The organism is Ottowia sp. SB7-C50 (assembly GCF_033110285.1).
Classification (GTDB): domain Bacteria; phylum Pseudomonadota; class Gammaproteobacteria; order Burkholderiales; family Burkholderiaceae_C; genus Ottowia.
Genome location: NZ_CP136995.1, coordinates 3,277,082 through 3,390,564 on the forward strand (window position 1 = coordinate 3,277,082; position 113,483 = coordinate 3,390,564).

Annotated in this window: 101 protein-coding genes, 1 tRNA gene and 7 pseudogenes (2 of these 109 running past the window's edge); 40 read left to right on the forward strand and 69 right to left on the reverse strand. The window is 68.1% G+C overall.

The window, feature by feature from the left end; translation table 11 throughout:
- The 6 genes from R0D99_RS15650 to R0D99_RS15675 form a co-directional block, all read right to left on the reverse strand.
- Positions 1–94, reverse strand: partial view of a copper chaperone PCu(A)C gene (locus tag R0D99_RS15650; RefSeq protein ID WP_317749107.1) — the start only. 386 nt of this gene lie to the left of the window's left edge; only the first 94 of its 480 coding nucleotides appear in the window; the start codon lies at positions 92–94; its stop codon lies beyond the left edge, outside the window.
- Positions 91–675 (reverse strand): Crp/Fnr family transcriptional regulator, encoded by a 585-nt coding sequence (locus R0D99_RS15655; protein WP_317749108.1) that lies wholly within the window; start codon positions 673–675, stop codon positions 91–93. The genes R0D99_RS15650 and R0D99_RS15655 overlap by 4 nt, the downstream gene beginning before the upstream one ends.
- A 91-nt stretch (positions 676–766) precedes the next feature.
- On the reverse strand, positions 767–1,198 hold the full coding sequence (locus R0D99_RS15660; protein WP_317749109.1) for a DUF2946 family protein: 432 nt from the start codon (positions 1,196–1,198) through the stop codon (positions 767–769).
- A gap of 72 nt (positions 1,199–1,270) precedes the next feature.
- Complete coding sequence (locus R0D99_RS15665; protein WP_317749110.1) at positions 1,271–1,750, reverse strand: copper chaperone PCu(A)C; 480 nt, start codon at positions 1,748–1,750, stop codon at positions 1,271–1,273.
- A 37-nt stretch (positions 1,751–1,787) separates the two neighbouring features.
- The gene (locus R0D99_RS15670) at positions 1,788–2,432 is read right to left on the reverse strand and encodes an SCO family protein (RefSeq protein WP_317749111.1); all 645 of its coding nucleotides are present in this window, start codon (positions 2,430–2,432) and stop codon (positions 1,788–1,790) included.
- 79 nt (positions 2,433–2,511) lie between these two features.
- Positions 2,512–2,868 (reverse strand): hypothetical protein, encoded by a 357-nt coding sequence (locus R0D99_RS15675; protein WP_317749112.1) that lies wholly within the window; start codon positions 2,866–2,868, stop codon positions 2,512–2,514.
- A gap of 103 nt (positions 2,869–2,971) precedes the next feature.
- On the opposite strand from R0D99_RS15675, the gene R0D99_RS15680 reads away from it, so the two are divergent.
- Positions 2,972–3,622, forward strand: a complete 651-nt coding sequence (locus R0D99_RS15680) for a glutathione S-transferase (protein WP_317749113.1) — start codon at positions 2,972–2,974, stop codon at positions 3,620–3,622.
- Here the strand turns inward: R0D99_RS15680 and R0D99_RS15685 are convergent, their stop codons facing one another.
- Positions 3,623–4,732 (reverse strand): Fic family protein, encoded by a 1,110-nt coding sequence (locus R0D99_RS15685; RefSeq protein ID WP_317749114.1) that lies wholly within the window; start codon positions 4,730–4,732, stop codon positions 3,623–3,625. It lies immediately after the preceding gene.
- Between the two features lie 145 nt (positions 4,733–4,877).
- Positions 4,878–5,693, reverse strand: a complete 816-nt coding sequence (locus R0D99_RS15690; protein ID WP_317749115.1) for an enoyl-CoA hydratase/isomerase family protein — start codon at positions 5,691–5,693, stop codon at positions 4,878–4,880.
- Between the two features lie 74 nt (positions 5,694–5,767).
- Here R0D99_RS15690 and R0D99_RS15695 point away from each other — a divergent pair, with 74 nt between their 5' ends.
- Positions 5,768–6,181: a VOC family protein gene (locus R0D99_RS15695; protein WP_317749116.1), complete on the forward strand. Its 414-nt coding sequence runs from the start codon at positions 5,768–5,770 to the stop codon at positions 6,179–6,181.
- A gap of 4 nt (positions 6,182–6,185) precedes the next feature.
- Here R0D99_RS15695 and R0D99_RS15700 read toward each other — a convergent pair whose 3' ends face one another.
- Together R0D99_RS15700 and R0D99_RS15705 are read right to left on the reverse strand one after the other, a co-directional pair.
- Positions 6,186–7,028 carry a DMT family transporter gene (locus tag R0D99_RS15700; RefSeq protein ID WP_317749117.1) on the reverse strand — a complete coding sequence of 281 codons (843 nt, stop codon included), beginning with the start codon at positions 7,026–7,028 and terminating at the stop codon, positions 6,186–6,188.
- A gap of 252 nt (positions 7,029–7,280) precedes the next feature.
- Positions 7,281–8,291, reverse strand: a complete 1,011-nt coding sequence (locus tag R0D99_RS15705; protein ID WP_317749118.1) for a fumarylacetoacetate hydrolase family protein — start codon at positions 8,289–8,291, stop codon at positions 7,281–7,283.
- An 86-nt stretch (positions 8,292–8,377) separates the two neighbouring features.
- Here R0D99_RS15705 and R0D99_RS15710 point away from each other — a divergent pair, with 86 nt between their 5' ends.
- Entirely contained in the window at positions 8,378–9,469 is a 1,092-nt protein-coding gene (locus R0D99_RS15710) for a DUF3108 domain-containing protein (protein ID WP_317749119.1), read from the forward strand.
- Between the two features lie 144 nt (positions 9,470–9,613).
- Positions 9,614–9,895, forward strand: coding sequence for a DUF3567 domain-containing protein (locus R0D99_RS15715; RefSeq protein WP_317749120.1), 282 nt, complete (start codon positions 9,614–9,616; stop codon positions 9,893–9,895).
- 110 nt (positions 9,896–10,005) lie between these two features.
- Here R0D99_RS15715 and R0D99_RS15720 read toward each other — a convergent pair whose 3' ends face one another.
- Entirely contained in the window at positions 10,006–11,109 is a 1,104-nt protein-coding gene (locus tag R0D99_RS15720; protein ID WP_416365937.1) for an AbrB family transcriptional regulator, read from the reverse strand.
- A gap of 18 nt (positions 11,110–11,127) precedes the next feature.
- On the opposite strand from R0D99_RS15720, the gene R0D99_RS15725 reads away from it, so the two are divergent.
- Positions 11,128–11,979, forward strand: coding sequence for a ChaN family lipoprotein (locus tag R0D99_RS15725; protein ID WP_317749121.1), 852 nt, complete (start codon positions 11,128–11,130; stop codon positions 11,977–11,979).
- A 59-nt stretch (positions 11,980–12,038) separates the two neighbouring features.
- Here the strand turns inward: R0D99_RS15725 and R0D99_RS15730 are convergent, their stop codons facing one another.
- The 3 genes from R0D99_RS15730 to R0D99_RS15740 form a co-directional block, all read right to left on the reverse strand.
- The gene (locus R0D99_RS15730) at positions 12,039–12,461 is read right to left on the reverse strand and encodes a hypothetical protein (protein WP_317749122.1); all 423 of its coding nucleotides are present in this window, start codon (positions 12,459–12,461) and stop codon (positions 12,039–12,041) included.
- Positions 12,462–12,592: 131 nt separating this feature from the next.
- A complete protein-coding gene (locus R0D99_RS15735; protein WP_317749123.1) occupies positions 12,593–15,877 on the reverse strand; it encodes an acetyl-CoA carboxylase family protein in 3,285 nt (1,094 codons plus the stop codon).
- 150 nt (positions 15,878–16,027) lie between these two features.
- Positions 16,028–17,641, reverse strand: a complete 1,614-nt coding sequence (locus tag R0D99_RS15740) for an AMP-binding protein (RefSeq protein ID WP_317749124.1) — start codon at positions 17,639–17,641, stop codon at positions 16,028–16,030.
- Positions 17,642–17,793: 152 nt separating this feature from the next.
- Here R0D99_RS15740 and R0D99_RS15745 point away from each other — a divergent pair, with 152 nt between their 5' ends.
- Positions 17,794–19,050, forward strand: coding sequence for a branched-chain amino acid ABC transporter substrate-binding protein (locus R0D99_RS15745; RefSeq protein WP_317749125.1), 1,257 nt, complete (start codon positions 17,794–17,796; stop codon positions 19,048–19,050).
- A gap of 236 nt (positions 19,051–19,286) precedes the next feature.
- Positions 19,287–20,159, forward strand: a complete 873-nt coding sequence (purU, locus tag R0D99_RS15750; RefSeq protein WP_317749126.1) for a formyltetrahydrofolate deformylase — start codon at positions 19,287–19,289, stop codon at positions 20,157–20,159.
- Between the two features lie 400 nt (positions 20,160–20,559).
- Here the strand turns inward: purU and R0D99_RS15755 are convergent, their stop codons facing one another.
- Positions 20,560–21,249: a YggS family pyridoxal phosphate-dependent enzyme gene (locus tag R0D99_RS15755; protein WP_317749127.1), complete on the reverse strand. Its 690-nt coding sequence runs from the start codon at positions 21,247–21,249 to the stop codon at positions 20,560–20,562.
- A gap of 67 nt (positions 21,250–21,316) precedes the next feature.
- On the opposite strand from R0D99_RS15755, the gene R0D99_RS15760 reads away from it, so the two are divergent.
- The 5 genes from R0D99_RS15760 (at position 21,317) to R0D99_RS15780 (ending at position 26,558) form a co-directional block, all read left to right on the forward strand.
- Complete coding sequence (locus R0D99_RS15760; protein ID WP_317749128.1) at positions 21,317–22,360, forward strand: type IV pilus twitching motility protein PilT; 1,044 nt, start codon at positions 21,317–21,319, stop codon at positions 22,358–22,360.
- 185 nt (positions 22,361–22,545) lie between these two features.
- On the forward strand, positions 22,546–23,682 hold the full coding sequence (locus tag R0D99_RS15765) for a PilT/PilU family type 4a pilus ATPase (protein WP_317749129.1): 1,137 nt from the start codon (positions 22,546–22,548) through the stop codon (positions 23,680–23,682).
- A 28-nt stretch (positions 23,683–23,710) separates the two neighbouring features.
- Entirely contained in the window at positions 23,711–24,628 is a 918-nt protein-coding gene (locus tag R0D99_RS15770; RefSeq protein ID WP_317749130.1) for an NAD(P)-dependent oxidoreductase, read from the forward strand.
- Positions 24,629–24,832: 204 nt separating this feature from the next.
- Positions 24,833–25,075: a hypothetical protein gene (locus R0D99_RS15775; RefSeq protein WP_317749131.1), complete on the forward strand. Its 243-nt coding sequence runs from the start codon at positions 24,833–24,835 to the stop codon at positions 25,073–25,075.
- A gap of 145 nt (positions 25,076–25,220) precedes the next feature.
- A complete protein-coding gene (locus R0D99_RS15780) occupies positions 25,221–26,558 on the forward strand; it encodes a hypothetical protein (RefSeq protein ID WP_317749132.1) in 1,338 nt (445 codons plus the stop codon).
- Between the two features lie 35 nt (positions 26,559–26,593).
- On the opposite strand, the gene R0D99_RS15785 is transcribed toward R0D99_RS15780, so the two are convergent.
- The 3 genes from R0D99_RS15785 to R0D99_RS15795 all read right to left on the reverse strand — a co-directional run bounded on the left by R0D99_RS15785 (position 26,594) and on the right by R0D99_RS15795 (position 28,536).
- Positions 26,594–27,385, reverse strand: coding sequence for a BON domain-containing protein (locus R0D99_RS15785; RefSeq protein ID WP_317749133.1), 792 nt, complete (start codon positions 27,383–27,385; stop codon positions 26,594–26,596).
- Positions 27,382–27,981 carry an SIS domain-containing protein gene (locus tag R0D99_RS15790; protein WP_317749134.1) on the reverse strand — a complete coding sequence of 200 codons (600 nt, stop codon included), beginning with the start codon at positions 27,979–27,981 and terminating at the stop codon, positions 27,382–27,384. Before R0D99_RS15790 ends, R0D99_RS15785 begins: the two co-directional genes overlap by 4 nt.
- 168 nt (positions 27,982–28,149) lie before the next feature.
- On the reverse strand, positions 28,150–28,536 hold the full coding sequence (locus R0D99_RS15795) for a YraN family protein (protein ID WP_317749135.1): 387 nt from the start codon (positions 28,534–28,536) through the stop codon (positions 28,150–28,152).
- Positions 28,537–28,569: 33 nt separating this feature from the next.
- Between R0D99_RS15795 and rsmI the strand changes: the two genes are divergently transcribed.
- On the forward strand, positions 28,570–29,505 hold the full coding sequence (gene rsmI / locus R0D99_RS15800) for a 16S rRNA (cytidine(1402)-2'-O)-methyltransferase (RefSeq protein WP_317749136.1): 936 nt from the start codon (positions 28,570–28,572) through the stop codon (positions 29,503–29,505).
- Between the two features lie 62 nt (positions 29,506–29,567).
- Here rsmI and R0D99_RS15805 read toward each other — a convergent pair whose 3' ends face one another.
- The 17 genes and pseudogenes from R0D99_RS15805 to hpaR form a co-directional block, all read right to left on the reverse strand.
- Entirely contained in the window at positions 29,568–30,941 is a 1,374-nt protein-coding gene (locus R0D99_RS15805; protein WP_317749137.1) for a hypothetical protein, read from the reverse strand.
- Positions 30,942–31,117: 176 nt separating this feature from the next.
- Positions 31,118–32,365, reverse strand: a complete 1,248-nt coding sequence (locus R0D99_RS15810) for a nucleoside recognition domain-containing protein (RefSeq protein ID WP_317749138.1) — start codon at positions 32,363–32,365, stop codon at positions 31,118–31,120.
- A 228-nt stretch (positions 32,366–32,593) separates the two neighbouring features.
- Positions 32,594–33,323, reverse strand: a pseudogene (locus R0D99_RS17375) (UPF0149 family protein).
- A gap of 257 nt (positions 33,324–33,580) precedes the next feature.
- Positions 33,581–33,865: an EamA family transporter gene (locus R0D99_RS15825; RefSeq protein WP_317751141.1), complete on the reverse strand. Its 285-nt coding sequence runs from the start codon at positions 33,863–33,865 to the stop codon at positions 33,581–33,583.
- Between the two features lie 253 nt (positions 33,866–34,118).
- Positions 34,119–34,487 (reverse strand): annotated as a pseudogene (locus R0D99_RS15830) (EamA family transporter); the annotation flags it as partial.
- Positions 34,484–35,473, reverse strand: coding sequence for a 2-dehydropantoate 2-reductase (locus R0D99_RS15835; RefSeq protein ID WP_317749140.1), 990 nt, complete (start codon positions 35,471–35,473; stop codon positions 34,484–34,486). The gene R0D99_RS15835 and the pseudogene R0D99_RS15830, both read right to left, overlap by 4 nt.
- A gap of 38 nt (positions 35,474–35,511) precedes the next feature.
- Entirely contained in the window at positions 35,512–36,255 is a 744-nt protein-coding gene (locus R0D99_RS15840) for a class II aldolase/adducin family protein (RefSeq protein WP_317749141.1), read from the reverse strand.
- 20 nt (positions 36,256–36,275) lie between these two features.
- Positions 36,276–37,103 carry an aldolase/citrate lyase family protein gene (locus R0D99_RS15845; RefSeq protein ID WP_317749142.1) on the reverse strand — a complete coding sequence of 276 codons (828 nt, stop codon included), beginning with the start codon at positions 37,101–37,103 and terminating at the stop codon, positions 36,276–36,278.
- A gap of 9 nt (positions 37,104–37,112) precedes the next feature.
- Positions 37,113–37,928 (reverse strand): 2-oxo-hept-4-ene-1,7-dioate hydratase, encoded by an 816-nt coding sequence (gene hpaH / locus R0D99_RS15850; RefSeq protein ID WP_317749143.1) that lies wholly within the window; start codon positions 37,926–37,928, stop codon positions 37,113–37,115.
- Between the two features lie 6 nt (positions 37,929–37,934).
- Complete coding sequence (locus R0D99_RS15855) at positions 37,935–38,393, reverse strand: 5-carboxymethyl-2-hydroxymuconate isomerase (protein ID WP_317749144.1); 459 nt, start codon at positions 38,391–38,393, stop codon at positions 37,935–37,937.
- A gap of 1 nt (position 38,394) precedes the next feature.
- Positions 38,395–39,318, reverse strand: coding sequence for a 3,4-dihydroxyphenylacetate 2,3-dioxygenase (gene hpaD, locus R0D99_RS15860; protein ID WP_317749145.1), 924 nt, complete (start codon positions 39,316–39,318; stop codon positions 38,395–38,397).
- A gap of 17 nt (positions 39,319–39,335) precedes the next feature.
- Positions 39,336–40,343, reverse strand: coding sequence for a tripartite tricarboxylate transporter substrate binding protein (locus tag R0D99_RS15865; protein WP_317749146.1), 1,008 nt, complete (start codon positions 40,341–40,343; stop codon positions 39,336–39,338).
- Positions 40,344–40,381: 38 nt separating this feature from the next.
- A complete protein-coding gene (locus tag R0D99_RS15870) occupies positions 40,382–41,347 on the reverse strand; it encodes a tripartite tricarboxylate transporter substrate binding protein (RefSeq protein ID WP_317749147.1) in 966 nt (321 codons plus the stop codon).
- Between the two features lie 2 nt (positions 41,348–41,349).
- Positions 41,350–42,819: a 5-carboxymethyl-2-hydroxymuconate semialdehyde dehydrogenase gene (gene hpaE / locus R0D99_RS15875; protein WP_317749148.1), complete on the reverse strand. Its 1,470-nt coding sequence runs from the start codon at positions 42,817–42,819 to the stop codon at positions 41,350–41,352.
- Between the two features lie 146 nt (positions 42,820–42,965).
- A pseudogene (locus tag R0D99_RS15880) lies at positions 42,966–43,746 on the reverse strand (fumarylacetoacetate hydrolase family protein).
- The gene (locus R0D99_RS15885; RefSeq protein WP_317749149.1) at positions 43,743–44,450 is read right to left on the reverse strand and encodes a fumarylacetoacetate hydrolase family protein; all 708 of its coding nucleotides are present in this window, start codon (positions 44,448–44,450) and stop codon (positions 43,743–43,745) included. The pseudogene R0D99_RS15880 and the gene R0D99_RS15885 overlap by 4 nt, the downstream one beginning before the upstream one ends.
- The gene (hpaR, locus tag R0D99_RS15890; protein WP_317749150.1) at positions 44,447–44,926 is read right to left on the reverse strand and encodes a homoprotocatechuate degradation operon regulator HpaR; all 480 of its coding nucleotides are present in this window, start codon (positions 44,924–44,926) and stop codon (positions 44,447–44,449) included. Before hpaR ends, R0D99_RS15885 begins: the two co-directional genes overlap by 4 nt.
- A gap of 94 nt (positions 44,927–45,020) precedes the next feature.
- Between hpaR and R0D99_RS15895 the strand changes: the two genes are divergently transcribed.
- The gene (locus tag R0D99_RS15895) at positions 45,021–46,070 is read left to right on the forward strand and encodes a nitronate monooxygenase (RefSeq protein WP_317749151.1); all 1,050 of its coding nucleotides are present in this window, start codon (positions 45,021–45,023) and stop codon (positions 46,068–46,070) included.
- Here R0D99_RS15895 and R0D99_RS15900 read toward each other — a convergent pair.
- On the reverse strand, positions 46,062–47,009 hold the full coding sequence (locus tag R0D99_RS15900) for a LysR family transcriptional regulator (RefSeq protein ID WP_317749152.1): 948 nt from the start codon (positions 47,007–47,009) through the stop codon (positions 46,062–46,064). The genes R0D99_RS15895 and R0D99_RS15900 overlap by 9 nt on opposite strands.
- Before the next feature lie 168 nt (positions 47,010–47,177).
- Between R0D99_RS15900 and wrbA the strand changes: the two genes are divergently transcribed.
- A complete protein-coding gene (gene wrbA / locus R0D99_RS15905; protein WP_317749153.1) occupies positions 47,178–47,777 on the forward strand; it encodes an NAD(P)H:quinone oxidoreductase in 600 nt (199 codons plus the stop codon).
- A gap of 126 nt (positions 47,778–47,903) precedes the next feature.
- On the opposite strand, the gene R0D99_RS15910 is transcribed toward wrbA, so the two are convergent.
- Complete coding sequence (locus tag R0D99_RS15910) at positions 47,904–48,341, reverse strand: BLUF domain-containing protein (protein WP_317749154.1); 438 nt, start codon at positions 48,339–48,341, stop codon at positions 47,904–47,906.
- A gap of 49 nt (positions 48,342–48,390) precedes the next feature.
- Positions 48,391–49,623: an MFS transporter gene (locus R0D99_RS15915; protein WP_317749155.1), complete on the reverse strand. Its 1,233-nt coding sequence runs from the start codon at positions 49,621–49,623 to the stop codon at positions 48,391–48,393.
- Positions 49,624–49,747: 124 nt separating this feature from the next.
- Between R0D99_RS15915 and radA the strand changes: the two are divergent.
- The 4 genes and pseudogenes from radA to R0D99_RS15935 all read left to right on the forward strand — a co-directional run bounded on the left by radA (position 49,748) and on the right by R0D99_RS15935 (position 52,839).
- A pseudogene (gene radA, locus R0D99_RS15920) lies at positions 49,748–51,140 on the forward strand (DNA repair protein RadA).
- A 25-nt stretch (positions 51,141–51,165) separates the two neighbouring features.
- Positions 51,166–51,585, forward strand: coding sequence for a glycerate kinase (locus R0D99_RS15925; protein WP_317749156.1), 420 nt, complete (start codon positions 51,166–51,168; stop codon positions 51,583–51,585).
- Positions 51,586–51,691: 106 nt separating this feature from the next.
- Positions 51,692–52,609 (forward strand): branched-chain amino acid transaminase, encoded by a 918-nt coding sequence (locus tag R0D99_RS15930; protein WP_416365942.1) that lies wholly within the window; start codon positions 51,692–51,694, stop codon positions 52,607–52,609.
- 20 nt (positions 52,610–52,629) lie between these two features.
- Positions 52,630–52,839, forward strand: coding sequence for a zinc-finger domain-containing protein (locus R0D99_RS15935; RefSeq protein WP_317749157.1), 210 nt, complete (start codon positions 52,630–52,632; stop codon positions 52,837–52,839).
- A gap of 24 nt (positions 52,840–52,863) precedes the next feature.
- On the opposite strand, the gene R0D99_RS15940 is transcribed toward R0D99_RS15935, so the two are convergent.
- The 4 genes from R0D99_RS15940 to R0D99_RS15955 all read right to left on the reverse strand — a co-directional run bounded on the left by R0D99_RS15940 (position 52,864) and on the right by R0D99_RS15955 (position 57,962).
- Positions 52,864–54,078 (reverse strand): O-antigen ligase family protein, encoded by a 1,215-nt coding sequence (locus R0D99_RS15940; protein WP_317749158.1) that lies wholly within the window; start codon positions 54,076–54,078, stop codon positions 52,864–52,866.
- A 252-nt stretch (positions 54,079–54,330) separates the two neighbouring features.
- Positions 54,331–55,575, reverse strand: a complete 1,245-nt coding sequence (locus R0D99_RS15945) for a sensor histidine kinase (RefSeq protein WP_317749159.1) — start codon at positions 55,573–55,575, stop codon at positions 54,331–54,333.
- Between the two features lie 183 nt (positions 55,576–55,758).
- Positions 55,759–56,466 (reverse strand): response regulator transcription factor, encoded by a 708-nt coding sequence (locus tag R0D99_RS15950; RefSeq protein WP_317749160.1) that lies wholly within the window; start codon positions 56,464–56,466, stop codon positions 55,759–55,761.
- A 176-nt stretch (positions 56,467–56,642) separates the two neighbouring features.
- Entirely contained in the window at positions 56,643–57,962 is a 1,320-nt protein-coding gene (locus R0D99_RS15955) for an AmpG family muropeptide MFS transporter (RefSeq protein ID WP_317749161.1), read from the reverse strand.
- Between the two features lie 242 nt (positions 57,963–58,204).
- Here R0D99_RS15955 and R0D99_RS15960 point away from each other — a divergent pair, with 242 nt between their 5' ends.
- From R0D99_RS15960 to R0D99_RS15970, 3 genes are read left to right on the forward strand one after another with little or no spacing between them, the layout of a single operon-like run.
- Positions 58,205–60,046 (forward strand): adenylate/guanylate cyclase domain-containing protein, encoded by a 1,842-nt coding sequence (locus R0D99_RS15960; RefSeq protein WP_317749162.1) that lies wholly within the window; start codon positions 58,205–58,207, stop codon positions 60,044–60,046.
- Between the two features lie 19 nt (positions 60,047–60,065).
- On the forward strand, positions 60,066–61,184 hold the full coding sequence (locus R0D99_RS15965) for a hypothetical protein (protein ID WP_317749163.1): 1,119 nt from the start codon (positions 60,066–60,068) through the stop codon (positions 61,182–61,184).
- Positions 61,181–63,220: a hypothetical protein gene (locus R0D99_RS15970; protein WP_317749164.1), complete on the forward strand. Its 2,040-nt coding sequence runs from the start codon at positions 61,181–61,183 to the stop codon at positions 63,218–63,220. The genes R0D99_RS15965 and R0D99_RS15970 overlap by 4 nt, the downstream gene beginning before the upstream one ends.
- A 75-nt stretch (positions 63,221–63,295) precedes the next feature.
- Here R0D99_RS15970 and R0D99_RS15975 read toward each other — a convergent pair whose 3' ends face one another.
- From R0D99_RS15975 to R0D99_RS15990, 4 genes are all read right to left on the reverse strand, one after another.
- A complete protein-coding gene (locus R0D99_RS15975; RefSeq protein WP_317749165.1) occupies positions 63,296–63,973 on the reverse strand; it encodes a Crp/Fnr family transcriptional regulator in 678 nt (225 codons plus the stop codon).
- A gap of 6 nt (positions 63,974–63,979) precedes the next feature.
- Positions 63,980–64,666, reverse strand: coding sequence for a helix-turn-helix transcriptional regulator (locus R0D99_RS15980; protein WP_317749166.1), 687 nt, complete (start codon positions 64,664–64,666; stop codon positions 63,980–63,982).
- A 151-nt stretch (positions 64,667–64,817) separates the two neighbouring features.
- Positions 64,818–65,474: an MBL fold metallo-hydrolase gene (locus R0D99_RS15985; protein ID WP_317749167.1), complete on the reverse strand. Its 657-nt coding sequence runs from the start codon at positions 65,472–65,474 to the stop codon at positions 64,818–64,820.
- Positions 65,475–65,546: 72 nt separating this feature from the next.
- Positions 65,547–66,344, reverse strand: coding sequence for an exodeoxyribonuclease III (locus R0D99_RS15990; protein WP_317749168.1), 798 nt, complete (start codon positions 66,342–66,344; stop codon positions 65,547–65,549).
- A 66-nt stretch (positions 66,345–66,410) separates the two neighbouring features.
- Between R0D99_RS15990 and pyrE the strand changes: the two genes are divergently transcribed.
- Entirely contained in the window at positions 66,411–67,043 is a 633-nt protein-coding gene (gene pyrE, locus R0D99_RS15995; protein ID WP_317749169.1) for an orotate phosphoribosyltransferase, read from the forward strand.
- A gap of 6 nt (positions 67,044–67,049) precedes the next feature.
- The gene (locus R0D99_RS16000; protein ID WP_317749170.1) at positions 67,050–67,820 is read left to right on the forward strand and encodes a DUF4124 domain-containing protein; all 771 of its coding nucleotides are present in this window, start codon (positions 67,050–67,052) and stop codon (positions 67,818–67,820) included.
- A 109-nt stretch (positions 67,821–67,929) separates the two neighbouring features.
- Here the strand turns inward: R0D99_RS16000 and gatB are convergent, their stop codons facing one another.
- From gatB to gatC, 3 genes are read right to left on the reverse strand one after another with little or no spacing between them, the layout of a single operon-like run.
- The gene (gene gatB, locus R0D99_RS16005) at positions 67,930–69,378 is read right to left on the reverse strand and encodes an Asp-tRNA(Asn)/Glu-tRNA(Gln) amidotransferase subunit GatB (protein WP_317749171.1); all 1,449 of its coding nucleotides are present in this window, start codon (positions 69,376–69,378) and stop codon (positions 67,930–67,932) included.
- A 1-nt stretch (position 69,379) separates the two neighbouring features.
- Complete coding sequence (gatA, locus tag R0D99_RS16010) at positions 69,380–70,846, reverse strand: Asp-tRNA(Asn)/Glu-tRNA(Gln) amidotransferase subunit GatA (protein WP_317749172.1); 1,467 nt, start codon at positions 70,844–70,846, stop codon at positions 69,380–69,382.
- A 2-nt stretch (positions 70,847–70,848) separates the two neighbouring features.
- Positions 70,849–71,148 (reverse strand): Asp-tRNA(Asn)/Glu-tRNA(Gln) amidotransferase subunit GatC, encoded by a 300-nt coding sequence (gene gatC, locus R0D99_RS16015; RefSeq protein ID WP_317749173.1) that lies wholly within the window; start codon positions 71,146–71,148, stop codon positions 70,849–70,851.
- Positions 71,149–71,349: 201 nt separating this feature from the next.
- Here gatC and R0D99_RS16020 point away from each other — a divergent pair, with 201 nt between their 5' ends.
- From R0D99_RS16020 to R0D99_RS16040, 5 genes are all read left to right on the forward strand, one after another.
- On the forward strand, positions 71,350–72,393 hold the full coding sequence (locus R0D99_RS16020; RefSeq protein WP_317749174.1) for a rod shape-determining protein: 1,044 nt from the start codon (positions 71,350–71,352) through the stop codon (positions 72,391–72,393).
- A gap of 260 nt (positions 72,394–72,653) precedes the next feature.
- Complete coding sequence (gene mreC / locus R0D99_RS16025; protein WP_317749175.1) at positions 72,654–73,625, forward strand: rod shape-determining protein MreC; 972 nt, start codon at positions 72,654–72,656, stop codon at positions 73,623–73,625.
- Positions 73,622–74,140 (forward strand): rod shape-determining protein MreD, encoded by a 519-nt coding sequence (gene mreD / locus R0D99_RS16030; RefSeq protein ID WP_317749176.1) that lies wholly within the window; start codon positions 73,622–73,624, stop codon positions 74,138–74,140. Before mreC ends, mreD begins: the two co-directional genes overlap by 4 nt.
- A 251-nt stretch (positions 74,141–74,391) precedes the next feature.
- On the forward strand, positions 74,392–76,341 hold the full coding sequence (gene mrdA, locus R0D99_RS16035; protein ID WP_317749177.1) for a penicillin-binding protein 2: 1,950 nt from the start codon (positions 74,392–74,394) through the stop codon (positions 76,339–76,341).
- Positions 76,342–76,517: 176 nt separating this feature from the next.
- Positions 76,518–78,047, forward strand: a complete 1,530-nt coding sequence (locus R0D99_RS16040; protein WP_317749178.1) for a catalase — start codon at positions 76,518–76,520, stop codon at positions 78,045–78,047.
- A 119-nt stretch (positions 78,048–78,166) separates the two neighbouring features.
- On the opposite strand, the gene R0D99_RS16045 is transcribed toward R0D99_RS16040, so the two are convergent.
- From R0D99_RS16045 to R0D99_RS16060, 4 genes are all read right to left on the reverse strand, one after another.
- Positions 78,167–78,370, reverse strand: a complete 204-nt coding sequence (locus R0D99_RS16045) for a hypothetical protein (RefSeq protein ID WP_317749179.1) — start codon at positions 78,368–78,370, stop codon at positions 78,167–78,169.
- 3 nt (positions 78,371–78,373) lie between these two features.
- Complete coding sequence (locus tag R0D99_RS16050) at positions 78,374–78,814, reverse strand: TetR/AcrR family transcriptional regulator (protein WP_317749180.1); 441 nt, start codon at positions 78,812–78,814, stop codon at positions 78,374–78,376.
- A gap of 557 nt (positions 78,815–79,371) precedes the next feature.
- Positions 79,372–79,447 (reverse strand) — tRNA-Arg (locus tag R0D99_RS16055).
- Between the two features lie 29 nt (positions 79,448–79,476).
- Positions 79,477–80,121 carry a TetR family transcriptional regulator gene (locus R0D99_RS16060; RefSeq protein WP_317749181.1) on the reverse strand — a complete coding sequence of 215 codons (645 nt, stop codon included), beginning with the start codon at positions 80,119–80,121 and terminating at the stop codon, positions 79,477–79,479.
- A gap of 204 nt (positions 80,122–80,325) precedes the next feature.
- On the opposite strand from R0D99_RS16060, the pseudogene R0D99_RS16065 reads away from it, so the two are divergent.
- From R0D99_RS16065 to R0D99_RS16080, 4 genes and pseudogenes are all read left to right on the forward strand, one after another.
- A pseudogene (locus tag R0D99_RS16065) lies at positions 80,326–81,620 on the forward strand (efflux RND transporter periplasmic adaptor subunit).
- A gap of 20 nt (positions 81,621–81,640) precedes the next feature.
- Positions 81,641–84,902: pseudogene (locus R0D99_RS16070) on the forward strand (efflux RND transporter permease subunit).
- Positions 84,899–86,437, forward strand: coding sequence for an efflux transporter outer membrane subunit (locus tag R0D99_RS16075; protein WP_317749182.1), 1,539 nt, complete (start codon positions 84,899–84,901; stop codon positions 86,435–86,437). Before R0D99_RS16070 ends, R0D99_RS16075 begins: the two are co-directional and overlap by 4 nt.
- Positions 86,438–86,575: 138 nt before the next feature.
- Positions 86,576–87,469 carry a c-type cytochrome gene (locus R0D99_RS16080; RefSeq protein WP_317749183.1) on the forward strand — a complete coding sequence of 298 codons (894 nt, stop codon included), beginning with the start codon at positions 86,576–86,578 and terminating at the stop codon, positions 87,467–87,469.
- Between the two features lie 216 nt (positions 87,470–87,685).
- Here R0D99_RS16080 and R0D99_RS16085 read toward each other — a convergent pair whose 3' ends face one another.
- On the reverse strand, positions 87,686–88,228 hold the full coding sequence (locus R0D99_RS16085; RefSeq protein WP_317749184.1) for a DUF2946 family protein: 543 nt from the start codon (positions 88,226–88,228) through the stop codon (positions 87,686–87,688).
- 323 nt (positions 88,229–88,551) lie between these two features.
- On the opposite strand from R0D99_RS16085, the gene speD reads away from it, so the two are divergent.
- Together speD and speE are read left to right on the forward strand one after the other, a co-directional pair.
- On the forward strand, positions 88,552–88,869 hold the full coding sequence (speD, locus tag R0D99_RS16090) for an adenosylmethionine decarboxylase (RefSeq protein ID WP_416366008.1): 318 nt from the start codon (positions 88,552–88,554) through the stop codon (positions 88,867–88,869).
- On the forward strand, positions 88,866–89,858 hold the full coding sequence (gene speE / locus R0D99_RS16095; protein WP_317749186.1) for a polyamine aminopropyltransferase: 993 nt from the start codon (positions 88,866–88,868) through the stop codon (positions 89,856–89,858). The genes speD and speE overlap by 4 nt, the downstream gene beginning before the upstream one ends.
- Before the next feature lie 69 nt (positions 89,859–89,927).
- Here the strand turns inward: speE and R0D99_RS16100 are convergent, their stop codons facing one another.
- The 4 genes from R0D99_RS16100 to R0D99_RS16115 all read right to left on the reverse strand — a co-directional run bounded on the left by R0D99_RS16100 (position 89,928) and on the right by R0D99_RS16115 (position 100,992).
- Entirely contained in the window at positions 89,928–93,614 is a 3,687-nt protein-coding gene (locus R0D99_RS16100) for a hypothetical protein (protein ID WP_317749187.1), read from the reverse strand.
- Positions 93,615–93,876: 262 nt separating this feature from the next.
- Entirely contained in the window at positions 93,877–99,261 is a 5,385-nt protein-coding gene (locus R0D99_RS16105; protein WP_317749188.1) for an IPTL-CTERM sorting domain-containing protein, read from the reverse strand.
- Between the two features lie 234 nt (positions 99,262–99,495).
- Entirely contained in the window at positions 99,496–100,488 is a 993-nt protein-coding gene (locus R0D99_RS16110; protein ID WP_317749189.1) for a YheT family hydrolase, read from the reverse strand.
- A gap of 57 nt (positions 100,489–100,545) precedes the next feature.
- Positions 100,546–100,992 (reverse strand): YybH family protein, encoded by a 447-nt coding sequence (locus R0D99_RS16115; RefSeq protein WP_317749190.1) that lies wholly within the window; start codon positions 100,990–100,992, stop codon positions 100,546–100,548.
- A gap of 166 nt (positions 100,993–101,158) precedes the next feature.
- Between R0D99_RS16115 and R0D99_RS16120 the strand changes: the two genes are divergently transcribed.
- The 3 genes from R0D99_RS16120 to R0D99_RS16130 are packed head-to-tail and all read left to right on the forward strand — an operon-like array spanning position 101,159 to position 103,299.
- Positions 101,159–101,779 (forward strand): LemA family protein, encoded by a 621-nt coding sequence (locus R0D99_RS16120; protein ID WP_317749191.1) that lies wholly within the window; start codon positions 101,159–101,161, stop codon positions 101,777–101,779.
- A 41-nt stretch (positions 101,780–101,820) separates the two neighbouring features.
- Positions 101,821–102,753: a TPM domain-containing protein gene (locus tag R0D99_RS16125; RefSeq protein WP_317749192.1), complete on the forward strand. Its 933-nt coding sequence runs from the start codon at positions 101,821–101,823 to the stop codon at positions 102,751–102,753.
- Between the two features lie 3 nt (positions 102,754–102,756).
- Positions 102,757–103,299 carry a TPM domain-containing protein gene (locus R0D99_RS16130; protein ID WP_317749193.1) on the forward strand — a complete coding sequence of 181 codons (543 nt, stop codon included), beginning with the start codon at positions 102,757–102,759 and terminating at the stop codon, positions 103,297–103,299.
- A 56-nt stretch (positions 103,300–103,355) separates the two neighbouring features.
- On the opposite strand, the gene R0D99_RS16135 is transcribed toward R0D99_RS16130, so the two are convergent.
- The 10 genes and pseudogenes from R0D99_RS16135 to R0D99_RS16180 form a co-directional block, all read right to left on the reverse strand.
- Positions 103,356–103,940, reverse strand: a complete 585-nt coding sequence (locus R0D99_RS16135) for a cyclic nucleotide-binding domain-containing protein (protein WP_317749194.1) — start codon at positions 103,938–103,940, stop codon at positions 103,356–103,358.
- 156 nt (positions 103,941–104,096) lie between these two features.
- Positions 104,097–104,516, reverse strand: a complete 420-nt coding sequence (locus R0D99_RS16140) for a F0F1 ATP synthase subunit epsilon (protein WP_317749195.1) — start codon at positions 104,514–104,516, stop codon at positions 104,097–104,099.
- A 27-nt stretch (positions 104,517–104,543) separates the two neighbouring features.
- Positions 104,544–105,950, reverse strand: coding sequence for a F0F1 ATP synthase subunit beta (gene atpD, locus R0D99_RS16145; RefSeq protein WP_317749196.1), 1,407 nt, complete (start codon positions 105,948–105,950; stop codon positions 104,544–104,546).
- A 38-nt stretch (positions 105,951–105,988) separates the two neighbouring features.
- The gene (gene atpG / locus R0D99_RS16150; protein WP_317749197.1) at positions 105,989–106,867 is read right to left on the reverse strand and encodes a F0F1 ATP synthase subunit gamma; all 879 of its coding nucleotides are present in this window, start codon (positions 106,865–106,867) and stop codon (positions 105,989–105,991) included.
- 24 nt (positions 106,868–106,891) lie between these two features.
- Positions 106,892–108,452 (reverse strand): annotated as a pseudogene (gene atpA / locus R0D99_RS16155) (F0F1 ATP synthase subunit alpha).
- A 44-nt stretch (positions 108,453–108,496) separates the two neighbouring features.
- Positions 108,497–109,027 (reverse strand): F0F1 ATP synthase subunit delta, encoded by a 531-nt coding sequence (locus R0D99_RS16160; RefSeq protein WP_317749198.1) that lies wholly within the window; start codon positions 109,025–109,027, stop codon positions 108,497–108,499.
- Positions 109,028–109,048: 21 nt separating this feature from the next.
- Positions 109,049–109,519: a F0F1 ATP synthase subunit B gene (locus tag R0D99_RS16165; protein ID WP_317749199.1), complete on the reverse strand. Its 471-nt coding sequence runs from the start codon at positions 109,517–109,519 to the stop codon at positions 109,049–109,051.
- Between the two features lie 57 nt (positions 109,520–109,576).
- A complete protein-coding gene (gene atpE / locus R0D99_RS16170) occupies positions 109,577–109,825 on the reverse strand; it encodes a F0F1 ATP synthase subunit C (RefSeq protein ID WP_293188624.1) in 249 nt (82 codons plus the stop codon).
- 68 nt (positions 109,826–109,893) lie between these two features.
- A complete protein-coding gene (atpB, locus tag R0D99_RS16175) occupies positions 109,894–110,763 on the reverse strand; it encodes a F0F1 ATP synthase subunit A (RefSeq protein ID WP_317749200.1) in 870 nt (289 codons plus the stop codon).
- Between the two features lie 11 nt (positions 110,764–110,774).
- Positions 110,775–111,368 carry an ATP synthase subunit I gene (locus R0D99_RS16180; RefSeq protein ID WP_416365948.1) on the reverse strand — a complete coding sequence of 198 codons (594 nt, stop codon included), beginning with the start codon at positions 111,366–111,368 and terminating at the stop codon, positions 110,775–110,777.
- A gap of 176 nt (positions 111,369–111,544) precedes the next feature.
- Between R0D99_RS16180 and R0D99_RS16185 the strand changes: the two genes are divergently transcribed.
- Together R0D99_RS16185 and R0D99_RS16190 are read left to right on the forward strand one after the other, a co-directional pair.
- Positions 111,545–112,513, forward strand: coding sequence for an aminotransferase class IV (locus R0D99_RS16185; protein WP_416365949.1), 969 nt, complete (start codon positions 111,545–111,547; stop codon positions 112,511–112,513).
- Positions 112,510–112,851, forward strand: a complete 342-nt coding sequence (locus tag R0D99_RS16190) for a YbeD family protein (protein WP_317749201.1) — start codon at positions 112,510–112,512, stop codon at positions 112,849–112,851. Before R0D99_RS16185 ends, R0D99_RS16190 begins: the two co-directional genes overlap by 4 nt.
- Positions 112,852–112,945: 94 nt before the next feature.
- Here the strand turns inward: R0D99_RS16190 and R0D99_RS16195 are convergent, their stop codons facing one another.
- Positions 112,946–113,483, reverse strand: partial view of an O-acetyl-ADP-ribose deacetylase gene (locus R0D99_RS16195; RefSeq protein ID WP_416366009.1) — the 3' portion only. The gene runs 2 nt beyond the window's last position; only the last 538 of its 540 coding nucleotides appear in the window; its start codon straddles the right edge of the window (only 1 of its three bases is visible, at position 113,483); it ends in the stop codon at positions 112,946–112,948.

The following is a 113,483-nucleotide window of genomic DNA, read 5'->3' on the forward strand; positions in this document are numbered from 1 at the left end:
TGCGCAACGCGCCGGCACGGAAGTCATGTGCCAGCGCTGACTGCGTCAGACCGACGGCCAACAGCAGCAAGGCGCCGTGCAGGCGGCGTCTCAAGCGACGCTCCCTGCCAACGCGCGCGCACGCGGCCGGCGGGCGCGCCGCACAGGTACGGACGGCAGCAGCCGGCGCAACTCGCGGCACACGGTCTCGGGGGCGCTGTCGACAATGGCCGCCAGGTCCTTGAGCTGCGGCAACGCGCGCCGCTCCAGCGGTTCGCCGCGCCCGCGCGCCAGCAGCCCGAGCAAGCGGGCCACGCGCTGGCGTGCCGGGCCGCTGCGCAAGCCCGCCATGTCCACCGCCTGCCGCTGCTGCTGATGCGCCAGCGCGGCCAATATGCGGGCCGGTTCGTCGTCGCCCCAGGGCTCGACCTCGGCCGCGGTGACGGCGGTGACGGTGCACGCGCTCGGCTCGGCCTGCCAGGCCTCGAAGCCCACGCCATCGCCCGGCCCCGCCAGTTGAATCAGCGTGAGTGCATCGTCGGTGACGCGCTCGACCCGCAGCGTGCCACGCCGGATGCGCCAGCAGCGGCCTGGCTCGCCAGCGCGCAGCAGCACCTCGTCGGGGCGCAGTTTCAGGCTGTCATGCGCCCGCGGCGCCGCAGCCGCTGCCCGGGTGGGCAGCAAGATCATGTCCATGATGAATTTCCCTTGAGACGAAACGAACCTGCACGGTCGCGCGCGAGATGCGCCGTGCGGGCAAACGCCGGCCCGCTGGCCGGCACCGGGGTCAGGCGCGCTCGGCGCCCGGTTCGCTCAAGGATTGCGGTGGCCCGCGCGGCAAGGGCAAGCGGCCCCGCCGCTCGACCCGCGCCGGGTCGTCAGCCGGGATCAGCGTCCCGGGGGCGGCGCCGGCCTGGGCCCAGACCCACGGCGGGCTGGACGGCGCCAGCCGGTCGCCCATCAGCACGCACAGCGGGCAGTGGTCCAGCGAAGGCGAGGCCGGCGTCTGCGAGTCGGCAACGCCGGACTCGCGTGCGTCGGCATCCGACAGCGCCACCCAGCGCACGCCCTCGGGCGTGCACACCTGCGCCCAACCACCACCGCCAGCCGCTGCCAGCGTGCGCGACACCGTGGGCGCCAGCGTAGCCAGCACCAGCACGAGCCAGACCAGCCAGCGCGAGCCAGGGCGGGCGTGACACGGTGCGCGACGCGGGTGCATGGTCTGGTTGCGAGGTGCGAGGTGTTAGGTGCGCCGCACGCCGCGCTCAGCGCGCGGCCGCCGGCGATGGCATCAGTGCTTGTGCTGGCCGGAATGAGGGCCGCTCGTGGCCCCGCCGAGCGCCTTCACCGGCGCCATCAGCTCGCGCGTGAAGGTCTTCTTGCTCACCGCATCCTCGAAGGTCAGCGTCACGGGCACCGTCTCGCCGCCTTTCAGTGTCTGCTTTAGGTCCATCAGCATGACGTGGTAGCCGCCAGGCTTGAGTTCAGCGGTGGCGCCCTTGGCGATCGGCAGGCCGCCTTTCAGCTCGCGCATCTTCATCACGTTGCCTTCCATCGCCATCTCGTGGATTTCGACCACGCCGGCGACGGGCGAAGCGCCGGCGATCAGCCGCACATCCTGCTCGGCGGCGATGTGCATGAAAGCGCCCGTTGCCTTTTGCTGCGGCACCGTGCCGCGCACCCAGGCGTCGGAGACGGTGACCTGTGCGTGGGCGCTGGCGCTGGCGCTGGCCAGGACAAGGGCGGCAAGGGTGAGGGTCATTCGTTGCATGGTGAGCTTCCTTTCGAAGGGTGACAAAAAAAACGGGTCAGGCGGGGCGCAACAGCAGCGCCAGGTCGTGCGCGTAGTCCTGCGCGGTCTGCTCGTGGCGCAGCGCCAGGCGCAGGCGGCCTTGCGTGTCGAACACGTAGGACAGCGCGGTGTGGTCCATGGTGTAGCTGCTGCCGGTGGGCACTTGCTTGTAGTACACCTTGAACTCGGTGGCGGTGGCCTTCAGGCGTTCGGCGTCGCCGCGCAGGGCGACGAAGCTGGGATCGAAGGCGGCCATGTACTGGCGCAGCATTTCGGGCGTGTCTCGGTCGGGATCGACGGTGACGAAGATCACCTGCAGCTTGTCGCCGTCAGGGCCGAGCATGCGCTTGACTTCAGCCGCGCGCGTCAGCGCCGTCGGGCACACGTCGGGGCACTGCACAAAGCCGAAGTACAGCAGCACCAGCTTGCCGCGAAAGTCGGCCAGCGTGCGCTCGCGGCCGTCCACGTCGGTCAGGCGGAACTCGCGCCCGTAGTCGGCGCCGGTGATATCGATGCCGCGAAAGCCCGCGCGCTGGCCGGTGGCCTCGGCGAGCTTGTCGCAAGCGAGCAGCGATGCGCCGCCAAGCGCAGCCAGTGCGATACCGCCAAGCCGCGTCAGTGCTGCCCGGCGCGGCGAATGATGAGCGATGACCGGGGGCATGCCGCCCTCCCAAATGCCGAATGAAAACAGGCACCAGCGCTTGACAGACAAGCGCGAGCAGCTACATAAACAATAGCAATCAGACGGGCAGCGGGGGCGCGCGGGCGCGCCACGGCAGCGCGGCGGCACGAGGCAATGGGCGCGCATCGGCCGACGCCCATGACTGCGCCGGCACCTGCGGTGGCTGCGGCGCGATGAAGGGCGCGGGCGGCGGGGCCGACGCCACCAGGCACAGCGCGCAGTCGAGATGGGCGGCGCCCAGTTCCACCGCGCCGTCGTCGGTGTGCACCACGGCCTTGATCTGGCCGCCGGCGCCGCAGACCAGCTCGATGGCCTGCGGATGGATCAGCGGCGCTGCCGCCGCCACGCCGAGCGCGAGCGCGAAGCACGCCAGCCAGAGGCGGGCGAAGGAGCGGGCACGGCGCAGGGATTCCATCAGGCCGTGATTATCGTCCACGCGCCGCGCCGTCCGTTGCGCGACATCAAGCGGGGGTCGCGACGGCTAAGCTGCGCAGGCAAACCATCTGTCGGAGACCACCATGCTCAAGCTCTGCGGCTTCGCCGCCAGCAACTACTACAACAAGGTCAAGCTCGCGCTGCTCGAAAAAGGCGTGCCGTTCGAGGAAGTGCTGGCCTGGGTCGGCGAGACCGACCCGGCCGCCAGCCCCATCGGCAAGGTGCCCTATGCCATCACCGACGACGGCCCGCTGTCCGAATCGACCGTCCTGCTGGAGTACATCGAAGCCAAGTACCCCCAGCACCCGCTGCTGCCCGCCGACCCCTACGCCGCCGCCCGCGTGCGCGAACTGGTGCGCTACATCGAGCTGCACCTGGAACTGGTGGCGCGCAACCTGTACCCCGAGGCCTTCTTCGGCGGCAAGGTCAGCGACGGCCTGAAGGACAAGCTGCGGCCGCAGCTTGAAAAGCACATCGCCGGCTTCGGCCAGCTGGCCAGGTTCTCGCCCTTCGTCGCCGGCGACAGCTTCACCCTGGCCGACTGCGCCGCCGCCGTCCACCTGCCGCTGGTCAGCAGCGCGACGAAGATCGTCTACGGCGAAGACCTGCTGGCCGGCCTGCCAGTGAAGGACTACCTCAAGCGCATCGGCGAGCGGCCGGCGGTGCAGAAGGTGAATGCGGATCGCAAGACGAATACCGAGCAGATGCTGGCGCGGTTGAAGGCCAAGGCCTGATCAACGCGGCAAGCCGCCGCCGCGGTACAGCGTTTCGATGGGTGTCCTGCGCGTCAGAATTTCTGTCAGCACGGGATTGACATAGTAGTTCTGCCGCCCGCTTTTTTGCTTGACCAGCAGGCCATCCTGCGCCAGCAGGTCAAGGTACTTCGTCGCCGTCAGGCGCGAGACGCCCAGGTCGCGCTGCAAGTGGTCGATCTTTGTGTACGGATGCATGAACAGGTTGTTGATCAAGTCCTGGCTGTAGAACTTGTAGCCGTCGCGTATGCGATGCTTGTAATCGAACAGGGCGGTCTTGATGTCGCCGATGGTGGCGATCGTCTGCCGCGCGGTCTGTTGCACGGCGGTCAGCATGTACAGCACCCAGTCTTCCCACGTGTCCGCCTCGCGCGTGGATTGCAGCAGACGGTAGTAGTCGGCCTTGGTGTTGACGATGAAATGGCTGAGATACAGCACGGGCGTGTCCAGCAGGCCCTGCTGCACAAGGTACAGCACGTTCAGGATGCGGCCGGTGCGGCCGTTGCCGTCATAAAAGGGGTGGATGCTCTCGAACTGGTGGTGAATGAGCGCCATCTTGATCAACGGATCGGCGGCCCACAACTCTGGCGTATTGATGAACCGCTCCAGGTCGCCCATCAGGCGCTGCACCTCTGCGGGGTCCTGCGGCGGCGTGTACACGGTGCGCCCGGCGCCATCGCGCAGCGCGGTCCCGGGCAGCTTGCGAAAGCCGGCATGGTTCTGCTCCAGCTCGGCCTGGATGGCGACGAGGTGATTGGCGGTCAGCAGCCCCGTGTCACGCACCAGCGCAAATCCCGTCTGCAGCGCCTGGCGATAGCGGAGCACTTCCTTGGCGGCCGGCCCGGCGGCCGGCTCGGGCTGAAGGGCACCCTTGAACAGTTCGTCGTGCGTGGTGACGATGTTCTCGATCTCGGAGCTGTCCTTGGCCTCCTGCAAGGCCAGCGTGTTGATGAGGATGTTCTGGTTGGGAATGGAGGCGACCAGCCCCTTCAACTCGGCCAGCGCGCGGCTGCTGCTGGCCAGCGCCTTCAGGATCGCCGGCGTGTCGAAGCGCGCGGGATCCATCGATTCAAGCGGGGCGATCACCGTCATTTGGTGCAAGAGCGATGAAAAGGCTCTGTCCTATACATGTCCGCTCTTAAATGCATAAAGATATCATATTTTTATGCATGTCTGCACGGACAATGGCAGAGCTTTCACTTTTCCATGCAAATCGGATGCGGCCTGCCTCACCAGTTCACGGAGTTGAATACTTCGGCGCCCGCCGTTCGCGCAGGCTCGCCACGCCTTCCTGCACGTCCGGTCCGGCGAAGCCCATGAATTCGAGCGCGAGGGAGGTGTCGAAGCTCGGCCCCGCCTGCCGGTACCAGTTGTTGAGCGAATACTTGGTCCAGCGGATCGCGGTGGTGCTGCCGGCGGCCAGCTTGTCGGCCACTTCGTAGGCCTTGTCCAGCAACTGGTCGTCCTCCACGGCCAGCGACACCAGGCCGATGCGCTCGGCTTCTTCGCCCGTCACGGCTTCGCACAGCATCAGGTAGTACTTGGCCTTGGCCATGCCGCACAGCAGCGGCCAGCAGATGGCGGCATGGTCACCCGCCGCCACGCCCAGGCGCGTATGGCCGTCCACGATCTTCGCGCTCTTGGCGGCAATCGAGATGTCGGCCAGCAGCCCCGCCACCAGCCCCGCGCCCACCGCCGGGCCGTGCATGGCGCTGACGATGGGCTTGTCGCAGTTGATGACGTTGTAGACCAGGTCGCGCGCCTCTTTCCACACGCGCGTGCGCACGGCAAAGTCGCTGGCCATGTCCTGCACCAGCGCCAGGTCGCCGCCGCCCGAAAAGCCCATGCCTTCGCCGCGCAGCACCACGGCGCGCACGCTGTCGTCCTGGTCGATGTCGCGCCAGATCTCGCACAGCTCCCAGTGGCCGTCGTGCGCGGCGGTGGGCAGCTTGCCGTTCTTGGCCCTCATCTGCAGGTCCAGCACGGCGTTGTTGGCGCCGCGGCGCGTGATGTTGAAGGTGGTGTAGCGGCTGTAATCGACGGTGCGGCTCATGGGTGTCTCCTCGGAAATGATGCGAACGATGATAGCGAGGCGCCGCAAGCGCCCGATGCCGCTATGCTGCCCGCATGAAAGCCCTGTTCCACCTGGCCTACCACGTGACGGACCTTGACGCGGCGCGCCGCTTCTACGGCGGCGTGCTGGGCTGCCGCGAAGGCCGCAGCACCGACACGTGGGTCGATTTCGACTTCTTCGGCCACCAGATCTCGCTGCACCTGGGCGAGCCGTTCAAGACCACCGACACCGGCCGCGTGGGCGACCACTGGGTTCCAATGCCGCACCTGGGCCTAATCCTGCAGCGCGCCGACTGGCAGGCCATGGCCGACCGGCTGACCGCTGCCGGCACCGCGTTCGTCATCGCGCCGCACCTGCGCTTTGCCGGCCAGCCGGGCGAGCAATGGACCATGTTCTTCCGCGATCCGTTCGGCAATCCGATCGAGGTCAAGGGCTTCGAGGACCTGGCGTCGGTGTACGCTGCCTGACGCCTCAGGCCGCCGGCCGCGCGCGAAACACCAGCACCAGCCCGGCGACAACCAGCCCCAAACCCATCATCGCCAGCGGCGCCATGCGGTTGCCCAGCAGCCACCAGTCCAGCAGCGCCGTGCCGCCCGGCACCAGATAGAACAGGCTGGTCACGTTGACCAGGTTGCCCGCGCGAAGCAGGCGGTACAGCAGCACCGTGGCGCCCACCGAGATCACCGCGCCCAGCCACAGCACCGACACCGCCAGCATCGGATGCGCATCCAGCCGCAGCGGCTGCGTAGGCAGCAGCGCCAGGCACAACACCAGCGCCACCGCGCACTGCAGCGGCAGCACGCGCGTGGGCGGCTGCGCGATGCGCTTTTGCGCCATGGTGCCCAGCGTGATGCAGCCCAGCGCCGCCAGCGCCCAGCCCACGCCGGCCACCGACACGCGCGCGTGCAACAGGCTGTCAAGCACCACCAGCACCAGCCCGGCCAGTGCCAACGCCAGCCCCAGCCAGCGCAGGGCGGGCGCCTTGCGCTCTTGAAACAGCAGCGTCACGATGGGCTGCACACCCAGGATGGTGGCCAGCGCGCCGGGCGTCAGGCCGTGGTCCAGCGCCAGAAAGTACGCGCACGAATAGCCGCCCACCAGCAGCAGGCCGGTGGCCGCCACCTGCCATCGCGTGCCCGGTTCCGGCAGCCCATGCCGGCTGCGCCAGCCCAGCAGGCACAGCACCGCCAGCGCCACGCCGAAGCGCAGCGTCAGCAAGACAAACGGAGAGGCATGGTCCAGCCCCCAACGTGAAAAGATGGCGCCGCTGCTCCACAGCAGCACGAACAGCGCCGTCGGCCATGCGTTCAACATGATGAGTCACCCGAGAGAAAAAGTCCTTCCACCACGCAGCACGCACAAGCGCGCCACGGGCGCCGAGGCCGGCGCCAGGTCGGCCGGTGCGTCAGGCGAAGGGGTTCAGCCCATCGCCCGCGCGCCCGCGGGAGGGGCGGCGACGGCGGGAGGACTCAGGTGACGAGGGGACATGGACGGATGATAGCGGGGCTGGACGCCGGCTCACTCATGCTATCTTTATTATAGCTTCAAGCGCTTTACCAGAAAGCGCTAGGCGCCAAATTGACTTACTTTCTGGTCGATGGCGCCAAACACCGACATGCCATCCCTGCCCTTCATCTCGATGCGCACGGTGTCGCCGAATTTCATGTAGTCGGTTTGCGGTGCGCCATCCTGCAGGGTTTCCATGGCGCGCTTTTCAGCGATGCAGCCATAACCCTTGGGCCAGTCGCGGCGGCCGTCCTTTTCGACGCCGGGGTTGCTGACGGTGCCGCTGCCGACGATGCTGCCGGCGCGCAGGCGCCGCGTGCGCGCGGCGTGGGCGATGAGCTGGCCAAAGTGAAAGCGCATGTCGGGGCCGGCGTCGCACATCGCCACCTTGCGGCCGTTCCAGCTGACCTGCATCGTCAGGTGCAAGCGGCCTTCCTGCCAGGCGTCGCCCAGTTCGTCGGGCGTGACGGCGACGGGGCCGAAGGCGGTTGAGGGCTTGCCGTGGAAGAAGCCGAAACCCTTGGCCAGTTCGTCGGGGATCAGGTGGCGCAGGCTGACGTCGTTGACCAGCATCAGCAGGCGGATCGCGTCCAGGCCCTGCTCGGGCGTGGCGGCCATGGGCACGTCGCCGGTGATGACGGCCAATTCGGCCTCGAAATCGATGCCGAAGGATTCGCTGGCGACGCGGATGTCGTCCTGCGCGCCCAGAAGATCGTCGCTGCCGCCCTGGTACATCAGCGGCTCGGTGAAGTAACTCTCGGGCACTTCGCTGCCGCGCGCGGCGCGCACCAGCTCGACGTGGTTCAGGTAGGCCGAGCCGTCGGCCCACTGGTAGGCGCGCGGCAGCGGCGCCATGCACAGCGCCGGATCGAACGGGAACGCGTGCCGCGCCTTGCCGTGGTTGAGCGTGTCGCTCAGGTCCTGCAACTGCGGCGAAATGAAGTTCCAGTCGTCCAGCGCCTGCTGCAGGCGGCTGGCGATGCCGGTCGCATAATGGGCCGTGGTCAGGTCGCGCGAGACGACCACCAGTTGCCCGTCGCGCGAGCCGTCTTTGTAGGTTGCCAGTTTCATGAATGCTTGGGACTCGATGCACCCGCGCCCACCGAGGGCGGCGCGTCCAAAGGGCACCAGCCCGGCGGCTGGCGGCATGGCGCTGAATGGCCGAAGCGGATTCTAGGCGCTGGCCTGCGCCCTGGCGGCGCCCGCCGCTGCCACTGCTGGCCGCCGTGATGGCGGCGCATGCGCTGCTGCTGGGGCTGCGCCCACCGCCCGCCACGCCGTCGGTGCGGCCGGCGGCACCGGTGGTACAGGTGCGCGTGGTCGATGCGCCTGCCCCAGGCGCGCATCAGCATGCGGACCGACCGGCAGAGCCGCGCCTGGCCACGCCGCAGGCACCGCAGCGCGTGGTCATGGCCTCGCCCGTGTCGCGGCCGGCGGCGCGTGCGGCGCCGGATCGCGCGGTGGCCAGAAATGCAGCGGCGCGCACCGCGACGGCTAGGCCGGCGACGATGGCGGCCGTCGCTGTGGCCGAGCCGCCAGCCGATCGCACGCCCGAAGCCGCGCCCACGCCGTCCGCAGCGCCCGCGGCCCACGACAGCCCGCCCGCCCCGGTGCGACTGCCGACGTCGGCACGGCTGCGCTACCAGGTACATGGCACGGCGCGCGGCCAGCCGTTCGATACCGAGGCGCAGCTGACATGGCAGCGCGACGGCGACCGCTACGAAGCCGAATGGACGGTGCAACTGCCCGCACAGGGCCAGCGCACGCAGCGCAGCGAAGGGGCGGTGACCGTGGCGGGCCTGGCGCCCGCGCGCTACGCCGAACAGGCGCGCGGCGAACGCGCGGCCCACTTTGACCCGGCGGGCGGCCGCATCCGCTTTTCGGCCAACACGCCCGATGCCGCGCTGCGCCCGGGCGCGCAGGACCGCTTGAGCGCGCCCCTGCAACTGGGCGGCCTGATCGCCGCCGCGCCGCACCGCTACCTGCCCGGCGACGTCATCGTGCTGCCCACCGCCGGCGTGCGCGACGCCGAGCCCTGGCAGTGGGAGGTGCTGCCCGACGAAGTGCTGCAGATTGACGACCGCCCCCTGCCCTGCACGAAGCTGGTGCGCCACCCGCGGCGCGACTACGACGCGCGGGTCGAGCTGTGGCTGGCGCGCGACCACGCCTATCTGCCGGCGCGCCTGCGCACCACGGCGTTCAACGGCGATGTGGTCGACCAGCAGCTGGCCGCCCTGCCGCCCCGTTGAGCGGCGCGCCCCGGGCCTATCCTGCCGCGCGCCCTTGGCTGACACGCGCTGGGCGGGGCTGCGTACACCTTGAAAGCGGCTGATGCGTTGTTATATGCAGGTACTGAAACCACTTCAGTCCATTCTGAAAGGCTCTACCCACTGATGAACACGCTTTACGATTCCGACAGCTTCGCGGTCGTTCACCTGCTGCCCGACGCGCCGACCGGCACGCCCGTGCAAGAAGGCAAGCCCGTGCTCGCGCGCCACGGATTCGAGATCGTGGACAAGCGGTCCGGCAAGGAGGTCTATCTGGACGGTCTGTGGGCCGAGCTGTTCCAGCAGCGCATTGCCGCCTGGCAGATGAACACGCCCACGCAGGAAGAGGTCGAAGACACGCTCGAAGGCTACGCCGAACTGGCGCAGAACCCGGTGGTGGTTCACTGACGACCAACCCGAAGCGCTGACGCGACTCCCCTCAAGGGGCGCACCTGGCAGCCGGTACAAGCCCGGCGGCGGGTGCCACGAACAGGCCCGCGCTGAAGAGCTGGGCCTTTTCATTTTCTGGCACCGCTACGCGCCGACCACCAGCGGAACATCGGCTCGGCCAGCAGCAGCACGGCCACCAGGCGGCAGACCTGAAACGCCGTCACCACCGGCACCCCCAGTTGCAGCACCTTGGCGGTGATCGCCATTTCGGTGATGCCGCCGGGCGACGTGGCCAGCATCAGCGTCACCGGATGAATGCCGGTGGCCCACGACAACACCCAGGCAAACGCGCCGCACAGTGCGATCATGCCCAGCGTGCCCAGCACGGCGGCCAGCAGCCAGCGCGGCGCGGCGTGCAGAAACTGGCGCGTGAAGCGCACGCCCAGGCTGATGCCGATCACCAGTTGCGCCGCGTTGGTCAATGCCGTCGGCACGGCCGACAGATGCACGCCCGCCATGGTCGGCACCATGGCCGCCAGCAGCGCGCCGATGAACCAGGGGTTGGCGCGGCCCGTCAGCCGCATCAGCCACGCACCGGCACCGGTGGCCAGCGCCAGCCACAGCAGGCCGGGCCATTCGGCCACGCGCGGGCCGGGCGGCGTCATGTCCAGCGCCTGCAGGTGCCAGTGCTGCTTGGCCCATTGCATCGCAAACGGAATGCTGAGCACCACCACGGCCATGCGCACGCTGTGCGCCGCCGCCACCAGGTCGGTGCGGGCGCCGCAGCGTTCGGCCAGCAACGTCATTTCCGAAGCCCCGCCGATGGCGCCCGAGAAATACGTCGTCGCGCGCCGCTCCGTCGGCGTCAGCCCCTGCAGCCCGTCGGCCAGCGCCCTTTGCAGCCAGGCGCCAAAACCCAGGCCCAGCGCCGTGGCCCACAGTATCGCCAGCGCCACCGCCCACCACAGGCTCAACACCAGCGCGGTGACTTCGGGCGTGAAGTACAGCCCCAGCGCCGCGCCGATGGCCCATTGGCCGCCGTTGCGCAAGGCGTTGCTGCTGTAGGTCGGCGCGCCCGCCATGGTCGCAAAGGCCGTCGCCAGCAGCGGGCCGATCATCCACGGAATGGGCGTGTGCCACGCGACGCACAGCTGCGCCGCCAGGCCGGCCAGCAGCAGGGTGATCAGCGCGCGCAGCCAGCGCGACGGATGAAAGCGGGGTGGAATCAACAAGGTGTTTAGTATGGCGCGATGGCCCGACCCGCCCTGCTTGCCGCCGCGCTGTGCATTGCCCTGCTGACCAGTGCCGGCTGCACCACGTCGCCGCCCCTGACCGCCGATGAACAGGCGCGCCTGTCAGCCCTGCTGCCGGCCGCCGTGCTGTTGCTGGGCGAACAGCACGATGCGCCCGACCACCAGCAACTGCAGCGCCAGACCGTGCAGTGGCTGGCAGACCAGGGCCGTCTGGCGGCGGTGGCGATGGAAATGGCCGAGCAAGGGCACAGCACGGCAGGCCTGGCTTCCAGCGCCAGCGAATCCACTGTGCGCGCAGCCCTGGCGTGGGACAACGCGGGCTGGCCGTGGAAGACGTACGGCCCCGTCGTAATGACCGCCGTGCGCGCCGGCGTGCCCGTGCTGGGCGCCAACCTGCCGATGCGACATCTGCGCGAAGCCATGGCCGACGCCACGCTGGACGCGCGCCTGCCACCCCTGGCGCTGCAGACGCAGCAGCAACGCATTCGGGAAGGCCACTGCGACGCCTTGCCCGAGACGCAGATCGGGCCGATGACGCGGGTTCAGATCGCACGCGACCGCGCGATGGCGGACACCGTGGTCAGCGCACTGCAGCCTGGCAAGACCGTGGTGCTGATCGCCGGCAACGGCCACGTGGAGCGCAGCCTGGGCGTGCCGCTGCATCTTCCTGGCAAGGTGGTGGCGAAGGTGGTGACGGCGCGTGCTGCCGCCGCGAATCGCTCTGCATCACCCAGCGAAGCGGGCGCGGCCGACCTCACCTGGGCCACGCCGCCACGCCCGCTGCGGGACTACTGCGCCGAGTTCCGCGCCAGGCCAGCGTCGGGCCGCCGTGGCGCTGAAGTCAAATGACAGCGACCCCGCCTGGCGCAGCCTGAGCCGGCATCACACCAGCCGGTGGCGCTATCGTTTTAATACCGGCGCGGGTTGTTGGGAAAGCGGTCGCGGTGGTTGGGCACGCCATCACCGTCGCGATCACGGTCGTAACGGTTGGGCACGCCATCGCGGTCACGGTCCCAGCCGGGGCGGCTGTACACCCACCGGTTGTTCTGCTGGCGCCACTGCGGTGCGCGGTAGGCGTAACCGGGGCGCGCCTTCACCCAGTAACCGCGGCGCCACACGTACTGGCCATTGACCCATTGGTAGTGGCCGGGCGACCACACGTAGCCGCGGCGCGGGGCCGGCATGCGTTCGGCACGCACCGGTGGTGGTGGCACCTGCACCGTGATCACCGGTTGCGCGCTGGCCGCCGTGGGCAAGGCCAGCGACCCGAAGGCCGAGAAGGCGACCGCGGAGGCGGCAAGAAAGCCCTTGGTCAAGGTGAATTTCGACATGTCAGACTCCTTTGTGTCGAGGTTCGGGACGGTTCATGCTCGGGCTGGGGTGTAAACCCCGTGCGAAGCCTGGGCAAAGTTGTCCCGCGCCCCGTATCTGACGCCTGCGCCAGCGGCCAGGCCGCCGGCACTCACCAGGTGTCGATGTAGGACGAATGACCGCCGCGCTCGGGCGCCGCCGCCGACAGCCCGCGCGCCAGCCAGGCGCGCGTCTCGGCCGGGTCGATCACGGCGTCGATCTCCAGCGTGGTCGCCATGTTCATGGCTTCGCCGTGGTGGTATTGCTGTGCCACCAGTTTGTTGAACAGCGCGTCGCGCTCGGGGCCTTCGGCCACCGCCTCCAGCTCCTTTCGAAAGCCCAGGCGCACCGCGCCTTCCAGCCCCATGCCGCCGAATTCGCCGGTGGGCCACGAAATGGTGAAGAAGGGTGCATGAAAGCCCCCCGCCGCCATGCCCATCGCCCCTAGGCCGTAGCCCTTGCGCAGCACCACGCTGAAGAAGGGCACGCGCAGCGCGGCGGCGGTGACGAACAGGCGGCTGACGTGGCGCACCTGCGCGGTCTTTTCGATGTCGGGCCCGACCATGAAGCCGGGCGTGTCGATCAGGCTCACGATGGGCAGCCCATGCGCGTTGCACAGCTGCATGAAGCGCGCGCCCTTGTCGGCCGCCGGCGCGTCGATGGCACCGCCCAGGTGCAGCGGGTTGCTGGCCATCAGGCCCACCGGCCGCCCTTCGATGCGCGCCAGCGCGGTGTGGATGCCCACACCAAAGCCGGTGCGCAGCGGCAGCAGGCTGCCTTCATCCACCAGCCCCACCATCGCGGCGCGCGTGTCGTACACGCGCAGGCGGTTCTCGGGCACCACGGCGCGAAGCAGGCGCGAGTCGGGCGTGATCCACTCCTTCGTGCGGCCCTGAAAGAAGCCCAGGTACTGGCGCGCGGCGTGCACGGCGGCCGCTTCATCGTCCACCAGCACGTCGATCACGCCGTTGGCGTGCTGCACGTCGCTGGGGCCGACCTGCTCGGGCGTGAACACGCCCAGCCCGCCGCCCTCGATCATGGCCGGGCCGCCCATGCCGATGTTGCTGTCTTTCGTCGCAATGATCACGTCGCTGCAGCCCAGCAGCGCGGCATTGCCGGCAAAGCAGCGCCCCGCCACCACCCCGACCACCGGCACCTGGCCCGACAGCGCGCCGTAGGCGGCAAAGGTGTGCACGTGCAAGCCAGCCAGCACATTGGCGTCCACATCGCCCGGCCGGCCGCCGCCGCCTTCGGCGAACAGCACCACGGGCAGCTTTTCCTGCAGCGCGATGCCCAGGATGCGATCCGTCTTGGCGTGGTTGCGCATCCCCTGCGTGCCGGCCAGCACCGTGGCGTCGTAGGCCATCACGGCGGTGCGGGCGCACTCGGCGCCGAAGATGAGGCCGTTGACGCCGCCCACGCCCGTCACCATGCCGTCGGCGGGCGTGTTGGCGATCAGGTCTTCCACGCTGCGGCGGCGCGTCTGCGCGGCAATGGCGAGCGCGCCGTATTCGATGAAGCTGCCTTCGTCGCACAGGTCGGCAATGTTCTCGCGCGCCGTGCGCAGGCCGCGCGCGTGGCGCTTGGCGATGGCGTCGGGGCGCGCGGCGTCCAGCGTGAAGGCGTGGCGGTCGATCACGCGCTGCAGGTCGGCGCGGATGTGGTGGGGGTCGTGCGCCGCCGCGTCCTCGGCGGCGTGCGCTGCCGCGTGCTCGGCTTCTTCCAGGACCAGGATCACGTCGCCTTGGGCGAGATACGCACCGTCATGAGCAAAACGCTGGCGCACGATGCCGGCGTGCGGCGCCGCGAGCACGTGCTGCATCTTCATGGCTTCCAGCACGGCGAGTTCAGCGCCCCTCGGCACCGTGTCGCCCACGGCCACCGACAACTGCACCAGCCGCGCCGGCATGGGGGCCAGCACGGCGCCTTCGGGGGCTTCGATAGCGGGATCACGGGCTTTTATGTCTTTGGGGCCTCCAGCGCTTTCCTGACAAGCGCGGGCAGCTATCTTTTCAGAAGCACTCACCAACTCCGGCAGCACCGATTCGAGCCAACGCGTGTGTACCGATTGCGCCGCCATTTCAGGCCGCTCGGCCAGCGCGCGCAGCAGGTTCAGGTTATTGGCGACGCCGTCAATGCGCGTCTCGGATAGCGCGCGGCGCGAGCGGCGCAGCGCGTCGGCAAAGTCGCGGCCGGCCGAGTGCACGATGAGCTTGGCCAGCAGCGCGTCGTAGTGCGGCGAGGGCGCGGCGCCGGCCACGCCGTGCGTGTCGACGCGCACGCCGGGGCCTTGCGGCAGGTCAAAGCGCGTGAGCGTGCCGTGGCCCGGCGTGGCGCTGCCATCGGCCGCCAGCGTTTCGGCGTTGATGCGCCACTGGATGGCGTAGCCGCGCGGCGCGGGCGGCGCTGTAGGGTCGAGTCCCAGATCCGCCAAGCGCTGCCCCGCAGCCAACGCAATCTGCGCCTGCACCAGATCGACACCCGTCACGGCCTCGGTGATGGTGTGCTCCACCTGCAGGCGCGCGTTGGCTTCGATGAAGACGAACGGCAAATCAGCCGAATCCAGATCGACCAGAAATTCGAAGGTGCCCAACCCTTCATAGCGCACCGCGCGCGCCATGGTGAGCGCGGCCTCCACGATGCGCGCCCGCAGCGCATCGGGCAGGCTGGGGCTGGGCGCAATTTCCACCAGCTTCTGAAAGCGCCGTTGCAGCGTGCATTCGCGCTCGCCCAGCGCCATCACCTGCTGGCCGTCGCCCAGCACCTGCACCTCGATGTGGCGCGCGCCGCGCATCAGGCGCTCGACATACACGTCGGCCATGCCGAAAGCGGCCAGCGCCTCGCCGCGGCAGCGCTCGTAGGCGGCGGCCAGGTCAGCTTCATTTTGAATAGCGCGCATGCCGCGCCCGCCGCCGCCGCCCACGGCCTTGATGACAATGCCGTTGGCGGCATGCTGGGCGAAGAAGGCGCGCGCCTCGTCCAGCGTCACCGCGTGCGACACGCCCGGCATCAGCGGCACGCCGCAGCGCGCAGCCAGCTCGCGCGCGGCGGCCTTGTCGCCGAACAGCGCCAGTTGCTCGGGCGTGGGGCCGATGAAGCGAATGCCCGCCGCCGCAGAGGCGCGCGCGAAGTCGGCGCGCTCGCTCAAAAAGCCGTAGCCGGGATGCAGCGCGTCGCAGCCGCGATCGCGCGCGATGGCGATGAGCCGCGCGCCCTCCAGATACGCCGCCGGCCCGCTGGCGCCGAGCGCCACCGCCTCATCGGCAGCCGTCACGTGCGGCGCGGCGGCATCGTCGTCGGCAAACACCGCCACGCTGGCCACGCCCATGTCGCGCAGTGCGCGGACGATGCGCAGGGCGACTTCGCCGCGATTGGCGATGAGGATTTTCTTGAACATCGGTCTTCTTTATGCGTTGCAAGAACAGCCGGACGCGAAGAACGCAAAAGTTACGCGAAGGACGCGAAAGAAATAAAAATTTTTGTTTTTCTTTTTGCGTCCTTCGCGAATCCTTCGCGCCCTTCGCGTCCGGTATTCGGTATTCGGTATTCAGGGCCCCGACCTCAACAAGCGCCGCAACACCTTGCCCGCCCCCGTGGTCGGCAGCGCGTCGATGAACTCGACGTACTTCGGCACCTTGTACGTCGCCATGTTGTCGCGGCTCCAGGCGATCAGTTCGTCGGCCGCCAGCGCGGCGCCGGGCTTCTTGACGATGAAGGCCTTGACCACCTCGCCCTTGTCGGCATCGGGTTCGGCCAGCACCGCCGCCTGCGCCACGGCGGGGTGCTTGATGAGGATGGTTTCGACTTCCTCCGGGAACACGCTGTAGCCCGAGACCTTGATCATTTCCTTGTTGCGGCCGATGAAGGTGAGGTAGCCCTCGGCGTCCAGCTTGCCCATGTCGCCGGTCCAGACCCAGCCATCTTTCAGCGTCTTGGCGGTGGCGTCAGGCTTGTTCCAGTAGCCCTTGAAGTTGCCGGGCGACCTGAGCGTGATCTCGCCCACCTCGCCGGGCGCTTTCTCGGCACCCGTGTCGGGATCGACGATGCGGATGGTGACGCCCGGCATCGGCTTGCCGTGCGTGCCCCAGCGGATGGCGTCGGGCGGCATGCCGGTGTCCATGGTGTGCGTTTCGCTCAGGCCATAGGCGGCTTCGTACGACACACAATCGCCGCCCGCAAAGGCCTGCCATTGCTGGGCCAGCGGCTCGGTGAACGTGATGCCGAAGCTGGTGACCGGGTTGCGGCGCAAAGATTTGAGGTTGAAGCGCGCCGCATCCGGCACCTGCATGCAGGCCACGTTCATGGGCGCGATGGAGTACCAGTGCGTGACGCCGTGCTGCGCAATGGCCTGCAGCACCGCCACCGGGTCAAAGCGGAACAGCAGCACCTGCGTGGCGCCCACCAGAATCGGCGTGTTCACGCCCATCAGCATGCCGGCGATGTGGTACAGGGGCGCGACCGACAGCGACACGTCGCCCGCCTGCAGGCCCGAGGCCTGCGCCGTGACCGCGGTCTTGAACAGCGCGTTGCCAAAGCTCAGCATGGCGCCCTTGGGCAGCCCGGTGGTGCCGCTGGTGTAGGTCATCAGCGCCACGTCGTCCATGTCGATGTTTTCAGGCGCAGGTAGACGGCCTGCCTGCGCACCGTGCTGCGCAATTTGTAGCGCGTCACTCACGCCGTGGGGCAGCGGCTGTGCGGGCGTTTGCAGCTCGGGCGGCACGGCCAGCGTCGGTTCGGCGGGCAGCAGATCGGTGTAGCGCACCGCGAGCACGTGCTGCAGCGCGGTCTGCGCGCGCACCTGCTCCACGATGGGCAGCAGGTTGTCGGCGGCAATGATGACGCGCGCCTTCAGGTCATCCAGCTGGTATTGCAGCTCATGCGCCTTGTTGAGCGGTCCGCAGGGGCACACGATGGCGCCGATCTTCTGGATGGCGTAGTGCGCCACCACGTACTGCGGGCAGTTGTTCATGAACAGCGCCACCGGCTCGCCCTTGGCGACACCGAGCGATTGCAGGTGCGCGCCCAGGGCATCGCTCCAGTCGTCAAGCTCGCGCCACGTGATGGCGCGGCCGTACCAGTGGATGGCCGGCGCGTCGGGCTTTTCGCGCGCGTGGCGGCGCAGGTGCTGGTGCAGGGGCTGGTCCGGGGCGGCTGCGGGCATGGTGCGGGCTCCTTGTGTCTCGCGCGCGACGGGCTGCGGGTTTGCACGGGTCGCGGCGGCTTGGCGTCGTTTCAATATAGCGATTTGACGGGGTGCCCGGCGCCGCGTCCATCGCCCAGGCGACACAACACCACCACCCGAGGAGACCCCGCATGACCCGCCTTTCCGTCCCACTGAAGCACACCGTGCTGGCCGCCGCCGCCCTGCTGGCCGGCGCCGCGCAGGCGCAGCCGGCGCCCTACAAGATCGCCTACATCGACCCGCTGTCCGGCCCCTTCGCCGCCGTGGGCGAGCTGATGCTGGCGCACACCAAGTTCGCGGTGGACGACCTGAACACCAGGAACGCGCTGCCCGGCGGGCGCCGCTTCGAGGTGATCGCGCTGGACGGCAAGCTGTCGGCGCAGGAAAGCCAGAGCGCGCTGCAATCGGCCATCGACCAGGGCGCGCGCGCGGTGGTGACGGGCGGCTCGGGCTCGTCGGTGGTGGCGGCCATCGTGCAGGCGGCGGCGCGCTGGAACCAGCGCAACCCCGGCAAGGAGATCATCGTCTTCAACCACTCGTCGATCGACCCCGACATGACGGGCAAGGCGTGCAACTTCTGGCACTTCCAGACCGAAGCCAACACGGCGATGAAGATGAAGGCCATCGCCAATTTCATCAAGAAGCAGCCCGACATCAAGAAGGCCTACCTGCTGAACCAGGACTACGCCCACGGCAAGCAGTGGGCCAGCTACGGCCGGCAGCTGGTGGGCCTGGCGCGGCCCGACATCCAGTTCGTCGGCGAGCAGTTCCACGCCATCGGCCGCGTGAAGGACTTCGCGCCCTACATGGCGCAGATCAAGCAGAGCGGCGCCGACAGCGTGATCACCGGCAACTGGGGCCCCGACATGGCGCTGCTGCTGAAGGCGGGCGCCGACGCCGGCATGAACCTGCGCTATTTCAACCACAGCGCGGGCTCGTTCCCCGGCACCGTGGTGGCGTTTTCGCAGGCGCGCGCCGGCCAGCTGACGTGGGTGGCCGAATGGCACCCGGGCCAGGACGGCATGCCGCGCGTGGACGCGCTGGCCAAGGCGTACAAGGCCAAGACGGGCAAGGAGTTCCTCGCGCCGCGCATCGACCTGACGCCGCGCCTGCTGGCCGCCGCCATCACCAAGGCCGGCAGCGACGAGCCCGTGAAGGTGGCGCGCGCGCTCGAAGACCTGAGCTTCGACTCCAGCGTCGGCCCGGTGCGCATGCGGGCCGAAGACCACCAGCTGCTGCTGCCGCAGGTGGTCAACACCGTGGCGCCCGTGGACGGCAAGGCCGTCAAGGTGGGCTGGGAAGGCACGAGCTACGGCTTCCGCACCGACGCCAGCTACAGCGGCAACGAGCTGGCCCAGGGCACCGAGTGCAAGATGGTGCGGCCCTGAAACTATTGATTTGATAGCGACTGACGCAGATCGGACAAGCGCACAGCGCGAATTCTGATCGACGGCTGATCGCTTGGTGATTACCCACCCAGCAGCCGGACGCAGAGACTTCGCAGAGGACGCAGAAAAAGCCGAAGAATTCTTTGGCTGTTTCTTTTGCGTCCTCTGCGAATCCTTTGCGTCCTCTGCGTCCGGTATTCGGTATTCACGCCCCAGGCCTGCGACAATCGCGCGCCATGTCTGCCGCTTCGTCCACCGCCTACATCCTCACCCTGTCCTGCCCCGACCGCCCGGGCATCGTGCACGCCGTCTCGGGCCTGCTGCTTGAGCGCGGCTGCAACATCGAAGAAGCGCAGCAGTTCAACGACCACGGCACGGGCCTGTTCTTCATGCGCGTGCAGTTCGTCTGCCCCGATGCCGGCGCGGTCATCGACGGCGCCGATCTGGCGGGCGCCATTGGCCGGGTGGCGCAGCCGCTGTCGATGACGTGGGAGCTGAACCCGGCCGGCGAACCGATGCGCACCGTGATCTTCGTCAGCAAGGAAGGCCACTGCCTGAACGACCTGCTGTTCCGCGTGAAAAGCGGGCTGCTCAACCTGGACGTGCGCGCCATCGTCAGCAACCACCGCGACTTCTACCAGCTGGCGGCCAGCTACAACATTCCTTTTCACCACATCGCGGTGACGCAGGCCACCAAGGCGCAGGCCGAGCAGCGGCAGCTGGAGATCATCGATGCCGAGCGGCCCGAACTGGTGGTGCTGGCGCGCTACATGCAGATCCTGTCGGACCCGATGTGCCGCCAGCTGTCCGGCCGCGCCATCAACATCCACCACAGCTTCCTGCCCAGCTTCAAGGGCGCCAAGCCGTATTACCAGGCGCACGACCGCGGCGTGAAGCTGATCGGCGCCACCGCGCACTACGTGACGGCCGACCTGGACGAAGGCCCGATCATCGAGCAGGACGTGGCCCGCGTGGACCACGCCGACACGGTGGACGACCTGACCGCCGTCGGCCGCGACACCGAAAGCCAGGTGCTGGCGCGCGCCGTCAAATGGCACAGCGAGCACCGGGTGCTGCTGAACGGGCACCGCACTGTGGTGTTTAACTAGGGCCTGTTCACGCTATTTTTAGCCATGCGTTGCGAGTCAAAAAGGCCACTCGCCAAGGCGCCAGCCGCCGCCAAGGTAGGTACCTTGGCAAGGATGGCAACGCTGGCGATGGCCTTTTTGATCGCAACCCGGAGGGAACATGCTTGAAAGAGCGCCACTCGTCGTTGCGCTCCTAGCGCAGACACCCGGTCTGGGCGTCGTCGCGCGCCTAGATTGGCGCTCTTTCAAGCATGTTCGCATGGCTAAAAATAGCGTGAACAGGCCCTAGCCCCCCTGTGCCGCTTCGCGGCTTCCCCCCAGGGGGACAACGCTGGCGCTCGGGGGAACCCCGAGCGCGGCGTTCTCGCATGGCCTGCGCCGCGGCCTTTGGTTGGGGCTTGCTGCGCAGCCCCTTGATGATTCATTTCGGCGCCCGGCTGCCGAAGATCGCCGTGCCGATGCGCACCATGGTGCTGCCGGCGGCAATGGCCGCTTCCAGGTCGTCGCTCATGCCCATCGACAGCGTGTCCAGGCCCAGCCCTTCGGCATTCAAGTGGTCAAACAAGGCTCTGGCGCTGGCATGGACTGCGCGGGCAGCTTCAAAATCAGGAGCAGGCTCGGGGATCGTCATCAGCCCGCGCAGCTTCAGGCGCGGCAGCGCGGCCACGGCGCGCGCCAGCGCCAGCGCATCGGCCGGCGCCACGCCCGACTTGGCCGGCCCGCCGTCGATGTTGACCTGGATACACACCTGCAGGGGCGCCAGCGCCTCGGGCCGCTGGGCCGACAGGCGCTCGGCGATCTTCAACCGGTCGACCGTGTGCACCCAGTCGAAATGCTCGGCCACGGCGCGCGTCTTGTTGCTTTGAATCGGCCCGATGTCGTGCCACTCCAGCCCCAGGCCGCGCAGGCTGGCGATCTTGTCCAGTCCCTCCTGCACGTAGTTTTCGCCAAAGGCGCGTTGGCCGGCGGCGGCCGCGGCGCGCACCGCGTCCGGGCCAAAGGTCTTGGACACCGCGAGCAGCGTGACATCGTCCACGTTGCGGCCGGCGCGGCGGCAGGCTGTGGCAATCCGTGCACGCACGTCTTGGAGGTTGCCGGCGATCATCGTCATAATCCTCGCAGCGTATCAAACTGCAACTCAGGTTTCACCACATTTCCTTTCTCTCGAGGCGCGCGACGTGGACATCACCCAACTGCTGGCATTCAGCGTCAAGAACAAGGCTTCCGACCTGCACCTGTCGGCCGGCTTGCCGCCGATGATCCGCGTGCATGGCGATGTGCGTCGGCTTAATGTCGACCCGCTGGACCACAAGCAGGTGTTCGCGATGCTCTACGACATCATGAACGACACCCAGCGCAAGGTGTACGAAGAAAACCTGGAGGTCGACTTCTCGTTCGAGATCGAAGGGCTGGCGCGCTTTCGCGTCAACGCCTTCAACCAGAACCGCGGCGCGGCGGGTGTGCTGCGCACCATCCCGAGCAAGATCCTGACGCTGGAGCAACTGAACGCGCCCCGGATTTTCGGCGATCTGGCGCTCAAGCCGCGCGGCCTGGTGCTGGTGACCGGACCCACCGGCTCGGGCAAGTCGACCACGCTGGCGGCCATGGTCAACCACCTGAACGAATCGCAATACGCGCACGTGCTGACGGTGGAAGACCCGATCGAATTCGTGCACGAGTCGAAGAAGTGCCTGATCAACCAGCGCGAAGTGGGGCCCATGACCCACAGCTTCGCCAACGCGCTGCGCTCGGCGCTGCGCGAAGACCCGGACGCCATCCTGGTGGGCGAGATGCGCGACCTCGAAACCATTCGCCTGGCCATGACGGCGGCCGAGACGGGCCACCTGGTGTTCGCCACGCTGCACACCTCGTCGGCGGCCAAGACGATCGACCGCGTGATCGACGTCTTCCCCGCCGAAGAAAAGGAAATGGTGCGCGCGATGCTGTCCGAATCACTGGTGGCCGTCATTTCGCAGACGCTGTGCCGGCTGAAGGACGGCTCGGGCCGAGTGGCGGCGCACGAGATCATGCTGGGCACGCCCGCCATCCGCAACCTGATCCGCGAGGCCAAGGTGGCGCAGATGTATTCCAGCATCCAGACCGGCAACAGCCTGGGCATGCAGACGCTGGACCAGAACCTGACCGAGCTGGTGCGCCGCAACGTGATCAGCACGGCGGAGGCGCGCAGCAAGGCGAAGATTCCGGAAAACTTCCCCGGCTAGACGGCTCGCCCCCAGGCTCCACATGCTGCGCATTGTTTCGCCACCCCCCCGTCCGGGGGCGCGCCCAACGGGCGGGCCAAGCCCTTCCGCGGGCGCCCTGGCATGGCCTGCTCCGCGGCCCTTCGAGCGGGCTGCCGGACCGATGATTGAAATCACGCCGACGCGGCGTCAATGAAGGAACCACCATGGAACGCGATCAGGCCAGCAAGTTCATCAGCGATCTGCTGCGGCTGCTGCTCACGCGCAAGGGCAGCGACCTGTTCATCACGGCCGACTTTCCACCGGCGATCAAGGTGGACGGCCGCGTGATCAAGGTGTCGTCGCAGAACCTGACGCCGGCGCACACGGTGGCGCTGGTGCGGTCGGTGATGAACGACAAGCAGGCGGCGGAGTTCGAGCGCACCAAGGAATGCAACTTCGCCATCAGCCCCGCCGGCATCGGGCGCTTTCGCTGCAACGCCTTCGTGCAGCAGGGGCACGTGGGCGTGGTGATGCGCGTCATCCCGCAGGAGCTGCCGACCATCGACGCGCTGGGCATGCCGCAGATCCTGAAGGACGTGGCGATGTCCAAGCGCGGGCTGACCATCCTGGTCGGCGCCACGGGCTCGGGCAAGTCAACCACGCTGGCGGCCATGGTGGACTGGCGCAACATCCACAGCCAGGGGCACATCATCACGGTCGAAGACCCGATCGAATTCGTGCACCCGCACAAGAACTGCATCCTGACGCAGCGCGAAGTGGGCATCGACACCGAGGACTGGACCGCCGCCCTGAAGAACACGCTGCGCCAGGCACCCGACGTGATCCTGATGGGCGAGATCCGCGACCGCGAGACCATGGAGCACGCCGTCGCCTTTGCCGAAACCGGCCACCTGTGCCTGGCCACGCTGCACGCCAACTCGGCCAACCAGGCGCTCGACCGCATCATCAACTTCTTCCCGGAAGAGCGGCGACAGCAGCTGCTGATGGACCTGTCGCTGAACCTGCGCGCGCTGATCTCGCAGCGCCTGATCGCCAAGCAGAGCGGCCAGGGCCGCACCGCGGTGGTCGAGATCATGCTGAATTCGCCGCTCATCAGCGACCTGATCTTCAAGGGCGAGGTGGGCGAGATCAAGGAGATCATGAAGAAGAGCCGCGAACTGGGCATGCAGACCTTCGACCAGGCGCTGTTCGACGCTTTCGAGGCCAACCTGATCACCTACGAAGATGCGCTGCGCAACGCCGATTCGGCCAACGACCTGCGCCTGCAGATCAAGCTGACCAGCCAGCGCGCCCGCTCGCTCGACCTGGCCGCCGGGACAGAACACCTGCATATCGTCTGAGTGCTTTGCGCGGCCTAGAATGGGCCGCATGAGCACCACCATCCACACCAAGACGTACGACCCCGCCACGCCGCGCCAGGTAGCCTTCCTGGGCCTGGGCGTGATGGGCTATCCCATGGCTGGCCACCTGGCGCTGGCTGGCCACACGGTCACGGTCTACAACCGCAACGCTACAAAATCCGTAGCATTCTGCGAGCAACTGGCCGCGACCGGCCGCGTGAAGCGCGCTGACACCCCCCAACTGGCGGCGCAGGGCGCCGACATCGTGTTCTGCTGCGTCGGCAATGACGACGATCTGCGGTCGGTGGTGCTGGGCGACGACGGCGCGCTGGCCGGCATGAAGGCGGGGGCCATCTTCGTCGACCACACCACGGCATCGGCCAATGTGGCGCGCGAGCTGTCGCACGAAGCCAGCGCGCGCGGCCTGCAGTTCATCGACGCGCCGGTGTCGGGCGGCCAGGCGGGCGCGCAGAACGGCCTGCTGACGGTGATGTGCGGCGGCGACGCCGCCGCTTTCGACACCGTCAAGCCCGTGGCCATGGCGTTCTCGCGCGCGTTTACGCTGATGGGCGCGAGCGGCGCCGGCCAGCTGACCAAGATGGTCAACCAGATCTGCATCGCCGGCCTGGTGCAAGGCCTGTCAGAAGCCATTGCCTTCGGCCAGCGCGCCGGACTGGACATGGCCCAGGTACTCGACGTCATCGGCAAGGGCGCGGCGCAAAGCTGGCAGCTGGACAACCGCGGTCCCACCATGGTGCAGGACAAGTTCGACTTCGGCTTCGCCGTCGACTGGATGCGCAAGGACCTCGGCCTGGTGTTCGACGAAGCCAAGCGCAACGGCGCCCGCGTCCCGGTCACCGCCCTGGTCGACCAGTTCTACGCCGACGTCCAGCAAATGGGCGGCGGCCGCTGGGATACGTCCAGCCTGATCAAGCGGTTGAAGTGATCGCGCGCGCCTTTTCGCCCCCGCCGACGCGCCAGCGCATGGCGCGACGCCGCGCCGTGCTGGCCGGCGCGCTTTGCCTCGGTCTGGGGGGGTCTGCCTGCCTGCGCCGATCCGTCGTCGAACTGGCCTTCCGAAGGGATTTATGACGGCTACTACTTCGGTGGCTTCGAGCAAAGCGAATTCCGGCCCGTCGGCAGCCGGGGCGTGCGCTGGTGGCTGAACGGCGATCTGAGCGCGGTCAACGAGCGCTTTCACATCCACCTGGACGGCCGCTTCGAGCGCGAGCATCCGCCGGTGTCGCCGGTCCGCATCCGCGTGCAGGGGCAGCTGTCCCGGTCCGGCCAATACGGCCACATGAGCGCCTATTCCCGCGAGCTGACCGTGACGCGCGTGCTGCAGGCCGAAGCGCCCGCGCCGAACGAGCCGATTCCGCCCGCGCGCCCCTGAGACGTCCGGAATTCATGACGCGCCGCCAGAGCACACAACCCAAGCTCTCCCAGAGGGACAGGGCGTTTTCTTTGCCAGGGTCCACGCCGTGATGAAATAGGAAGACATTCATGGATTGGACAACCCAACTGAGACGGCCGAGCGCATGAAAAACGCATGGTGGTGGGGTGCGGCACTGGCGGTCGTGGCCATTGGCGCGTATTACGGTTTCCAGGAGGAGCCTGCGGCACCGCCTGACGGGACGGCCGGCGGATCTGGCGAGACCGCGCCGGTGCCGCCGGCCGTCGCACCGGCGCCCGCCAGGAACGCCGTCGGCCAGGCGGCGATAAAGCAGCTGCTGGAGCGTGGCGAAGCCAAGGCGTATGAGCGCCTGGTATTGACCGACCCCAAGTCGGGCATCGAGGTGGCGCGTACGCTGATGCCAGCCGGCTGGAAAGGCACGGGTCAGGTGAGCTGGACGATGCAGAGCGCCTCCAACCCGGCTGAATACTTCATGCAGGCCATGTCGCCCGGCGAGCAGGCGGCCGTGCTGCGCATGTCGAACGTGAGCTACGTGGATCCGCTGTCGATGACGATGATGGGGCGATCGGTGCCGCGCGAGCAGCTCTACCAGGAAGGCGCCTACGACGAAGAAACCGGCACATCCATGCTGCGCTTGATGTCGCCGCCGGATTACGTGCAGCGCCTGATCCGCCGTGCAGACCCATCCATCCAGGACATCCAGGTCACGCAGGTCGAGGACGCCGGTTCGTCAAAGGACTTGGCCGATCTCGAGCGCGACGTCGCCGCCGCGTTTGACGCCGCCATGGCACAGGTCAACCGGCAGCTGGCCGCGCAGGGCGTGCCCGGTCAGACCGCGCCCACCCGCGTCAAGGCGGCGATCACTCACATGAAGTTTTCGCAGAAAGGCAAGGTCTTGCGGGCCTCAGCGTTTGCCACCGTGGTGTCGAGCCAGCTGAACTATCGGTCGCCGTCTTACACCAAGCAAACGCTCCGGTGGAGCGTGCCGTTCGTGCTGATGTACTCCGCCGTACCCGACGCCTATGAGCGCGAACGGGGCTCGCTGCAGCTGTTCGCGGAGAACTTCAGCGAAAACCAGCAGTGGCAGGCAGCCGTGAGCCGGGCCGTGTCGCAACTCAACGCCCAGCGCCTGCAGGCCGCCCAGAAGCGCACGGAGGCATCGCGCCGCTTCCTGCAGGAGCAGACACGCGCGGCATCGCAATCCATCCAGTCCAACTTCGACAGCATCCAGCAGCGCTCGCAGGCGCAGTCCAGCGTGCTGGCGGGTTGGGGCAACGTCACCACGCTGCGCGACAACTACCGCGCGCCCGATGGCGGCGTGATGAAAGTGGATTCGAACTACAGCAACGTCTATACCGACAGCGGCAATTCGACCATCTATGCGACGCGCAAGGGTGTGGAACTCGACCCCAACCGCTTCCGCCAGCTGGAGCGGCTGCCCAACGTGCTGCCCGCGAACTGATCGGCCCGGCACACGCGGCTCACGGGCTCTCGTCTTTACTTCACCGGTGGTAGCGTCTGCACCTGAATCGGCTGCGGTGCATTGACGATGGTCGGCTGCGTCACCGGGTGCGTCTCGACGCCGGGCACCGACTCGCCGCTCACCGGCGTCAATGGCGCAGCGCCCGTCGTCTGCTGCACGGCGCTGGGCTGCTGGCCGGTGCCGCTTGCCAGGCCGCCGGCACCGGTTGGGTCTGCAATCAGGTCGACCACGCGCACCACGCGCTGCACGCCATCGGTCTGGCGCGCGACGTCGGTGGCGGCGGCCAGTTCCTGCGCGGTCAGCCGGCCCATCAGGTAGGTGGTGCCGCGCTCGGTCACAACCTTGATGCTGCCCGACGGCACACCGTTGGTGCCCACCATGCGCGAACGCACCTTGCTGGACACGTAGGCGTCGCTGGAGCGCTGCATGGCGCCCGATTCGGGCATCACGGCGAGTTCGTTGACCACCGACTGCACGCCGGGTGCGGCGCGCACCGCGGCTTCGACGGTCTGCTTGTCCTGCGCGGTCGGCACTTCGCCGGTGATCAGCACCTTGCGGAAGTAGCTGGCCACGTTGACGTGGCCGCGCCCGCCCAGGGCTTGCGTCACGGCCTCGCGCGCGGCGCTTTCGATGGCGCCGTCGGCCTGCTGCGTCTCGCCGCTGCGGCGGTCGGCCTGGGTCAGCAGCGCGCCGGCGCCGACCGCGCCGCCAACCAGCGCCACCGGCACGCAGGCCGTCAGGGCGCCGCCGGCCAGGCAAGCGGCCAGCAGGGTGGCGGCGATGCCGCGGGTGGGTTTCAGCTTCATGATGGGGTTTCCTCGTCGCCGAGCAGTTGCAGGTCGAGGCCGTCGCACAGGCAGTGCAGCACCAGCTGATGCGCCTCGTGGATGCGTGGCGTGCGCTCGTGCGGCACGCACACGTGGACGTCGGTGTCGCGCAGCATGTGGCCCAGTTCGCCACCGCCGCGCCCGGTGAGCGCGATCACGCTCATCTCGCGCTCGTGCGCGGCCTGTGCGGCGCGCACCAGGTTGACCGAATTGCCGTTGGACGTGAGCACCAGCAGCACGTCGCCCGCGTTGCCCAGCGCGCGCACTTGCGCGGCAAACGCGTCGGCGTATTCGCCGCGACGCGCCACGGCAGTCAGCGTGGCGGCGTCGGTGCCCAGCGCCAGCGCGGGCAGCTCGGGCCGCGGGCGTTCGAGCCCGCCGACCATCAAGGCCGCCATGTACTGCGCCAGCGCGCCCGACGCGCCATTGCCGCACAGCAGCACCTTGCCGCCGCCGGTGACACAGGCCAGCAGCGCCTGCGCAGCCTCGGCCACCGGACGGGCCAGGCTCTGCGCCCACTGGTACTTCAGGTCGGCGCTGTCGATGAACTGCTGTTGAATGCGTTGTTCAAGCATCGCCGCCGATCATAACGCCGGATGGGGTGGCCGGTGCAAATTTAGGAGCAGAATGAGCTCCCCCTGTGCGCCTGCGGCGCTTCCCCCGGAAGGGGACAACACCACTGGCCGGTGCAAGCCCGGCCAGGGTGTTCTGGCGTCGCCTGCTCCGCGGCGGTCTGATTCAGTTCACTGCGCGTCGAAGGCGGCTTTGAGCCACTCGATGTGGTTGCCGTCGATGGCGACGACGTCGAAGCGGCAGGGCGGCGGGCTGGGGTGGCGCATCAGGTAGTGGCGCGCGGCCAGCACGATGCGGCGCTGCTTGACGGCACCGACGGTGGCGGCCGCGCCGCCGTGGGAGGTGTCGGCGCGGGCCCGCACTTCGACAAACACCAGCGTGCCGCCGCGCTCGCGCATCACCAGGTCGATTTCGCCGCCGCCGCGCCCGGGCGTCCGATAATTGCGCTCGACCAGCGTCAGCCCCGCCGCCTGCAGATGGGTCAGCGCAGCTTCTTCGGCGGCGTTGCCTCGCACCCGCGTGGTGGCGCCTGATAGCTTCAAATTCAATAGCGCCATGCGCTTGCCCCTCCTGCGCCAGCAGCCGAAACCATGACCACACCCGCCCCCACGATTGGCGCGCCCAGCTTCCACCTGGCGCTGGACGCCGCGCGCGCGGCGGCGGGTGCGCAGCATTATCCGGTGGGGGCGCTGTACGTCGTCGCCACGCCCATCGGCAACCTGGCCGACATCACGCTGCGCGCGCTGCACGTGCTGCAGCTGGCCGACGCCATCGCCTGCGAGGACACGCGGCACACGCAGCAGTTGCTGCGCAGCTATCGGCTGGACGGCAAGCCGCTGATCGCGCTGCACGAGCACAACGAAGCCGAAGCCGCGCAGGGCGTGGTCGCACGCCTGCAGTCCGGCCAGCGCATCGCCTACGTCAGCGACGCCGGCACGCCCGCCGTCAGCGACCCCGGCGCGCGCCTGGTGGCCGCGTGCGCGGCGGCGGGCTTGCGTGTGCTGCCGCTGCCCGGCGCCAGCAGCGTGACCACCGCCCTCAGCGCATCGGGGCTGGCCGGCGACGGGCACTTTGTGTTTGCAGGCTTTCTGCCCAACAAGACCGGCGAGCGCCAGTCCGCCGTCGATGCGCTGGCGCAGGAGCCGCGCGCGGTGGTGCTGCTTGAAGCGCCGCACCGCATCGCCGCGTTGGCCGACGCGCTGGCGCGGTTGGGCGACCGCCCCGTCACCGTGGGCCGCGAACTGACCAAGCAGTTCGAGCAGATCACCACCCTGCCCTGTGCCGACCTGCCCGCCTGGCTGGCCGCCGACGCGCAGCGCCAGCGCGGCGAATTCGCGCTGGTGCTGCATCCCGCGCCCGCCTTCGACGACGCGGACGACAGTGAACGCGTGCTGGGCCTGCTGCTGGCGGAACTTCCCCTGAAACCAGCCGTGAAACTGGCGGCCGAGATCACCGGCAGCCCGCGCAACGCGCTGTACGACGCCGCGTTGCGGTCGAAGGCACAGAACGCGGGCAGCTCGGACTGACACGGCCGCCCTCTTTCTGCGTCGTCGCGGTCGATACTTTGTAGGTCAGCCGCGCGCGCTGCTTACTGCGGCCGTGCCCGGGCCGGCACGCGTGTCTCCAGCGCCTGCGGGTAGTAGTCCGTGGCAAACGCGCAGCCGGCACCAAACTGGGCCTCTTGCCCAGCGCAAGCGCTGGCGATGCTGGCGGCTGTCGGCTTGCGCCCTTGTTCGATCCATTGCAGCAACGCGTTCATCAGCGTCGGGTACGTCGGGTCCGAGATGTAGCTGTGCGTGCCGGTGGTGGTAAAGGTCTGCACCAGCCGATCGGCACTGCCGCCGCGCGTCATGACCTGGAGGAAATAGGCGTCCAGTTCGACGAAGGCGGTCGGGTCGCTGATCCACTTGGTGCTGACCACCGGTACCGGGATCTTTCCCGTCGGATCGGTGTCTTGTGCAAACTTTGCGTAGGCCGCCGGATCGGCGCTGTACCGCAGCACGCCCGCGTTGAGCGCCGCGTCGTCGGTCGAGCCAGTGTAGACGGCGCCCACGTTACCGAACGGGCTGGCGCCACCTGTGCGGTTGGCGCTGATGTCCTGAAAATGGCGCGTGCCCCAGTTGATGTGCGACTGAATCGCGCTTTCAGGAATTTTGATCACCTTCACCAGCGTATCGATCTTGAGCTTCTGTTCGGCGGAGCGCTGGGCCGCCGGCTTGTCCAGCGCCAGGCATTCGTTGACGCGCGCGGCGATGGCCGCATTGCTCATGGTTACACCCGCCGGCAACCCAAGGTTCAGGGCGTATTGCGGCTCGTTGGGCCGGGGGTGGTTCTGGCACAGATACTGGTAGACCACACGGATGTCGGTGCGGAAATCGTAGGAACGCGTGCCGCCGGCCAGCACGCCGCTCGTCAGCAGCACGCCGTCGTAGGGCCGTTCGCCCACCGTCTCGCGCGTGAACATTTCGGCCCCTTTGGCGGCCACGCCAGCGCCCCACGACTGCCCATGCAGGATGGTGCGCGTGGGTTTGCCCACGTGTTCACGAAAAATGCCACGCAACCGCTCGGTGTCCTCCGCCGCCGCGCGCACTTCGACGCCGCCCTGGCGGTAGGTCGACCCCGCCCAGGCATAGCCCGCGCGCGGCATGATTGACCAGCGCGTGAGGTCTTCCTGAGCGCGCTCCATGCTGGGAGCACCCAGATCCGGCCCGCCATGCGCATGCATCACCAGGATTCCGCTCCAGTTGGCGGGCTTGGCGATCATGTAATAGGCGCCTTGCGAATCCTGTCCGCCGTAGCAGGTGACGGTGGCGGGCACGCCTGCCGGACACGCCGTGATGTGCGGCGGCGTTTCGTCCTTGGCAGAGGCCGCAGGCCCGCGTACGTCGTCAGAACCGCCGCAGGCGGTCAGGCAGGTCATGGCCGCCAAGGCGAGAGCGCCTCGATGCATGCGTGTGCGCATGGTCTTGTCTCCTTGGTTATACGAACAGATCGGTGCATGGCATAGACCCGCACCCAGTTAGAGCTTGCCACAGAAATCTGGCAAGTGCACCGCGCTACCGCTGCAGCGGAAGCCGCCCGCGCCCGCGAAGCACCGTTGCCTCGGGCAAGAGCCGGCGGCAATACGACATGGTGAGCCTAGCGAAAGAACGCGTAGGCCACCCCAATCGCCGCCACCAGCCCCACCGCATCGGCGAACAACGCGCAAGGCAGCGCATGGCGCGTGTGCTTGACGCCGACGCTGCCGAAGTACACCGCCAGCACGTAGAAGGTGGTTTCGGTCGAGCCCTGGATGATGGCGGCCAGCTTGGCAGGAAATGAATCGACGCCGTGGGTCTGCATCACGTCCACCATCAAGCCGCGCGCGCCCGAGCCGCTCAGCACCTTCATCAGGCCCACGGGCACGGCGGGCAGAAAGTCGGTCGGCAGGCCCAGCGCCGACACGGCGGCGGCGATCCAGCCCATCAGCACATCCATCAACCCGGCGGCGCGGAACACCGCAATGGCGACCAGCATCGCCACCAGGTACGGAATGATCTGCACTGCCACGCCAAAACCGTCCTTGGCGCCATCGACGAAGGCGTCGTACACGTTGACGCCGCGCAGCGCGCCGGCCACCAGAAAGGCGGCGACCACGGCCAGGATGACACCGGCGCCGATCACGCCCATCCACTGCGCGGCCTGCTCCGGCGGAAAGCGCGACAGCCACCACACCAGCGCGCCGACCACGGCGCCAAAGCCCGCCAGCGGCAGCAGCAGGCCGGCGCGCCAGAGCGGAATGCGCTGCACCGCCGCCACCGCGACCAGCGCCGACAGCAGCGAGCAGGCCGTGGCCACCAGCGTGGGCAAGAAGATGTCGGCCGCGTTAAAGCCGACCAGCCCCTGCTTGACGGCCAGCGTCTGGCGGATGGCGATGACCGAGGTGGGGATCAGCGTCAGCCCCGCCGTGTTCAGCACCAGGAACATGATTTGCGCGTGGGTGGCGGTGTCGGGCCGGTCGTTGAGCGTCTGCAGCTCCTGCATCGCCTTCAGCCCCAGCGGCGTGGCGGCGTTGTCCAGGCCGAGCAGGTTGGCGCTGATGTTCAGCGTCATCGCGCCCTGCGCCGGGTGGCCGCGCGGCACGCCGGGAAACAGGTGGCGCAGCACCGGGTTGGCAGCGCGCGCAAACGCGTCGACCATGCCGGCGCGCTCGCCGATCTTCATCAAGCCCAGCCACAGCGCCATGATGCCGACCAGGCCGATGGAGATGTCGAAACCCGTCCGCGCGGCATCGAACATGGCCGTGAGCAGCTTCGGAAAGACCGTCACATCGCCCTGCAGCAGTTGCACGGCGGCGGCCACGAAGGCGCTCAGAAAGAAGCCGAGCCAGACGAAATTCAGAACCAAAGAGGGCTCCAGCGCTTGCTCATCAAGCGCACACAGCTATGTTTAGTGTAGCAACCAGCACGCGACTACTCCCTCGCCACTTTGGAAAAATGGCAGATGGGGACTGCGCAGCAAGTCCCGGAAAGGGCCGCGGAGCAGGCCATCCGCGAACGCCGCGCGCGGGGTTTCCCCGCGCGCCAGCGTTGTCCCCCCGGGGGGGAAGGCGCCGAAGGCGACACAGGGGGGAGCCTACCCACCACAACATTTCTTGTATTTTTTCCCGCTGCCGCAGGGGCATGGGTCGTTGCGACCGATCTTGTCGCTCACCACCGGCGCCACGCGCGGCCCCAGACTTCTGGCGATGTCGTGCAGGTCGTACACCGCCCACAGCGCCTCGCCAAACGCATCGAAGCGGGCCTGGCTGACGCTGGGTGGGCCATTGGGGTCGTACAGGTTGAGCACGGGCGCGCCGGTGTCGTCGGCGGTCAGGTCCTCGATGCAGGACAGCGCGTCGTCCAGCATCTCGGCGATTTCCTTGTCGCGCGGGGGGCGCCCAGTCGTCGGCCCAGTGGTCCACCACGGCCAGGAAGCCGCTGGCCCACACCTGCGCCAGCGCAGGCGGCAGGCCGTCCTGGCCCTCGGTGGCTTCGGCGCGGTCGGACTCGGGCAGGCTGGCCAGCAGGCCGCGCCAGTCCATCACCGCGGGGCTCAGGGCGCGTTCGTCGTCCAGCGATTCGACGTCGGCGTTGAGCGCGGCGCGCAACTGCGATTCGCGCTCCAGCCAGCCCATGCTGAATTGCGTGCGCTCGGCCGGTGTGGCGAACACCTCGCTGGCCGCGCGGCCGAACACCAGCGGCAGCCACTCGTCCTCGCCGATGGTGCGGCGCGTGCACAGCAGCGCGGTCAGCACGCCTTCGCAGAATTCCCATTGCGGCGTGCCGGGGTGGCGCGCCCGCACGGCGTCAAGAACGTCTTCCAGCGTGTCAAGCGTGGCGCTGGTGGCGTCGTCGAAGTCGGCATCGTGGTCGGCGGCGTCGTTCGCGGGGGGTGGGGTCGGTCATGGCGTGCAGTTCAGAGGCAATGCCCGCATGGTAGCGGTGTGGCCTGTTCAACGACAGGCGGGCGCGCAGCAGGCCACACCAGAGGCCGCCAGAGCCGGGGGCTCCCCGTCGACCGGCGGCGCCCCCCCTTACCGAAGCAAGAAGGGGGAAGGCGCGTAAGCGCCTCAGGGGGATGTCACTTTTTCCTCGTGCCCAACCACATCACCGCGCCCACCACCACCAGCGCGCCGACCACCTGCACCGGCGCAATGCGCTGCCCGAGGATGAGCCACGCCAGCACCAGCGCGAACACCGGCTCGACGTTCATCACGGCCGAATTGCCGACCACGCCCAGGCGCGGCAACACGGTGAACAGGAGGGTGATGCCGGTGCCGTACAGCAGCGTGAGCAGCCCCAGCCCCCACCAGCCGGGGGGGCGCCGTCGGCAAGGCAAAGCCGCCGCGCCACGCCACCGCCGCACCCGCCAGCAGGCCGACCATGGCCATGGTGGCGAAGGTGCGCAGGCGGCCGTCCAGTCCGCCCGCTTCGTGCTGCGTCAGCACCAGCGCCAGGCCGAAGGTGGTCGACGCGCCCAGCGCAAAGGCCACGCCGGCGCCGATCTCGCGCCACTGCCCCGCCGCGCCCAGGCCCGAGGCGGCGCCCAGCACGTCCAGCGCCAGCACCAGGCCGAACAGGATCACCGGCATGGCGACGAGCAACGCGCGCTCGGGCCGGTGCTGGTACAGCAGGCGCGCCCACAGCGCGGTCATCAGCGGAAAGCTGTTGAACACCAGAAGCGCCAGCGCCACCGGCAGCCGCGCCACGGCGGAATACAGGCACAGGCTCTGGATGGCGATCAGCACGCCGATCAGCGGCAGCGCCTTGCGCTGGCGCGCCGTCAACGCCAGCGGCACGCGCTGCAAAAGCAGCAGCGCGCCGACCACGCCCGCCGTGACCACGCTGCGAAAGGTGACCGCGGTCGGCACATCGACACCGTGGTTGAACGCCAGGCGCGCCGCCACGTGGTTGGCGCCCATCAGGGCCGCGATGAGCAGCAGCGTGGCGAAGGCGGCGGTGCTGAGGGCGCGGGTGGTCGGGTTCATGCGTCGGGATACAGCCCGCGCACCCGCGCATGCAACCGCGACAACCCCAGCAGCGCGTCGGTGAACGGCGTCGGCACCTGCGTCAGTTGCCCCAGTTCGCGCACCGCCGCCACCAGCGCATCGATCTCGACCGGCTTGCCGGCCTCCACGTCCTGCAGCATCGACGGGCGCATGGCGCCCAGCTTGCGCGTTACCTGGTGGCGGTCTTCGGGCTGCTCGGCGATGGGGATGCCGATGCGCGCACCGATCTCGCGCGCTTCCAGCATCACGGCGCTGATGAAGCCGCGCACCAGCTCGTCGTCCAGCACACGGTCGGACGTGGCGCCCGTCATGGCGCACACCGGGTTCACCGTCATGTTGCCCCACAGCTTGTACCAGACGTCGCGCTGGATCTGCGGTGACAGCGTGACGCCAAAGCCGGCCTGGGTCAGCAGCGCGGCCACCGCCTGCGCGCGCGGTGTGTCGCCGCCCGCCGGCTCGCCCACGATCAGGCCGTTGCCCGCGCGGTGGCGGATCACGCCCGGCGCGTCGACCGAGCAACTGGCGTGCACTACGGAGCCGATGACCTGCGCGGCGGGAATGGCGCGCGCGATGGCGCCGCCGGGGTCGACAGATTCCAGCGTGCGCCCCGCCACCGGGCCGCCAAAGCCTTGCAGGAACCACCACGGCACGCCGTTCATGGCTGTCAGCACCAGCGTGTTGGGGCCGATCAGCGGGCCGATCCGGCGCGCCACTTCGGCCATGCCGGGCGCCTTGACCGACACGATGACGACGTCCTGCACGCCCAGCGCGGCCGGGTCGTCGCTGGCCTGCACGGCGTGGGCCGATTCGGCGTCACTGTCGCGCAGCCGCAGCCCGTGCGTGCGCAGCGCGTCGAGCGTGGCACCGCGCGCCACCACGCTGACCTGGCCACCCACGCCGGCCAGCCGGGCGCCCATCCAGCCGCCGATGGCGCCCGCGCCGTAGATGGCGATTTTTTGCATCATTCAGGCCTCCAGCGCTTGCGCCATCAGCGCGAGCAGCTTCAATTTTTATAGCTATCGTCGAGTCGGTCCACCTGCCGCACCAGCGCGTTGAACACGTCCTGGCCCGCGCCGTGCCGGGGGTCGAACTGCAGCGCGTCGCGCGTGCACTTGGCGGCAATGGCTTCGGGCACCGGCAGCGGCGCGCCCATGCTTTGCGTGGCCAGCTGGATCTCGCACGCGCGCTGCAGCGTCCACAGCACAGCAAAGGCCTGCGGCAGCGTCTGGCCCCACGACAGCAGGCCGTGGTTGCGCAAAATCACCGCCTGCCTGCGGCCAATGCTGGCCAGCACGCGCGGCCCTTCTTCGGCGTGGATGGTGATGCCCTCGAAGTCGTGGTAGGCCACCATGTCGTGCAGTTGCGCGCTGTAGAAATTGCTTTGCGACAGGCCCGAAGCCAGCGCCGCCACCGCCACGCCAGCCGTGGTGTGCGTGTGCATCACGCAGTGCGCGCCGTCGATGCCCCCGTGGATCGTGCTGTGCAGCACGTAGCCGGCAGGGTTGATGGGGTGCCTGGAGCCGTCCAGCACCGTGCCGTCCAGATCGACCTTGACCAGGTTGCTGGCCGTGACCTCGGTGTAGTGCAGGCCGAAGGGGTTGATGAGGAACTGCTTGGCGCCGCCGGTCACGCTGTCGGGCAGGCGCAGCGTGATGTGGTTGTAGATCATTTCCGTCCAGCCCAGCAGCGCGAAGATGCGGTAGCAGGCGGCCAGTTGCAGGCGCGCGGCGCGTTCGTCGGGGTGCATGGCGGGGGTTCCCATCGTCGTCAATAAACGCTGCCCGGCGTCGGCGCGGCCGGTGCGGGCGTGCCCTTGAAGCGCGCGGCCAGCGCCGCCGTCTGGCGCACGAGGATCTGCGTGTCCAGCCCCACGGCGACAAACAGCGCGCCCAGCGACAGGTAATGCCGCGCCTGCGCCTCGTCCGACGTGAGGATGCCGGGCGCCTTGCCGGCCTTCAGGATGCGGGCGATGCCGTCTTCGATGACGCGCTGCACCTCCGGGTGGTTGGGGTCGCCCACATGGCCGAGCGATGCCGACAGGTCGGCCGGCCCGATGAAGACGCCGTGCACGCCCGGCGTGGCGGCGATGGCGTCCAGGTTCTCGATGCCGGCGCGCGTCTCGGCCTGCACCAGCAGGCAGACCTGCTCGTTGGCCTCCTTGGCGTACTGCGGGTAGCGGCCCCAGCGCGATGCACGCGTGCCGGCCATGCCGCGCACGCCGCCCTGGCCGTCGTTCTGCGGGTAGCGCGTGGCGCGCACCAGCGCGGCGGCCTGCTCGGCCGTGTCGACCATCGGCACCAGCAGCGTCTGCACGCCCAGGTCGAGGTACTGCTTGATCAGCGCCGTGCCCGCCTCGCCGTGGCCGAAGGGAATGCGCGCGATGGCGTTCACGCCTGGGTAGGCCTGGATGACCTGCAGCTGCGCCAGCACATCGGGCAGCGCGTTGGGCGCGTGCTCGCCGTCGATCAGCAGCCAGTCGAAACCGGCGCCGGCACAGATCTCGGCCGAGTAGGCATTGGCCATCCCCAACCACAGGCCGATCTGCGGCTGTTGCTGGGTGATGGCGCGCTTGAAGGAATTGACAGGGGTTTGCATGGAATGGCTTCAGACGAAACGGAAATGGAGAACACCGAGCGCGCCATAGTCGGCCACGAACTCGTCGCCGGCCTTGGCCGCCACCGGCCGCGTGAACGAACCGGCCAGCACGATCTGCCCGGCCTTCAGCGATTCGCCCCACGGCGCCAGCTTGTTGGCCAGCCAGGCAATGCCGATGGCCGGGTCGCCCTGCACGCCGGCGGCCAGGCCGGTTTCCTCGACCACGCCATTGCAGCGCAGGATGGCACCGACCCACGGGCGGTCGATGGCGCGCGCATCGGCACGGCCCGCGCCGACCACGATGCCCGCGTTGGCGGCGTTGTCGCTGATGGTGTCGAACACCTTGCGCATCACCTTGGTGTGGCGGTCGAACTGCTCGATGCGCGCGTCGATGATTTCGATGGCGGGCGTGACGTAGTCGGTGGCGGCCAGCACCTGTTCGACATCGACGTGCGGGCCTTGCAGGTCGGACTTCAGCACGAAGGCCAGTTCCACCTCGACGCGCGGCGCGATGAAGCGGTTGGCGGGAATTTCCAGCACCTGGCCCGGCGTGGCGGTGAACAGCATGCTGTCGAGCAGCGTGCCGTAGTCGGGCTCGTCGATCTGGCTGCTGAGCTGCATGGCGCGCGAAGTCAGGCCGATCTTGTGGCCGATGACGTGGCGGCCCCCGGCCAGCTGGCGCGCCACCCAGGCGCGGCTGACGCGGTAGCCGTCCTCGATCGTCATGCCGGGAAAGCGCTTGGAGAAATGCTCCACCGGCACGCGCGTCTGCTCGCTGTGCTGCAGCTCGGCGGCCAGTTGTTCGATCTGTTCGGGGGTCAGCATGGTGCGTCAATTCTTCCTGAAAAGCGGGTGCAGGGTGCTGTGCTTGGCGTCGAACACCTCGGGCCCTTCGTCGACCTGCAGCGTGACGCCGATGTGGCGCGTTGCCATTACCGCATCCAATCGGGCGCGTGCGCTTTGCAGAAGCGCGTCTCCTGCTCTCTTTTGCGTAGCATTGCTGCGACCGCGACCCATGCGCAGGTTCAGGTACATGAAGCCGTAGTCGCCCGGGTCGCCAGTGGCGACGCCGGTCTTGCCCGCGCCCGCCGCGCGCCCGGCCGCGCCGCCGTCGGCCACGGCGAAGTGCGGCGCCGGGTAGGCCAGCACGCGCGTGCCACCGGTCGGAAAGACCTGAGCGCCGTCGTCGTCGCGCACGGCCAGCATGGTGTCGGCCAGCTCGCGGCACAGCGCAGGCATGTCGACCACGGCGTCGAGGTTGCCGGTGTAGAGGATGACCAGGTGCGGCATGTCAAAGACGCGGGAAGGCCTTGTACGAAGTCGCGCGCGAGGCTTCGGGCGGCGGCACGGCGTGGCCGTCCTGCGGCGTGACCGGGAACACGGCGTTGATCTGCCCCGTGCCCGAGGCCGCGAAATACGGCGTGACCACGTCCACCTTGCCGTCGTACGCCGACCAGCCGAGCGCGCCCAGCAGCATGGCCGTGTCGTGCATGAAGCCTTCGCCGTGGCCCTTGGACGCGTATTCGGGCAGCATGGCGCAGAAGTCGCCCCATTCGCCGTTCTTCCACATGGCCACCACCTCGGCGTCCAGCTTTTCTAAGAAGGGGCTCCAGATCCTGAAGGCGAATTCGGGCGCCAGGCCGTTCTGCGCGAAGCGGTGCGACAGCGACCCGCTGGCCAGGAAGGCGACCTTGCCGTCGTAGTGCTTTTCGACCGCCTCGCGCATGGCCCATCCCAGCCGGGCGCTATCGTTCAGATAGTGGCTGGTGCACATCGCCGACACCGACACCACCTTGAAGTGCTGGTCGGCGTTCATGTAGCGCATGGGCACCAGCGTGCCGTATTCGGGCGCCAGTGTGGTGGCGTCGTGCGCCAGCGTTTCCACGCCCTGCTCGCAGCACGCCTTGGTCAGGATGCGGCCCAGCTCGGGGTTGCCCGAAAAGCCGAAGCGCATGTTGCTGATGAAGTGCGGCAGTTCGTTGCTGGTGTAGGTGCCTTCCCAGTGCGGCGCGCAGTTGAGGTGGTAATTGGCGTTGACCAGCCAGTGCGTGTCGAACACGACGAGGGTGTCTACGCCCAGCTCGCGGCAGCGGCGGCCGATCTCAACGTGGCCGTCGATGGCGTCCTGCCGCGTGCCGTGGCGGTCGCCCGGCAGTTCGCTCAGGTACATGCTGGGCACGTGGGTGATCTTGGCGGCAAGGGCGAGTTGTCCCATGGTGTGTGGCTCTCCGGTCAGGGTCTTCGGGGCGCAGCGGCGGGCTTGCGCAGGATGCGACGCAGATCGGCCGCTTCGGCGGCCATGGTGTCGCGCATGTCGGCCGGCGTGCCCGCGCGCGGCGCGGCGCCCAGCGCCAGCAGAATCGATTGCAGATAGCCCGAGTCGACCGCTTCGCGCAGCGCCCGGTTGAAGGCCAGCACCACGGCATCGGGCGTGGACGCGGGCACCACCAGGCCGTACCACGGCGAAAAGGTGATTGGGTAGCCCAGTTCGGTGAACGTGGGCACGTGCGCCAGCTGGGGCGAACGGCGTCTGCCCGCGGTGGCCAGCACCACCACGCGCTTCTGGCGCACCAGCGGCAGCAGCTCGGGCATGTTGATGAAGCTCAGGTCCTGGTCGCCGGCCAGCAGCGCGGCGACGGCGGGCGACTGCCCGCGGTAATGGGTCACTTCGAGCGGGATGCGTGCCAGCTGCTGCAGCTGCTCGGCCGCCGAATGCGCGGTGCTGTCCTGACCGAAGCTGGCCACGCGCAGCGGCGTGGCGCGGCCGCGCGCCAGCTCGATCATGCGGCTGAGCGAATGGAAAGGCGCCCTCGCATTGGCGACCAGCGCGAATTCGGTGCTGGCGATCAGGCCCACCGGCTTGAAGTCGGCCAGCGGGTCGTAGCCAGCGTCGGCGTTCACGATGGCGCTGCGGATGAACACGTTGGACACCAGCAGCGCGGTGCGGCCGTCCGGCGCCGATTCGGCCACCAGGCGCGCCAGTGCGGCGGGCGACTTGTCGGGCAGCGACTGCAGCACCACGTCGGTCCGCAGCTGGATCGACATCTGTGCGGCGGTCACGCTGCCCAGGTTGTGCGAGGTGCCGCCCGACAGGTACGCCGTGTGGATCGTGATCGGCCCGCTCGGCCAGGGCGGCGCGCCGGCCGGCTGTGCGCGCGCGGGCAACGCGGCGCAGGCAGCGCCCAGGCCGACGAGGGCGCGGCGGCGGGAAACCGAACGGGAACGCGGGTCGAGGTTCATGCGTGGATCCTGGCGGCACACCGTGCGCCGCAGCAGGTTCAATTGTCCGCCGTGATGCCCGCGCGGCGTATCACTTCGGCGTACCGGGCGATCTCGCTGCGGATGAAGTCGCCAAACTGCTCGGGCGTTCCGGACCTGGCGGCGATGCCGCCCTTCTGGAAGGCGTCGACCACGGCGGGCGACTGCATGGCCTGGTTCACCGCCGCGTTCATGCGCTGCACCACGGCATCGGGCGTGCCCGCGGGCGCGAGCAGGCCGTTCCATGAGTTGGACTCGACCTTCAGCCCCTGCTCGGCCAGCGTCGGAATGGCCGGGGCGTAGGCCGAGCGTCGCGCCGTGGCCATGCCGATGGCGACCAGCTTGCCGGCCTGCACGTGGTTGCGAAACTCGGGCCAGTTGCCGAACATCATCGACACCTGCCCGCCCAGCAAGTCGGCCAGCGCGGGCGCCTGGCCCTTGTACGGCACGTGCACGATGTCGACGCCCAGCTGGCTCTTGAGCATCTCGCCCGCCAGGTGCGCCGAGGTGCCCGGCCCGAACGAGGCGTAGCTGAGCTTCTGCCCGACCTTGGCCTGCGCCGCGATGTCGGCCACCGACTTCAGCCCGCTCCCGGGGTGCGTGGCCAGCACGTGTTCCGACAGGCCCATCAGCGCCACCGGGCGCAGGTCCTTCACGCTGTCGTAGGGCAGCTTCTTCACCAGCGTCTGGTTGACGGTGAAGCTGTTGGCGACGGTGACGAAGCTGGTGCCATCGGGCGTCGACTTGGCGACCGAGTCGACGCCGATCACGGTGCCGGCGCCGGGCTTGTTTTCAACCACAACGGGCTGGCCGAGCGATTTGGCGACTTCGGTGGCAACCAGCCGCGTGACGAAGTCGGTCGTGCCGCCGGGCGTGAACGGCACGACGATGCGGATGGGCTTGGTGGGCCACGCACTCTGCGCACGTGCCAGCAGCGGCACCCACACGCTGGCGGCCGCTGCCTGGATGAGCTGGCGACGCTGCATGGTCACACCCCCCAATGCGGAATGTGGTGCGAACCCATCGACACCGCGACGTTCTTCGGCTCCAGAAACACCTCGTAGCTCCAGGTGCCGCCCTCGCGCCCCGTGCCCGATGCCTTGGTGCCGCCAAAGGGCTGGCGCAAATCGCGCACGTTCTGGCTGTTGACGAAGCACATGCCGGCTTCGATGGCGGCGGCCACGCGGTGGGCGCGGCCGATGTTCTCGCTCCACACGTAGCTCGACAGGCCGTAGTCGATGTCGTTGGCTTTCTCGATGGCGTCGGCCTCGTCCTTGAAGGGAATCAGGCAGGCCACCGGTCCGAAGATTTCTTCCTGCGCGATCTTCATGCGGTTGTCGACGTCGGCGAACACCGTGGGCCAGACGTAGTTGCCTTGGGCGACGTGCGCCGGCAGTTCCGCCGCGTACGACGGGCGGTCCAGCCCGCCGCACAGCAGCGTGGCGCCTTCCTTCGGCCCCAGCTCGATGTAGCTGCGCACCTTGGCCAGATGGCCTTGCGAAATCATCGGGCCGATGATGGTTTTCTCGTCCTGCGGGTCGCCCACCGTGATCTTCTTGGCGCGCTCGGCAAACTTTTGCGCAAAGTCGGCGTAGATGCTCTGCTGCACCAGGATGCGGCTGCCGGCCGTGCAGCGCTCGCCGTTGTTGCTGAAGATCATGAACAGGGCCGCATCCAGCGCGCGGTCGAGGTCGGCGTCGTCGAAGACCACGAAGGGGCTTTTGCCGCCCAGCTCCATGCTGAATTTCTTCAGGCCCGCGGTCTTGACGATTCGGTTGCCGGTGGCCGTGCTGCCGGTGAACGAGATCGCGCGCACGTCGGGGTGCGCGCACAGCGGCTCGCCGGTTTCCTTGCCAAAGCCGTGCACCACGTTCAGCACGCCGGCGGGGATGCCGGCTTCCAGCGCCAGTTCGCCCAGGCGCGCGGCGGTCAGCGGCGAGAGTTCGCTCATCTTCAGCACCGCCGTGTTGCCGAAGGCCAGGCACGGCGCCACCTTCCAAGTCGCGGTCATGAAGGGCACGTTCCACGGGCTGATCAGCGCGCACACGCCGACGGGGTGGAACAGCGTGTAGTTCAGGTGCGTGGGCGTCGGGTAGGTGTGGCCGTCGACGCGCGTGCACATCTCGGCGAAATACGTGAAGTTGTCGGCTGCGCGCGGCACCAGTTGCTTGCCGGTCTGGCTGATGGTCTGGCCGGTGTCGTCGGTCTCGGTCTTGGCGATCTCCGGCACATGCTTGGCGATCAACTCGCCCAGCGCGCGGATTTTCTTGGCGCGCTCGGTGGCGGGCAGGCCGGCCCAGGCGGGGAAGGCGGCCTTGGCGGCAGCGACGGCGGCGTGGACTTCGGCCTCCCCGCCGGCGGCGACTTCGGCCAGCACCTGCTGCGTGGCGGGGTTGGTGGTCTCGAAATAGGTGTCGCTGGCAACGGGCTTGCCGTTGATGAGGTGATCAATTTTCATGGTGGCGTTTGTTCAAGTTCAAAAAACCAATCCCGGACGCGAAGGACGCAAAGGTTCCGCGAAGAACGCGAAAAAAACCTTTCTTGGCTGTTCCTTTTGCGTCCTTCGCGTGATCTTCGCGTCCTTCGCGTCCGGCTGTTCCGTCTTCATTGGGTCGCAGCAACGATGGTGTTCTCCAGCGCGCCAATGCCTTCGATGGCGCACACCACGTGGCTGCCCACCGGGCAATCGACCACGCCATCGGGCGTGCCGGTCAGGATCAGGTCGCCGGGGTACAGCGTCATGAAACTGCTGAAGTATTCGATCAGCGTCGGCACGTCGAACACCATGTCGCGGGTGTTGCCCTGCTGCGTGACCTGCCCGTTGACGGTGGTGTGCAGTGCCAGGTTCATCGGGTCGGGCACGTCGGCCGCATCGACCAGCCAGGGGCCGATGGGGGGTGCAGGTGTCGCGGTTCTTCACGCGCAGGTTGGGGCGGTACCAGTTTTCGAGGTAGTCGCGGATGGCGTAGTCGTTGGCGACGGTGTAGCCGCGCACGAAGTCATAGGCATCGTGCGCGTGCACGTGCTTCGCCTCGCGGCCAATGACCACGGCCAGCTCGCATTCGTAGTGCATGTTCTGCACGCCATCAGGGCGCACGGTGAAGGCGCGGTGGCCAAGCAGCGAAGCGGCGCCCTTGGCAAAGGCCAGCGGCTCCTCGGGCGGTTTGAAGGCCAGCTCCTTCGCATGGTCGGCGTAGTTGATGGCCAGCGCCAGCACGGTGCGCGGACGGTGCGGCGGTATGTCGGCCAGTGGCGGCAGCCAGATGACCTCGTCGAAGCTCAGGCGCTGGCCTTTGAAGGCGGGCGTTTGCAACTCCACTTGGCCGTCGCGCTCAATGGCGTGGTGCACGGCGCCGGCCCAGGCGATGCGGGCGTGCCTGCTCATGCGGCCTCCTCGACCAAGGTGTTGACCAGCGGCGCAAAGCCCGGCGCGCTGACCTCGATGCGGTCACCCGCCTTGGCGCGCGGGCGCGTGCCGTCGTCCAGACAATCCGTGCCCAGCATCAGCACGTCGCCGGGTTGCAGCGTCATGAACGCCTCGACGTCGGCCAGCAGCGTGGCGGCGTCGCGCACCAGCGTGGACAGATCGACGGTCTGACGCAATTCGCCGTTGATGCGCACGGTGATCTTCAACGCGCCGACATCGCCCACCGCCGCCAGCGGCACGCACGCCGGGCCGCAGCCCAGAAAGCCGTCGCGGTTGCGGAACTTGATCGGTGGGCGGTAATAGCTGGCGTGCGGCAGACTCAGGTCGGCCAGCAGCACGACGCCAGCGATGACCTGCAAACCGGATGCTTCATTTTCGATAGCTGCCTGCGCTTGCCCTGACAGCGCAGGCGGCACAAAACGATCCGAATTCGCCTTCACCAGGCCCAGCGTCGCGCCCACCGCCACCTCGCCCGGCACGGCGATGGCCGCGCCATGGGCGGCAAAGGTGTTGGCCGTTTTCACGTACAGCACGGGCGCCTGGGGCGGCGCCTTGTAGGGCGGCTCGGCCATCCGGGGCGCCCACAGCGCGTACTCGCGCTGGAAGTTGAGCAGGCTACCGTACACGGTGCCTTGCGGCAGCCAAGGAGGCGTAGCGTTCATGTGGCGGTCTCCAAGGATTCGTCGGCGCAGACCTGTTCCTGCAGCGCAATCAACTCGTCCAGCAGGCGGTACAGCTGCGCCAGCTTGGTCTTGCCCAGGTGCGCTTCCAGGTCCAGGTAATCGGCCTCGATCGCCTGCGACAGCGCATCGGCCAGCGCCAGCCCGGCGGCGGTGGCGCTGACGACGCTGCGGCGCGCGTCTTCGCCGCTGCGCTGGCGCGTGATGAGGCCGTCGCGCTCCATGCGCGCCAGCATCCCGGTTAGGCTGGGGCCCAGGATGAAGGCCTGCTGCGCCACGCGGCCCGTCTCCAGCCCGCCCTCGGCGGCGTGCTCGGCCAGCACGCGCAGCACGCGCCATTGCTGGTCCGACAGACTGTGCTCACGCAAGGTCGGGCGCCGGTGCTGCATCACGGCCTCGCGCGCCTGCAGCAACAGCAGCGGCAGGTTGCGGTGGGTGAAGGGGCTGCGTCGTGGCATTTATTTAATGTATTAAATAAATCGGCGGAGCGCAAGTGTTTTCGACAAAAACCGCGTGGCGCGCAGGTCAAGCGCGGCCTGCCAGAATCGGCGCATGACCTCCTTGTCCACCGTGCTCGGCACCGCGTTGCCACTCATCCAGGCGCCCATGGCGGGCGTGCAGGGCAGCGCGCTGGCGCTGGCCGTCGGGCGGGCCGGGGCGCTCGGCTCGCTGCCCTGCGCCATGCTGTCCGCGCAGCAGCTGCGCGACGAACTGGCGCTGCTGGCCGCCAGCGGCCTGCCCTACAACGTCAACTTCTTCTGCCACACGTCGCCCGCGCCCGATGCGGCGCGCGAGGCCGCCTGGCGCGCCGCGCTGGCGCCCTACTACGCCGAACTGGGCCTGGACATCGACAGCGTGCCCGCCGGGCCAGGGCGCGTGCCCTTCAGCGCCGAAGCGGCCGATCTGCTGGCCGAATTCAAGCCGCCGGTGCTGAGTTTTCACTTCGGCCTGCCGGCGCCCGAGTTGCTGGCGCGCGCCAAGGCTTGGGGCGCTTTCGTGCTGTCGTCGGCCACCACCGTGCGCGAGGCGCTATGGCTTGAGGAGCACGGCGCCGACGCCATCATCGCCCAGGGGCTGGAAGCCGGCGGCCACCGCGGCCACTTTTTGAGCGACGACCTGAGCGAGCAGCTGGGCACCTTCGCGCTGCTGCCGCAAGTGGTGGCCGCCGTGCGCGTACCGGTGATCGCCGCCGGCGGCATCGCGGACGCGGCGGGCGTGCGCGCGGCCATGGCGCTGGGCGCAGCCGGCGTGCAGGTGGGCACCGCCTACCTGTGCGCCGACGAGGCGACGACCACGCCGCTGCACCGCGCCGCGCTGCAAAGCGAGGCGGCGCGCCACACGGCTGTCACCAACTGCTTCACCGGCCGCCCGGCGCGCGGCATCGTCAACCGGGTGGTGCGCGAGCAGGGGCCGATCAGCGCCGCCGCGCCGGCGTTTCCGCTGGCCACCGCCGCCATGGCGCCCCTGCGCGCTGCCGCCGAAAAAGCGGGGCGCACCGACTTCACGCCCTTGTGGAGCGGCCAGAACGCCAGCGGCTGCCGCCCCTTGCCGGCGGCGGAGATCACGCGCGCGCTGGCGCGGGGCTTCACCCCATCAGCCTGACGTGCCGGCACGCGCCGTGTAGGCCGCCACCGCCTCGGCGGTCTGGCGGCGCGTTTCATCGACCAGCCAATCCAGAAACACCCGCGTGCGCTGCGGGATGAACTTGCGCGTGGGCACCGCCGCGTACATGGAGAGGCGCCCGGTGATCCAGGGCGCCAGCACGCGCACCAGTTCGCCGCGCACCAGGTAGGGCGCCATCAGGTCAAGCGAGGCCGAGGTGATGCCCGCGCTGTCGAGCGTGGCGCGCACCAGCGTGTCGCTGTGGTTGGCCACCAGCAGCGGGGTGATGGCCACGTCCAGCGGTTCGTCGGGCCCTTCAGGGCACCACATGCGCCACACGGCCGGGTCGCTGTCGGGCTGGGCCAGGCGCAGGCAGGCGTGCTGGGCCAGGTCGGCCGGCTGCGTCAACGGTGGGGCGTGCTTCAGGTAGCGCGGCGTGGCGACCAGCACCGCCTCGGCGTCGACCACCTTGCGCGCCACCACGTCGGGGCCGGGGCGCGCGGTGCCGCTGAACAGGGTGATGTCGTGGTCCTCGACCGGCGGCTCGTGGCGCGATTCCACCGTCAGGTCGATGGCGATGCCGGGATAGCGCGCGTGAAAGCCGGCGATGCGCGGCGCAATCACGTGGCTGGCCAGCACCGGCGGCGCGTGCAGGCGCAGCGTGCCGGCCAACTCGGCCGTGTGGGCGCTGGCCAGTTGCTCGGCCTCGTCGATGTCGCGCAGGATGGTGCGCACGCGCAGCAAATAGGCCTCGCCGGCCTCGGTCAGCGCCTGGCGGCGCGTGGTGCGCTGCAGCAGGCGCGTGCCCAGGTGCGCCTCCAGCCCGGCCATCAGCCGCGTCACCACCGGCGGCGACAAATCCAGCGCCCGCGCCGCGCCGGCCAGGCTGCCTTCATCCACCACACGCTCGAACACCCGCATGGAAAGCAAACGGTCCATTGCATCCTCCTGATGGTTTTCAGATCGACGGGGGCGGCAAAGATTATTCCAGTTTCAGCAATAGATAATTGTTTTTCAGCCCCTTTTACCGCGTTTTATGGAAGGGTAAAGTGCCCACACCGGCGCCAACGCCGACCGTTCAACCCCCTTCATTTCAGGAGCTTCTTCATGTCCAAAGTCCTCGTCCTCTACTACTCCAGCTACGGCCACCTGGAGACCATGGCCAACGCCGTGGCCGAAGGCGCCCGCTCTGCCGGCGCCACGGTGGACGTCAAGCGCGTGCCCGAAACCGTGCCGCAGGACATCGCCAAGGGCGCGCACTTCAAGCTCGACCAGGCCGCGCCCATCGCCACCGTGGCCGAGCTGGAGCACTACGACGCCATCATCGTCGGCGCGCCCACGCGCTTTGGCCGCATGCCGGCGCAGATGGCGTCCTTTCTCGACGCGGCCGGCGGCCTGTGGGCGCGTGGCGCGCTCAACGGCAAGGTGGGCGGCGCCTTCACCTCCACCGCCACGCAGCACGGCGGCCAGGAAGTGACGCTGTTTTCCATCATCACCAACCTGCTGCACTTCGGCATGACCATCGTCGGCCTGCCCTACAGCTACCAGGCGCAGATGACGCTGGACGAGATCGCCGGCGGCAGCCCCTACGGCGCCACCACCATCGCCGGCGGCCAGGGCCAGCGCCAGCCGAGCGTGATCGAGCTGGACGGCGCGCGCTTTCAGGGCAAGCTGATCGCCGAGACGGCGAACAAGCTGTTCGGCTGACGCCCGGCGCGCCGACGGGCAATGGCCGACTTCAGCCTGCGGTGCAGCGGTCGGGGGGCCAGCCCCGCCCGCGTGCGCTGGCGCAGGGCTTTGACGCGCGGTCGGCTTGGACGCCTCGCGCGGCGCTCAATACCGCGTCGGCACGAAATCCTGCGGCGAGCCGGCGTCTTCCCACGCGATGAAGTTGCGCAGCACACGGCAGGCCGATTGCTGCGCCGGGGTCAGCCGGGCCAGCTGGCCGTCGCCCGGCACCTCCATGCGCTGACCGCGCCAGTCGCTGGCGGTGCCGAGCGACCAGGACGGGAACGCGGCCTGGGGCACGTCTTCTTCATACAGCGTCAGCAGATGGACGTGCAACGGGCAGCCCCGCACGCGCGCCATCACCTCCGCCATGCCCGCGGCCGGCCCTTCGATCAGCTGGCAGAAGCGCCCGCCGCTGTACAGCAGCACGCCGCTGATGCCGTGCGTCAGGTTGAATTCGCGCGACGATTGGTACAGCTCGTCCAGCCGTTGCAGGTCGAAGGCGGGGGTGGCCGTGCTGACATAGCACCATGAGAGATTCATGCATCGCCTCCGCTCAGCAAGGGCAGCGCCGGGTTCCTGTGGCGCAGTTTCATACCGCCTGCCCTTTCGTCTCGCGCCCCAGCAGCGCCACGGCCAGCGCCCCGACGGCGATGGTGACCGCAAACAGCGCAAAGATCGCGCCGGTGGCCCAGCCCTGCGCGCCCAGGAACGGGATCGCCAGCGGGCCCAGGATGCCGCCAATGCGGCCCACGCCCGCGGCCGTGCCCACGCCGCTGGCGCGGATCGGGGCCGGGTAGTTCTCGGGCGAATAGGCGTACAGCGCGCCCCACGCGCCCAGGTTGAAGAACGACAGCAGCGCGCCGAACAGCAGCAGCGAGCCTTCGGTCGTCGCATTGCCAAAGGCCCAGGCGCTGGCCGCCGTGCCCAGCAGGTACACCACCAGCACGAACTTGCGGCCCGCGCGCTCGATCAGCCAGGCGGCGGTGAAGTAGCCCGGCAACTGCGCCAGCGTCATCATCAGCACGTATTCAAAGCTCTTGATCAGCGCAAAGCCCTTGCCGACCATCACGCTGGGCAGCCACAGGAACATGCCGTAGTACGAGAACACCACGGTGAACCACAGGATCCACAGCATCAGCGTGTTGCGGCTGTGCTCGGCGGCCCACAGTCGCGCCAGGCGCGCCGACCACGGCAGGCCGGCCGACGGCGGCGCGGTGGGCTTGTCGTCGGGCAGCTTGCGGCGCAGGTACAGCGCATAGAAGGCCGGCAGCGCACCCAGGATCAGCGCCACGCGCCAGCCCATGTCCTTGTCGAACAGCGGCATGACGAAGTAGGCGATCAGCGCCGCCAGGATCCAGCCCAGCGCCCAGAAGCTTTCCAGCAGCACCACGATGCGCCCGCGCTCGTGCGCCGGCACGCGCTCGGACACGTAGGTGCTGGCCACCGGCAGTTCGCCGCCCAGGCCCATGCCGATGAAAAAGCGCAGCACCATCAGCACCGCCAGCGTGGTGGCAAAGGCCGACAGCCCGCTGGCGATGGCGAACAGCAGCAGCGTGATGACGAACACGTGCTTGCGGCCGATTCGGTCGGCCATCATGCCGAACATGATGGCGCCGACCGCCATGCCGATGGAGTTGATGGCACCGATCCAGCCCATCTGCCCCGGCGTCAGGCCCCAGTCGGCCTTGAGCGCCGCGAGGATGAAGGACAGCAGGCCGACGTCCATGGCGTCGAACATCCAGCCCAGCCCGGATGTGACGAGCAGGCGGTTGCGCGAAACGGGCGGCTGACCGGAAACGGCGGTGGCGGGCACGCTGGACATGGGCTCGATCCTCGGGTCAATAAACACAAAAGGTGGCGCATGGTAGCGGTTTGGCGCTGCCACGGCACCCTCAACCGTTGACGCGGCCGGTCGGTTGACGCGCGCCGCCAGATAGGATCGGGCTATGGCGAGCCCCAAGACCACCTACACCTGCAACGCATGCGGCGCCACCAGCCCGCGCTGGCTGGGCAAGTGCCCAGGGTGCGGCGCGTGGAACACCCTGGTGGAAAGCGTGGTCGAAGCGCCCGCGGCGGGCGGCAAGAACCGCCTCGGCGCCACGTTCTCGGCGCTGGCGCCGTCGAGCGAAGTGCGCCCGCTGGCCGCCATCGAGGCGGTGGACGTGGCCCGCACCCCCCACCGGCCAGGGCGAACTGGACCGCGTGCTGGGCGGCGGCATCGTCGAAGGCGGCGTGGTGCTGATCGGCGGCGATCCGGGCATCGGCAAATCGACGCTGCTGCTCCAGGCCGTGGATGCGCTGCAGCGCGCCGGCTTGCCGACGCTGTACGTCACCGGCGAGGAAAGCGGCGCGCAGGTGGCATTGCGGGCGCGCCGGCTGGGCATCACCGGCTCGCAGGTGGCGGTGCTGGCCGAGATACAGCTTGAAAAAATCATAGCAACACTCGCAGACCAGAAGCCGGCTGTGGCCGTGATTGACTCGATCCAGACCGTTTACTCAGACCAGCTGACCAGCGCGCCCGGCAGCGTGGCGCAGGTGCGCGAATGCGCGGCGCACCTGACGCGCTGGGCCAAGTCGAGTGGCTGCGCCATCGTGCTGGTCGGCCACGTCACCAAGGACGGCCAGCTGGCCGGCCCGCGCGTGCTAGAGCACATGGTGGACACGGTGCTGTACTTCGAGGGCGACACGCACAGCAGTTTCCGCCTGATCCGCGCCATCAAGAATCGCTTTGGCGCCGTCAACGAGATCGGCGTGTTCGCCATGACCGAGCGCGGGCTGAAAGGCGTCAGCAACCCCAGCGCGATCTTTTTGAGCCAGCACGCGCAGCCCGTGCCCGGCAGTTGCGTGCTGGTGACGCTGGAAGGCACGCGGCCGATGCTGGTCGAAATCCAGGCGCTGGTGGACACGGGCGGCGTGAGTCCGCGCCGCCTCTCCGTGGGGCTGGAGCGCGACCGACTGGCCATGCTGCTGGCCGTGCTGCACCAGCACGCGGGCGTGGCCACGGGCGACCAGGACGTGTTCGTCAACGCCGTGGGCGGCGTGCGCATCAGCGAGCCGGCGGCCGACCTGGCGGTGATGCTGGCCATCACCAGCAGCCTGCGGGGCAAGGCTTTACCGAAGGGCTTCATCGCCTTTGGTGAAGTCGGCCTGGCCGGCGAAGTGCGCCCCGCGCCGCGCGGGCAGGAGCGGCTGAAGGAGGCCGCCAAGCTCGGCTTTTCCGTCGCCGTGGTGCCCAAGGCCAATGCCCCGAAGAAGGCGGACAAGGCGTTCGAGGGCTTGACGATCCACGCCGTCGAGCGCGTGGATGAGGCGATGGCGCTGGTGCGCGGGCTGGACTGACGCCGCCACACGCGACAATCGCCCCATGACCTGGCAACGCATTCTCACTCTCTTGGCGGCCATTGCACTGGGCGCGGGCGCCTGGCGCGCCGGCGGCTGGTCGGGGCTGGCCCTGCTCGGCAGCGCACTGGTCCTGTGGTTCATGCTGTACTACACGCGCCTCATCAACGTGATGAAGCGCGCGGCCGACCAGCCGATCGGCTATGTCGGCAGCGCGGTCATGCTCAACGCCAAGCTGAAGAAAGGCCAGGCGTTGCTGCACGTGGTGGCGCTCACCCGGTCGCTGGGCGAACGCCTGTCGCCCGAAGGTACGCAGCCCGAGCGCTACCGCTGGACCGACCCGGGCGCATCGTCCGTGACGGCCGAATTCGACGGTGGCAAGCTGACGGGCTGGCAGCTGGATCGGCCCGCCGCGCCAGCGCCAGCGCCCGGCGGCGAGGCATAAAATCCATGCCTTGCGCCCGCGCCGGGCGGGCTGCGGCCTGACCCGGGCACCCTTCCTGTCCACCGCTGACTTCCAGGAACCTTCATGAGCACTGCCCCCCCTTTCCATGGCCGACCGCGACGGCAAGATCTGGCTCGACGGCCAGCTGGTCGACTGGCGCGACGCGAAGATCCACGTGCTGACGCACACGCTGCACTACGGCTGCGGCGCGTTCGAGGGCGTGCGTGCCTACAACACCGTCAACGGCACCGCCATCTTCCGCCTGCAGGAACACACGCAGCGCCTGTTCAACAGCGCCAAGATCCTGCGCATGAAGATGCCCTTCACGCAGGACGAAGTGAATGAGGCGCAGAAGGAAGTGGTGCGCGCCAACCAGCTGGAAAGCTGCTACATCCGCCCGCTGGTGTGGATCGGCTCCGAAAAGCTGGGCGTCAGCCCCAAGGGCAACACCATCCACGTGATGGCGGCCGCCTGGGCCTGGGGCGCGTACCTGGGCGAAGAAGGGCTGAAGCGCGGCATTCGCGTCAAGACCAGCAGCTACACGCGCCACCACGTCAACATCACCATGACGCAGGCCAAGGCGGTCAGCAACTACAGCAACTCGATCCTGGCCAACATGGAAGCGCTGGACGACGGCTACGACGAGGCGCTGCTGCTCGACTCGGCCGGCTTCGTCAGCGAAGGCGCGGGCGAAAACGTGTTCCTCATCAAGGACGGCGTGGTCTACACGCCCGACCTGTCGGCCGGCGCGCTGAACGGCATCACCCGCAACACGGTGCTGCACATCTGCAAGGACCTGGGGATCGAGCTGGTGCAAAAGCGCATCACGCGCGACGAGTGCTACATCGCCGACGAGATGTTCTTCACCGGCACCGCGGCCGAGGTGACGCCGATCCGCGAACTGGACCGCGTGCAGATCGGCGAAGGCCAGCGCGGCCCGGTCACCGAAAAGATCCAGAGCGCCTTCTTCGACATCGTGAACGGCCGCAACCCCAAATACGCTTCGTGGCTCACCAAGGTCTGAGCGGCACAGGAGAACATGGCATGACTACGCAAGCACAAGCGGTCGAACTGCTGGCCAAGGACTTGACGCCCAACGGTGAAACCTACTGCCCCAACCCCAAGGCGGGCATGAAGATCTGGAACACGCACCCGCGCGTGTTTCTCGACCTGTCGCACGGCCAAGCCAAGTGCCCGTACTGCGGCACCGTGTACCAGTTGAAAGCGGGCGAGGCGCTGGGCCACGCCCACTGACCTGACTGAAACGCGCGGGCCGCGTCAGGCCCGCACGTCGGGCAGCACGTCCGGCCACACCGGCTCGGCCTCGGTCGACAGCCGCTGGTACACCAGCACGATGAACCACAGCGTGAGGCCGATGGCGGCGTCGCGCAATGCCGAGTTGGTCGCCATCGCCATCAGCATGGCCAGCAGCGCCACCACGGCCATGCGCCCGCGCTTGTCGTGGCGCCGCCAGGCCGCAGGCAGGCCGGCCGCCACCATCAAAAACAGCGCGATCGCGCCCGGCACCCCCGTCTGCGCGCCCATCCACAGAAAGTCGTTGTGCGGCATGTTGACGCTGGCCAGCGGCCCCTGCACGCGGCGCTTCCATTCGGTGCTCCAGCCGCCGATGCCCCAGCCGGTAAGTGGGCGCTGGCCGATCATGTCCAGCGTCTCGCTGTACATCCGGAAGCGGATGCCCCAGCTGCTGGTCATGTTGACGGCCTGGCCCTCGTAGGCGTTGACCACTTCATGCGCGCCCAGCACCAGCCGGTCCTTGACCGCCGGCACGAACATGCCGGCTGCCAGCGCCAGCGCCGCCGCGCCCACCAGCGCCAGCAACTGGTGCTGCCGGCGCCTGCGCAACTGGTGCGCCAGCCCCACCACCAGGCACACCAGCACGATGAGCCAGGCGGTGCGCGAATACAGCACCCACAGCAGCGCCGCCACGCTGCCCAGGGTCAGCAGCGTCATCACGCCGCGCTGGCGGGCCGACAGCACCGGCATCAGCAGCAGCCCGCTGACGGCCGCCAGCGCCATCAGCAGCGCGTTGGCCAGCGACTTGTTGCCGCCGTAGGTGACCGTGCTTTCCCACAGCTTGCTCGGCGGCAGGCCGATGGTCTTGTGCAGCGCGATCAGCACCAGGCTGGCGGTCAGCCCCATCACGAAGCCGCGCATGGCCCACAACGCCTCGTCGCGCGACAGTGCCAGCACCAGCGCCAGCGTCAGCACGATGCGCAGGGCGTGAAAGGCGTTGGACGCTGTTTCAGGGTAGTGCGGCCCCAGCGCCAGCACCAGCGCGGTCCAGCCCAGGAAGAACCAGGCCGGCCACCAGTTGGGTGACTGGCGCAGGCGCGCCAGCCGCTGCCGCCAGCCGCCCTGCACCAGCAGGGCCACGGCCAGCAGCACGAAAGCGGTGTAGTTCAGCCCGATCGGAAAGAACGTCGCGAATCCCCAGAACAGGGCGACCCAGCGGACCACGGGGAACGACAGCATGGCGGGCGATTGTAGGGGGCCGGGGTGTTGCCAACTGTATCGGCGCGGCCGCCGCCCGCCGCCGGGCCGGCCAAAAAACAAGGCCGCCCACGGGGGCGGCCTTGCATCTGCCACCAGCGGGACGCGCCACTTGAGGGTGTGGCCACATGTCCGCGGGCGCGATGTGCGTGTGACAGCAATAGTGGGTGGACTATACAAAGCCCCCCCGGCTTCCCGCATCCCCCGATTCGCGGGTATTGCCCTTGCCCCGCGTCAGCTGCGGCGGGTGGGCAGCCGCAGGGTGAAGCAGGCGCCGCCGCCTTCGCGGTTGTCGCAGGTCGCGCTGCCGCCATGCCGCTCGGCGATGGAGCGCACCAGCGCCAGGCCCAGGCCGACGCCGCCCTCGCGCTCGCTGGCGCCGGGCAGGCGGTAGAAGGGCTCGAAGATGCGTTCGCGCTGGCCCGGCGGCACGCCGGGGCCGCGGTCGAGCACCTGCAGCACGGCCTGATCGCCCTGCAGCGCCAACCGCGCCTCGACCTCGCCCGTGCGCCCGGTGCGCTGGCCGTGGCGGCTGGCGTTTTCGAGCAGGTTGCGCACGGCGCGCCGCAGCAGCTTGACCACGCCCGGCACCACCACCTCGGCCGTGCCCTCGGGCACGTCCAGCGTGGCGCCGACGCGCGCGCTTTCCTCGGCCACCAGGCCGATCAGGTCGACCGGCTCGACGGTGCCCATGTCGGCCTCGCGTGCGTCCAGCCGGCTGGCCAGCAGGATTTCGTCCACCAGCTGGTCCAGCTCGGCAATGTTGCGCTGGATTTCGGCGCGCGCGGTCGGCGAGCCCTGTGCGCCGGCCAGTTCCACCGCCATGCGGATGCGCGCCAGCGGCGAGCGCAATTCGTGCGAGGCGTTGGCCAGCAGCGATTTTTGCGACTGCAGCAGCGCGGCCTGTGAGTCCATCAGGTGCTGCACGCGCTCGGCGGCGGCGTTGAAGCGGCGCGACAGGTCGGCCACCTCGTCCTGACCGCCTTCAGGCAGCCGCACCGACAGGTCGCCCTCGCCCCAGCGCTGCACGCCGCGCTGCAGGCCTTCCAGCCGCTGCGTCAGCCGCCGCGCGACCGGGAACACGCCGATCATCACCACCAGCCCGGCCAGCCCCAGCACCCACCAAAAGCCGTAGGGCGGCCGCAGCCAGCCCCACGGCGGTTCGCGGCGCGGACCGCGCCGACCACCGGCGCGCGGCGCCATCTGCAGCGTGATCTGCTGGCCGTCGCGCAGGCTCAGGTTGATTTCGGGCGGCTGGCCCGGCTCGCGCCGCCATTGCGCCATGGCGCCGTCGATCTCCTCGCCCGCGGCGTTGCGCACCACCAGCGCACGCGGGCCACCCCCGGCAGGCTGGTTGCGTTCGCGCTCCTGTTCGGTCAGGTGCCAGGCCCAGCCGACCAGCACGCTCAGCACCAGCACACTGCCGGCCACGGCCAGCCAGATGCGCAGGTAGAGCTTGCGGGCCAGGGGTGTGCTCATCAATCGATCGCTATCATTAAAATAGCTGTCAGCGCTTTCAGGACAAGCGCTGCAGCCTCATTTCATTAAAAATCACGCGGGACGGCCGCAGAGCAGGCCGTTCGGGAACGCCGCGCTCGGGTGCCCGCGAGCGCCAGCGTTGTCCCCCTCTGGCGGAAGGCGCGCCAGCGCCACACGGGGAGCCTACTCCTGGTGCTTGGCAAACACATAACCGACGCCACGCACCGTCAGGATGCGCTTGGGGTTCTTCACGTCGGCCTCGATGGCGGCGCGGATGCGGCCCATGTGCACGTCGATGGAGCGGTCGAACGCCTCCAGTTCGCGCCCGCGCACGGCTTCCATGATCTGGTCGCGCGTCAGCACGCGACCGGCGCGCTCGGCCAGCGTCACCAGCAGGTCGAACTGGTAGCTGGTCAGCTCGGCCGGCTCGCCGTTCACGGTGACGGTGCGCGCGTCGCGGTCGATTTCCAGCGCGCCGAAGCGCATCAGCTTGTGCTCGGGCACCGCGCCGCCCTGGTGGCGGCGCAGCACGGCGCGGATGCGCGCCAGCAGCTCGCGCGGCTCGAAGGGCTTGGGCAGGTAGTCGTCGGCGCCAATTTCCAGGCCCACGATGCGGTCCATCGGGTCGCCCTTGGCGGTCAGCATCAGCACCGGCACACGCGCGGCGTCGCCCGGCAGCGCGCGGATGCGGCGGCACACTTCCAGCCCATCGACGTCGGGCAGCATCAGGTCAAGCACGACCAGGTCGACCGGCCGGTCCTGCAGCGCGGCCAGGCCCGAGGCGCCGTCGGGCATGTGCGTGACGGCGAAGCCGGACTGCGTCAGGTATTCGCCCACCATGGCCGCCAGGCGGGCGTCGTCTTCGATCATCAGCAGCTGGTGTGTGCTCATGGGCTCCTTTCAGCGGGCCGGGGCGCACAGGCCCCGCACGACCCGACATGATGGTGCACGCACGCAGGCCTGGCTTGAACGGGGGGTAAAGATAGGTAAACCCGCCGTGCGCCGCACGCTGTTTACTACGTTAATCATAGCTGCCTGCGCTTTCTGGGCAAGCGCTGCAGCCATTTTTAACCTGAACCCTTGCGCTGCGCGCGCGCCGCCAGCGCCACCAGCAGCAGCACCGGCAGGCCCAGCAGCGCCGTGCTGGTAAAGAAGTTGGCGTAGCCGAAGGCGTTGACGTAGTCGCCCGAAAAACCGGCGATGAACTTCGGCAGCATCAGCATCAGCGACGAGAACAGCGCGTATTGCGTGGCCGAATAACTGATGTTGGTCAGGCTGCTGAGATACCCCACGAACGCCGCCGACGCGATGCCGCTGGCCAGGTTGTCGGCCGACACCACGGCGATCAGCGCCGGCAGGCTGTGCCCGTAGCCGGCCAGCCAGGCAAACAGCAGGTTGCTGGCGGCGCTCAGCACCGCGCCCAGCATCAGGATGCGCATGACGCCAAAGCGCAGCGCCAGGCTGCCGCCCACGAAGGCGCCCACCAGCGTCATGATGACGCCGTAGATTTTGGTCACCGCGGCCACCTCGTCCTTGGTGTAGCCCATGTCCACATAGAACGGGTTGGCCATGATGCCCATCACCACGTCGCTGATGCGGTAGATGGCGATCAGCGCCAGGATCAGCGCCGCCTGCCACTGGTAGCGCCGGAAGAAGTCGGCAAACGGCTCGATAAGCGCCGAGTGCACCCATTCGCCCGCGCTGCGCGCGCGCGCCAGCGGGCGCTGCGCGGGCTCGGGCGACAGCAGCACCGTCAGCACGCCCACCGCCATCGACGCCGCCATCACCCCATAGGCCAGCTGCCACGCCGCGTGGTCGTAACCCGCCGCTTGCCCTTGAGCGCGCGCCGCCAGCCACAGCACGCCCGCGCCGGCCCAGATCATGGCCAGGCGGTAACCCGTCTGGTAGGTGGCCGCCAGCGCCGGCTGCTGCTGCGTAGGCGCCGATTCAATGCGGTAGGCGTCCAGCGCGATGTCCTGCGTGGCCGACGCGAAGGCCACCGCCAGCGCGCACCACACCACCGCCGTCAGCGACACGCGCGGATCGGCCAGCGCCATGCCCACCAGCCCCGCCGCCACGCCCAGCTGGGCCAGCAGCAGCCAGCTGCGCCGCCGGCCCAGCCAGCGCGTCAGGCCCGGCAGCGGCAGGCGGTCCACCAGCGGCGCCCACACCCACTTGAAGCCGTAGGCCAGGCCGACCCAGCTCAGGTGGCCGATGGTGCCGCGGTCAACGCCCGCTTCGCGCAATCGAAACGATAGCGTCCCCAGCACCAGCAGCAAGGGCAGGCCGGCCGAAAAGCCCAGCGCCAGCATGCGCAGGCTGGCCGGCTGCAGATAGATGCGCAGGCTGTCGAGCCAGCCGTGCGGGCGCGCCGCCGCGTCAGCCACGCTGCGGCTCCGCCCGCGCCCTTGCGGCGGCGCATCGCGCGTGCGCCAGGCGCACCGTGTGGTCGAACGTCATTGGCTGCATTATTGACGCGCCGCCGCCCTGCGCCGGCGCCCGAAGCACATGCCGCGCCGTTCCGCGCCGGTCCGTGGGCGGTGCGTCACAAAAAAATGGGTCGCATTTGGTTGGCGCCGACACGCAGCCGACGCACAATGCGGCATCGACCTTTTCACCTGCCCAGGGTATGACGCCGTCCGCAGACCCCGCCGACACTGGCCCTCCGGGCGCTTTGACCGACGAAGCGCTGTTCGCGGACTTGCCGCGCCGACAGAAGGTGGTGTTGGTGATGGACCTGGTGGAATCCGTGCGCCTGATGGCCGCCAACGAGGCGGCGGTGGTGCAGCGCTGGCACGCTTTTGTTCAGCACGCGCGCGGCCACGTGCTGCCCCGCCACCACGGCCGCCACGTCAAGAGCCTGGGTGATGGGCTGCTGGCGGAATTTGATTCGGCGCCGGAGGCGGTGCGGGCGGCGCATGAGCTGCACCACTTCTTCGACGACACCAACGCCGCCTTGCCGCCCGAGCAGCGCTTTCACTTGCGCGCTGGCCTGAACGCGGCGCAGATCTACATCGACAGCGTGGACGTGTACGGCGCTGGCGTCAACCTGGCCGCGCGCGTGGCCAGCCTGGCCGGCCCGGGCGAAACCATCGTCACCACCGAAGTGCGCGACGACCTGACCGACGGGTTGGACGGCGAGCTGCGCGACATGGGCGAGTGCTACCTCAAGCACGTGCCCGAGCCGATTCGCGTGTGGCGCGTGGGCGATGCCGGCGCGCAGCCGCTGCTCACGCCGGCATCCGAGCAGCCCGGTACGCTGCTGCCCGGCATTGCCGTGATTCCCTTTGCCGCGCGCAGCAACACGCCCGAACACTTTGCCGTGGGTGAACTGGTGGCCGACGCCGTCATCAGCCTGCTGGGCCGCTCGCCACACCTGCGCGTCATCTCGCGCCTGTCGTGCTCGGCCTTTCGCCAGCGCGACGCGGCGCTGGGCGAGGTCAGCCAGCGGTTGGGCGCGCAGTTCGTGCTGTCGGGCAGCTACGTGGTGTTTGGCAGCGCGGGTGGCGGCAAGCTGCTCATCACGGCCGAGCTGTGCGACGCGCGCTCGGGCCGACTGGTGTGGACAGAGCGCTTCAACGCCGAAGTGGGCGATCTGCTGCAGGCCGAATCGGAATGCGCGCACCGCATTGCGCTGGCTGCGTCCAGCGCCATCCTGAATGCCGAGACCGACAAGGCGCGGGTACAGCCGGTGGCCACGCTCTCAGCCTATTCACTGCAGCTGAGCGCCATCAACCTCATGCACCGTTCGCCGGTGGCCGATTTCGAGAAGGGCCGCGAGTTGCTGCTGGCGTTGGGCGAGCGCCAGCCCCGCGCATCCGAAGTGCGCGCCTGGCTGGCCAAATGGCACGTGCTGCGCGTGATCCGCGGCATCAGCGCCAACCCGGCCGACGACGCGCGACATGCGATGGACGCCTGCCGCCAGGCGCTCGACCTGGCGCCCGAGAACCCGCTGGCGCTGGCGGTGCGGGGGTATGCGCTGAGCCAGGTGATGGGGGATCAGGAGGGGGCGCGTCGGGATATTGACCATGCGCTCGCACTGGCCCCCAACGAGCTTCATGGATGGCTTTACCGGAGCGTCTGGTCCTCGCATATCGGAAACGCGGCAGACGCGGTAAAGGATGCGTTGAAGGCCAAGACGCTTTCGCCACTCGATCCGCACGCCTACTTTATTGAGACAGTGCTGGCGAGCTGTTATGCGGCTAACCGCGAGCACGACATGGCAATCCGACATGCCACTGACTCGCTGCGGCTGGACGCTGCGCATGTTCCGACGCTGCGGTCGCTGCTCTATGCCCAATGGGAACGCGGTCGCACCGCGGAGGCGCGAGCCACCCTGAGTCAGTTGCAGCTGCTAATGCCCGGTCTCACGATTGCCGGGTATCAATCCATGGGGAGCGCGCTCAGTCCCATCAGACAACGCGTTGTTGCAGCGTTGCGCGGGCTCGGCGTGCCAGAAACAAGCCACTAGGTGTCTAAGGAGAAGTGCGATGATTTTCAAGATGGAGAGTCTGGCCGGAGGTTCGGCAGGAGGTTCAGCCGGCGGGTCCGCTGGTGGATCAGCAGGCGGGTCTGCGGGAGGTTCGGCCGGCGCCTCTTTTGACTCAATCGGCTCTCACGAAGCCCTCATCCGCAACCGCGCCGCCCTCGCCAACCCCGCCGACACCACGGCCTACACCACGCCGCTGTGGACCGACTTCATCGCGCCCGGCACCCCGCCCACCGAAAGCTGCGCCCAGCGGCTGGCGCGCTGGGACGGCTGGGTCATCCCCTACATCGTGCTGCCGGGCGTGCTGGCCGGCCTGCGCGTGCAGGCGGCGCCGGATCGATCTAGCTGCGCGCTGCTCGTCGGCACGCAGGCCACGCGCACGCTGCGCATCGACCGGCCCAGCGCCGACCTGTTCAAGGCGCAACTGGCCGACGTGATTGCCGATGTGGAACTGCGCGAAGACCGCGCGCCCGAAATCCTGATGCAGACGCAGAACACGCTGGCCTTTTTCGCCACCGTGCTGCCCGTCACCGACGCGCGCACACCGGCCACGCTGCGGCTGCTGCACATCGCCAATCAGCTAGCGCTGTTTACCGAGATGCAGATGAAGCACATCTTCGCCTGCGCGCGGCCGGTGGAGTATTCGCCGCAAGTGCAGCCCATGATCACCACGCCCGGCCACGGCACCTATCCCATGGGCCACGGCTGCGAGGCGCGGGTGACGGCGCGCCTGCTGGCTGCGCTGACCCTGCCGGTGGGCGGCGCCAACCCGACGTGGGACAGCCTCAACCATCAGTTGGACCGGCTGGCCGAGCGCATTGCCGAAAACCGCATCGTGGCGGGCGTTCATTTCCGCGTGGACCAGGGCGCGGGCGACGCACTGGGCAAGGCGCTGGCCGACTACCTGGAGGCTTTTGCGCAGGGCGCCACCAATGCCAACGTGCCGCAGCGCGTGTTCGACCCTGAGCCGCCCGCTGCCTCGATGGATGCCGAAGCGGCGTTACCCAAGGTCGCCATCACCCTGCCCCCGGCCGCTGAACGTTGCGAACTGCTGCGCATCTGGGCGCAGGCGCGGCAGGAATGGCGGTGGCTCAACAACGAGCCGCTGCCCCAGCCATGAACCCGCCCGCCGCCCCGGCGCTGCCCCCGGCGGTGCAGGCCAAGATGGACCCCTACCTGCTGGGCGCGCTGCTCAGCCAGTTCGCCCATTACGACGACCACGCCGACGGCGGCAGCACGCCGCTGGTGTCGGTGGGTTTCACGGTCGCGCTGCCCGCCGGCGATGCGGAGGCCAGCAGCGTGCAGGCCACGCTGACCGGCTGGTTGGCCGAGCATCCCGGCACCCGCATCACCGAGGCCCACCTGCGCCCGCTGGCGCACGGCGCGCGCACCGCCTATGTAACCGCCGATGTGACACCGGCGCTGCTGGTCCTGCTGGGCAGCGCGCCATGGGTGACCGAAGTGCAACTGTGCGCCGACCCACTGCCGCGCCGGCCGCTGGCGCCGCGCGCCGCCACACCGCCATCGGCGCCCGCCGCGCCACTGCGCACGGCCAACCCCAAAATTCTGGCCACCATCGACCACGGCTGTGCTTTTGCGCACCACTTGCTGCAAAACGCCGGCGGCACGCGCGTGTGGGCGCTGTGGGACCAGGACCCGCGGCCCGACTTCGACCCCGCGCAGGGCACCACACCCATCGGCTACGGCTATGGCCGCCAGGTGGGGCGCGACGTGCTGAACGCCTGCATCGCGCCGCAGCCGCCGGTGCCGGGCTGGAACGAAGACCGCTGCTACGCGCGTGCGCGCTACGGCGCGGTGCAAAGCCGCATGACGCACGGCACGTGGGTCACGGGCCTGCTGGCCAGTGCCCTGCAGACGCCCAGCCTGACGTCCAGCGGACACGCCGAGCCGTACGCGGCCGCCGCCGATGCCGACCTGATCTTCGTGCAGTTGCCGCGCGCCATTCCGCTGGCGCCGGGGCTGGGCAGCATCGACCGAACGGTGCTCGACGGGCTGCGCTACATCGCTGACTGCGCGCCCGATGATGCCGAAATCGCGGTGGTGATCGATTACGGCACTGACATGGGTCCGCATGATGGGAGTTCGTGGTTCGAACGCGCGCTGGACGCGCTGACCGAAGACCTGCGCGCGCGCCGCAACGTGCAGTTGAACGTGTTCTACGCCGCTGGCAACGCCCACGACGCGCGGCGCCACGCGGTGATCTGGGGCGAACCCGCGCCATCGGCCACAGCACCCATTCAGCCCACCGCCACCGGGCAACCCGCCGCCACTCTGCCCTGGTGGCTGCCCATGGGCAACGCCGCCCCGGTGGCGATGGAGCTGTGGTTTGCTGAAAGCGCGCCGCCCTGCCGCCTGAGCCTGCAGCCGCCGGGCGGCGGCGCGCCGCTAGAGATCGACCTGTCGCAAGACTGGCTGGGCGCGCCGCCGAGGTTGCTGCCGGCGCAGTGCGTGGTGGTCAGCCAGCGCCGGCGCGGGGCCGTAGCGGGCACGTGGCAACGACAAGTGCTGATCGAAGTGGGTCCCACGCAGGGGCCCGACGCCGCCGGCAGCGCGCCCGCCGCGCCAGCGGGCGTGTGGCGCATCACCCTCATGCCCCAAGCGGGCCAGCGCGTGCAGCCGGTGCACGCCTACACCTGCTGGGGCGGCCAGAACCCCGGCGTTCCGCAGCGCGCGCAGGCCACGCGCTTCGTCGCGCCGCCCGATGGTGTGAAGCAGACCGGGCCGGTGGAGGTGACGGGCAGCGGCAGCGTTCTCGGTTCGGGCTGCGGCAGTTCCAACCTGGTGTGGATGGCCGGCGGTTATGAGCGTTGGGGCAAGCACTTGCGCTCACGCTATTCGAGCGGGGGCGGCGTGCGCGGCGGCAAGCGCGCTGTGCCGCTGGGCGTGCCGCCGCACCTGGGCGCGGACTGGCTGGCGCCCACCGAGCAGTCCAGTGCGCTGCCGGGCCTGCTGTTGCTGGGTACGCGCAGCGCCAGCCGTTCACGCGGACGCGGCACCAGCTTTGCCGCGCCCCAGGCCGCGCGCCAATGGCTGGCCGGTACGCTGACCACCCAGCCACCGCCCGCGCAACCGCAGCCCGGCCCTTACTCCGTGCAGCGGCTGCGCGACGAATACGACGAGCCGCGCATCGTCTGATCGTGGCGATTCATGAGTCAAAACAGCTTCCAGCGCTGACCCATCAAGCGCGAACAGCTATCGTAAACGTAGCAATCACCACCGCGCCGGCAACGGCTTCAGCAGCACGAGCCGGCGTTCTTGCGTGGCAAGGTAGCCGCCGGTTTCCAGGTCTTTCAGCAGGCGGCTGACCATCTCGCGCGAGCAGGCCAGATGGCTGGCGATCTGCTGGTGGGTCAGGCGTTCGGTGACGGTGCGCTGGCCTTGCGCGTCCGGTGCCGTGGCCAGCTGGTCAAGCAGGCGCGTCAGCCGGCCGTAGACGTCGATCAGGGCCACGCTGCGCGCGTTGTCGGTGGCCAGGCGCGCGCGGCGGATCAGGCGCGCCATCAGCTCCAGCGCAAAGCCGGGCTGCTCGGCGATGTAGGTCAGCAACACGTCGCGCGCCACCACGGCGCACACCGTGGGTTCGCACGTTTCCACGCTGGCCGAGCGCGGGCCGCCGTCGAGTGACATTTCGCCCACGTATTCGCCCGGGCCGTACAGGCCGAGTGTCAACTCCTTGCCGCTGGCATCGGCCACGAAGGCGCGCAGGCGCCCCGATCGGACGATGTACAGCGTGTCGCCGCGCTCGCCCTCTTGAATGATCAGCGTGCCGCGCCGGTAATGGCGCTGCATCCCGCGCTCTGCCAGCGCCTCGACGTGCGCGGACGGGGCGTCCAGCGCGGGCAGGCCGGTGGAGTGTGGAGTGTGCGGGCCATCAGGCGCGGGCGGCATGTCCCATCATACAAACTGGAATTGCGACGACACCGGCCGGCGCGGAAAACAGGCTTCGCCCCGCAGCGCGGGCACCACGGGCGGCAGTGCCAGCACGCGCTGCACCAGTTGCCGGATGCCATGCGCGCCGGTCTTGTCGCGCAGCGAGCGCACCTGCGTGCGCACGGTCGATTCGGCCACGCCATGCCGCCTGGCGATTTCGTCGACGTCGCTGCCATCGCACAGGGCACGCAGCACCGACTCCTCGGTCGGCGTCAGCCCGTGCTCGCGGGCGAACATCTGCACCGCCAGGTTGTCCCCCACGCGCTGGCGCGCCATGGCCAGCAGCACGCTGGCGCAGGGGCCTTCCAGCGCGTGCCCCAGCGGAATCACGGCCACGGGCAGCGTGTGCCCGCCATGGCTGAGATACAGCAGTTTCCGGCGGCCTTGCGCGGCACCCTGGATGGCGTCCATCAGCTGCTGGCCCAGCGCCGCCGTGCAGGCGCCGATGGCTTCGCCGACACTGCCGCTGAGCAAATGGCCGCAGGCCAATTCATAGCGCGCCAGGTGGTTGGCGTGCTGCACGCGCCCGCGCATGTCGACCAGCACCAGCCCGTAGTCGATCTCGTCCAGCAGGCGCAGCAGGAACCCGGTCTGCAACCCGTCCCGCTCAACATCCGCCAGCGGCATCCGCAGCGTTTCCCTGTGTGTCATGACTGCTTCCATTTCGTCCTCCTTGCGCATCGCAAAGCATGGAAGCCAGTCTAGGCACGCGCCGGCGGCGCATCAGTGACCGGTTGACAGCGGTTTTTGTGATCCATTCACATCCCGACGGCCGGCCGGACCCGGCGCGCGCAACGCGCCGTCAGCCGCGCACGAACGGGTTGTGGCGGCGCTCTTCGCCGAAGGTGCTTTCGGGCCCGTGGCCGGGGATGAACACCGTGTCGTCGCCCATCGGCCACAGGCGCTCGCGGATGCTGGCGATCAGTTGGCCATGGTTGCCGCCGGGAAAGTCGGTGCGGCCGATGCTGCCGGCAAACAGCACGTCGCCGACAAAGGCGCGCTTCGCCTCGGGTGAATGAAACACCACATGCCCCGGCGTATGGCCCGGGCAGTGGCGCACGTGCAACACGCAGTCGCCCACCTGCACCGTGTCGCCGTCCTGCAGCCAGCGCGTGGGCGTGAATTTCTCGGCCTGCGGAAAGCCGAACATGCGCCCCTGCTCGGCAATGCCGTCGATCCAGAACTGGTCGCCCGGGTGCGGGCCGATGATGGGCAGCCCGTGGCGCGCGCTCAGCTCGGCCGTGCCACCCGCGTGGTCAATGTGCGCATGGGTCAGCCAGATCTGCTCCAGCGTGACGCCCTGCCGCGCCACCGCCGCCTCGATGCGCGGCAGGTCGCCGCCGGGGTCGATGACAGCCGCCTTCATGGTGGCGGGGCACCAGACGAGCGAGCAGTTCTGCTGGAACGGGGTGACGGGGATGGTCTGGTAGCGCGGCGTGGCAGGCGAGGTGGCAGGCATCGAAGTTGTGAATCAAATCAACCTTCAGCGCTTGGCAGACAAGCGCTTTCAGCTATCAATTAAGAAGCGACATCAGACCAGCTTCAGATCGTAGTCGATGGTGATCGGCGCGTGGTCGCTGAACTTCTGGTCCTTGTAGATGGCGCTGGTGCGCGCGGCCTGCGCGACGGCGGGCGTGGCCAGGTGGTAGTCCAGCCGCCAGCCCACGTTCTTGGCGTAGGCCTGGCCGCGGTTGCTCCACCAGGTGTAGGCCTCGCCGGTGGTGTCGGGGTGCAGGCGGCGGTAGACGTCGACCAGTTGCAGCTCATCAATGATGCGCGTGACCCAGGCGCGCTCGTCGGGCAGGAAGCCGCTGTTCTTCTGGTTGCTCTTGTAGTTCTTCAGGTCGATTTCCTGGTGCGCGATGTTGACGTCGCCGCACAGCACGAAATCACGCTCGGCGCGCAGGCGTTGCAGCACGGGGTAGAACTCGGCCAGGAAGCGGTATTTGGCGTCCTGCCGCTCCGGCCCGGACGAACCGCTGGGAAAGTAGCAGCTGATGACCGAGAAGCGGCGCGCGGGCGTGTCAAAGCGCGCTTCCAGGTAGCGGCCTTCTTCGTCGAATTCGGGCGAGCCGTAGCCGGCGATCACGTCGCTGGGCTCATGGCGCGTATAGATGCCGACGCCCGAATAGCCCTTCTTGGCCGTGGCCAGGTGAAAGTGCCCGCGCATGCCGGCCAGGATGTCGAAACGGCCCTCGATGTCGGCGTGCTGGGCCTTCATCTCCTGCACGCAAATACAATCCGGCGCGTGCGCCTCCAGCCAGGCTTCGACGCCCTTGGTGGCCGCGGAGCGGATGCCATTCAGGTTCAGGCTGGTGAGTTTGAACAACGGGAGATTCCTTCATGAACACATCCGCCCCCCCAGGCAGACCGTGACGCGCTGGCGCGCGATTTCGTGCAGTTCGCCATCGACGCCGGCGTGCTGCGCTTTGGCGAATTCAAGACCAAGGCGGGGCGCCTGTCGCCCTATTTCTTCAACGCCGGGCTGTTCGACGACGGCGCCAAGCTGGCGCGGCTGGCGCAATTCTATGCACGGGCGCTGATCGACTCGGGCGTCGAGTTCGATGTCATTTTTGGTCCCGCATACAAAGGTATTCCATTGGGCGCCGCGGTGGCCATCGAGCTGGCGCGGCTGGGCGTGGTCAAACCTTTTGCGTACAACCGCAAGGAAGCCAAGGACCACGGCGAAGGCGGCACGCTGGTGGGCGCGCCGCTGAAGGGGCGCGTGCTGATCGTGGACGACGTCATCTCCGCCGGCACCGCGGTGCGCGAGTCGATTGCGCTGATCGAAGCCGCCGGCGCCACGCCGCACGCCGTGGCCATTGCGCTGGACCGGCAGGAAAAGGCGACCGAGGGCGGGCGCGACGTGGACTGGTCGGCCGTGCAGTACGTGCGCGACCGTCTGGGACTGCAAGTCATCGCCATCGCCAACCTGGCGCAGTTATTGCAACACCTGGGAAAGAGTGACAACTTTTCGCCCTACTTCCAGTCCGTATCTGCCTATCGCACCCGTTACGGCGTCGATTGAAAGGCCATGACCACCACCGCCCTCCCGCACCACCTGCCTGACCTGCACGCCGGACAAGGCACGTCCCGCGGCGCCCAGCGCGCCGCTGCGGGGTGGGGGTTGCGGCGCCTGGCCGGGGTCGCGGTGGCGGCGTCCTGGTGGACACTTTGTGGCACGCCGGCCGTCGCGCAGCCCAGCGCGGCCGCGCCGACGGGCAGCATCTACAGCTGCGTGGACGCCCATGGCCGGCGGCTGACGTCGGACCGGCCGATCCTCTCGTGCATCGACCGCGAGCAGCGCGAACTCAACCGCAGCGGCGGCACGCGGCGCGTCATCCCGCCCACCCTGAGTGCCACCGAGCGCGAAGCACGCGCCCGGCAGGACCGCGAAGCCGAACTCGCGCAGCAGCGCGCGCGCGACGCCATCAGCCGCGACCAGGCGCTGGTCACGCGCTACCCCGACAAGGCCGCGCACGATGCCAGCCGCGCCCAGGCACTGGCGCAGACCCAGGCGGTCGACCAGGCCGCCGAGCAGCGGCTGGCCGAACTGGCGGCCGAGCGCAAGGCGCTGGATGACGAGATGGAGTTCTACCGCAAGGACCCCTCCCGGGCCCCGGCCACGGTGCGGCGCGGCATCGAATACAACGCCCGGAGCGTGGCCGAGCAGCGGCGCGCCATCGCCGCGCAGCAGGCCGAGCGTGATCGCATCAACGCGCAGTTCGATGAAGAAGCGAGGCGCCTTCAGGCGCTCTGGCAAGGCCGGCAGCCCGCCCCGCAGACGGCTTCGGGCAAGCGCTGATTTGTGAGCGTAATACGGTCGCTGCCCACGCGGGATCAGCGCAAATAGCTATATTTTTTGCAGCATCTGCACCAAGGCAGCCGCGCCACAGCGCGACGGACGCCCGGCCTCAAGCCCCCAGCCGCGCACGCAGCAGCTCGTTGACCTGCGCCGGGTTGGCCTTGCCCTTGCTGGCCTTCATCACCTGGCCGACCAGCGCGTTGAAGGCCTTGTCCTTGCCGGCGCGGTACTGCTCGACGTTGCCTGGGTTGGCAGCGATGACTTCGTCGACGATCTTTTCCAGCGCGCCGGTGTCGTTCATCTGCCGAAGGCCCTTGGCTTCGACGATGGCATCGACGTCCGCACCCTCGCCCGACCACAGCGCGTCAAACACCTGCCGCGCCGCCGCGTTGCTGATGGTGCCGTCTTGGATGCGGCCGATCAGCGCGGCCAGTTGCGCAGCCGACACCTTGGCCGACTCGATGCCGATCTCCTCGGCGTTCAGGCGCTTGGAGATTTCGCCCATCACCCAGTTGCTGGCCAGCTTGGGCTGGCCGCTGGCTTTCGCGGCTTGCTCGAAGTACGCGCCCATGGCGGGAGACTGGGTCAGCGTGGTGGCGTCGTATTCAGGCAGCGCATAGTCGGCCACGAAACGCTCCGCCATCTTGCGGGGCAATTCGGGCATTTGCGCGCGCGTGTCCTCGATCCATTGCTCTGAAATACAGAGCGGCGGCAGGTCAGGGTCGGGAAAGTAGCGGTAGTCGGCCGAGTCTTCCTTGGTGCGCATGGCGCGCGTCTCGCCGGTGTCGGGGTCGAACAGCACAGTGGCCTGCTGGATGGCGTGGCCGTCTTCCAGCTGCTCGATCTGCCAGCGGATCTCGAAGTCGATCGCCTGCTGCATGAACTTGAAGCTGTTCAGGTTCTTGATCTCGCGCCGCGTGCCAAGCTTTTCACCGGGCTTGCGCACACTGACGTTGGCGTCGCAACGGAAGCTGCCTTCCTGCATGTTGCCGTCGCAGATGCCGATCCAGGTGACGATCTTGTGCAACTCTTTGGCATAGGCCACGGCCTCGGCGCTGCTGCGCATGTCGGGCTCGGTCACGATCTCGAGCAGCGGCGTGCCGGCGCGGTTCAGATCGATGCCGCTCATGCCGTGGTAGTCCTCGTGCAGCGACTTGCCGGCGTCTTCTTCAAGGTGGGCGCGCACCAGGCGCACGGTTTTCTTTTCGTCGCCCAGGAAGAACGACACCTCGCCGCCCTGCACCACCGGAATCTCGAACTGGCTGATCTGGTAGCCCTTGGGCAGGTCGGGGTAGAAGTAGTTCTTGCGGGCAAAGATGCTGCGCGGCGCAATGTGCGAGCCGAGAGCCAGTCCTAATTTGATAGCACACTGCACCGCCTCGCGGTTCATCACCGGCAGCGTGCCGGGCAGCGCCAGGTCGACCGCGCAGGCCTGGGTGTTGGGCGCGGCGCCAAATGCGGTGCTGGCGCGGCTGAAGATCTTGCTGGCGGTCTGCAGCTGGGCGTGTGTTTCGAAGCCGATGACGACTTCGTAGCCGTGGATCAATGGGGCGGGCATGTCAGAAGCCCTCCGGTGCGCGGAGGTGGAAGTCGGTCGCCTGCTGCAGGCGGTGCGCCACGTTCAGCAGCCGGCCTTCCTGCAGGTAGTTGCCGATCAGCTGCAGCCCGACGGGCAGGCCACCTTCACCAAAGCCGGCCGGCACGCTCATGCCGGGCAGGCCGGCCAGGCTGGCGGGCAGGGTGTAGATGTCGGCCAGGTAGTCGGCCAGCGGGTCCTTGTCGTGGTCGCCCAGGTGCCAGGCGACGCTGGGCGCGACCGGGCCGGCGATGACGTCGCATTCGGTGAAGGCGCGCTGGAAGTCGTCGGCGATCATGCGGCGCACCTTCTGCGCCTGCAGGTAGTAGGCGTCGTAATAGCCGTGCGACAGCACGTAGGTGCCGGTCATGATGCGGCGCTTGACCTCGTCGCCAAAGCCTTCGGCGCGCGTCTTCTTGTACATGTCCTCCAGGTCGGTGTAGCCCTGGGCGCGGTGGCCGAACTTGACGCCGTCGAAGCGGCTCAGGTTGCTGCTGGCCTCGGCCGGCGCGATGATGTAGTAGACCGGGATGGCCAGCTCGGTGCGCGGCAGGCTGATGTCGACCAGGGTCGCGCCCAGCTTGCGCAGCTCGGCCAGGGCGCTGTCGATGGCGGCGCGTACGTCGTCCGACAGGCCGGCGCCGAAGAATTCCTTGGGCACGCCGATGCGCAGCCCGTCGATGCCGTCGTTCAGGCTGCGGGAGAAGTCCTCGGCCGGCACGTCGAGCGAGGTGGAATCGCGGTCGGGGTCGGGTCCGCACAGGCTGGACAGCAGCAGCGCGCAGTCTTCGGCGGTGCGCGCCATGGGCCCGGCCTGGTCCAGGCTGGAGGCGAAGGCGATCAGCCCAAAGCGACTGGCGCGGCCATAGGTGGGCTTGATGCCGGTGATGCCGCAGAAGCTGGCCGGCTGGCGGATGGAGCCGCCGGTGTCGGTGCCGGTGGCCGCCGGCGCCAGGCGCGCCGCCACCGCGGCCGCGCTGCCGCCCGACGAGCCGCCCGGCACGCGCGAGGTGTCCCACGGGTTCTTCACCGGGTGAAAGGCCGAGTTCTCGTTGGCCGAGCCCATGGCGAACTCGTCGCAATTGAGCTTGCCCAGGCAAACCATGCCCGCGCCCGCCAGCCGTGCGGTCACCGTGCTCTCGAAAGGAGAGCGATAGCCTTGCAGCATGCGCGAGCCGGCGGTGGTCGGGAAGTCGGTGGTGACGAAGATGTCCTTGTGCGCCACGGGCACGCCGGCCAGCGGCAGGGCGTCGCCGGCGGCGATGCGGGCATCGGCCGCGCGCGCCTGCGCCAGGGTGGCGTCTTCGTCCACCGCCAGGTAGGCGCCCAGATCGGCGTGCTGGCGGCCGCGCGCCAGAAAGTGCTGCGCGGCCTCGACGGCCGACAGCTCGCGCGCCTCCAGGCGGGCGGCCAGCTGGGCCACGGTCATGTCATGCAATGCGTCGCTCATGTTCACTCGATCACGCGGGGCACCAGGAACAGCCCGTCCTCGACGGCGGGCGCGCTGCGCTGGTTGGCGGCGCGCTGGTCCGGCTCGCTGGCCACGTCGTCGCGCAGGCGCAGCGCCATGTCGCGCACGGCGGCAATGGGGTGCGCCAGCGGTTCGACGCCGGTGGTGTCCACGGCCTGCATGGCCGCCACCAGATCGAAAAAGCCGTTCAGCCGGGTGAGCAGGCGCTCACCTTGGTCGGCACTCAGTTCCAGCCGCGCCAGATGGGCAAGACGGCGGATGTCGTCGGGGGTCAGGGCCATGAAAGATATGGAAACCGGATGTAACTTCAAACTTTAGGCCTCGGCCAAACCCGAGGCCTGGCAAGGTGTTGCGGTATTATCTCCGGTTCATCGCAACGGCCCGGAAACGGGCCGTATTTACGCGATTTCACGTCTATCTCGCATCGAATTCGGGGCTGCACCCATGGGTGCTGGCTGTGCGGCCCGGCAAAGGACCTTTTCATGTTTGGAGCTTTCCGGCGGTATTTTTCGACCGACCTGGCCATTGACCTGGGCACCGCCAACACCCTGATCTACGTGCGCGACAAGGGCATCGTGTTGGACGAACCTTCCGTCGTCTCGATCCGCCACGAAGGCGGCCCGCAGGGCAAGAAGACGATCCAGGCCGTGGGCACCGAGGCCAAGGCCATGCTGGGCAAGGTGCCCGGCAACATCGAGGCCATCCGCCCCATGAAGGACGGCGTGATCGCCGACTTCACCGTCACCGAGCAGATGCTCAAGCAGTTCATCAAGATGGTGCACCCGCGCGGCCTGTTCCGGCCCAGCCCGCGCATCATCATCTGCGTGCCCTGCGGCTCGACCCAGGTCGAGCGCCGCGCCATCCGCGAATCGGCACTGGGCGCGGGCGCCAGCGAGGTGTACCTGATCGAGGAACCCATGGCCGCCGCCATCGGCGCCGGCCTGCCGGTCAGCGAGGCCAGCGGCTCGATGGTGGTCGACATCGGCGGCGGCACCACCGAAGTCGGCGTGATCTCGCTCGGCGGCATGGTGTACAAGGGCAGCGCGCGCGTGGGCGGCGACAAGTTCGACGACGCCATCATCAACTACATCCGCCGCAACTACGGCATGCTGATCGGTGACCCGACGGCGGAGATGATCAAGAAGGAAATCGGCAGCGCCTTCCCGGGCAGCGAAGTGAAGGAGATGGAGGTCAAGGGCCGCAACCTCTCCGAAGGCGTGCCGCGCAGCTTCACCATCAGCAGCAACGAAATCCTGGAAGCACTGACCGAGCCGCTGAACAGCATCGTGTCGGAAGTGAAGAAGGCGCTGGAAGAAACGCCGCCCGAACTCGGCGCCGACATTGCCGAGCGCGGCATGATGCTGACCGGCGGCGGCGCCCTGCTGCGCGACCTGGAGCGCCTGCTGGCCGAAGAAACCGGCCTGCCCGTGCTGGTGGCCGAAGAGCCGCTGACCTGCGTGGTGCGCGGCTGCGGGCTGGCGCTGGAACGCATGGAGCGGCTGGGCAACATCTTCACGAATGAGTAGGACGCCCCCTGTGGCGCTGCGCGCCTTCCCCCACTGGGGGACAACGCGGGTGGTCGGGGGGGACCCCGACCACGGCGTTCGCGTGTGGCCTGCTCCGCGGCCTTCGGGCGGCTTGCTGCGCAGCCTGAGGGCTCCTTCCCTTGCGGGGGGAGGGTCGGGGTGGGGACGCAGCGTCGAAATCACGACGGGCGCTTGAACATTCAGCGGATAATGCTCTTGTTTTGGTAGTGAATACGCCCGTGCTGCGCCGCTGAACCGCCATGCCGCTCGAAACGCTCGACCGCTCGCCGCCGCCCTTTTTCAAGCAAGGGCCTTCGGCGCTGTCGCGGTTGTTGTTCTTCAGCGCGCTGGCGCTGTTTTTGATGGTGGCGGATGCACGCTTCAAGATCGTGCAGCCGTTGCGCGCGGCCATTGCGACCTTCCTCTACCCGGCGCAATGGCTGGCCCTACAGCCGGTGCAGATGGCGCAGACGGGCCTGGGCTACCTGACCGAGTTGAAGACCGCGCGCGTGACCGAAGAAGCCGCGCGCCTGAAGCTGGCCGAGCAGTCGCGCCGCGCCGGCCAGGTTGAGCAACTGCTGCTGGAAAACGCCCGCCTGCGCGAATTGCTGGCGCTGCGCGATCGCGTGCAGGTGCCCGCGCAGGCGGCGCAGGTGCTGTACGACGCCACCGACCCCTACAGCCGCCGCGTCGTCATCGGCAAGGGGCAGTTGCAGGGCATCGAGGCCGGATCGCCCGTGATGGACGAGTCCGGCGTGCTGGGCCAGGTGACGCGCGTCTACCCCTTCGGCAGCGAAGTCACGCTGCTGATCGACCGTGACCAGGTGATCCCCGTGCTGAACACCCGCACCGGCGCGCGCAGCGTGGCCTACGGCGATCCGTCGCCCTACGGCGGCATGCTGGAATTGCGCTACATGTCGGTCACCGACGACATCAAGGAAGGCGACCTGCTGGCCACCAGCGGCGTCGACGGCGTGTACCCGCCGGGCCTGCCGGTGGCGCGCGTCACGTCGGTGGACCGGCGCAGCGACACCTCGTTCGCGCGCATCCAGTGCCAGCCGCTGGCGCAGCTCAATGGCGTGACGCACGTGATCGTGCTGTCGCCCGTCGCACGGCAGGGCCTGGGCGACACGGCGGCCGACGGCAAGCCGGCCGGCGCGGCCTCGGCGCCTGCCCCCGCCGCGCAGAAAGCCGCCACCCGCCGCGCGGCGGCCGAAGGAGCGCGCCGATGATCATGCCGCGTGGCGAACAGCTGCTGCTGCCGGCCAGCCCCGCCTTCATCTGGGGCAGCCTGCTCGTGGCGCTGATGCTGAACCTGCTGCCGCTGGGCCGCGTGCTGTGGATGCCCGACTTCCTGGCCGTGGTGCTGGTGTTCTGGAGCATCCACCAGCCGCGCCGCGTGGGCCTGGGCGTGGCCTTCATCTTCGGGCTGGTGCTGGACGTGCACCAGGCCTCGCTGCTGGGCCAGCACGCGCTGGCCTACGCGGTGCTGATCTACGGCGCCATCATGGCGCACCGACGCATCCGCTGGTTCTCGGTGCCGGCGCAGGCGCTGCAGCTGCTGCCGCTGTTTGCGCTGGCGCACGCCATCACCATCGTGCTGCGCCTGATTGGCGGCGCGGTGTTTCCGGGCTGGCTGGTGCTGCTGGCGCCGATACTCGAGGCCGCGCTGTGGCCAGTGGTCAGTGTGCTGCTGCTGGCGCCGCAGCGGCGCGCGCCGAATCCGGACGCCAACAGACCGTTATGACCCCCTGTGGCGCTGCGCGCCTTCCCCCAAGGGGGACAACGCCAGTGGCCGGGCCAAGCCCGCTCCACGGCGTTCCGGCGTGGCCTGCTCCGCGGCCCTTTGGGGCTTGCTGCGCAGCCCCGGTGGCTGAACTGTGAGGCAGGTTTTGACTCGAAGGTTTGCGACTCGCTGCTTCTTGAATAAAAATCGCTGCTGGCGCTTGAGGGGCAAGCGCCAGCAGCTACACATTTGATAGTGACCCGCGTTTCACCATGACCGAAATCCGCAACGTCGAAGCCGAGCTGGTGCGCTTTCGCGTGCGGCTGGCCGTGGTGGCGCTGGCGGTGCTGGTGGCGTTCGGGCTGCTGGCGTGGCGGCTGTACCACCTGCAGGTGTCGCGCCACACCGACCTGGCGCGGCAGGCCGAGACCAACCGCACGGCGGTGGTGCCGATCGTGCCGCACCGCGGCGAAATTCTCGACCGCAACGGCGTGGTGCTGGCCACCAACTACAAGGCCTATACGCTGGAGATCACGCCGTCGCGCCTGGGCCGTCCGGTGGACGAGGCGATCGACGCCATTGGCGAAGTGGTCGAAGTGACCGCGCGCGACCGCAAGCGCTTTCGGCGCCTGCTGGAAGACTCGCGCAACTTCGAATCGCTGCCCATCCGCATGCGCCTGTCCGACGAGGAAGTGGCGCGCTTCGCGGCGCAGCGCTACCGCTTTCCCGGCGTGGAAATCAAGGCGCGCCTGTTCCGCACCTACCCGCTGGGCGAGACGGGGGCGCACGTCATCGGCTACATCGGCCGCATCAACCAGCGCGACAAGGAGCGCATCGAAGACTCGGACGACGCCGCCAACTACCGCGGCACCGACTACATCGGCAAGCTGGGGGTCGAAGCCAGCTATGAAAACGTGCTGCACGGCACCACCGGCGTCGAGCAGATGGAGACCTCGGCCGGCGGCTACGCGGTGCGGCGCCTGGCCAGCCACCCGGCCAAGCCGGGCGATTCGATCCGGCTGTCGATCGACATCCACCTGCAGAAGCTGGTTGAGGAGATGTACGGCGAGCGCCGCGGCGCGCTGGTGGCCATCGACCCGGCCAACGGCGAGATCCTGGCCTTCGTCAGCAAGCCCACCTACGACCCGAACCTGTTCGTCGAAGGCATTGACCACGAGACCTGGGACGAGCTGAACAACTCGCTCGACAAGCCGCTGCTCAACCGCGCGCTGCGCGGCACCTACCCGCCCGGCTCCACCTACAAGCCCTTCATGGGCCTGGCCGCGCTGGAAACCGGCAAGCGCACGCCGGGCGCCATCACCCTGGACGGCGGATCGTGGACGTTTGCCGGGCACACGTTCCGATCCGGCCACGCGCTGGGCTCGGTGGACCTGTATCGCAGCATCGTCAAGTCGAGCAACGTGTACTACTACCAGCTCGCCAACGACATGGGCGTCAACGCCATCCACGACTTCATGAAGCCGCTGGGCTTTGGTCAGGTCACCGGCATCGACATTCCGGGCGAGACGCGCGGCATCCTGCCGTCCACGCAATGGAAGCGCGCCACCTACCGCCGCCCCGAGCAGCAGAAATGGTATGCCGGCGAAACCATTTCGCTGGGCATCGGCCAGGGCTACAACAACTTCACCATGCTGCAGCTGGCCAGCGCCACGGCCACGGTGGCCGGCGGTGGCGTGCGCCACGTGCCGCACCTGGTCAAGGCGCGCCAGGACGCGCAGCGCCAGCAACTGGCCGACGTGCCGCAACCGCCCGGCCAGCGCCTGGGCTACCGGCCCGAGCACGTGGCGCTGGTGCAGCGCGCCATGGTCGGGGTGACGCAGGAAGGCACCTCGCGCGGGGTGTTCGCCAACGCGCCCTACCTGTCGGGCGGCAAGACGGGCACGGCGCAGGCCGTCACCATCGGGCAGAAAAGCCGCTACGACGCACGCCGACTGGCCGAGCACCAGCGCGACCATTCGCTCTACATCGCCTTCGCGCCGGCCGAGAACCCGCGCATCGCCGTGGCCGCGATCGTCGAGAACGCGGGCTTCGGCGCCGCCCACGCCGCGCCGCTGGTGCGCCGCGTCATGGACTACTGGCTGGCCGGCATCTACCCCAGCGAGGCCGACATCGCCGCCCTGCAGCGCGGCCAGGCCGGCGCGCCCATCGGCACGCCCCGGCGCGTGGCCGACGTCGTGCCGCGGGCGCTGGCAGCGCCCTGATCGCCGTCGGGGCGCCGTCGGCCCCATCCGACCCGCGGCGTCGATGCACGCCGTCATCGACTCAGGCTATGGCGCCTATTAATACTATTGCCTTTGAATGTTAATCTAGGTTTTCTATCATCTGACCCATGGCGCACACTTGCGCTGTCCTCCACAACCCCACCCGAAAGGAAGCCATGAGCGACGACACCCGCAAATGCCCCGTCACCCACCTGACGACCGACTTCGGCGCCCCCGTGCCCACCAACCGTGACAGCCTCACGGCTGGCCCGCGCGGCCCGCTGCTGGCGCAGGACGTCTGGCTGAACGAGCGCCTCGCCAACTTCGTGCGCGAAGTGGTGCCCGAGCGGCGCATGCACGCCAAGGGTTCGGGCGCGTTCGGCACCTTCACGGTGACGAACGACATCACCAAGTACACGCGCGCCAAGATTTTCGAAAAGGTGGGCAAGAAGACCGAGATGTTCGCCCGCTTCACCACCGTGGCCGGCGAGCGCGGCGCGGCCGACGCCGAGCGCGACATTCGCGGCTTTGCGCTGAAGTTCTACACCGAAGAAGGCAACTGGGACATGGTGGGCAACAACACGCCCGTGTTCTTCATCCGCGACCCGCGCCAGTTTCCTGACCTGAACAAGGCCGTCAAGCGCGACCCGCGCACCAACCTGCGCAGCGCCAAGAACAACTGGGACTATTGGACGCTGCTGCCCGAGGCGCTGCACCAGGTCACCATCGTCATGAGCGACCGCGGCATTCCCAAGAGCTACCGCCACATGCACGGCTTCAGCTCGCATACCTACAGCTTCTGGAACAAGGATGGCGAGCGCTTCTGGGTCAAGCTGCACTTCCGCACGCAGCAGGGCATCCAGAACCTGACCGATGCCGAGGCCGAAGCCCTGGTGGGCAAGGACCGCGAAAGCCACCAGCGCGACCTGTACGACGCCATCGAGCGCGGCGACTTCCCCAAGTGGAAGATGTACGCCCAGATCATGCCCGAGGCCGACGCCGAGAAGTACCGCCTGCACCCGTTCGACCTGACCAAGGTCTGGTACAAGGGCGACTACCCGTTGATCGAAGTGGGCGAGTTCGAACTGAACAAGAACCCCGAGAACTTCTTCGCCGACGTCGAGCAGGTGGCCTTTGCCCCCGGCAACCTGGTGCCCGGCATCGGCGCCAGCCCCGACCGCATGCTGCAGGCGCGCCTGTTCAACTACGCCGACGCGCAGCGCTACCGCCTGGGCACCAACTACCAGCAGATCCCGGTGAACAAGGCACGCTGCCCGGTCAACAGCAACCACCGCGACGGCATCGGCCGCGTCGACGGCAACTACGGCAGCCTGCCGCACTACGAGCCCAACAGCTACGGCCAGTGGCAGGGCCAGCCCGAGTTTGCCGAGCCGCCGCTGAGGATCACCGGCGATGCCCAGCACTGGAGCTTCGACAAGGACGACAGCAACTACTTCGAGCAGCCGCGCAAGCTGTTCAACCTGATGAACGACACGCAGAAGCAAGCCCTGTTCGGCAACACCGGCCGCGCCATGGGCGATGCGCCTGAGTTCATCAAGCTGCGCCACATCCGCAACTGCCACGCCGCCGACCCGGCGTATGGCGCGGGCGTGGCCAAGGCGCTGGGCATCGACCTGGCGAAGGCGCTGGCGTCGAAGGAAGCCGACCCCATGTTCGGCAACCCGCTGGTGCCGCTGCCGGCTTGAGGAAAATCTGAATGAAACAGGGCTTCGGCCCTGTTTTCATGCGCGCTTACAGCTATTGATTTAATAGCGATCGACAGGTGGGCGAGTCACCTGCGCCAGGCGCCCGCCGTCGACGACCGTCAGTCCGAGAACACCCGGTCGATGATCTTGTTGATCAGCTGGTTCCAGGCTTCCTCGTCCACCTTTTCATCGACGATGTCATCGATGATCTTGCCCAGCGCGTAGGCCTGGATCAGCACGGCCGCGGCGCGCGGGTCGAAGTTTTTGCTCATCCAGCCCTTGGTCTGCATCTCGACGAACAGGCCTTCCAGCGCACTCGTCAACCGTCATTGCTCGCCGGCCAGCTTCTTGGACAGACGCGGGTTGTCACGCGAAAAACCGATGAGCTTGGTGCGCTCGAACCGGTTGCCCGCCACCGCGGCCGAGGTCGTCTTGCTGGTGGCCTTGTAGAGGCCGGTCATGGCTTCCTCGCGCGTCGGACTGGAGCGCACCACGCGCGACAGCATCTCGATGCTCTTGTCCACGCCCAGCGAGAAGCGCTGCACCAGCGCGTGCTCCAGCAGGTCGGGGAAATCCTCGAAGTGGTGGTAGAGCGAACCCTTGGACACCCCCGATTCGCGCAGCACCAGATCGACCGTGATGCTTTCCAGCGCGTGCGTGTCGAGCAGGCCGATCACCGTGTCGAGCAGGCATTCCTTCGTCGGATGAATCGTGGTCTTGACCCGCGGGGTGCCGGTGTAATTGAGCTTGAAGTGCTTGGCCGCCATGGTGCAAAAAGAATACGGGGACTGGGAAATTCCAGCAACAGGCACGGCATGTGCCATCCTTGAACGGGAAACCGAACCGCCCCAGACCCGCGAATGCCGCAGGGTACGGTCCGGTCGCAGTCACGTGAGAGGGGTGCCGCCCGACAAGGCTCGCCACGACTGGCTGGTCAGCGCGGCGCAACAGAGGGAAGCGAGGTGTCGACGATGCAAATCACTGGGCACACGCGTCCGACGCTGCGCGTTGTCTCGGTCCCGGTTGAATGATTTTGTCATCTTTTCGTCTATGCGCATCAACCAAGCTGTCAGCCTGGCGACCCCATGTGTCGATAGACCGATGATGCCACGGTTTAAGAATAAACGATTAAATCGCCATCCCAAGGAGAGCACGCGTGTCGCCTGGGTGAGAACAATGTCACGGAGCCAAGGCTTGCCATGAAGCGGACGTGCTTTCGATCCGGCTGAGCCACCCCAACTTGCGAGAATCAAAATCCTTGGCACGCTTCGGGCGACGCGAGCTTCAAAAATGCATTCGAGAGTGCCCCAAAACGAGATGCATTTGGCGCGGCTGGCGGGGATCGAACCCACGACCCTCGGCTTCGGAGGCCGATACTCTATCCACTGAGCTACAGCCGCTTCCGGAACAAGTCGGCGATTATCCCCGATTACGCTGCGGACGGGGACGCCGGCGGCCACTGGCGCGGCAGGCCGATGCCGGCGAGGTAGGCCTCCATGGCGACACGCGACGTGCCCTGTAGGTCGAAGCTGCGCTGCAGCAACCAGCTGTAGACCAGGCCGCGCACCAGGGCATGAAAGCCCTCGGCCAATACTTGCGCATCGGCCGGCAGGGGCTGCTGGCGCAGCGCGCTGGCGCGCTCGAACACCAACCGCATGCGCTCGACGTTGGCGCGGTCCATCTGCGCGTGGCGCTCGCGCACGGGCCACAGGTCTTCGACGTGCTCCACCAGCATCACCGCGATGTTCAGCACGCGCTGGGTGCGCGCGTCGGTCGCGATCTGGCCGAACGAGTGCAGCAGCCGCATGACCAGCGCGTCGATCGGGTCGCCCGGCGCCTGGTAGACGCCGGCCAGCTCGGATTCGAGCGGCAGCGTCACCCGCTCCATCATGGCGTTGAACAGGTCGGCCTTGTCCTTGAAGTGCCAGTACACGGCGCCGCGCGTCAGCCCCGCCGCCTCGGCGATGTGGGCCAGCGAGGTGCGCGACACGCCGCGCTGCTCGAACACGCGTTCGGCGGCGTCGAGAAGTGCTTCGCGCGTGGCCTGCGCGTCTTGCTTGGTGCGGCGGGCCATGGCGTCAGGACCTAGTAGAGAACATGGACATGGGACGGCACTCTAGCACATACATTCAAGGATGTATGTATAATCCGGCGCTTCGATCATGCAGCCATCGGGCTTGTTGACTACGATCAATGCCCCGCGGCGCGGCGCTTGAGCGCTGTCTGGCCGCCGAGGGCCGCTTCAGATCGCACCGATCTCCTCATCCTCCTCAAAACCATGTCCCAGCCCGCCCCGCGCCGCCCGACGGCTTCCCGTCTTCTTCCGTTTGGCACGTCGGTGCTGCTGGCCGTGTTGCTCGCCGCCTGTGGCGACAAGCCCCAAGGCGCGGCGCCCGGCGGCGCTGGGGGTGGCGCGCCGCCGCCGCCCGAGGTGGCCGTGGTCACCGTGCAGCCCGGCACCGTGGGCCTGACGACCGAATTGCCCGGCCGGCTGGAGCCTTCGCGCGTGGCCCAGGTGCGCGCGCGCGCCACCGGCATCCTGAACAAGCGCGTGTTCACCGAAGGCAGCGACGTGCGCGCCGGCCAGGTGCTGTACCAGATTGACTCAGCCCCCTACCAGGCCACGCGGCAAAGCGCGCAGGCGCAGCTGGCGCAGGCGCAGGCGCAGCTGGCCAACGCCAGCGCCATGGTCACGCGCTACCGCCCGCTGGTGGCCGCCAACGCCGTGAGCAAGCAGGAATTCGACGCCGCCGTGGCGGCCGAAAAGCCGCGCAGGCGCAGGTGGCCGCCGCCCGCGCCGCCTTGCGCACGGCCGACATCAACCTGGGTTATGCGACGGTGACGGCGCCCATCTCGGGCCGCATCGGCCGCTCGCTGGTGACCGAGGGCGCGCTTGTCAGCGCGCAAGAGGGCACGCAATTGGCCACCATCCAGCAGATCAACCCGCTGTACCTGAACATCACGCAGTCGGCGGCGGAAGTCATGGCGCTGCGCCAGGCGCTGCAGTCCGGCAAGCTGGCGCGCGCGGGCGGCGCCGAAGCGGCCAAGGTGCAGGTGCTGCTGGAAAACGGCCAGGTCTACGGGCAGTCCGCGCGCCTGCTGTTCACCGATTTGAGCGTCGACCCGGCCACCGGCCAGGTCAGCCTGCGCGCCGAAGTGCCCAACCCCGGCGGCCTGCTGATGCCTGGCATGTACGTGCGCGCGCGCGTCGAGCAGGCGGAAGTCGACAACGCCATCCTGCTCCCGCAGCAGGCGGTCACGCGCGGCACGAAGGGCGATACCGTGATGGTGGTGGCACCCGACGGCGCCGTGGCGCCGCGCCCGGTCAAGATCGGCGGCCAGAAGGGCCACCAGTGGATCGTCACCGAAGGCCTCAAAGCCGGCGAGCAGGTGATGGTGGAAGGCGCCATGAAGCTGATGATGGGCGCGAAGGTGGTCAAACCGGTGCCTTGGGTGCCGAATCAGGCCGCAGCGCCCGCCAGTCAAGCGCCAGCAGCTCCTAAAACCGCAGCATCGGGCGGAGCACCCGTGGCGTCGGCGCCTGCCGCGCCGGCTTCTGCAGCCTCGCGCTGAAGCCTGACGAGAGCTGACGCATGGCCAAGTTCTTCATCGACCGACCCATCTTCGCGTGGGTGATCGCCCTGTTCATGATGGTGCTGGGCGCCATCTCCATCACGCAGCTGCCGGTGGCGCAGTACCCCAGCGTCGCACCGCCGACCATCGTGCTGTCGGCCACCTACCCCGGCGCGTCGGCGCAGACGCTGGAAGACGCCGTGCTGTCGGTGATCGAGCGCGAGATGAACGGCTCGCCGGGCCTCGCCTACATGGAGTCGGTGGCGCAGGCCAACGGCACCGGCAGCATCACGCTCAGCTTCGAGCCCGGCACCAACGCCGACCTGGCGCAGGTGGATGTGCAAAACCGCCTGTCGCGCGCCAGCCCGCGCCTGCCGACCACGGTGGTGCAGCAGGGCGTGCGGGTGGACAAGTCGCGCAGCAACTTCCTGCTGTTCACGGTGCTGTCGTCGTCGGACCCGAACTTCGACATCACCGCCCTGTCCGACTACGCCTCGCGCAACGTGCTGCCTGAATTGCAGCGCCTGCCCGGCATCGGCCAGGTGCAGTTGTTCGGCGCCGAGCGCGCCATGCGCGTGTGGATCGAACCGGCCAAGCTGCAAAGCTATGGCCTGTCGCCCGCCGACGTGGCCAACGCCATCGCGCAGCAGAACGCCCAGGTGTCGGCCGGCGCCATTGGCGATTTGCCGCTGGCCAGCGGTCAGACCATCAGCGCCACGGTGGTGGTGCCGGGGCAGCTGAGCACCGTCGAGCAGTTCGGCAACATCACCCTGCGCGCCAACGCCGACGGCAGCACGGTGCGGCTGAAGGACGTGGCGCGCCTTGAACTGGGCGCGCAAAGTTATGCCACCGCCGCGCGCCTGAACGGCCAGCCGGCCGCCGGCATGGGCGTGCAGCTCTCGCCCTCGGGCAACGCGCTGGCGGCCGCCAAGGCGGTGCGCACGCGCATGGCCGAGCTGGAGCGCTACTTTCCGCCCGGCGTCAGCTGGAAGATTCCGTACGACTCGTCGGACTTCGTGCGCATCTCGATCACCGAGGTGGTGAAGACCTTGTTCGAGGCGGTGGCGCTGGTGTTTCTGGTGATGTTCCTGTTCCTGCAGAACTGGCGCTACACCGTCATCCCGACCATCGTGGTGCCGGTGGCGCTGCTGGGCACCTTCGCGGCGCTGCTGGCGTTCGGCATGTCGATCAACGTGCTGACCATGTTCGGCATGGTGCTGGTGATCGGCATCGTGGTGGACGACGCCATCGTGGTGGTCGAGAACGTCGAGCGCATCATGAGCGAGGAAGGCTTGCCGCCGCTGCAGGCCACGCGCAAGGCGATGAGCCAGATCTCGGGCGCCATCATCGGCGTGACGGTGGTGCTGATCTCGGTGTTCGTGCCGCTGGCCTTCTTTGCTGGGTCGGTCGGCAACATTTACCGCCAGTTCTCGGCGGTGATGGCGGTGTCGATCTTCTTCTCGGCCTTCATGGCGCTGTCGCTCACGCCCGCGTTGTGCGCCACGCTGCTGAAACCCGTCGAGAAAGGCCACCACGTCGAAAAGCGCGGCTTCTTCGGCTGGTTCAACCGGCGCTTTCAGCGCACCGCCAAGGGCTATGAGAGCATCGTCGCCAGGCTGGTGCGCCGTGCCGGTCGTCTGATGATCATCTACCTGGCGCTGGCCGTGGTGGTGGGCTGGCTCTATGTGCGGCTGCCGACGTCGTTTCTGCCGCAGGAAGACCAGGGCAACATCCTGGTCAACATGCAGCTGCCGCCCGGCGCCACGCTGGAGCGCACGCAGGCCGTGGTCGAACAGGTCGAGGGCTATCTGCTGAAGCAGCCCGAGGTGGCCAACATGGTGGCCGTGATGGGCTTCTCCTTCTCGGGCCAGGGCCAGAACGCTGCGCTGTCGTTCGTGTCACTGAAACCGTGGGACGAGCGCAAGGGCGCCGAGCACGCGGCCGGTGCCATTGCCGGTCGCGCCATGGGCGCGCTGTCGGGCATCAAGGACGCATTCATCTTCCCCCCTGAGCCCGCCGCCCATTCCTGAGCTGGGCGTCAGCTCGGGCTTCACCTTCCGCCTGCAGGATCGCGGTGGCAAGGGACACGAGGCGCTGATCGCCGCGCGCAACCAGATGCTGGGGATGGCGATGCAAAGCAAGGTGCTGGCCGGCGTGCGGCCCGACGGGCTGGAGGATGCGCCGCAACTGCAGGTCGACATCGACCGCGACAAGGCGGCGGCGCAGGGCGTGACGTTTGCCGCCATCAACAACGCCATCTCGGCGTCGCTGGGCTCGGCCTACGTCAACGACTTTCCGAACCAGGGCCGTCTGCAACGCGTGATCATCCAGGCCGACGCCAAGGCGCGCATGCAGCCAGAGGACATCCTGCGGCTCACCGCGCTCAACAGCAAGGGCCAGGCGGTGCCGCTGTCGGCGTTTGCCAGCACGCGCTGGATCACTGGCGCCATGCAGACGGTACGCTACAACGGCTACCCGGCGGTGCGCATCGCCGGCGGCGCGGCGCCGGGCTTTTCGACCGGCGAAGCGATGCGCGAGATGGAGCAGCTGGCAGCCAAGCTGCCCGAAGGCTTTGGCTACGAATGGACGGGCCAGTCGCGCGAAGAAAAACTGGCCGGCAACCAGGCGCTGATCCTGTACGGCTTTGCCATCCTGGCGGTGTTCCTGGCGTTGGCGGCCTTGTACGAAAGCTGGTCGATCCCGTTTGCCGTCATCCTGGTAGTGCCGCTGGGCGTGCTGGGTGTGCTGCTGGCAGTCACCGGGCGCGGCATGCTGAACGACGTGTACTTCCAGGTTGGCCTGATCACCATCATCGGCTTGTCGGCCAAGAACGCCATCCTGATCATCGAGTTCGCCAAGGACTTGCAAGCGCAGGGCATGAGCGTGCTGGCCTCGGCGCTGGCGGCGGCGCACCTGCGGTTCCGGCCCATCATCATGACGTCGATGGCCTTCATCCTGGGCGTGACACCGCTGGCCATCGCCAGTGGCGCCGGTTCGGCGGCGCAGCGCGCCATCGGCACCGGGGTGATCGGCGGCATGATCGTCGGCACCATCCTGGCGGTGTTTTTCGTGCCGCTGTTCTTTGTGGTGGTGCGCAGCCTGTTCAAGGGCACTGCGCAGCAGCGCGAGCGCGCCGCCGAGCACGCGACCGAAGCCGGCATCACCGCCGAAGCAGCCCAGCACTATGTGGACGATGCCGAAACCGGCCTGTCCGACGCCGACCGCCGCGCGCTGAACCAGGACGGCCACGACGCCGCCACGCAACCGAAGGACCACCCATGAAACCCGCCATTGCGGTTTCAACCGCCGCGGCCTGGCCGCGACTGATCGGCACCGCCGCGCTCGCCAGCCTGCTGGCGGCCTGCTCGTTCGTGCCCAAGTACGAACAACCCGCCGCGCCCGTCAGCGCCACCTGGCCCGACACGGCCGGCGCGCAGGCACTGGGCGGCTTGGCCGCGGCCGACCTGCCGTGGCAGCAGTTCGTGCACGACGCGCAACTGCGCGAGGTCATCCAGCTGGCGCTGGAAAACAACCGCGACCTGCGCGTGGCGGTGCAGGCCATCGAACAGGCGCGCGCCCAATACCAGATCCGCCGTGCCGACCAATGGCCCACCGTGGGCGCGTCGGCCAGCGGCACGCGTTCGGCGCCCAATCCCTACGCCGCCATCGGTGGGCCCAGCGTAGCGTCGAACTACAGCGTGGGCCTGGGTGTATCGGCGTGGGAGCTGGACTTCTTCGGCCGCGTCGCCGCGCTGAAAGACGTGGCGCTGGCGCAATACCTGGCCACCGAGGAAGCGCGCAAGTCGGCGCAGATCAGCCTGATCGCCAGCGTGGCCAGCACCTGGCTGCAACTGAAGACCGACACCGAGCTGCTGGCCCTGGCCGAGCGCACGCTGGGCACGCGCGACCAGTCGCTGCGCCTGACCAAGCTGCGCTTTGACCACGGTGCCTCGTCGGCGCTCGACATGCGCCTGGCCGAGTCGCTGTCGGCCAGCGCGCAGGCCACGCGTGCCCAGCAGCAGCGCCTGCGCGCGCAGGACATCAACCTGCTGACGCTGCTGGTCGGCCAGCCGATACCTGAGCGCCTGATCCCGCCCGTGCCCGCCGTCGCCACGCCCGAGCCGCCGCGCGACCTGACGCAGCCCACGCCCGCTGTGCAGCCGGCGGCCGAGCTGCCCACCTTCACCGAGGTGCCCGCCGGCCTGCCGTCCGACCTGATGCTGCGCCGCCCCGACGTCCGCGCCGCCGAGCAGCAGCTGATCGCCGCCAACGCCAACATCGGCGCGGCGCGCGCCAACTTCTTCCCGCGCATCTCGCTCACCGGCTCGCTCGGCCGCGTCAGCAGCGACCTGGACGGCCTGTTCGGATCGGGCGGTCGGGGCGCGTGGTCGTTTGGCCCCAGCATTTCGTTGCCGATCTTCGACATGGGCCGCAACCAGGCGGGGCTGGACGCCGCGAAGGCGGCGCGCGAGATGGCGGTGGCGCAATACGAAAAAGCCATCCAGACCGCCTTCCGCGAAGTGGCCGACGCCCTGGCCGGCCGCGCCACGCTGGCCGATCAACTGAGCGCGCTGCAAGCGCAGGCCGCGGCCGAGCGCGACCGCTTCCGCCTGGCCGATCTGCGCTACCGCAACGGCATCGCCAACTACCTGGATTTGCTGGACGCCCAGCGCTCGCTGTTCGCGATCGAACAGGCACTGGCGCAGACGCGTCTGGCGCAGCGCGCCAACGAAGTGCAGTTGTACAAGGCCCTGGGCGGCGGCTGGACCGATTACCAGGCGCCCGCGCCGCTGCCGGGCGCAGCCGCCAAGGGTTGAAACCCGCGCCGCGCGGGTGCGGGCGCGGCGCGGCACGCGCCCTATAATCGCCGGCTGACGCGCGCGTGCATGGCCCACGGCCGGCGTGCGCCGCGACTCCATCGAATCCACCCACGACCCGAGCCCCCCGAGGACGCCATGAGCGACAGCATGCACGACGAAGCACACACCGGTCCGATCAAGACCCCGAAGCAGCTGTTCTGGGCCAGCGTGGCGTCCTTCGTCATCCCGGTGTTCATCATCATCGGGCTGGTCTACTACGTCACGTCCAGCCCCCGGCCTTCGGCCGGCGCGACCGACACCGAGCTTGCCGTCGCCGAGCGCCTGGTGAAGGTGGGCACCGTGGAAATCCGCGACGCCAACCGCCCGCTGGCCGGCGGCGAAGACGTCTACAAGGCGCAGTGCGCGGCCTGCCACGCCACTGGCGTGTCGGGCGCGCCCAAGCTGGGCAACGCCGGTGACTGGGCCGCGCGCCTGGGCAAGGGCTACGACACGCTGGCGACGCACGCGCTGAAGGGCTTCAACGCCATGGCCCCGCAAGGCGGCGGCAATTTCAGCGACGTGGAAATTGGCCGCGCCGTGGTCTACATGGCCAACGCCGCCGGCGGCAAGTTTGCCGAGCCGGCCGCGCCGGCCGGCGCTGCCAGCGGCGCCGCACCTGCTGCTGCGGCGGCCCCGGCCGCTGCGCCCGCCCCGGCACCGGCCGCTTCGGCGGTTGCGGCGCCCGCTGCCGCGGCTGCCACCGCCGTGGCCGCTGCAGCGCCGGCCGCCGCCGCACCGGCTGCGGCCGATGCCGGCGTGGGCAAGGCGCTCTACGACAAGTCTTGCGTGACCTGCCACGGCGTAGGCGTGGCCGGCGCACCCAAGTTCGGTGACAAGGCCGCCTGGGCGCCCTTCATCGCCACCGGCATGGACACCATGCTCAAGGTCGCCATCTCCGGCAAGGGTGCCATGCCGCCGCGCGGTGCGACGACGGCCACCGACGACGAATTGAAGGCTGCCATCCAGTACATGGTGGACGCCGCCAAGTAAGCGCCCCGTCGCTGCGGATCAAGGCCGGCCTCGCGCCGGCCTTTTTCATGCCCAAATGGGTCTGCAGCGCTTGTCCTGAAAGCGCATACAGCTATTATTTTAGGAGTTCTGAGAAGGCTCGCGCGTCGTCCGTGCGATGGCTGGGCAGGCGCCAAGCCTCGACGAAGCACTTGAAAGCTGTGCGCCGCGCGCCCTCGCCCCCCGCGTCGCGATGCATCAGTGCGTGGGCTGCCGCGCCATCGGACTCAGCACAAAGCCGAATGCCGCCGGCAACTCATCCGCCTTCACATCACGCAGCGGCCAGCGACCCTGCTCCAGCGCATCGGCGACGATGCCCATGTCCTGCGTGTGCACCAGCCCCAGCCCGCGGTCGGTGAGCAGGAACACGCGGCCCGACTCGTCCACCAGCGCCTCGCGCACCTGCGCCGGTGCGCCGGTGTGGGACGTGACGGCGCCATCGTCCGCCACACGCCAGATCCACGGCGCGGCCTGCAATTCGACGAACACGCGCTGCGGGCCGTTCTGGAAGAACCACTGTCCCTCGGCGTCGCGGTCGTAATTGCGGTGGATGAATTCGATCAGCTTGTCGTGCTCCAGCAGCGAGCCCTTGGCGCCCGGCGCGCCGCTGGCAAACGCCCCCTGCGCCTGCGCCGCTTCGTCGCGCAGGTACCAGTCGCCCCGCGCGTCCAGGCCGAGCCAGCCGTAGCAATGCGGCACGTTGGGCCACTTGGCCATGGCTTGCTTGACGATGTCGTCCATGCGCCATCATAAGCACGGCGTAGGCAAGCCCTTGACTTTTTGACAATTGTCCTCAATTTGATTACAGTTAAAGGTTATTTGCGTCACGATGAACGCGTTTGGCCAGTGCGGGCCTGTACCCGCCAAACGGCGCGCTCCTCGTGGCGTTTCTATTCGGACGTCGACCGGATGTCTCTTTCGTTTGGCTCACTTTGGAGACTGCCATGCCTGTACTGCTGCGACCCCAACCCCCTGAAGTCGACGTGACGCACGCCGCGATTCGCCTGCCGCAAGTGGCGCGCAAGGCGCCCGGCCTGCATTTGATTGGCGACCTGCACGGCTGCATGTGCGACGCGCGCCTGATGACCGACGCCGCGCACCTGGAGGCCTTCTGCCGCAAGGCGGTGCTCGACTCCGGCCTGACCGACGTCGGCGCGCTGTTCCACAGCTTTGGCGAAGGCGCGGGCGTCACCGGCGTGGTGGTGCTGGCCGAATCGCATCTGTCGATCCACACCTGGCCGGAAGACGGCTACGTCACGCTCGACGTGTATGTGTGCAGCTACTCCACCGACAACCGCACGCAGGCCGAAGACCTGTTCGGGCGCGTGATGGCGGCGTTTGCCCCGGCCGACCCGCACCTGCACCGCGTCGAGCGGGCATGACGACGCCCGCAGCGGCGGCCCATCCCTCCGCGGCGCCGGCACCCGCCGGCCGGCAACTCGTCGCCGAAGCACTGACGCCCGACTTCGGCTTTTACCTGGGCGCGTCCAGCCGCCTGGCCGAGCGCCGCACGCCCATGCAGCACATCGAGATCCTGCAGACGCCGCTGTTCGGCCGCGTGATGCGCATCGACGAATGCTTCATGACGTCGGAACGCGACGAATTCTTCTACCACGAGCCCATGGTGCACCTGCCCGCCGTCAGCCACGGGCGCCCGCGCTCGGCGCTGGTGATCGGCGGCGGCGACGGCGGCACGGTCGAAGAACTGCTCAAGCACCCCGACATGGCGCGCGTGGTGCTGGTCGAGCTGGACGGCGACGTGATCGACATGGCGCGCACCTGGCTGCACAGCATCCACCGCGGCGCATTTTTCGACCGGCGGCTCGACGTGCACATTGGCGACGGCCACGCCTATGTGATGCAGTGCACCGAGCGCTTCGACCAGATCGTGCTCGACCTGACCGACCCCTTCGGCCCGGCGGTGGCGCTGTACACGGCCGAGTTCTACGCCGCCTGCCGGCGCGTGCTGGCGCCGGGCGGCGTGCTGTCGCTGCACATCCAGTCGCCCATTCACCGCGGCGACACGCTGGCGCGCATCGTCGCGTCCGTGCAAAGCGCCTTCCCCATCGTGCGCCCCTACCTGCAGTACGTGCCCCTGTACGGCACCCTGTGGGGCATGGCCATGGCGTCGGACAGTGTGGACCCGCTGCAGCTGGATGCCGCCGAAATCGACCGCCGCATCGCCGACTTGCGGCTGCCCGATCTGCAGCTGTACAACGGCGCCACCCACCACGCCATGCTGGCGCAGCCCAATTACCTGCGCGCGCTGCTGGCCACACCCGCCAGACCCATCCGCGACGGCGAAGCGCTGGACGACCCGTCGCTCGACCCCGGCCTCAACGCCGCGCCGCGCGTGGAAGTGGTGGGCTGAGGGGTCGCCCGCCGGCGGCGGCCCAGCGCCTCGGCCGGGGCGCTCAGGCCATACAGCCGGCAGGCGCCTTCATCCCCGCTGGCGGCCCCGCGCGGTGGCGGCCATCATCAACAGTGCCAACGCCATCAGTGCCCACACCTCCAGCGTCGGCACGGGGGCGGGCAAGACATTGCGCAGCGACAGGCTGTCGGTGTTGTTGGCCAGCACCTCGGGCGGCTCGTTGGTGGCGGTGATGTTGGACGCCAACGTCAGTGCGCCGGTGGGCATGCTGAACCCCACCGTGTAGACCACCGGCGCATTTGGCGCGAAGCTGGCGATGGCCGGCCAGGTCACCAGCCCGGTGGCAGGGTCGTAGACGCCTCCGTTGCTGGGTGTCACGCCCGTCATGCCAGGCGCCAGTTTCAGCGTGGGTACCACGTTCAGCCCGGCGGCCGTGCCGATGTTGTTGAACGTGACCGACGCCTGCACGCCCGTGCCCGGCGGCATGTTGTCGGCGTTGGCGATGGGGGCTATCTTCGACGTCATGTCGGGCAGCGGCGGCAGCACCTCAAAGTTGGCCTGACTGCTGCCGTCACCCGTACCACGCGCGGTGGCGCTGCTGCGCAATGCGGCCGTGTTGGGCACGCTGATCGCGCCCGTGGGCGACGCCACCGCGGTGTAGGTCAGGCGCAGCCCTGAATTGGCCGGCAAATCCAGCGTGCCGGTGATGCCGCTGCCGTTGGACGTGAACGTCGGGCAGCTGGCCGCGCCGAGCGGCGCCACCAGTTGCCCATCGGCTGCCGTCAGCGGGCGGCAGGTAAGGTTGCCGTAGCCCGCAGGGTTGGCAGCCAGCAGCGATGCATCCATGGCGTCGGTGAAGCTCAGCCCCGTGGCCGCGACGGCTTGGGCGTTCAGCAGGTCTACCGTGTAGGTCACGGTGGCGCCCGGCGCGGGCTGCTTGGGCGATACGTCCTTGTTCACCAGCAAGGCAGGGCTCGTTCCAGAACCCAGGAAAGTCGCCGCTCGCACCGTCGGGAATTGCGCCTGGGCCGTGGCATCGGGGCTGGCAAACGCAGCGTTTTCGGCATAGGTTTGCGTGCCAGGGTATTGCACCGTCACGGCAAAAGTCACGCTGGCGCCCGCGGGCAGCGTATTGCTGCCGGGCGTGCCCCAACTGAAGTCGAAATCAGGTCTCTGCTGCGACAGCAGGTTGTCGGCGCCCGTGGTCGGCACAGCAGTGGCACCGTTGTTGGTGTAGCGCATGCCTTGCAGTGGGGTGAAAGAAGGGCACACCGCACCACCCGTGGTGGGACCGCAGGCAATGGTGGCTGCCACGCCCTGGTCGATGCCGCCGTTCTGGAATATTTCGCGCAGGCGCGGTACGTCGACATTGACGGCAGACGTGTTGGTCATCACCAGCGTATAGACCACCTTACCGTTCGCCGGCATCTTCGTCACATTCGCCTTCTTGGTCAGCGACACCGCCGCCTCGCACAACGGCAGATTGACCATGTCGAAGGGCACCGTGACGCGGTTATTCGTGGTGTTCGACTCGGTGCCCAGCGGCGTCGGCGTGCCGCTCACGCTCATGATGTTGAGCGGATAGGACAGCTTGTTGCTCGGCACGCAGCTGACATAGCCGGTCAGCGGCGGCACGCGGTAGGCATAGATGAAGGTCAGCGCGCCACCGGCCGGCCACTCGGGCTGGCCACTGGTCCAGTTCTCGGGGCCAAGGCTCCAGGTCGGAAACCCATGACTGGCCGGATAACCAAACGTGGCGCCCCGCACGGTATTGGGACACGTGGCGCCGCCGCTGGCCACGCAGCGCACCCCGCTGTCGCCGGAGATGTCCCTGCTGCCCAACAACTGCGTGGGCAGCCCCGGCGGGTCGCCCGGCTTGCCGGTCATCATGACGCCCGATACGGATGCCGACGGCATCTGATAGGCAGGCACGTTACCGAAATAAAGCGGATAAAGCTGCGTGTTGGAGATGCTTCTTTGCGGGTCGGACGAATAGACCAGTTGATCGCCAATCGAATAGGACGTCAGGTTGGCGCTGCCGGGCAGCAGCGTGACCACAGACTTAAAGTAAATCCAGTCACCCGGTTTGACCGTGGCGACCCCGATCGTGGCGTCGGGGTTGCTGAACGGGCCCGACTTCTGCGCCTCCAGATCGAAATTGTCCGTGCAGTTCGCGCCCACGTTGGCCTGCAGCTGCAACTGGTAGGCGTTGTTGCCTTTCGTCTGGGTGCCCGTGTCGTAGGGCGGATCCGCCTTCGGGTCGTAGCGGGTATCGGCATAGGAGCCGGGCGGCACGATATCGGCCTGCGCTGTCAGGTACTGTGCCTTGCACACGGCCTGCGTGTCCTGGCCGGTCGTGCCGGTAAAGGTGATCTGCAGCGTGCTGTTGGGGGGCATGCTGGGCGACACGCCCGTCAGCGTCGTCTTGTCGGCGCTGAGCACCCAACTGTTGGGACAGACGGCGCCCCCGCTGGAGGTGCAGCTGGCTGGTGTGGGGTTCAGGCTCAGCCCCGTCGTGGGCCAGCCAGCATGGAACACCAGTGGTACGTTGATCGCACCGTCCGGCGAACCCGCGCCATTGGCGTAGAACGCGGTCAGCGCGAACGGCGCCTTCGGGTCGTATGTCTGCGCGCCCGAATTGACGATGCTCTGCACCAGCAGGTCACCATTCAGGCAAAGTGGCGCGGGCGCCGGAGTCGACTGGGTGGCCGAGTTGTCCGCATCGGTCCCCGTGTTTTCGGAGAGTCCGCTGACACGGGTCATCACGCCGTTGGCAAGAACATTGGCAACGGGCGCTATCGAGCCATACAAGGACACGACCCGGTTGTCGCCCTCCTTGCCCCCTTGGGTGGGATCGGTACACGCGGGCGCGCCCACCACCAACGCGACCTTCAGGGTCAGCGAACTCCCGGCAGGCATGGAAGGCACACTGGCGTAGTTGTTCGTCACCACAAAACCCGCGCAGGACGCCCCGCCTGCACCACCAGCGCAGGTGATGCTGGGGTTGGGCGAGCCGGGATTCAGTGGGTTGGCGAAATACTGATCGCCCGGAGGCGCCGTCGCCGTGCCCTGCAGGTATTGCGGACTGAAGCCGGCCCCCATGGGTTCAGCCAGCGCCGAATTGTTGCGCATCGTCACCGTGTAGGTGAAGAGACTGTCCGACGTGCCAGCGATGGGCGAAACGACCGGTTCGCTGATGCTCATGCCGTAATCGATGCGCGGGTTATTCACGACATAGGCAGCATTCGATACGTTCGTGGCGGGCGCGAGTTCGCTGTCGGACGGGCCGACCGAGATCGTCGCCGTGGAATTGACCTTCTCGACCAGCGGCAAGACGCACGCGCAGTTCAGGTCGGTCTGGATCGGCGCCGGAATACTGAACACCAGTTGCCCGCCCATAGGCACGCTGGGCGCGGTGGCGGTCAGGATGGCCTTGGTGGAATCCAGCGCATAGCTCGCCGGGCACACTGCGCCCCCGCTGGGCGTGCAGGTGACCTGGGTGTTCCAGGCCACGGCGGTGCCGGCCGATTTGGGGTTGTTGAAGGTCAGCACCGCGTTGGTCGCGGCTTCAGGCCCACGGTTGCCGATGGTTACGGTATGCACCGCGGCGGGGTCGGTGTAGCTGTAGGACGCCGTGGCCACCGTGTCGTTGACCGTGAGATCCACCGACGCCGCCTGTGCCAGCAGGGGAAAGCCCGAGGCGACGCCCGCCAGGACGCACCCCTTGAGCCACATTTTCAAGAACGTCTTGCGCATTTCCTCATCCCCCTGACCATGCCTTACGGTCGGTCACCAATCGTAAAGGGAGTAGATCAAAAGGATTCAAAAATACGCGCCAGGCGGACTCACGCCGATCGAAGTTTCGAGAATTATTTGTGTTCGGTGACCTGGCTTGTTGCGTCAGAAATACATCGAAAGTACGCAATAACTCCCAGGGGTTTGCGCAGCGGGATAGGCAGTTCAGCTTGGTGTCGGACCTATCAAGCCGAGCGCCTTGCCTGCATCGGCCGGGCCGGGCTCATCGCTGCGCCACGCGCCGCGCCTGACGCCAGCCCATCAGCCCCAGCATCAGCGCCATGGCCATCAGCATCCACTCCGACATTGTCGGCACGGGCGTCAGGCCACCACCGGTGGCGGCCAGTGGCGTGCTCACGCACAGCGGGTCACCGGCGGTGCAGCTGGCAGCCGGCGTGCAGCTGCTGCCCGTGCAGCTGGGCGGCGTGGGCGGTGCATCGCAGCTTGCGCCGGCGCAGGCAGCCGGCACCGTGATGGCGTTGACCATCTGGGTGAAGCCGCTGGGCAAGGTCTTGGCCAGGGTGAAGGTGATGCGCACGCTGGCACTGCCGCCGGCCGGCACGCTGGCGATGGTCACCGGGCACAGGGTGCCGGCGGCCGCACCGGCGGTGCAGGTGGTGGTGCCGCCTTCGATGCTGGTGAAGGTGGCGTTGGCAGGCACCACTTCGTTCAGCACGTAGTTGGCCACGGCCGTGCCGCCGCTGTTGGTGGCCGTCAGCACGTAGGTCACCGCCTGGCCTGCCACCAAGGGGGTCTTGGTGCCGGCATCCAGCGTCTTGACGGTGCTCACGGCGCCCGAGACCGGGATCGGCAGCGTGACGGTGGCGCAGTGGTTGGGTGCGGGGGTCGCATCCAGCGTGGTGCAGGCGGTGCCCGCTGCCGGGGTGGTGCCGCCGTTGAACGGGTCACCGCCGCCGCCCACGGCCGAGGGCGTGGTCACGCTGGGCACGGCCGCCGCCAGCACGTTCACCGGGAAGGTGAATACGGCGTTGGCGCCGTTGGCCAGGTCGGGTGTGGCCGTGCAGGCGATGTCCTGCCCGTTGGCGGTGCAGCTCCAGCCGTTCAGCGTGGTGGTGCCGCTCCAGCCGGGGGTCAGGCCCGCCGGCAGGGTGGCGTTGACGGTCACCAGGCCGGTGGTGGTGGCCGGTCCGACGTTGGTCACCGTGATGGTGTAGGCGGCGCCGCTCATGCCGATGCTCCACGGGCCGTTGGCGGTTTCGGTGATCTGCAGCTGCGGCGCGCTCACGGGGGTGACCACGGTGCTGGTGCAGTTGGCAGCGGTCGGGCAGACCGGATCGCCCCCACCCTGGACGGTGGCGGTGTTGCTGACGCTGGGCGCCGAGGCGGCGGTGGGCGTGACGGGGATCACGAAGCTGATCTTGGCGCCCTTGGCCAGCACGGCCGAGGACGTGCAGGTGACCTGGTGGCCCGCGGCGGTGCAGCCGGCCGGCAGGGTGCCGAGGGTCAGCGAGCCCGGGATGACGTCGATGACGGTGATGGTACCGAAGCTGTCGGCGCTGCCGGTGTTGGTGACTTCCAGCGTGTAGCTGGCCGGCACGCCCACCGCCCAGGCGGTGCTGGCGGTCTTCTTGATCGTCATCTGCGGGGCGCTGACCGGGGCGGTGACGCTGCCGGTGCAGCGCGCAGCGACCGGGGCCGTGGTACAGCCGGGGTCACCGCCGCCGCTGACGCTGGCGGTGTTGGTGACGGACTGGCCCAGCAGGCTGGCGGTGGCGGTGACCGGGATCACGAAGCTGGTGGCGCCGCTGGTGGCTGCGAGGCCACTGGCGATGGTGCAGCTCACGGTCTGGCCGCTGGCCGTGCAGCCGGCCGGCAGGGTGCCGAGGGTCAGGCCGGCCGGGATGGCGTCGCTGACGGTGGCCACCGCCGTGGTGGCGGCCGTGCCCTGGTTGGTCACCGTGATGGTGTAGCTGCCGGCCTGGCCGACCACCAGCGTGCTGGGGCTGACGGTCTTGGTCAGGCTCAGCTGCGGCGCGGTGACGGTGCCGGTGGCGGTGTCCTTGCAGTTGGCACCGGCCGGGCAGGTCGGGTCACCGGCGCCGCTGGCGGTGGCGGTGTTGCTGACGGCCGTGTTGACCACGGTGGCATCCGGGGTGACCGGGATGGTGTAGCTGACCGCGCTGCCGTTGGCCAGGCCCGCCGGGATGGCGCAGGTCAGCGTCTGGCCGGCGGCCGTGCAGCCGGCCGGCAGGGTGCCGATGGCGAGGCCCGTCGGAATGGTGTCGGTGAGGGTGCCCGCCAGCGTGGGCGCCTGGCCGTTGTTGGTGACGGTGATAAGGTAGTTGGTGGACTGGCCGACGACCAGGTTGCCCTGCAGCGTCTTCTTGACGGTGAGGCCGGGGGCGTTGACGGCCGTGGTGACGGAGCCCTGGCATCGAACCAGCGTCGTGCCGCTGGCCGGGCAGGTGCTGTCACCGCCGCCGCTGACGCGGGCGGTGTTGACGCTGGGCGAGGCAGCGTTGATGCCGATGCTCACGGGCACGGTGATGACCGGGGCGATGGCGCCGGGGATCAGCGCGGTGCTGTTGGTACAGCTGACCACGGTGGCGGTGCTGGCGCTGCAGTTCCAGCCTGTTGCGGTGATGGGAAGCGTGGCGGTGATGCCGGCCGGCAGCGGGTCGTTGACGGCTATGTCCGCGGTGGTGGCGCCGGTGCCGACGTTGGAGACGGTGATGGCGTAGCTGCCCGTGGCACCCACCGCAAAGGTGCCCGGGTTGGCGCTCTTGCTGATGTTCAGCTGAGGCGTGCCTAGGCTGGTGTTGGTGACGTCGGCGGTGCGGCTGCAGTTGGGCGCGGTGTTGCAGCTCACGCCCGCAGGCAGGTCCACCGTGGCCGAATTGGTGATCGCGCCGGTCGCGCTGAGTGACACCGTGCCGCTGACGCTGATGACGATGGAGCCGCCGACCGGCAGGTTGACGTTGCCCAGACGGATGCTGTTGCCGCTGCCGCTGGCACCCGTCCCCGCGGTGGTGCTGTCGCAGTCAGCACCTGTGCTGGGCGCAGTACACGTCCAGCTGGTGACGGAGACGGCGGCGGGCACCAAGTCGGTCACCACAGCGCCCACGGCATCGGCTGGCCCGTCGTTGGCGACCTTGATGTCGTACTTCAGCGCCTGACCCGGCGTGTACGTGTTGCCCGGGTTCGCGGTCTTGGTGATCGCAAGGTTGACCCGCGTGTCGATCAACGGGTTGGTGATGGTGACGGCGCCGTTCGCCGTCGGCCCCAGTCCGTTGACGTTGGCCGGGCTCACGGTCGGCGTGCCCCATTTGTAATTCGTCGCAGGCGCTGGCAGCGCTCCTTCGCTGACGGCGCAGTTCACCGTCTGCTGCGCTGTCTGCGCAGGAACATTCACGGTCTGCGGCACATCAGGCACCAGGTTCACCGTCTGGCTGACCGTCGTCGCGGCACCGGCAGTCGGCGTCACCGTGCAGGCCACCGTGGCCGGGAACGTGGTGCCGCCGACATACCCCGCTGTCGCGCCGGAGAGCTTCTTGGTGAGCGTGATCGACGCCGGATTGCCGATGCCGTAGGTCTGGCTCGAACTGTCATTGGCAGGATTCACGTCATGCAGCGTGCCGCGCGTGGTGCCGGTGGTCCCGTTGACGGTGGCCGTGTTGGTGAAGCTGCCGGCCTGCACGACGGCACCCGTGATCTGGCAGCGCACCGTCGCACCGTCGTCCAGGCTCGGGATCGTGGCCGTAAACGTGTGGTTGGCACCCGTGATGTTGCCCGCCAGCGTGACCACGGGCGCCGTCGCGGTGCCAGATACCACCGAGCACGTGGCCGCGGACGGAATGAACTGGCTGCCCAGCACGTCGGTCAGCGGCACATTGATCGCCGTGCGCCGGTTGCCGACGGCGGCAAAGGAGTTGTTGGTCACGTCCAGCGTGAACGTGATGGGCTGGCCGGCAGCGACGTTGGTGGGCGTGATGGTCTTGTTGATCGCGACATCCACGCACAGCGGTTTATCGGGGTCGAGTGGAACATCTTGCGGGTTGGACGCCAATTGGGAATCCAGCCAGTAATTGAATGGTTGCGGCGGCGATCCAGTCGAATACGCGCTGAAGCCATTCGTCAGCTGGCTGGGCGTCTTCACGCAGGTGAGTGAGTCGAGGCCGGTAAAGCCGATCTCGATGTCGAAGGCCACCGAATCTCCGGGCGCGTTCAGGGTTACGCTGTACGCACTGGTTCCGTCTGTTGCCCTGAACGGATACGCCGTGGTGATGTTCGCCGGCGTTGTGCCGTTGATCGTCCTGTACTGAGCATCCACCAACGGATACGGCAAGCTCGCCCATTGGGTGGGGCACGACGCACCAGCGCTGGGGGTGCAATTCGTGACCTTGCCAGTGTGCTTCACCGCGCCACCCAACGCAGTCCAGCTGTTGTACAGCATCTGGTCCCACAGCGCCAGCGTCACCGGCAGTGCATTGGCCTGAGTGGCATTGGTGGCGGTGGCGGCGATGCGGGTAACGGTAAACCGGTAGGTCTTGATCTCACCCTCGGTGTCGATCGAACTGGTGTTACCGATCAGCGCCTTGGATGTCCGAACGGATACGGGCGCGAAATTGCAGGCGCCTGGAGATTTCAACGGCGTCGTAACCGAATACGGCGTTTCGATAATCGCGTTGGAATCGGTGAACGGTGAGGTGCCAAGCGCACCGGCTCCATAGACCAGTGCATCCCTCAGGTAATCGGTGAGGTTGATGTCGGAACTGCCGCAAGTGTCATCTGCCTTGGTTGTCATGACGGTGTAGCGGTAGGTCACACTCGATCTCGCCGGCAAGCCACGGATCATGCCGGGGTTGAATGCATAGTAATTCTGTGCCGAGGCCGGCGCCGTGTTCCAGATCAGGTTGCCCGAAGCCGTTCCCTCGGTCGGACATGCCGCGCCGAGCGTCGCGGTACAGGAGTAGGCCGACACGGTGCTCTGCGCGCCGCCAATGCGGATGGTGTTAGGACCGGTCTGCTGAATATCCCCAAAGGTGATGGCCACCTGCGGCGGAATATTGACATCACTCTTGTTCAGCAAAACCACTTCATACGAAATCGCGTCACCAAAGGCGAACTTTCCTGCCGCGGGCAATGGCGTAGTGCGCACCTTGGTCAGGCTCAGGTCAGCCGGAATTGACGTGAGGTTGGTGGTGACGCTGGCGGTGTTGGAGTCGGTCGCCACGTCGGTGTCGCCTTCGCCGGCCGCCACGGTCACGCTGTTGACATAAGAGCCGACGCGCACCGCCGACACCTTGAAGGTAATGGTGCATTCGCCGCCGGTAGGCAGCGACGGAATGGTGGCAGTGAGCTTGTTGTTGCTGGCGGTCCCCGTGCTGTTGGTGCCCGAGGTATCGGGCAGCGCAAAGCTGGTGGGGCACTCGGTGCCGGACCCTGAGGCGGCGACCACCGGTGTGGTAATGCCATAGAGATACGGCGGCAGCGTATCCGTCAACGTGGCATTGGTAGCCGTGCCCGCACCGATGTTCTTGACGGTGATCTTGTAATCGAAGGGCGTGAGTGTCTGCGCCGTGGAAGGCGCGGTCTTGGTCACCGTCAGATCGACCGAAGCAGCACCGGCCAATGAGAACCAGCCCAACCCAATAGCGCCAAGAAGCCAACTAAACCACTTCTTTTGACTGAAATGTGTGGCCATCAAGGCAATTCCCTGTAACTTTGTAATGAATTTGGTTTCGATTGGATTCTACTGCCAACTTTTCCTGCCCTAAACCTAGGTTTTGCACTAATAAGTCGTGACTTATTTCATGCCGTTGGCGCGCCCGTGGTGCGCCCGATCCGCATCCAGGCGTCCGCCGTATGCCCCACGCCGCCCTCAGGCGTCGCCATGCGGTGCCAGTAGCCACCCGCCGACAGCCTGCGGCAGCCACAGGACATGCCCGGGCGCCGCCCCCTGGGCAAAGCCGACGTGCCCGCCTTCGCCGGGCTGCCACAGGGTCACGTGCCGGCCCACCTCGTCGGCGCGCGGCAGCGACGCGGCGGGCACGAAGGGGTCGTTGCGGGCGTTCAGGGCCAGCGCGGGCACGCGGATCGCGGGAAGGTGGGGCTTGGCAGAGGCGCGGCGCCAGTAGTCCTCCACCCCGGCGAAGCCGTGCAGGGGCGCGGTGAACAGGTCGTCAAAGGCGTACAGGTCGCGCGCCTCGGTCAGGCGCCGCAGGTCGAACAAGCCCGGGTGCTGCGCCAGCTTGGCACGCGCCTTGGCCTTCATGGTGCGCAAAAACATGCGGTTGTAGACCTGCCGGTTGAAGCCGCGCCCGATGGCGTGGCCGCCGGCCGCCAGATCGAGCGGCGAGCACACGGCGGCGACGGCGGCAACCACCTGGCGCGCCGATTCGCCCGACTCGCCAGCCCAGCGCAGCAGCGCATTGCCGCCCAGCGAGACGCCCACGGCCAGCAGCCGCCCGCCCCCGCGCGCGGCCTGTGCCTGCGCAAGGCGGTGCAGCATCCAGTCGACTTCGACATGGTCGCCCGAGTGGTAGGCGCGCGGTGCGCGGTTGATTTCGCCCGAGCAGCCGCGAAAGTGCGGCACCGCCATGGCCAGCCCGTGCTGGCGCGCCCAGCCGGCAAAGGACTCGGCGTAGTGGCTGCGCGCGGACCCCTCCAGCCCGTGGAACAACACGAGCAGCGGCGCCCCGGCGGCCGGGGACGTGGCGAGCCAGTCCACGTCGATGAAATCGCCGTCGGGCGTGTCCCAGCGTTCGCGCCGCCAGCGCGGGCGCGGGCCGACAAAGCGGCGCGCATAAAGCGCGGGCCAGATGGTCTGCAGGTGGCCGCCGGGCAGCCAGGCGGGGGCGCGGTACGGCGTCACTTCAAAATAGATAGCATTCGCCGCTGATGGCGTCAGCGCTGAAGGCTCATTTGATGCTTAATGCAGCTGCTGGCCGCGGTGCGAAATTTCTTCCACCTCGCTGCGCCCCGGACTGGCGTGGTGCGCCACCAGGCGCCAGCCCATGGCGGTCTTCAGGTAGACGTTGGTGGCCACGACCCAGGCGCGGCGCGTGCCTTCGGCGGTGTGCTGGTCCACGCGCTCCAGCACGTTGTGGACGGCGGCGCCGAGCGAATCGACGCGGCGCAGGCGCTCGGGCGTGGCCTGGATGCTGCCCTGCGCAAACATCTGCTCGAACGCCTGGCGGATGGCGGCGGCGCCCACCAGGCGCGGGCCGCCGGGGTGCACGCAGACAATGTCGTCCTCGTCGGCCCAGCAGGCCATGAGCTGGTCGATGTCGCCATTGCGCAGCGCCTCGTAGAAGGCGACCTCCACATCGTCTGCGGAACCGCCCAGCTGGGCGGCGGCGTAACGTGACTTGGGCATGGCACTGAACCTCGGTGGGGTGATGCGCGCGATACGCGGATTGTGCCTTGGCCGCCGCAGGCCGCCCGTCGCAGGCCGCGCTCTTGACCTACAAAAAGCCGCACCCATTTGTGCTACGTTTCGCACCTGCGCAAATCCTGCGCTTCAGGAGAGAAGGAACATTCGAATGAAAAGCTGGTTCATCAAGATGGCTGCCGTGCTGACGGCGGCCCTGTCGCTCAGCGGCTGCGGCTACAACGACTTCCAGCGGCTGGACGAAACCACCAAGTCCGCGTGGAGCGAAGTGGTCAACCAGTACCAGCGCCGTGCCGACCTGATCGACAACCTGGTCAACACCGTCAAGGGCGAAGCCAAGTTTGAGCAGGACACGCTCAACCAGGTGATCAACGCGCGCGCCAAGGCCACCAGCATGCAGGTGACGCCCGAGACGCTGAACAACCCCGAGGCGTTCAAGCAGTTCCAGGCCGCGCAGGGCGAGCTGTCCAGCGCATTGAGCCGACTGATGGTGACGGTGGAGCGCTACCCCGACCTGAAGGCCAACAAGGCCTTTGCCGACCTGCGCGTGGCGCTGGAAGGTACCGAGAACCGCATTGCCGTGGCGCGCAACCGCTATATCCAGGCCGTGCAGGAATACAACGTGCTGGCACGCAGCTTCCCGACGAACCTGACGGGCATGATCTTCGGCTACAAGCCGAAGGAGAACTTCACCGTGGCCAACGAGGCGGCGATTTCCAACGCGCCCAAGGTGGACTTCGGCACCAGCCCGACGCCGGCGCCCGCGCGCTGAGGCGCGGCACCGTTTCGCGCAGCCCGTTTTCATAGGCCAAAGTGCGTCCAGCCGCTCTGTTCAAGGCGCTGACAGCTATCTTTTTGATAGTTTTCGCAGCGCTGACGGCGCATGCGCAATCGCTGCTGCAGCCGGTGCCGCCGCTGACGGGCCATGTCATCGACACGTCCGGCACGCTGCAGCCCGCGCAGGTCGCGGCGCTGGACGCCAAGCTGGCCACGCTGGAGCAGGAAAAGGGATCGCAGGTGGTGGTGCTGATGGTGCCCACCACCGCGCCCGAGGACATTGCCGCCTTTGCCAACCGGGTGGGCAACACCTGGAAGATCGGCCGCAAGGACGTGGGCGACGGCCTGATCGTGCTGGTCGCGGTGCAGGACCGTCGCATGCGCATCGAGGTCGCCAAGACGCTGGAAGGGGCGGTACCAGACATCGCGGCCAAGCAGGTCATCGACGAAGCCATGGCGCCGCACTTCCGCAATGGCGACTACGCCGGTGGCCTGAACGCGGCGGTGGACCAGTTGGCGGCGCGCATCAAGGGCGAGCCGCTGCCACCGGTAAAGGCGCCGTCCGCGCGGGGTAGCCAGGGTGATGCAGGCGGGTTCGACCTGTTCCAGGGGCTGATCTTCCTGTTCATTGCCGTGCCAGTCATCAGCGCCGTCGCGCGCGGCATCTTTGGCCGCAAGCTGGGCGCGCTGCTGACGGGCGCTGGCGTGGGCGGGTTGACCTATCTGGTGACGGTGAGCATCGCGCTGGCGCTGGGCGCGGGCGTGGTGGCGCTGCTGTTCGCGCTGTTCGCGGGCGTCATGTCGTCGCTGCCGGTATCGCGCGGGCGCGGCGGCGGGCCGGTCTTTCTGCCGCCGGGCGGCTGGGGCGGCGGCGGTGGGTTTGGCGGCGGCGGCTTCGGGGGTGGCGGCGGCTGGAGCTCGGGCGGCGGCGGCGATTTTGGCGGCGGCGGCGCGAGCGGGAGCTGGTAGACCATGCTCAAGACCCTTGCAAGATCGCTGCGCCACCGCTGGCTGGACGAGTCCGACGCGCGCCGCGTGATCGACCCGGCGCTGGAAGAACGCCTGCGCAGCTTTGTCGCCGCCAGCGAGCGCCGCCACACCGGCGAAATCCGCATCTGCGTCGAAGGCGGATTGCCGACCAGCTATTTGTGGCGGCACTGGCGGCACAACATCCCGATCGCCACCATCGTACGCCAGCGGGCGGCCATGATGTTCGCCAAGCTGCATGTGTGGGACACGCCGCACCACAACGGCGTGCTGATCTACCTGCTGCTGGCCGAACACGCCATCGAACTGGTGGCCGACCGCGGCATCGCCGAACGGGTGGCGCCCGCGGAATGGCAGGCGATGGTGGACCGTCTGGGCGTGGCCTTGCAGGAAGGCCACGTCGAACAGGGGCTGACGCGCGCGCTGGAGGAAGTGTCCGCGGTGCTGGTGGCAGCCTTTCCTGAGCCGGCGGACGCCGGCACGGCGGCTGTGGTCAACCGCCTGCCTGACGGGCCGGTGCTGCGCTGACTATCGGGCGCGCTTGGCGCGTCCGCGCTCGCCCTTGCTTGCGCTGTGCACCGGCGCTATTCAACCGTTTGAGTGGGCGCGATCCTGTCCAGCAGGCGCCTGTTGACCGAATGCACGGCGTCCAGTTCCTGCTCCAGGGCCTTGCTGAGCTGAGAGAGGCTGGTCAGCTTGCGATTGGCCTCGCGCAGGTGGTCGGCGATGCGCTTGTTCATCGCCAGCAGAAGTCGCGCCGCCACTGCCGGGCGGTCTTTCATCAGCCGCATCAGGGCATCGCGCTGCAGAATGGCCAGCGTCAGCGCCGTCGAGGCGATGCACGTCGCCGAGCGCGGTGAATCGTCGATGAGGCCCAGTTCGCCGATGAGACTGCCCGGGCCCAGGACAGACACAACCATGGCCTCGTGCGTGGGGGCCAATGAATGCTCGACCGCCACCTCGCCGTCCAGCACCAGCGCCATGAAGTCGTTGTGCTGGCTGTCGCCTTCGCGGATGATGACGTCGCCCATGGCGACCTTGCGCAGCGACATGTAGGCTGCGATTTCACGCGCGTCTGCTGCGCTCAGTTCCACGAGCGCGCCGGCAGTCACCAACAGGTCGGCCGCCTCGACCGGGATGGCCTCGCTGCGCGCGCTTCTGAAGAACATGCAGCGATTCTAGGGGCTTCGCGGGTCGGCCATCGATCCAACAGGCTGTTGTTGGGGCCGCCTATTGGCAGAAGTCCTCGTTCCGCCAAAAAATAAAGCGCCCACAAGGGGCGCTTCACAACACGCAGACAAGAGGCGGCCAAAGCCGCGCTCCCGTCAACGCTTCTGGCGGTATTTGCGCAATGCAGCGATCTGCGCCGCCATGACGGCCAGTTCAGACGTGGCGCGGGCCATGTCGATCTCGCTCTTGGCGTTCTTGAGCGCTTCCTCGGCTTCGCGCTTGGCGGTGTTGGCCTTCTCTTCGTCCAGGTCCTTGCCGCGGATGGCGGTGTCGGACAGCACGGTGACGCGGTCAGGTTGCACTTCGAGAATGCCGCCGGCCACGAAGATGAATTCCTCGCCGCCTGCCGGCGTGGTCACGCGCACCGAGCCGGGCTTGATGCGCGTGATCAGCGGCGTGTGGCGCGGGTAGATGCCCAGCTCGCCAGCCTCGCCGGGCAGTGCCACGAACGTGGCTTCACCCGAGAAGATGGACTCCTCGGCGCTGACCACGTCGACGTGAATGGTGTTTGCCATGTGTCGGGCTCCTGGTTCGGGGCCGCCTTAGGCCACCTTCTTGGCTTTTTCCATCGCTTCTTCGATGGTGCCGACCATGTAGAACGCCTGTTCCGGCATGGCATCGCACTCACCGTTGACGATCATCTTGAAGCCGTGGATGGTGTCCTTCAGCGACACGTACTTGCCGGGCGAGCCGGTGAACACTTCGGCCACGTGGAACGGCTGCGACAGGAAACGCTGGATCTTGCGCGCGCGGGCCACGGCCAGCTTGTCTTCGGGCGACAGTTCGTCCATGCCCAGAATGGCGATGATGTCGCGCAGTTCCTTGTAGCGCTGCAGCGTGCCCTGCACCTGGCGGGCAACGTTGTAGTGCTCTTCACCCACGACCAGCGGGTCAAGCTGGCGGCTGGTGGAGTCCAAGGGGTCCACGGCCGGGTAGATGCCCAGCGCGGCAATGTCACGCGACAGCACGACCGTGGAGTCCAGGTGGGCGAAAGTGGTGGCGGGCGACGGGTCGGTCAGGTCGTCGGCCGGCACGTACACGGCCTGGATCGACGTGATGGAGCCCACCTTGGTGGAGGTGATGCGCTCCTGCAGGCGGCCCATTTCCTCGGCCAGCGTCGGCTGGTAGCCCACGGCGGAAGGCATCCGGCCCAGCAGGGCGGACACTTCGGTACCGGCCAGCGTGTAGCGGTAGATGTTGTCGACGAAGAACAGCACGTCGCGGCCTTCGTCGCGGAACGATTCGGCAATCGTCAAGCCGGTCAGCGCCACGCGCAGGCGGTTGCCGGGCGGCTCGTTCATCTGGCCGTAGACCATGGCCACCTTGGATTCGGGCAGGTTGTCCAGCACGACGACCTTGGATTCGGCCATCTCGTGGTAGAAGTCGTTGCCCTCGCGGGTGCGCTCACCCACGCCGGCGAACACCGACAGGCCCGAGTGCGCCTTGGCGATGTTGTTGATGAGTTCCATCATGTTCACGGTCTTGCCGACGCCGGCGCCGCCGAAAAGACCCACCTTGCCGCCCTTGGCGAACGGGCAGATCAGGTCGATCACCTTGATGCCGGTTTCGAGCAGTTCCTGCGAGGGCGACAGCTCGTCGTAGCTGGGCGCCTTGCGGTGGATGGAGGCCATGTGCTCGCTGCTGACCGGGCCGCGCTCGTCAATCGGGTTGCCCAGCACGTCCATGATGCGGCCGAGCGTGGCGCGGCCCACCGGCACCTGGATGGGGTGGCCGGTGTTGTGCACCATGGTGCCGCGGCGCAGGCCGTCGGACGAGCCCAGCGCGATGGTGCGCACGATGCCGTCGCCCAGCTGCTGCTGCACTTCCAGCGTCAGTGCCGAGCCGTCCATCTTGAGCGCGTCGTACACCTTGGGCATCTGGTCGCGCGGGAATTCCACGTCGACCACGGCGCCGATGCACTGAACGATTTTTCCTTGAACTTGAGCCATGTGTTGCTCCAAATAACTTGATTCGGTTGTGATCGGGGTCAGACCGCCGCAGCGCCTGCCACGATTTCGGACAGTTCCTTGGTGATCGCCGCCTGCCGCGTCTTGTTGTAGACCAGCTTCAATTCGTTGATCACGTTGCCGGCGTTGTCGGTGGCGGCTTTCATGGCCACCATGCGCGCCGACTGCTCGGACGCCATGTTCTCGGCCACGGCCTGATAGACCAGCGCCTCCACGTAACGCACCAGCAGGTCGTCAATGACGGACTGCGCGTCAGGTTCGTAGATGTAGTCCCAGGCATGCTGCGTGCCACTGGCGCGCGTTTCTTCCTGCATCTTCTCGGCCGACAGGGGCAGCAACTGCTCGATCACCGCTTCCTGGCGCATCGTGTTGATGAAGCGCGTGTAGGCGATGTAGACAGCGTTCAGTTCGCCCTTCTCGTACTGGTCGAGCAGGGTCTTGACCGGACCGATCAGCTTGTCGAGGTGGGGCGTATCGCCCAGCTGCGTGGCCTGCGAGACCACCCTGGCGCCAATGCGCGACAGAAAGCCCAAGCCCTTGTTGCCAATGGCCACCGCCTCGGTCGCGACACCTGCAGCCTGCATCTCGCGCAGGCGGGTGGTCACCGCGCGCAGCACGTTGGTGTTCATGCCGCCGCACAGGCCCTTGTCGGTGGTCACCACGATGACGCCCGCCTTCTTGACGTCGTTGGACTTCATGAAGGGGTGAACGTACTCGGGGTTGGCTTCACCGAGGTGGGCCGCGATGTTGCGCACTTTCTCGGCATACGGGCGGGCCGAGCGCATGCGATCCTGCGCCTTGCGCATCTTGCTCGCGGCCACCATTTCCATGGCCTTGGTGATCTTCTTGGTGTTTTCCACCGATTTGATCTTGCCGCGAATTTCCTTGCCGACTGCCATAGTGTGTTTCCTCCGGACGAAGGATCAGGCGAAGGACTTCTTGAAGGCTTCGATGGCGGACGTGAGTTCGGCCTCGGCGTCCTTGTCCTTGTCGAGCGCCTTGCCGCCTTCCATCTTTTGAAGCAGGGCGGCGTGCTTGTCCTTCAGGTAACCGTGCAGGCCCTGCTCGAACGGCAGGATGCGCTTGACGTCCACGTCGTCCATGAAGCCCTTGTTGACCGCGAACAGCGTGGCGGCCATCAGGCTGATGGGCAGCGGGCTGTACTGCGGCTGCTTGAGCAGTTCGGTCACGCGTGCACCACGGTCCAGCTGCTTCTTGGTGGCCGCGTCCAGGTCGGACGCGAACTGCGCGAAGGCGGCCAGTTCACGGTACTGCGCCAGGTCGGTACGGATACCGCCGGACAGCTTCTTGATCAGGTCGGTCTGCGCCGCACCCCCCCACGCGAGACACCGAGATACCGGCGTTGATGGCGGGACGGATACCGGCGTTGAACAGGCTGGTTTCCAGGAAGATCTGACCGTCGGTGATCGAAATCACGTTGGTCGGCACGAAAGCGGACACGTCGCCGGCCTGCGTTTCGATGATGGGCAGCGCGGTCAGCGAGCCGGTCTTGCCCTTGACTTCACCCTTGGTGAAGGCCTCGACGTAGTCGGCGTTGACGCGCGCGGCGCGCTCCAGCAGACGGCTGTGCAGGTAGAACACGTCGCCAGGGTAGGCTTCGCGGCCCGGCGGGCGGCGCAGCAGCAGCGACACCTGGCGATACGCCACGGCCTGCTTGGACAGGTCGTCGTAAATGATCAGCGCGTCTTCGCCGCGGTCGCGGAAGTATTCGCCCATCGTGCAGCCCGAGTAGGCCGCCACGTACTGCATGGCCGCCGATTCAGACGCCGAGGCGGCCACGACGATGGTGTATTCCATGGCGCCGTACTGCTCCAGCGCGCGCACCACGTTCTTGATGGACGACGCCTTCTGGCCGATGGCGACGTACACGCAGGTCATGTTCTGACCCTTCTGGTTGATGATCGCGTCGATCGCCACCGCCGTCTTGCCGGTCTGGCGGTCGCCAATGATCAGCTCGCGCTGGCCACGGCCAATCGGCACCATCGAGTCGATCGACTTCAGGCCGGTCTGCACCGGCTGGCTGACCGACTGGCGCGCAATCACGCCCGGCGCAACCTTCTCGATCACGTCGGTCATCTTGGCGTTGATCGGGCCCTTGCCGTCGATCGGCTGGCCCAGCGCGTTGACCACGCGGCCAACCAGTTCGGGGCCGACGGGCACTTCCAGGATGCGGCCCGTGCACTTGACGGTGTCGCCTTCCGAGATGTGCTCGTACTCGCCCAGAATCACGGCGCCGACGGAGTCGCGCTCGAGGTTCAGCGCCAGGCCGTAGGTGGGCTGGCCGTCGGCCGTGGCTGGAAATTCCAGCATCTCGCCCTGCATCGCGTCGGACAGGCCGTGGATGCGCACAATGCCGTCGGTCACCGACACCACGGTGCCCTGGTTGCGCACGTCGGCGCTGACGCCCAGGCCCTCGATGCGGCTCTTGATCAGTTCGGAAATCTCGGTGGGATTGAGTTGCATGACTCGTTCCTTGTCCTAAAAGTGTTCGCGGTCCCGCGACCGCGTCAGGCGGTCAGGGCCATCTTCATTTGTTCGAGGCGCGCCTTGACCGAAGTGTCCAGCACTTCGTCACCCACCACCACGCGCACACCGCCGATGAGCGACGGGTCCGTTTGCTGCGATGCGTTCAGCTTGCGGCCGAAACGCTGCTCCAGCGTGGCGATCAGGCTGGCCATGTCGGCATCGCTGATCGGGAACGCGGTGTACACCACTGCGTCCGACGAGCCGCCCACCGCGTTGGCGAGTTGACGGTATTGCCGCGCCACCTCGGGCAGGGCAGCCAGGCGATCGTTGTCGATCACGGTGCGCAGGAAGTTCACGCCGCGCTCGGGCAACGGCGCCTTCAGCACGCTGGTCACGACCTGGAAGACCTGGCCCGCGTCAACCTTGGGGTTGGCGGCGAACTGCAACAGCTGCGCGTTGCCCGCGGCCGCGGCCAGACCGTCCAGCCAGCCCTGCGTGGCGCCCAGCTCGCTGCGGGACGTCTGGAAGAGCGCCTCGGCGTAGGGACGGGCGATGGTGGCGAGTTCTGCCATGATCGTTTCTCCGCTTGCGCCTTACAGCTCGGTCTTCAGGCGCGTCAGCAGATCGGCGTGCACGGCAGGATTGACTTCCTTGCGCAGGATCTGTTCGGCACCCTTGACCGCCAGCTGGGCCACCTGGTCGCGCAAGGCTTCGCGCGCCTGGATGGTCTGCTGCTCGGCTTCGGCCTTGGCGGAAGCGATGATCTTGGCGCCCTCTTCGCTGGCGCGGACCTTGGCTTCTTCGATGATGGCCTGACCACGGCGCTCGGCGTCGGCAAGGCGCTGTGCGTTCTCGTTGCGCGAGGTGGCCAGCTCCTGTTCGACCCGCTTGTTGGCGGCTGCCAACTCGCTCTTGGCCTTGTCGGCGGCTGCCAGACCATCGGCAATTTTCTGGGCCCGCTCATCCAGCGCCCTGGCGATCGGGGGCCACACGAACTTCATCGTGAACCACACCAGAATCGCGAACACGATCATCTGGACAAACAGGGTTGCGTTGATGCTCACGGCAACACCCTTTCTCTCAAGTTAAACACGTTATCCGGCAAAGGACGCCAGCGACGTTTACTTGAGGACGAAGGGGTTGGCGAAGGCGAACATCATCGCGATACCGACACCGATCAGGAAGGCGGCGTCGATCAGACCGGCCAGCAGGAACATCTTGGTCTGCAGTTCGTTCATCAGCTCGGGCTGACGGGCGGCGGATTCGAGGTACTTGCTGCCCATGATGCCGATGCCGATACAAGCGCCGACAGCGCCCAGGCCAATGATCAGACCAGCAGCCAGAGCGACGAGGCCGAGTACTTGTTCCATTTGAATGCTCCTGTTGAAGAAAGGTGAGGTTGGTTAAAGGAAAAGGAAAGCGAAAACCGAGGCGGCGATCAGTGCGCGTCGTGCGCCTGGCCGATGTACACCAGCGCCAGCATCATGAAAATGAAGGCTTGCAGCGTGATGATCAGGATGTGGAAGATGGCCCAGATGGTGCCGGCCAGCACATGACCGACCGGCAGCAGGATGCCCGACATGGACGCCGCTGCGGCGCCGCCCATCAGCGCGATCAGCATGAACACCAGTTCGCCCGCGTACATGTTGCCGAACAGTCGCATGCCGTGCGACACCGTCTTGGCGGCGAATTCGATCAGCTGCATGATGAAGTTCACCGGCCACAGCAGGGGGTGTGCGCCAAACGGGGCGGTGAACAGCTCGTGCACCCAGCCGCCAGCACCCTTGATCTTGATGTTGTAGTACAGGCACATCAGCAGCACCGAGATCGACATGCCCAGCGTGGTGGACAGGTCGGCCGTGGGCACGACGCGCATGTAGGCATGGTGTGGATCGCCGCCGCGCACGCCGGTGAACCATTCCCAGATCTTGGGCAGCAGGTCGACCGGCAGCAGGTCCATGGCGTTCAGCAGGAAGATCCAGACGAACACGATGAGCGCCAGCGGGGCCACGACCTTGCGGCTTTCGGCGTTGTGAATGATGGCCTTGGCCTGGTTGTCGACCATCTCGAACAGGAATTCGACCGCGGCCTGGAAACGCCCCGGCACGCCGGAGGTGGCGTTCTTGGCGGCCTTGTAGAGCAGCCAGCAGCCAACGATGCCGATCAGCACCGACCAGATGATGGAGTCGATGTTGTAGACGCCGAAGTCGATCACGCCCTTCATGGGGCGGTTCTGCCAGTGCGCCAGGTGGTGGACGATGTATTCGCCAGCGGAGGGGCCGTGGGAAGCAGCGGTTTCAGCACTCATCTCGATTCACGTCACTTGTCAGAGGCGCCGCGCGCCGTGTCAGCGCGCGTTGCCGTGGATCCCGCCCGGGTGGTGCGCAGACTCATCCGCATCAGCGCCACCCAGTACACCTGAACCGCCACCACCAAACCCACCAGCATGGCCGGCCAGCTTAGCTGTGCAACCAGTCGCGGCGCTGCAATCAGCAACCCGATGGTCATGGCGATCTTCACCAACTCCCAAAGAAACAGGTTCAGCAGGGCAGCCCCCGAAGTGGGAGCCGGCCGCCCTACCGTGCTGCGCAGAAACAGCGCTGCCGGCAGAACCACCGCCAGCGCGCCATAGGCCGCCGACCATGCCGCGGGTGCGCTGCCCGAATAGAGCCACACACCGACCGCTGCCAGCGCCCCTGCGAGCACCTGCACCAGCCACACACGCCACAAAGACCCTTGCGGATGTCTGGCCCGCCATGCACGCGCCTCGTCGGCGCTCAGCGGGACAAACGCCTCCTCGGCCGCTTGTTCTGATTCCTCTTTCCTTGCACTTGCGGCCGGTTCCGGGCGCTTGGGCAGTGTGATGTTCGTTCTTTCAACTGACACTGCGTTGACGCTCAGATACGACTGCAAAAAACCGGCTGATTATACGTAGAAACCCCTGCCCGTTTCCCCGCGGGCGCCGTGCATCGCCCAGCGGGCCGCGTCAAGTTCAAAATGCATAGCTTGTCAGGCACGTCCTACAAGGGCTTGGGCACTGCATCACGCGCGCGTCGCCCTTTCACGACAGGGCGGTGAAGTGCGCCACAATGGTCGCTTCCCACGCCAATGCACTCCTTCGCGCCATGATCGACACCACGCACCTGCCGCCCCTGCCGTGCTATGTGAGCGGCGACTACACCACGCTGCCCGAAGCGCGCATTTCGCCGCTGGACCGCGGCTTCATCTTTGGCGACGGGGTGTACGAAGGCATCTCCTTCTACGGCCGGCCGGGCCAGGCGCCGCGCCCGTTCCGCTTTGCGCAGCACATGGCGCGGCTGGAGCGCAGCCTGGCCGAAACGCGCATCCCCAACCCGCACACGCCGCAGCAGTGGCTGCAGATTGCTAACGAATTGATAGCTAGACATCCTGACGTGGCCAGCGCAGATGGCGGAAATGATGCCCAGCCTGCGCCGACCGACTGGTTCTACTACTTCCAGGTCACGCGCGGCGTGGCCTTGCGCGACCACCCGATGCTGCCAGACCTGACGCCCACCGTGTTCGCCACCTGCCTGCCGATGAAGCCGCCCACGCCCGAGCAGCGCGCCCGCGGCGTGGCCTGCGTCACGGCGGACGACTTCCGCTGGCAGAAGGCGCACATCAAGTCGATCAGCCTGCTGGGCGCCGTGTTCTCGCGGCAGATCAGCTTCGAGCAGGGCGCGCTGGAGACGGTGATGTTCCGCGACGGATTCCTGAGTGAAGCCGCCGCCAGCAACGTGTGGGTGGTGAAAAACGGCGTGGTCATGGGCCCGCCCAAGGACAATCTGGTGCTCGAGGGCATCCGCTATGGCGCAATTGCTGATCTGTGCGCGCAAGCGGGCATCGGCTTCGAGCTGCGCCGCATTCCGCGCGCCGAGGTGCTGGCCGCCGATGAGCTGATGCTGTCGTCGGCCACCAAGGAGGTGCTGCCCATCACCACGCTCGACGGCCAGCCGGTTGGAAGCGGCGCGCCCGGCCCCATCTACCAGAAGCTGTACGCCGCCTACCAACGCGCCAAGGACGCCCTTTTCACCGCATGACTGCCCCACCCCCCGCCCCCGCCGCGCCGTCCGCCAGCAACGGCGCCTTCACGCCCGACCCCAGCCCGACCGATCTGCGCAAGGAATCGCTCATCGAATACCCCAGCGCCTTCCCGATCAAGGTGATGGGCGCCAAGGTCGATGGCTTCGTGCACGCGGTGACCGAAGTCGCCCGCCAGTTCGACCCCACCTTCGACGTCAGCACCATCGAGCTGCGCGAGAGCGAAAAAGGCAACTACCTGGGCGTGACCATCACCGTCACCGCCACCAGCCGCGAGCAGCTCGACAACCTGTACCGCGCCCTGACCAGCCACCCGATGGTCAAGGTGGTGCTGTAGCCGGCGCTTTGGGACTATGGGTCCGTCACCCCGCTGCGCTGCGCTGCATCTGCGCAGATAGCTCTTGAATTAATAGCGACCACGGACGCGGCGGTCATGCCGCAGCTTGCCCGCCGGCCGCCAGTGCGCGCTGCAGCTGCGCCAGATCGCCGGACGAGAAGCAGCAGAACAGCACCTCGTCCACGGCACCCGCGTGCGCCACCAGCGCGGCGCGCACCGCCGCCACCGCCACCGGCGCCGCCTGCGCGATGGGGTAGCCGTACACCCCCGTGCTGATGCTCGGAAACGCCAGCGTGCGCGCCCCCACGCGCACCGCCTCCTCGATGGACCGGCGATAGCACGCGGCCAGCAAGGCCGGCTCATCGGCGCCGCCTCCCTGCCACACCGGCCCCACGGTGTGAATCACCCATGTCGCCGGCAGGCGGTAGCCGCGCGTCGTCCTGGCGTCACCCGTGTGGCACCCACCCAGCAGGCGGCATTCCGCCAGCAGCTCAGGCCCCGCCGCACGATGAATCGCCCCGTCCACCCCGCCACCGCCCAGCAGCGACGCGTTGGCGGCGTTGACGATGGCGTCCACCGCCAGCGTAGTGATGTCGGCTTGCACCGCGCGCAGCACCGTGGCGCCACATTGC

Coding starts and splice junctions, on each gene's coding strand:
- R0D99_RS15655 (WP_317749108.1), bottom strand. CDS start 675: ATGGACATGATCTTGCTGCCCACCCGGGCAGCGGCTGCGGCGCCGCGG.
- R0D99_RS15660 (WP_317749109.1), bottom strand. CDS start 1,198: ATGCACCCGCGTCGCGCACCGTGTCACGCCCGCCCTGGCTCGCGCTGG.
- R0D99_RS15665 (WP_317749110.1), bottom strand. CDS start 1,750: ATGCAACGAATGACCCTCACCCTTGCCGCCCTTGTCCTGGCCAGCGCC.
- R0D99_RS15670 (WP_317749111.1), bottom strand. CDS start 2,432: ATGCCCCCGGTCATCGCTCATCATTCGCCGCGCCGGGCAGCACTGACG.
- R0D99_RS15675 (WP_317749112.1), bottom strand. CDS start 2,868: ATGGAATCCCTGCGCCGTGCCCGCTCCTTCGCCCGCCTCTGGCTGGCG.
- R0D99_RS15680 (WP_317749113.1), top strand. CDS start 2,972: ATGCTCAAGCTCTGCGGCTTCGCCGCCAGCAACTACTACAACAAGGTC.
- R0D99_RS15685 (WP_317749114.1), bottom strand. CDS start 4,732: ATGACGGTGATCGCCCCGCTTGAATCGATGGATCCCGCGCGCTTCGAC.
- R0D99_RS15690 (WP_317749115.1), bottom strand. CDS start 5,693: ATGAGCCGCACCGTCGATTACAGCCGCTACACCACCTTCAACATCACG.
- R0D99_RS15695 (WP_317749116.1), top strand. CDS start 5,768: ATGAAAGCCCTGTTCCACCTGGCCTACCACGTGACGGACCTTGACGCG.
- R0D99_RS15700 (WP_317749117.1), bottom strand. CDS start 7,028: ATGTTGAACGCATGGCCGACGGCGCTGTTCGTGCTGCTGTGGAGCAGC.
- R0D99_RS15705 (WP_317749118.1), bottom strand. CDS start 8,291: ATGAAACTGGCAACCTACAAAGACGGCTCGCGCGACGGGCAACTGGTG.
- R0D99_RS15710 (WP_317749119.1), top strand. CDS start 8,378: ATGGCCGAAGCGGATTCTAGGCGCTGGCCTGCGCCCTGGCGGCGCCCG.
- R0D99_RS15715 (WP_317749120.1), top strand. CDS start 9,614: ATGAACACGCTTTACGATTCCGACAGCTTCGCGGTCGTTCACCTGCTG.
- R0D99_RS15725 (WP_317749121.1), top strand. CDS start 11,128: ATGGCCCGACCCGCCCTGCTTGCCGCCGCGCTGTGCATTGCCCTGCTG.
- R0D99_RS15730 (WP_317749122.1), bottom strand. CDS start 12,461: ATGTCGAAATTCACCTTGACCAAGGGCTTTCTTGCCGCCTCCGCGGTC.
- R0D99_RS15735 (WP_317749123.1), bottom strand. CDS start 15,877: ATGTTCAAGAAAATCCTCATCGCCAATCGCGGCGAAGTCGCCCTGCGC.
- R0D99_RS15740 (WP_317749124.1), bottom strand. CDS start 17,641: ATGCCCGCAGCCGCCCCGGACCAGCCCCTGCACCAGCACCTGCGCCGC.
- R0D99_RS15745 (WP_317749125.1), top strand. CDS start 17,794: ATGACCCGCCTTTCCGTCCCACTGAAGCACACCGTGCTGGCCGCCGCC.
- purU (WP_317749126.1), top strand. CDS start 19,287: ATGTCTGCCGCTTCGTCCACCGCCTACATCCTCACCCTGTCCTGCCCC.
- R0D99_RS15755 (WP_317749127.1), bottom strand. CDS start 21,249: ATGACGATGATCGCCGGCAACCTCCAAGACGTGCGTGCACGGATTGCC.
- R0D99_RS15765 (WP_317749129.1), top strand. CDS start 22,546: ATGGAACGCGATCAGGCCAGCAAGTTCATCAGCGATCTGCTGCGGCTG.
- R0D99_RS15770 (WP_317749130.1), top strand. CDS start 23,711: ATGAGCACCACCATCCACACCAAGACGTACGACCCCGCCACGCCGCGC.
- R0D99_RS15780 (WP_317749132.1), top strand. CDS start 25,221: ATGAAAAACGCATGGTGGTGGGGTGCGGCACTGGCGGTCGTGGCCATT.
- R0D99_RS15785 (WP_317749133.1), bottom strand. CDS start 27,385: ATGAAGCTGAAACCCACCCGCGGCATCGCCGCCACCCTGCTGGCCGCT.
- R0D99_RS15790 (WP_317749134.1), bottom strand. CDS start 27,981: ATGCTTGAACAACGCATTCAACAGCAGTTCATCGACAGCGCCGACCTG.
- R0D99_RS15795 (WP_317749135.1), bottom strand. CDS start 28,536: ATGGCGCTATTGAATTTGAAGCTATCAGGCGCCACCACGCGGGTGCGA.
- rsmI (WP_317749136.1), top strand. CDS start 28,570: ATGACCACACCCGCCCCCACGATTGGCGCGCCCAGCTTCCACCTGGCG.
- R0D99_RS15805 (WP_317749137.1), bottom strand. CDS start 30,941: ATGCGCACACGCATGCATCGAGGCGCTCTCGCCTTGGCGGCCATGACC.
- R0D99_RS15835 (WP_317749140.1), bottom strand. CDS start 35,473: ATGATGCAAAAAATCGCCATCTACGGCGCGGGCGCCATCGGCGGCTGG.
- R0D99_RS15840 (WP_317749141.1), bottom strand. CDS start 36,255: ATGCACCCCGACGAACGCGCCGCGCGCCTGCAACTGGCCGCCTGCTAC.
- R0D99_RS15845 (WP_317749142.1), bottom strand. CDS start 37,103: ATGCAAACCCCTGTCAATTCCTTCAAGCGCGCCATCACCCAGCAACAG.
- hpaH (WP_317749143.1), bottom strand. CDS start 37,928: ATGCTGACCCCCGAACAGATCGAACAACTGGCCGCCGAGCTGCAGCAC.
- R0D99_RS15855 (WP_317749144.1), bottom strand. CDS start 38,393: ATGCCGCACCTGGTCATCCTCTACACCGGCAACCTCGACGCCGTGGTC.
- hpaD (WP_317749145.1), bottom strand. CDS start 39,318: ATGGGACAACTCGCCCTTGCCGCCAAGATCACCCACGTGCCCAGCATG.
- R0D99_RS15865 (WP_317749146.1), bottom strand. CDS start 40,343: ATGAACCTCGACCCGCGTTCCCGTTCGGTTTCCCGCCGCCGCGCCCTC.
- R0D99_RS15870 (WP_317749147.1), bottom strand. CDS start 41,347: ATGCAGCGTCGCCAGCTCATCCAGGCAGCGGCCGCCAGCGTGTGGGTG.
- hpaE (WP_317749148.1), bottom strand. CDS start 42,819: ATGAAAATTGATCACCTCATCAACGGCAAGCCCGTTGCCAGCGACACC.
- R0D99_RS15885 (WP_317749149.1), bottom strand. CDS start 44,450: ATGAACGCTACGCCTCCTTGGCTGCCGCAAGGCACCGTGTACGGTAGC.
- hpaR (WP_317749150.1), bottom strand. CDS start 44,926: ATGCCACGACGCAGCCCCTTCACCCACCGCAACCTGCCGCTGCTGTTG.
- R0D99_RS15895 (WP_317749151.1), top strand. CDS start 45,021: ATGACCTCCTTGTCCACCGTGCTCGGCACCGCGTTGCCACTCATCCAG.
- R0D99_RS15900 (WP_317749152.1), bottom strand. CDS start 47,009: ATGGACCGTTTGCTTTCCATGCGGGTGTTCGAGCGTGTGGTGGATGAA.
- wrbA (WP_317749153.1), top strand. CDS start 47,178: ATGTCCAAAGTCCTCGTCCTCTACTACTCCAGCTACGGCCACCTGGAG.
- R0D99_RS15910 (WP_317749154.1), bottom strand. CDS start 48,341: ATGAATCTCTCATGGTGCTATGTCAGCACGGCCACCCCCGCCTTCGAC.
- R0D99_RS15915 (WP_317749155.1), bottom strand. CDS start 49,623: ATGTCCAGCGTGCCCGCCACCGCCGTTTCCGGTCAGCCGCCCGTTTCG.
- R0D99_RS15925 (WP_317749156.1), top strand. CDS start 51,166: ATGACCTGGCAACGCATTCTCACTCTCTTGGCGGCCATTGCACTGGGC.
- R0D99_RS15930 (WP_416365942.1), top strand. CDS start 51,692: ATGGCCGACCGCGACGGCAAGATCTGGCTCGACGGCCAGCTGGTCGAC.
- R0D99_RS15935 (WP_317749157.1), top strand. CDS start 52,630: ATGACTACGCAAGCACAAGCGGTCGAACTGCTGGCCAAGGACTTGACG.
- R0D99_RS15940 (WP_317749158.1), bottom strand. CDS start 54,078: ATGCTGTCGTTCCCCGTGGTCCGCTGGGTCGCCCTGTTCTGGGGATTC.
- R0D99_RS15945 (WP_317749159.1), bottom strand. CDS start 55,575: ATGAGCACACCCCTGGCCCGCAAGCTCTACCTGCGCATCTGGCTGGCC.
- R0D99_RS15950 (WP_317749160.1), bottom strand. CDS start 56,466: ATGAGCACACACCAGCTGCTGATGATCGAAGACGACGCCCGCCTGGCG.
- R0D99_RS15960 (WP_317749162.1), top strand. CDS start 58,205: ATGACGCCGTCCGCAGACCCCGCCGACACTGGCCCTCCGGGCGCTTTG.
- R0D99_RS15965 (WP_317749163.1), top strand. CDS start 60,066: ATGATTTTCAAGATGGAGAGTCTGGCCGGAGGTTCGGCAGGAGGTTCA.
- R0D99_RS15970 (WP_317749164.1), top strand. CDS start 61,181: ATGAACCCGCCCGCCGCCCCGGCGCTGCCCCCGGCGGTGCAGGCCAAG.
- R0D99_RS15975 (WP_317749165.1), bottom strand. CDS start 63,973: ATGCCGCCCGCGCCTGATGGCCCGCACACTCCACACTCCACCGGCCTG.
- R0D99_RS15980 (WP_317749166.1), bottom strand. CDS start 64,666: ATGACACACAGGGAAACGCTGCGGATGCCGCTGGCGGATGTTGAGCGG.
- R0D99_RS15985 (WP_317749167.1), bottom strand. CDS start 65,474: ATGCCTGCCACCTCGCCTGCCACGCCGCGCTACCAGACCATCCCCGTC.
- R0D99_RS16000 (WP_317749170.1), top strand. CDS start 67,050: ATGACCACCACCGCCCTCCCGCACCACCTGCCTGACCTGCACGCCGGA.
- gatB (WP_317749171.1), bottom strand. CDS start 69,378: ATGCCCGCCCCATTGATCCACGGCTACGAAGTCGTCATCGGCTTCGAA.
- gatA (WP_317749172.1), bottom strand. CDS start 70,846: ATGAGCGACGCATTGCATGACATGACCGTGGCCCAGCTGGCCGCCCGC.
- gatC (WP_317749173.1), bottom strand. CDS start 71,148: ATGGCCCTGACCCCCGACGACATCCGCCGTCTTGCCCATCTGGCGCGG.
- R0D99_RS16020 (WP_317749174.1), top strand. CDS start 71,350: ATGTTTGGAGCTTTCCGGCGGTATTTTTCGACCGACCTGGCCATTGAC.
- mreC (WP_317749175.1), top strand. CDS start 72,654: ATGCCGCTCGAAACGCTCGACCGCTCGCCGCCGCCCTTTTTCAAGCAA.
- mreD (WP_317749176.1), top strand. CDS start 73,622: ATGATCATGCCGCGTGGCGAACAGCTGCTGCTGCCGGCCAGCCCCGCC.
- mrdA (WP_317749177.1), top strand. CDS start 74,392: ATGACCGAAATCCGCAACGTCGAAGCCGAGCTGGTGCGCTTTCGCGTG.
- R0D99_RS16040 (WP_317749178.1), top strand. CDS start 76,518: ATGAGCGACGACACCCGCAAATGCCCCGTCACCCACCTGACGACCGAC.
- R0D99_RS16050 (WP_317749180.1), bottom strand. CDS start 78,814: ATGGCGGCCAAGCACTTCAAGCTCAATTACACCGGCACCCCGCGGGTC.
- R0D99_RS16060 (WP_317749181.1), bottom strand. CDS start 80,121: ATGGCCCGCCGCACCAAGCAAGACGCGCAGGCCACGCGCGAAGCACTT.
- R0D99_RS16075 (WP_317749182.1), top strand. CDS start 84,899: ATGAAACCCGCCATTGCGGTTTCAACCGCCGCGGCCTGGCCGCGACTG.
- R0D99_RS16080 (WP_317749183.1), top strand. CDS start 86,576: ATGAGCGACAGCATGCACGACGAAGCACACACCGGTCCGATCAAGACC.
- R0D99_RS16085 (WP_317749184.1), bottom strand. CDS start 88,228: ATGGACGACATCGTCAAGCAAGCCATGGCCAAGTGGCCCAACGTGCCG.
- speD (WP_416366008.1), top strand. CDS start 88,552: ATGTGCGACGCGCGCCTGATGACCGACGCCGCGCACCTGGAGGCCTTC.
- speE (WP_317749186.1), top strand. CDS start 88,866: ATGACGACGCCCGCAGCGGCGGCCCATCCCTCCGCGGCGCCGGCACCC.
- R0D99_RS16100 (WP_317749187.1), bottom strand. CDS start 93,614: ATGCGCAAGACGTTCTTGAAAATGTGGCTCAAGGGGTGCGTCCTGGCG.
- R0D99_RS16115 (WP_317749190.1), bottom strand. CDS start 100,992: ATGCCCAAGTCACGTTACGCCGCCGCCCAGCTGGGCGGTTCCGCAGAC.
- R0D99_RS16120 (WP_317749191.1), top strand. CDS start 101,159: ATGAAAAGCTGGTTCATCAAGATGGCTGCCGTGCTGACGGCGGCCCTG.
- R0D99_RS16130 (WP_317749193.1), top strand. CDS start 102,757: ATGCTCAAGACCCTTGCAAGATCGCTGCGCCACCGCTGGCTGGACGAG.
- R0D99_RS16135 (WP_317749194.1), bottom strand. CDS start 103,940: ATGTTCTTCAGAAGCGCGCGCAGCGAGGCCATCCCGGTCGAGGCGGCC.
- R0D99_RS16140 (WP_317749195.1), bottom strand. CDS start 104,516: ATGGCAAACACCATTCACGTCGACGTGGTCAGCGCCGAGGAGTCCATC.
- atpD (WP_317749196.1), bottom strand. CDS start 105,950: ATGGCTCAAGTTCAAGGAAAAATCGTTCAGTGCATCGGCGCCGTGGTC.
- atpG (WP_317749197.1), bottom strand. CDS start 106,867: ATGGCAGTCGGCAAGGAAATTCGCGGCAAGATCAAATCGGTGGAAAAC.
- R0D99_RS16160 (WP_317749198.1), bottom strand. CDS start 109,027: ATGGCAGAACTCGCCACCATCGCCCGTCCCTACGCCGAGGCGCTCTTC.
- atpE (WP_293188624.1), bottom strand. CDS start 109,825: ATGGAACAAGTACTCGGCCTCGTCGCTCTGGCTGCTGGTCTGATCATT.
- atpB (WP_317749200.1), bottom strand. CDS start 110,763: ATGAGTGCTGAAACCGCTGCTTCCCACGGCCCCTCCGCTGGCGAATAC.
- R0D99_RS16185 (WP_416365949.1), top strand. CDS start 111,545: ATGGTCGCTTCCCACGCCAATGCACTCCTTCGCGCCATGATCGACACC.
- R0D99_RS16190 (WP_317749201.1), top strand. CDS start 112,510: ATGACTGCCCCACCCCCCGCCCCCGCCGCGCCGTCCGCCAGCAACGGC.